103 protein-coding genes, 1 tRNA gene and 1 pseudogene (1 of these 105 cut by a window edge) are annotated in these 113,785 nt (G+C 71.0%); 67 read left to right on the forward strand and 38 right to left on the reverse strand.

The window, feature by feature from the left end:
* The 7 genes from gcvH to R7226_RS03515 all read left to right on the forward strand — a co-directional run.
* Positions 1-393: glycine cleavage system protein GcvH (gene gcvH / locus R7226_RS03485; RefSeq protein WP_318595644.1), on the forward strand; the 393-nt coding region annotated here is incomplete at its 5' end.
* A complete protein-coding gene (locus R7226_RS03490) occupies positions 390-1,694 on the forward strand; it encodes a serine hydroxymethyltransferase (protein WP_318595645.1) in 1,305 nt (434 codons plus the stop codon). The genes gcvH and R7226_RS03490, both read left to right, overlap by 4 nt.
* Complete coding sequence (gene gcvPA / locus R7226_RS03495) at positions 1,691-3,049, forward strand: aminomethyl-transferring glycine dehydrogenase subunit GcvPA (RefSeq protein WP_318595646.1); 1,359 nt, start codon at positions 1,691-1,693, stop codon at positions 3,047-3,049. The genes R7226_RS03490 and gcvPA overlap by 4 nt, the downstream gene beginning before the upstream one ends.
* On the forward strand, positions 3,046-4,545 hold the full coding sequence (gene gcvPB, locus R7226_RS03500) for an aminomethyl-transferring glycine dehydrogenase subunit GcvPB (RefSeq protein ID WP_318595647.1): 1,500 nt from the start codon (positions 3,046-3,048) through the stop codon (positions 4,543-4,545). The genes gcvPA and gcvPB overlap by 4 nt, the downstream gene beginning before the upstream one ends.
* Positions 4,542-5,783, forward strand: a complete 1,242-nt coding sequence (locus tag R7226_RS03505; protein WP_318595648.1) for a threonine ammonia-lyase — start codon at positions 4,542-4,544, stop codon at positions 5,781-5,783. Before gcvPB ends, R7226_RS03505 begins: the two co-directional genes overlap by 4 nt.
* Positions 5,784-5,828: 45 nt before the next feature.
* Positions 5,829-6,545 (forward strand): FadR/GntR family transcriptional regulator, encoded by a 717-nt coding sequence (locus R7226_RS03510; RefSeq protein ID WP_318595649.1) that lies wholly within the window; start codon positions 5,829-5,831, stop codon positions 6,543-6,545.
* 190 nt (positions 6,546-6,735) lie between these two features.
* A complete protein-coding gene (locus R7226_RS03515; RefSeq protein ID WP_318595650.1) occupies positions 6,736-9,588 on the forward strand; it encodes a helix-turn-helix transcriptional regulator in 2,853 nt (950 codons plus the stop codon).
* A gap of 63 nt (positions 9,589-9,651) precedes the next feature.
* Here the strand turns inward: R7226_RS03515 and R7226_RS03520 are convergent, their stop codons facing one another.
* Positions 9,652-10,389: a hypothetical protein gene (locus R7226_RS03520; RefSeq protein ID WP_318595651.1), complete on the reverse strand. Its 738-nt coding sequence runs from the start codon at positions 10,387-10,389 to the stop codon at positions 9,652-9,654.
* Positions 10,390-10,555: 166 nt separating this feature from the next.
* Here R7226_RS03520 and R7226_RS03525 point away from each other — a divergent pair, with 166 nt between their 5' ends.
* Positions 10,556-10,702 carry an STAS domain-containing protein gene (locus tag R7226_RS03525; protein WP_318595652.1) on the forward strand — a complete coding sequence of 49 codons (147 nt, stop codon included), beginning with the start codon at positions 10,556-10,558 and terminating at the stop codon, positions 10,700-10,702.
* Positions 10,703-10,705: 3 nt separating this feature from the next.
* On the opposite strand, the gene R7226_RS03530 is transcribed toward R7226_RS03525, so the two are convergent.
* Positions 10,706-11,089, reverse strand: a complete 384-nt coding sequence (locus R7226_RS03530; RefSeq protein WP_318595653.1) for an ATP-binding protein — start codon at positions 11,087-11,089, stop codon at positions 10,706-10,708.
* 170 nt (positions 11,090-11,259) lie between these two features.
* Positions 11,260-12,174, reverse strand: a complete 915-nt coding sequence (locus tag R7226_RS03535; RefSeq protein WP_318595654.1) for an alpha/beta hydrolase family protein — start codon at positions 12,172-12,174, stop codon at positions 11,260-11,262.
* A gap of 115 nt (positions 12,175-12,289) precedes the next feature.
* Between R7226_RS03535 and R7226_RS03540 the strand changes: the two genes are divergently transcribed.
* On the forward strand, positions 12,290-12,916 hold the full coding sequence (locus R7226_RS03540; RefSeq protein ID WP_318595655.1) for a TetR/AcrR family transcriptional regulator: 627 nt from the start codon (positions 12,290-12,292) through the stop codon (positions 12,914-12,916).
* 285 nt (positions 12,917-13,201) lie between these two features.
* Here R7226_RS03540 and R7226_RS03545 read toward each other — a convergent pair whose 3' ends face one another.
* From R7226_RS03545 to R7226_RS03555, 3 genes are read right to left on the reverse strand one after another with little or no spacing between them, the layout of a single operon-like run.
* Positions 13,202-13,897 (reverse strand): TetR/AcrR family transcriptional regulator, encoded by a 696-nt coding sequence (locus R7226_RS03545; protein WP_318595656.1) that lies wholly within the window; start codon positions 13,895-13,897, stop codon positions 13,202-13,204.
* The gene (locus R7226_RS03550) at positions 13,894-15,204 is read right to left on the reverse strand and encodes a hydantoinase/carbamoylase family amidase (protein WP_318595657.1); all 1,311 of its coding nucleotides are present in this window, start codon (positions 15,202-15,204) and stop codon (positions 13,894-13,896) included. Before R7226_RS03550 ends, R7226_RS03545 begins: the two co-directional genes overlap by 4 nt.
* Complete coding sequence (locus R7226_RS03555) at positions 15,188-16,195, reverse strand: dimethylarginine dimethylaminohydrolase family protein (RefSeq protein ID WP_318595658.1); 1,008 nt, start codon at positions 16,193-16,195, stop codon at positions 15,188-15,190. The genes R7226_RS03550 and R7226_RS03555 overlap by 17 nt, the downstream gene beginning before the upstream one ends.
* A 224-nt stretch (positions 16,196-16,419) precedes the next feature.
* Here R7226_RS03555 and R7226_RS03560 point away from each other — a divergent pair, with 224 nt between their 5' ends.
* The 9 genes from R7226_RS03560 to R7226_RS03600 are packed head-to-tail and all read left to right on the forward strand — an operon-like array spanning position 16,420 to position 27,921.
* Entirely contained in the window at positions 16,420-18,093 is a 1,674-nt protein-coding gene (locus R7226_RS03560; protein WP_318595659.1) for an ABC transporter substrate-binding protein, read from the forward strand.
* Positions 18,090-19,058, forward strand: a complete 969-nt coding sequence (locus tag R7226_RS03565) for an ABC transporter permease (protein WP_318595660.1) — start codon at positions 18,090-18,092, stop codon at positions 19,056-19,058. Before R7226_RS03560 ends, R7226_RS03565 begins: the two co-directional genes overlap by 4 nt.
* Positions 19,055-19,942: an ABC transporter permease gene (locus tag R7226_RS03570; protein WP_318595661.1), complete on the forward strand. Its 888-nt coding sequence runs from the start codon at positions 19,055-19,057 to the stop codon at positions 19,940-19,942. The genes R7226_RS03565 and R7226_RS03570 overlap by 4 nt, the downstream gene beginning before the upstream one ends.
* Entirely contained in the window at positions 19,939-20,895 is a 957-nt protein-coding gene (locus tag R7226_RS03575; protein WP_318595662.1) for an ABC transporter ATP-binding protein, read from the forward strand. The genes R7226_RS03570 and R7226_RS03575 overlap by 4 nt, the downstream gene beginning before the upstream one ends.
* Positions 20,888-21,769, forward strand: coding sequence for an ABC transporter ATP-binding protein (locus tag R7226_RS03580; RefSeq protein ID WP_318595663.1), 882 nt, complete (start codon positions 20,888-20,890; stop codon positions 21,767-21,769). The genes R7226_RS03575 and R7226_RS03580 overlap by 8 nt, the downstream gene beginning before the upstream one ends.
* Positions 21,766-22,140, forward strand: a complete 375-nt coding sequence (locus R7226_RS03585) for a cupin domain-containing protein (protein WP_318595664.1) — start codon at positions 21,766-21,768, stop codon at positions 22,138-22,140. The genes R7226_RS03580 and R7226_RS03585 overlap by 4 nt, the downstream gene beginning before the upstream one ends.
* On the forward strand, positions 22,137-23,756 hold the full coding sequence (locus tag R7226_RS03590) for a N,N-dimethylformamidase beta subunit family domain-containing protein (RefSeq protein ID WP_318595665.1): 1,620 nt from the start codon (positions 22,137-22,139) through the stop codon (positions 23,754-23,756). The genes R7226_RS03585 and R7226_RS03590 overlap by 4 nt, the downstream gene beginning before the upstream one ends.
* Positions 23,753-25,372: a N,N-dimethylformamidase beta subunit family domain-containing protein gene (locus tag R7226_RS03595; RefSeq protein WP_318595666.1), complete on the forward strand. Its 1,620-nt coding sequence runs from the start codon at positions 23,753-23,755 to the stop codon at positions 25,370-25,372. The genes R7226_RS03590 and R7226_RS03595 overlap by 4 nt, the downstream gene beginning before the upstream one ends.
* Positions 25,369-27,921: a CehA/McbA family metallohydrolase gene (locus R7226_RS03600; protein ID WP_318595667.1), complete on the forward strand. Its 2,553-nt coding sequence runs from the start codon at positions 25,369-25,371 to the stop codon at positions 27,919-27,921. The genes R7226_RS03595 and R7226_RS03600 overlap by 4 nt, the downstream gene beginning before the upstream one ends.
* 285 nt (positions 27,922-28,206) lie before the next feature.
* Here the strand turns inward: R7226_RS03600 and R7226_RS03605 are convergent, their stop codons facing one another.
* Positions 28,207-28,866 (reverse strand): HNH endonuclease, encoded by a 660-nt coding sequence (locus R7226_RS03605; RefSeq protein ID WP_318595668.1) that lies wholly within the window; start codon positions 28,864-28,866, stop codon positions 28,207-28,209.
* Positions 28,867-28,983: 117 nt separating this feature from the next.
* On the opposite strand from R7226_RS03605, the gene R7226_RS03610 reads away from it, so the two are divergent.
* From R7226_RS03610 to R7226_RS03650, 9 genes are all read left to right on the forward strand, one after another.
* Positions 28,984-29,196, forward strand: a complete 213-nt coding sequence (locus R7226_RS03610; protein ID WP_318595669.1) for a hypothetical protein — start codon at positions 28,984-28,986, stop codon at positions 29,194-29,196.
* A 224-nt stretch (positions 29,197-29,420) separates the two neighbouring features.
* On the forward strand, positions 29,421-30,644 hold the full coding sequence (locus R7226_RS03615; protein ID WP_318595670.1) for an SIR2 family protein: 1,224 nt from the start codon (positions 29,421-29,423) through the stop codon (positions 30,642-30,644).
* Positions 30,637-32,565 carry an ATP-binding protein gene (locus R7226_RS03620; RefSeq protein WP_318595671.1) on the forward strand — a complete coding sequence of 643 codons (1,929 nt, stop codon included), beginning with the start codon at positions 30,637-30,639 and terminating at the stop codon, positions 32,563-32,565. Before R7226_RS03615 ends, R7226_RS03620 begins: the two co-directional genes overlap by 8 nt.
* Before the next feature lie 260 nt (positions 32,566-32,825).
* On the forward strand, positions 32,826-33,230 hold the full coding sequence (locus R7226_RS03625; protein WP_318595672.1) for a hypothetical protein: 405 nt from the start codon (positions 32,826-32,828) through the stop codon (positions 33,228-33,230).
* Positions 33,230-33,496: a helix-turn-helix domain-containing protein gene (locus R7226_RS03630; protein ID WP_318595673.1), complete on the forward strand. Its 267-nt coding sequence runs from the start codon at positions 33,230-33,232 to the stop codon at positions 33,494-33,496. The genes R7226_RS03625 and R7226_RS03630 overlap by 1 nt, the downstream gene beginning before the upstream one ends.
* Before the next feature lie 77 nt (positions 33,497-33,573).
* Positions 33,574-33,747: a hypothetical protein gene (locus R7226_RS03635; protein WP_318595674.1), complete on the forward strand. Its 174-nt coding sequence runs from the start codon at positions 33,574-33,576 to the stop codon at positions 33,745-33,747.
* A 605-nt stretch (positions 33,748-34,352) separates the two neighbouring features.
* Positions 34,353-35,351: a replication-relaxation family protein gene (locus R7226_RS03640; protein WP_318595675.1), complete on the forward strand. Its 999-nt coding sequence runs from the start codon at positions 34,353-34,355 to the stop codon at positions 35,349-35,351.
* Positions 35,351-36,940: a recombinase family protein gene (locus R7226_RS03645; protein WP_318595676.1), complete on the forward strand. Its 1,590-nt coding sequence runs from the start codon at positions 35,351-35,353 to the stop codon at positions 36,938-36,940. The genes R7226_RS03640 and R7226_RS03645 overlap by 1 nt, the downstream gene beginning before the upstream one ends.
* Positions 36,941-36,994: 54 nt before the next feature.
* The gene (locus R7226_RS03650; protein WP_318595677.1) at positions 36,995-37,288 is read left to right on the forward strand and encodes a helix-turn-helix domain-containing protein; all 294 of its coding nucleotides are present in this window, start codon (positions 36,995-36,997) and stop codon (positions 37,286-37,288) included.
* Positions 37,289-37,487: 199 nt separating this feature from the next.
* On the opposite strand, the gene R7226_RS03655 is transcribed toward R7226_RS03650, so the two are convergent.
* The gene (locus R7226_RS03655; RefSeq protein WP_318595678.1) at positions 37,488-38,090 is read right to left on the reverse strand and encodes a TetR/AcrR family transcriptional regulator; all 603 of its coding nucleotides are present in this window, start codon (positions 38,088-38,090) and stop codon (positions 37,488-37,490) included.
* 186 nt (positions 38,091-38,276) lie between these two features.
* Here R7226_RS03655 and R7226_RS03660 point away from each other — a divergent pair, with 186 nt between their 5' ends.
* The 5 genes from R7226_RS03660 to R7226_RS03680 all read left to right on the forward strand — a co-directional run bounded on the left by R7226_RS03660 (position 38,277) and on the right by R7226_RS03680 (position 44,182).
* A complete protein-coding gene (locus R7226_RS03660; protein ID WP_318595679.1) occupies positions 38,277-40,451 on the forward strand; it encodes an MMPL family transporter in 2,175 nt (724 codons plus the stop codon).
* Positions 40,452-40,742: 291 nt separating this feature from the next.
* Positions 40,743-41,123 carry a L,D-transpeptidase gene (locus R7226_RS03665; protein WP_318595680.1) on the forward strand — a complete coding sequence of 127 codons (381 nt, stop codon included), beginning with the start codon at positions 40,743-40,745 and terminating at the stop codon, positions 41,121-41,123.
* 427 nt (positions 41,124-41,550) lie between these two features.
* The gene (locus tag R7226_RS03670) at positions 41,551-42,468 is read left to right on the forward strand and encodes a polysaccharide deacetylase family protein (protein WP_318595681.1); all 918 of its coding nucleotides are present in this window, start codon (positions 41,551-41,553) and stop codon (positions 42,466-42,468) included.
* Complete coding sequence (locus tag R7226_RS03675; protein ID WP_318595682.1) at positions 42,465-43,115, forward strand: isochorismatase family protein; 651 nt, start codon at positions 42,465-42,467, stop codon at positions 43,113-43,115. The genes R7226_RS03670 and R7226_RS03675 overlap by 4 nt, the downstream gene beginning before the upstream one ends.
* A gap of 2 nt (positions 43,116-43,117) precedes the next feature.
* Positions 43,118-44,182: an LLM class flavin-dependent oxidoreductase gene (locus R7226_RS03680; RefSeq protein WP_318595683.1), complete on the forward strand. Its 1,065-nt coding sequence runs from the start codon at positions 43,118-43,120 to the stop codon at positions 44,180-44,182.
* Between the two features lie 20 nt (positions 44,183-44,202).
* Here R7226_RS03680 and R7226_RS03685 read toward each other — a convergent pair whose 3' ends face one another.
* On the reverse strand, positions 44,203-44,985 hold the full coding sequence (locus R7226_RS03685; protein ID WP_318595684.1) for an IclR family transcriptional regulator: 783 nt from the start codon (positions 44,983-44,985) through the stop codon (positions 44,203-44,205).
* A gap of 134 nt (positions 44,986-45,119) precedes the next feature.
* Between R7226_RS03685 and R7226_RS03690 the strand changes: the two genes are divergently transcribed.
* The 9 genes from R7226_RS03690 (at position 45,120) to R7226_RS03730 (ending at position 54,664) form a co-directional block, all read left to right on the forward strand.
* The gene (locus R7226_RS03690) at positions 45,120-46,037 is read left to right on the forward strand and encodes a substrate-binding domain-containing protein (protein WP_318595685.1); all 918 of its coding nucleotides are present in this window, start codon (positions 45,120-45,122) and stop codon (positions 46,035-46,037) included.
* Positions 46,038-46,266: 229 nt separating this feature from the next.
* Positions 46,267-47,364, forward strand: a complete 1,098-nt coding sequence (locus tag R7226_RS03695; RefSeq protein WP_318595686.1) for a sugar ABC transporter substrate-binding protein — start codon at positions 46,267-46,269, stop codon at positions 47,362-47,364.
* Between the two features lie 31 nt (positions 47,365-47,395).
* Positions 47,396-48,925 (forward strand): sugar ABC transporter ATP-binding protein, encoded by a 1,530-nt coding sequence (locus tag R7226_RS03700; RefSeq protein ID WP_318595687.1) that lies wholly within the window; start codon positions 47,396-47,398, stop codon positions 48,923-48,925.
* Positions 48,922-49,977, forward strand: a complete 1,056-nt coding sequence (locus R7226_RS03705; protein ID WP_318595688.1) for an ABC transporter permease — start codon at positions 48,922-48,924, stop codon at positions 49,975-49,977. The genes R7226_RS03700 and R7226_RS03705 overlap by 4 nt, the downstream gene beginning before the upstream one ends.
* Before the next feature lie 18 nt (positions 49,978-49,995).
* A complete protein-coding gene (locus tag R7226_RS03710; RefSeq protein WP_318595689.1) occupies positions 49,996-50,868 on the forward strand; it encodes a polysaccharide deacetylase family protein in 873 nt (290 codons plus the stop codon).
* Positions 50,865-51,797 carry an alpha/beta fold hydrolase gene (locus R7226_RS03715; protein WP_318595690.1) on the forward strand — a complete coding sequence of 311 codons (933 nt, stop codon included), beginning with the start codon at positions 50,865-50,867 and terminating at the stop codon, positions 51,795-51,797. Before R7226_RS03710 ends, R7226_RS03715 begins: the two co-directional genes overlap by 4 nt.
* Positions 51,790-52,698 (forward strand): alpha/beta hydrolase, encoded by a 909-nt coding sequence (locus R7226_RS03720; RefSeq protein ID WP_318595691.1) that lies wholly within the window; start codon positions 51,790-51,792, stop codon positions 52,696-52,698. The genes R7226_RS03715 and R7226_RS03720 overlap by 8 nt, the downstream gene beginning before the upstream one ends.
* A 5-nt stretch (positions 52,699-52,703) precedes the next feature.
* Entirely contained in the window at positions 52,704-53,855 is a 1,152-nt protein-coding gene (locus R7226_RS03725) for an LLM class flavin-dependent oxidoreductase (RefSeq protein WP_318595692.1), read from the forward strand.
* The gene (locus R7226_RS03730) at positions 53,852-54,664 is read left to right on the forward strand and encodes an SDR family NAD(P)-dependent oxidoreductase (protein ID WP_318595693.1); all 813 of its coding nucleotides are present in this window, start codon (positions 53,852-53,854) and stop codon (positions 54,662-54,664) included. The genes R7226_RS03725 and R7226_RS03730 overlap by 4 nt, the downstream gene beginning before the upstream one ends.
* Positions 54,665-54,709: 45 nt before the next feature.
* Here the strand turns inward: R7226_RS03730 and R7226_RS03735 are convergent, their stop codons facing one another.
* Positions 54,710-55,522, reverse strand: coding sequence for an IclR family transcriptional regulator (locus R7226_RS03735; protein WP_318595694.1), 813 nt, complete (start codon positions 55,520-55,522; stop codon positions 54,710-54,712).
* A 146-nt stretch (positions 55,523-55,668) separates the two neighbouring features.
* Here R7226_RS03735 and R7226_RS03740 point away from each other — a divergent pair, with 146 nt between their 5' ends.
* Genes R7226_RS03740 through R7226_RS03755 form a run of 4 tightly spaced genes read left to right on the forward strand, consistent with a single transcriptional unit; the run spans position 55,669 to position 59,655 of the window.
* The gene (locus R7226_RS03740) at positions 55,669-56,709 is read left to right on the forward strand and encodes a cupin domain-containing protein (protein WP_318595695.1); all 1,041 of its coding nucleotides are present in this window, start codon (positions 55,669-55,671) and stop codon (positions 56,707-56,709) included.
* Between the two features lie 38 nt (positions 56,710-56,747).
* The gene (locus tag R7226_RS03745; protein ID WP_318595696.1) at positions 56,748-57,626 is read left to right on the forward strand and encodes a fumarylacetoacetate hydrolase family protein; all 879 of its coding nucleotides are present in this window, start codon (positions 56,748-56,750) and stop codon (positions 57,624-57,626) included.
* Complete coding sequence (locus tag R7226_RS03750; RefSeq protein WP_318595697.1) at positions 57,623-58,819, forward strand: FAD-dependent monooxygenase; 1,197 nt, start codon at positions 57,623-57,625, stop codon at positions 58,817-58,819. Before R7226_RS03745 ends, R7226_RS03750 begins: the two co-directional genes overlap by 4 nt.
* The gene (locus R7226_RS03755) at positions 58,816-59,655 is read left to right on the forward strand and encodes an SDR family NAD(P)-dependent oxidoreductase (protein ID WP_318595698.1); all 840 of its coding nucleotides are present in this window, start codon (positions 58,816-58,818) and stop codon (positions 59,653-59,655) included. Before R7226_RS03750 ends, R7226_RS03755 begins: the two co-directional genes overlap by 4 nt.
* A 43-nt stretch (positions 59,656-59,698) precedes the next feature.
* Here R7226_RS03755 and R7226_RS03760 read toward each other — a convergent pair.
* The 3 genes and pseudogenes from R7226_RS03760 to eutB all read right to left on the reverse strand — a co-directional run.
* A pseudogene (locus tag R7226_RS03760) lies at positions 59,699-60,814 on the reverse strand (3,4-dihydroxy-2-butanone-4-phosphate synthase); the annotation flags it as partial.
* Positions 60,774-61,613, reverse strand: a complete 840-nt coding sequence (gene eutC, locus R7226_RS03765) for an ethanolamine ammonia-lyase subunit EutC (protein ID WP_318595699.1) — start codon at positions 61,611-61,613, stop codon at positions 60,774-60,776. The pseudogene R7226_RS03760 and the gene eutC, both read right to left, overlap by 41 nt.
* Complete coding sequence (eutB, locus tag R7226_RS03770) at positions 61,610-63,016, reverse strand: ethanolamine ammonia-lyase subunit EutB (protein ID WP_318595700.1); 1,407 nt, start codon at positions 63,014-63,016, stop codon at positions 61,610-61,612. The genes eutC and eutB overlap by 4 nt, the downstream gene beginning before the upstream one ends.
* A gap of 73 nt (positions 63,017-63,089) precedes the next feature.
* On the opposite strand from eutB, the gene R7226_RS03775 reads away from it, so the two are divergent.
* The 5 genes from R7226_RS03775 to R7226_RS03795 all read left to right on the forward strand — a co-directional run bounded on the left by R7226_RS03775 (position 63,090) and on the right by R7226_RS03795 (position 69,578).
* Positions 63,090-64,676, forward strand: a complete 1,587-nt coding sequence (locus tag R7226_RS03775; protein ID WP_318595701.1) for a PucR family transcriptional regulator — start codon at positions 63,090-63,092, stop codon at positions 64,674-64,676.
* Between the two features lie 126 nt (positions 64,677-64,802).
* Positions 64,803-65,891 (forward strand): sugar ABC transporter substrate-binding protein, encoded by a 1,089-nt coding sequence (locus R7226_RS03780; RefSeq protein WP_318595702.1) that lies wholly within the window; start codon positions 64,803-64,805, stop codon positions 65,889-65,891.
* A 27-nt stretch (positions 65,892-65,918) separates the two neighbouring features.
* Positions 65,919-67,520: a sugar ABC transporter ATP-binding protein gene (locus R7226_RS03785; RefSeq protein WP_318595703.1), complete on the forward strand. Its 1,602-nt coding sequence runs from the start codon at positions 65,919-65,921 to the stop codon at positions 67,518-67,520.
* A complete protein-coding gene (locus tag R7226_RS03790; protein WP_318595704.1) occupies positions 67,510-68,517 on the forward strand; it encodes an ABC transporter permease in 1,008 nt (335 codons plus the stop codon). The genes R7226_RS03785 and R7226_RS03790 overlap by 11 nt, the downstream gene beginning before the upstream one ends.
* Positions 68,518-68,537: 20 nt before the next feature.
* Positions 68,538-69,578 (forward strand): ABC transporter permease, encoded by a 1,041-nt coding sequence (locus R7226_RS03795; RefSeq protein WP_318595705.1) that lies wholly within the window; start codon positions 68,538-68,540, stop codon positions 69,576-69,578.
* A gap of 99 nt (positions 69,579-69,677) precedes the next feature.
* On the opposite strand, the gene R7226_RS03800 is transcribed toward R7226_RS03795, so the two are convergent.
* A complete protein-coding gene (locus tag R7226_RS03800; protein WP_318595706.1) occupies positions 69,678-70,664 on the reverse strand; it encodes an LLM class flavin-dependent oxidoreductase in 987 nt (328 codons plus the stop codon).
* 198 nt (positions 70,665-70,862) lie between these two features.
* Here R7226_RS03800 and R7226_RS03805 point away from each other — a divergent pair, with 198 nt between their 5' ends.
* From R7226_RS03805 to R7226_RS03815, 3 genes are read left to right on the forward strand one after another with little or no spacing between them, the layout of a single operon-like run.
* Complete coding sequence (locus tag R7226_RS03805; protein WP_318595707.1) at positions 70,863-71,732, forward strand: polysaccharide deacetylase family protein; 870 nt, start codon at positions 70,863-70,865, stop codon at positions 71,730-71,732.
* A 37-nt stretch (positions 71,733-71,769) separates the two neighbouring features.
* Entirely contained in the window at positions 71,770-73,380 is a 1,611-nt protein-coding gene (locus R7226_RS03810) for a 5-guanidino-2-oxopentanoate decarboxylase (protein ID WP_318595708.1), read from the forward strand.
* Positions 73,377-74,828 (forward strand): aldehyde dehydrogenase family protein, encoded by a 1,452-nt coding sequence (locus R7226_RS03815; RefSeq protein ID WP_318595709.1) that lies wholly within the window; start codon positions 73,377-73,379, stop codon positions 74,826-74,828. Before R7226_RS03810 ends, R7226_RS03815 begins: the two co-directional genes overlap by 4 nt.
* 53 nt (positions 74,829-74,881) lie before the next feature.
* Here the strand turns inward: R7226_RS03815 and R7226_RS03820 are convergent, their stop codons facing one another.
* On the reverse strand, positions 74,882-76,195 hold the full coding sequence (locus R7226_RS03820; RefSeq protein ID WP_318595710.1) for an aminotransferase family protein: 1,314 nt from the start codon (positions 76,193-76,195) through the stop codon (positions 74,882-74,884).
* 204 nt (positions 76,196-76,399) lie between these two features.
* On the opposite strand from R7226_RS03820, the gene R7226_RS03825 reads away from it, so the two are divergent.
* Entirely contained in the window at positions 76,400-77,314 is a 915-nt protein-coding gene (locus R7226_RS03825; protein WP_318595711.1) for an alpha/beta fold hydrolase, read from the forward strand.
* A complete protein-coding gene (locus R7226_RS03830; protein ID WP_318595712.1) occupies positions 77,307-78,200 on the forward strand; it encodes an alpha/beta fold hydrolase in 894 nt (297 codons plus the stop codon). Before R7226_RS03825 ends, R7226_RS03830 begins: the two co-directional genes overlap by 8 nt.
* Before the next feature lie 43 nt (positions 78,201-78,243).
* Here the strand turns inward: R7226_RS03830 and R7226_RS03835 are convergent, their stop codons facing one another.
* A complete protein-coding gene (locus R7226_RS03835; protein WP_318595713.1) occupies positions 78,244-79,239 on the reverse strand; it encodes an aldo/keto reductase in 996 nt (331 codons plus the stop codon).
* 128 nt (positions 79,240-79,367) lie between these two features.
* On the opposite strand from R7226_RS03835, the gene R7226_RS03840 reads away from it, so the two are divergent.
* Entirely contained in the window at positions 79,368-80,246 is an 879-nt protein-coding gene (locus tag R7226_RS03840) for a LysR family transcriptional regulator (RefSeq protein ID WP_318595714.1), read from the forward strand.
* A gap of 15 nt (positions 80,247-80,261) precedes the next feature.
* Here the strand turns inward: R7226_RS03840 and R7226_RS03845 are convergent, their stop codons facing one another.
* From R7226_RS03845 to R7226_RS03855, 3 genes are all read right to left on the reverse strand, one after another.
* The gene (locus R7226_RS03845; RefSeq protein WP_318595715.1) at positions 80,262-81,143 is read right to left on the reverse strand and encodes a helix-turn-helix transcriptional regulator; all 882 of its coding nucleotides are present in this window, start codon (positions 81,141-81,143) and stop codon (positions 80,262-80,264) included.
* 229 nt (positions 81,144-81,372) lie between these two features.
* Positions 81,373-82,317, reverse strand: coding sequence for an SDR family oxidoreductase (locus R7226_RS03850; RefSeq protein WP_318595716.1), 945 nt, complete (start codon positions 82,315-82,317; stop codon positions 81,373-81,375).
* Between the two features lie 789 nt (positions 82,318-83,106).
* Positions 83,107-83,550 carry a MarR family winged helix-turn-helix transcriptional regulator gene (locus R7226_RS03855; protein WP_318595717.1) on the reverse strand — a complete coding sequence of 148 codons (444 nt, stop codon included), beginning with the start codon at positions 83,548-83,550 and terminating at the stop codon, positions 83,107-83,109.
* Between the two features lie 61 nt (positions 83,551-83,611).
* Here R7226_RS03855 and R7226_RS03860 point away from each other — a divergent pair, with 61 nt between their 5' ends.
* Complete coding sequence (locus tag R7226_RS03860) at positions 83,612-84,430, forward strand: NAD-dependent epimerase/dehydratase family protein (RefSeq protein ID WP_318595718.1); 819 nt, start codon at positions 83,612-83,614, stop codon at positions 84,428-84,430.
* A 165-nt stretch (positions 84,431-84,595) separates the two neighbouring features.
* Here the strand turns inward: R7226_RS03860 and R7226_RS03865 are convergent, their stop codons facing one another.
* Both R7226_RS03865 and R7226_RS03870 read right to left on the reverse strand, forming a co-directional pair.
* Entirely contained in the window at positions 84,596-85,573 is a 978-nt protein-coding gene (locus R7226_RS03865) for an aldo/keto reductase (RefSeq protein ID WP_318595719.1), read from the reverse strand.
* On the reverse strand, positions 85,570-86,421 hold the full coding sequence (locus tag R7226_RS03870; RefSeq protein ID WP_318595720.1) for an SDR family NAD(P)-dependent oxidoreductase: 852 nt from the start codon (positions 86,419-86,421) through the stop codon (positions 85,570-85,572). The genes R7226_RS03865 and R7226_RS03870 overlap by 4 nt, the downstream gene beginning before the upstream one ends.
* A 102-nt stretch (positions 86,422-86,523) precedes the next feature.
* On the opposite strand from R7226_RS03870, the gene R7226_RS03875 reads away from it, so the two are divergent.
* Positions 86,524-87,411: a helix-turn-helix transcriptional regulator gene (locus tag R7226_RS03875; RefSeq protein ID WP_318595721.1), complete on the forward strand. Its 888-nt coding sequence runs from the start codon at positions 86,524-86,526 to the stop codon at positions 87,409-87,411.
* Positions 87,412-87,714: 303 nt separating this feature from the next.
* Here the strand turns inward: R7226_RS03875 and R7226_RS03880 are convergent, their stop codons facing one another.
* On the reverse strand, positions 87,715-88,059 hold the full coding sequence (locus R7226_RS03880) for a TetR family transcriptional regulator C-terminal domain-containing protein (RefSeq protein WP_318595722.1): 345 nt from the start codon (positions 88,057-88,059) through the stop codon (positions 87,715-87,717).
* Between the two features lie 10 nt (positions 88,060-88,069).
* Here R7226_RS03880 and R7226_RS03885 point away from each other — a divergent pair, with 10 nt between their 5' ends.
* Positions 88,070-88,291: a hypothetical protein gene (locus R7226_RS03885; RefSeq protein WP_318595723.1), complete on the forward strand. Its 222-nt coding sequence runs from the start codon at positions 88,070-88,072 to the stop codon at positions 88,289-88,291.
* Between the two features lie 666 nt (positions 88,292-88,957).
* Here the strand turns inward: R7226_RS03885 and R7226_RS03890 are convergent.
* Positions 88,958-89,620 (reverse strand): hypothetical protein, encoded by a 663-nt coding sequence (locus tag R7226_RS03890; RefSeq protein WP_318595724.1) that lies wholly within the window; start codon positions 89,618-89,620, stop codon positions 88,958-88,960.
* Positions 89,621-89,793: 173 nt separating this feature from the next.
* On the opposite strand from R7226_RS03890, the gene R7226_RS03895 reads away from it, so the two are divergent.
* Positions 89,794-90,183 carry a hypothetical protein gene (locus tag R7226_RS03895; protein ID WP_318595725.1) on the forward strand — a complete coding sequence of 130 codons (390 nt, stop codon included), beginning with the start codon at positions 89,794-89,796 and terminating at the stop codon, positions 90,181-90,183.
* A 163-nt stretch (positions 90,184-90,346) separates the two neighbouring features.
* Here the strand turns inward: R7226_RS03895 and R7226_RS03900 are convergent, their stop codons facing one another.
* The 8 genes from R7226_RS03900 to R7226_RS03935 all read right to left on the reverse strand — a co-directional run bounded on the left by R7226_RS03900 (position 90,347) and on the right by R7226_RS03935 (position 98,527).
* A complete protein-coding gene (locus R7226_RS03900; protein WP_318595726.1) occupies positions 90,347-90,892 on the reverse strand; it encodes a helix-turn-helix domain-containing protein in 546 nt (181 codons plus the stop codon).
* Positions 90,893-90,904: 12 nt separating this feature from the next.
* Complete coding sequence (locus R7226_RS03905; protein WP_318595727.1) at positions 90,905-91,507, reverse strand: hypothetical protein; 603 nt, start codon at positions 91,505-91,507, stop codon at positions 90,905-90,907.
* A 479-nt stretch (positions 91,508-91,986) separates the two neighbouring features.
* Positions 91,987-92,700, reverse strand: a complete 714-nt coding sequence (locus R7226_RS03910) for an ATP-binding cassette domain-containing protein (RefSeq protein ID WP_318595728.1) — start codon at positions 92,698-92,700, stop codon at positions 91,987-91,989.
* 22 nt (positions 92,701-92,722) lie between these two features.
* Positions 92,723-93,292 carry a PadR family transcriptional regulator gene (locus R7226_RS03915; RefSeq protein ID WP_318595729.1) on the reverse strand — a complete coding sequence of 190 codons (570 nt, stop codon included), beginning with the start codon at positions 93,290-93,292 and terminating at the stop codon, positions 92,723-92,725.
* A 125-nt stretch (positions 93,293-93,417) separates the two neighbouring features.
* The gene (locus tag R7226_RS03920) at positions 93,418-94,515 is read right to left on the reverse strand and encodes a DUF2600 family protein (RefSeq protein ID WP_318595730.1); all 1,098 of its coding nucleotides are present in this window, start codon (positions 94,513-94,515) and stop codon (positions 93,418-93,420) included.
* Between the two features lie 18 nt (positions 94,516-94,533).
* The gene (locus R7226_RS03925; RefSeq protein ID WP_318595731.1) at positions 94,534-97,086 is read right to left on the reverse strand and encodes an FtsX-like permease family protein; all 2,553 of its coding nucleotides are present in this window, start codon (positions 97,084-97,086) and stop codon (positions 94,534-94,536) included.
* Positions 97,083-97,766 (reverse strand): ABC transporter ATP-binding protein, encoded by a 684-nt coding sequence (locus R7226_RS03930; protein ID WP_318595732.1) that lies wholly within the window; start codon positions 97,764-97,766, stop codon positions 97,083-97,085. The genes R7226_RS03925 and R7226_RS03930 overlap by 4 nt, the downstream gene beginning before the upstream one ends.
* A gap of 14 nt (positions 97,767-97,780) precedes the next feature.
* A complete protein-coding gene (locus R7226_RS03935; protein WP_318595733.1) occupies positions 97,781-98,527 on the reverse strand; it encodes an ATP-binding cassette domain-containing protein in 747 nt (248 codons plus the stop codon).
* 938 nt (positions 98,528-99,465) lie between these two features.
* Between R7226_RS03935 and R7226_RS03940 the strand changes: the two genes are divergently transcribed.
* From R7226_RS03940 to R7226_RS03950, 3 genes are all read left to right on the forward strand, one after another.
* Positions 99,466-100,353: a hypothetical protein gene (locus tag R7226_RS03940; protein WP_318595734.1), complete on the forward strand. Its 888-nt coding sequence runs from the start codon at positions 99,466-99,468 to the stop codon at positions 100,351-100,353.
* A gap of 99 nt (positions 100,354-100,452) precedes the next feature.
* The gene (locus R7226_RS03945) at positions 100,453-101,586 is read left to right on the forward strand and encodes a hypothetical protein (protein WP_318595735.1); all 1,134 of its coding nucleotides are present in this window, start codon (positions 100,453-100,455) and stop codon (positions 101,584-101,586) included.
* A 227-nt stretch (positions 101,587-101,813) separates the two neighbouring features.
* On the forward strand, positions 101,814-102,995 hold the full coding sequence (locus R7226_RS03950) for a hypothetical protein (RefSeq protein WP_318595736.1): 1,182 nt from the start codon (positions 101,814-101,816) through the stop codon (positions 102,993-102,995).
* Positions 102,996-103,044: 49 nt separating this feature from the next.
* Here the strand turns inward: R7226_RS03950 and R7226_RS03955 are convergent, their stop codons facing one another.
* The 6 genes from R7226_RS03955 to R7226_RS03980 form a co-directional block, all read right to left on the reverse strand.
* Positions 103,045-104,196, reverse strand: a complete 1,152-nt coding sequence (locus tag R7226_RS03955) for an AlbA family DNA-binding domain-containing protein (RefSeq protein WP_318595737.1) — start codon at positions 104,194-104,196, stop codon at positions 103,045-103,047.
* 273 nt (positions 104,197-104,469) lie between these two features.
* On the reverse strand, positions 104,470-104,661 hold the full coding sequence (locus tag R7226_RS03960) for a hypothetical protein (RefSeq protein ID WP_318595738.1): 192 nt from the start codon (positions 104,659-104,661) through the stop codon (positions 104,470-104,472).
* 25 nt (positions 104,662-104,686) lie between these two features.
* A complete protein-coding gene (locus R7226_RS03965; RefSeq protein WP_318595739.1) occupies positions 104,687-104,917 on the reverse strand; it encodes a hypothetical protein in 231 nt (76 codons plus the stop codon).
* 151 nt (positions 104,918-105,068) lie between these two features.
* Positions 105,069-105,141, reverse strand: a tRNA-Ala gene (locus R7226_RS03970).
* A gap of 69 nt (positions 105,142-105,210) precedes the next feature.
* A complete protein-coding gene (locus R7226_RS03975) occupies positions 105,211-105,972 on the reverse strand; it encodes a hypothetical protein (protein WP_318595740.1) in 762 nt (253 codons plus the stop codon).
* Positions 105,973-106,035: 63 nt separating this feature from the next.
* Complete coding sequence (locus R7226_RS03980; protein WP_318595741.1) at positions 106,036-107,163, reverse strand: MFS transporter; 1,128 nt, start codon at positions 107,161-107,163, stop codon at positions 106,036-106,038.
* Positions 107,164-107,190: 27 nt separating this feature from the next.
* Between R7226_RS03980 and leuS the strand changes: the two genes are divergently transcribed.
* The 4 genes from leuS (at position 107,191) to R7226_RS04000 (ending at position 112,794) form a co-directional block, all read left to right on the forward strand.
* Positions 107,191-109,656: a leucine--tRNA ligase gene (leuS, locus tag R7226_RS03985; RefSeq protein ID WP_318595742.1), complete on the forward strand. Its 2,466-nt coding sequence runs from the start codon at positions 107,191-107,193 to the stop codon at positions 109,654-109,656.
* Between the two features lie 9 nt (positions 109,657-109,665).
* Positions 109,666-110,277, forward strand: coding sequence for an SLOG cluster 4 domain-containing protein (locus tag R7226_RS03990; protein WP_318595743.1), 612 nt, complete (start codon positions 109,666-109,668; stop codon positions 110,275-110,277).
* An 89-nt stretch (positions 110,278-110,366) separates the two neighbouring features.
* Positions 110,367-111,116 carry a helix-hairpin-helix domain-containing protein gene (locus R7226_RS03995; RefSeq protein ID WP_318595744.1) on the forward strand — a complete coding sequence of 250 codons (750 nt, stop codon included), beginning with the start codon at positions 110,367-110,369 and terminating at the stop codon, positions 111,114-111,116.
* A gap of 94 nt (positions 111,117-111,210) precedes the next feature.
* Positions 111,211-112,794 carry a ComEC/Rec2 family competence protein gene (locus R7226_RS04000; RefSeq protein WP_318595745.1) on the forward strand — a complete coding sequence of 528 codons (1,584 nt, stop codon included), beginning with the start codon at positions 111,211-111,213 and terminating at the stop codon, positions 112,792-112,794.
* 24 nt (positions 112,795-112,818) lie between these two features.
* Here R7226_RS04000 and R7226_RS04005 read toward each other — a convergent pair whose 3' ends face one another.
* Positions 112,819-113,785: the 3' portion of a PH domain-containing protein gene (locus R7226_RS04005; RefSeq protein ID WP_318595746.1), read on the reverse strand. 662 nt of this gene lie beyond the right edge of the window; 967 of the gene's 1,629 nt are visible here — the last part of the coding sequence; its start codon lies off the right edge, out of view — the gene reads right to left on this strand; its stop codon occupies positions 112,819-112,821.

Below are 113,785 nucleotides of genomic sequence, written 5' to 3' on the forward strand. Positions count from 1 at the left end.
GAACTAATGGCCGACGCGAGCTATCCCGAGGACCTGCTCTACCACCCCGAGCACGACTGGGCGCGGATCGACGGCGAGATCGCGACGTTCGGGATCACGTGGTTCGCGCAGGACGCGCTCGGCGAGCTGGTCTTCTACGACGGTCCCGACGTCGGCAAGACGATCGCCAAGGACGAGCCGTACGCGGAGCTGGAGTCGGTCAAGGCCGTCTCCGACGTGGTCGCGCCGCTCAGCGGCGAGGTCGTCGAGGTCAACCCGGCGCTCTCGGACGAGCCGGGCGTCGTCAACGACGCGCCCTACGACGGCGGCTGGCTGGTGAAGGTGCGGCTGTCGGACCCGGCCGAGGCCGCGGCGCTGCTCGACGTCGCCGCCTACCGCGAGCTGCTGAGATGACCGCCGTCGCGTCGCTCCCCGACGGCTTCTTCGACCTGCCCGTCGCCGACGTCGACCCCGAGATCGCGGCCGTGCTGCGCGACGAGCTGCTGCGCCAGCAGACGACGCTGGAGATGATCGCCTCCGAGAACTTCGTCCCGCGCGCGGTGCTCGACTGCCAGGGCTCGGTCCTCACCAACAAGTACGCCGAGGGCTATCCCGGCCGCCGCTACTACGGCGGCTGCGAGCACGTCGACGTCGCCGAGCAGCTCGCGATCGACCGCGCCAAGGCGCTCTTCGGCAGCGACCACGTCAACGTGCAGCCGCACTCCGGCGCGCAGGCGAACGCCGCCGCCTACCACGCGCTGCTGAGAGCGGGCGACCGGATCATGGGCCTGGCGCTCGACCACGGCGGCCACCTGACGCACGGGATGCGGCTCAACCTCTCGGGCCGGCTCTACGACGTCGTCCCCTACGGCGTCGAGCGCGACAGCGGCCTGCTCGACATGGAGCGGGTCGCCGAGATCGCGCGCGCGACGCGGCCGCGGCTGATCGTCGCCGGCTGGTCGGCCTATCCGCGCAAGCTCGACCTCGCCGCCTTCCGCGCGATCGCCGACGAGGTCGGCGCGCTGCTGATGGTCGACATGGCGCACTTCGCCGGGCTCGTCGCGGCCGACCTGCACCCCAACCCGGTGCCGTTCGCCGACGTCGTCACGACGACGATCCACAAGACGCTCGGCGGCGCGCGCGGCGGCATGATCCTCTGCCGCGCCGAGCACGCGAGAGCGATCGACTCGGCCGTCTTCCCGGGCCAGCAGGGCGGGCCGCTGGAGCACGTCGTCGCGGCGAAGGCGGTCGCGCTGAAGATCGCCGCCTCGCCGCAGTTCCGCGACCGTCAGCTGCGCACGGTGCTCGGCGCCAAGGCGATCGCGGCGGCGCTGACCGAGGCCGGCGACGTCGGCGTCTGGTCGGGCGGGACCGACGTCCACCTCGTCGTCGCCGACCTGCGCGACTCGCCGCTGGACGGCAGAGACGCCGAGCGGCGGCTGGAGCAGATCGGGATCACCGCCAACCGCAACGCGGTCCCGTTCGACCCGCGCCCGCCGATGGTCGCCTCCGGCGTCCGGCTCGGCACCTCGGCGCTGGCGACGCGCGGCTTCGCCGTCGAGGAGTTCGAGGCGCTGGGGGAGACGATCGCGATCGCGCTCGGCCCCCGCTTCGACGCCGAGCGCGAGCGGCTGCGCGACCGCTGCCGCGCGCTCGCCGAGCGGCACCCGCTCTATCCCGACCTCGCCCGCACGACGATCGCAGGTGCCCGATGACGATGTACACGGCCGCGACGACCGCCGATCGCGACGCGATGCTCGCGACGATCGGCGTGCCGGAGCTCGACGACCTGTTCGCCGCGATCCCGCCGGCGCTGCGGCTCGACCGCCCGCTCGACCTGCCGGCGGGGCTGGGCGAGCAGGAGGTCTTCGCCCACCTGCGCGAGCTGGCGGCCCGCAACGTCAGCACCGAGGACGAGCTGTCGTTCCTGGGCGGCGGGATGTACGACCACTACGTCCCCGCGTTGATCGACATGCTGATGTCTCGCTCGGAGTTCCTGACGCCGTACACGCCCTACCAGCCCGAGGTCTCCCAGGGCGGGCTGCAGGTGATGTTCGAGTACCAGACGGCGATCTCGGAGCTGACGGCGCTGCCGGTCGCCAACGCCTCGGTCTACGACGGGCCGAGCGCGCTCGCGAGCGCGGCCTACCTCGCCAAGCTCGCCAACGGACGGCGGCGCTACGTCGTCTCCGCGGGGGTCCACCCGGACGCGCGCGCGACGCTGCGCACCTACGCGCGCGGCTTCGGCGCGGAGGTCGTCGAGGTGCCGTTGCGCGACGGCGTCACCGACCTCGACGCGTGGCGCGCGGCGACGGACGGCGAGACCTGCGCGGTGCTGTTCCAGAATCCGAACTTCTACGGGGCGGTCGAGGACGCGGCCGCGCTGGCGGAGGTCGGCGCGGCCGACGACGGGCCGGTCGTGATCGCCTCCTACGACGCGATCACGCTCGGGATCGTGACGCCGCCCGGCGACTGCGGCGTCGACGTCTGCGTCGGCGAGGGGCAGCCGCTCGGCAACCGGCTCGACTTCGGCGGGCCGTCGTTCGGCTTCTTCGCCGCGACGCAGGAGCACATCCGCCGCATGCCCGGCCGGATCGCGGGCGAGACGGTCGACGCCGAGGGTCGGCGCGGCTTCGTGCTGACGCTGCAGACGCGCGAGCAGCACATCCGCCGCGAGAAGGCGACCTCCAACATCTGCACCTCGCAGGCGCTCAACGCGCTCGGCGGCGTCGTCTACCTGTCGTGGCTGGGACGGCGCGGGCTGGTCGAGCTGGGCGAGCTGCTGCTCGCGCGCACGCACTACGCGCGCGAGACGCTGACGGCGCTTCCGGGCGTGCGGGCGCTGCACGCGCAGCCGGTCGTGCGCGAGTTCGCGCTCGTGCTCGACGCGCCGGTCGAGGCGGTGATCGAGCGGTGCGTCGCGGAGGGCGTCAACCCGGGGCTGGCGCTGCCGGAGGAGAACGGGCTGCTGGTGGCGATCACCGAGCAGCGCACGCGGGCGGACATCGACCGGCTCGCCGAGGCGCTCGGCCGAGCCGTGGCCGCCGAGTCGACGGAGGTGGCGGCATGAGCGCGCACGCGATCGACCCGCAGCCGCTGCGGACGATCTTCGAGCGCGGCGCGCCCGGCCGGCGCGCCTTCGCGCCGCCGCCGCTCGACGTGCCCGCGCCGCCGGCCGGCGCGCTGCCGGAGCGCTTCCGCCGCGCGGTTGCGCCGCGGCTGCCGGAGGTCTCCGAGCCGGAGCTGGTGCGCCACTACGTGCGCCTGTCGAAGCGCAACTTCGACCTCGACAGCGGCTTCTATCCGCTCGGCTCGTGCACGATGAAGCACAACCCGCGCGTGCACGAGCGGGCCGCGGCGCTGCCGGGCAACGCGCGGCTGCACCCGTTGCAGGCGCCGGCGCGGGCGCAGGGGGCGCTGGAGTTGATGCACGGCCTCCAGGAGGCGCTCGGCGAGATCAGCGGGCTGCCGCACGTCTCGCTGCAGCCGAGCGCCGGGTCGCATGGCGAGCTGGCCGGCCTGCTGCTGACCCGCGCCTACCACGAGGAGCGCGGGGAGCAGCGCACGAAGGTGCTGACGCCCGACACCGCGCACGGCACGAATCCGGCGACGGTCACGATGGCCGGGCTGACCGTCGTGAAGGTGGCGACGAACGCCGACGGCGGGGTCGACGTCGACGATCTGCGCGCGAAGGCCGACTCGTCTGTTGCTTGCCTGATGCTGACGAACCCGAACACGCTCGGCGTGTTCGACGCCAACATCGAGGAGATCGCGAGGATCGTCCACGGGGTGGGGGCGACGCTCTACTACGACGGCGCGAACCTCAACGCGATCATGGGCGTCACGCGGCCGGGCGACATGGGCTTCGACATCGTCCATTTCAACCTGCACAAGTCGTTCACGCAGCCGCATGGCGGCGGCGGCCCGGGCGCCGGCCCGATCGCGGTGAGCGAGCGGATCGCGCCGTACCTGCCGACGCCGCTGATCGTTCGCCGCGACGACGGCTCCTTCGACCTCGAGCACGACGTGCCGAGATCGATCGGCAAGCTGCGCGGCTTTCAGGGCAACTACGGCGTCTTCGTGCGCTCCTACGCCTACATCCGCTCGCTCGGGGCCGAGGGGCTGAGAGAGGCCTCGGAGGTCGCGGTCCTGAACGCCAACTACCTGCTGGCGCGGCTGCGCGCGCTCGGCGTGACCGACCTGCTGCCGCTCGCCTACGGCAGGCTCTGCATGCACGAGTTCGTGCTGTCGGGGGCGCCGATGAAGCGCGAGCTGGGGATCAGAACGCTCGACCTCGCCAAGCGCCTGCTCGACCACGGCGTCCACCCGCCGACGGTCTACTTCCCGCTGCTCGTCGACGAGGCGCTGCTGATCGAACCGACGGAGACCGAGACGAAGGAGACGCTCGACCACTTCGCCGACGCGGTCGCCGAGATCCTGCGCGAGGCCGCCGACGATCCCGAGATCGCCCGCAACGCGCCGCACACGACACCGGTCCGCCGCCTCGACGAGGCCGCCGCGGCGAAGAGGCCGGTGATCCGGCAGCCGCTCGGGGCGTCGGCATGACCGCGACCGGCGTGGACGTCGACGCTGCGCACCGCTGGGAGCGCCTGGTGGAGGTCCACGCCGCCTCGGCGCAGATCGCGCGGCGCACGGCGGTGCTCAGCTCGGCGAGCATCTCCGAGCGGGTCGGCGGCGCGGTCGCGCTGAAGGCCGAGTGCCTCCAGCGCACCGGCTCCTTCAAGCTGCGCGGCGCGCTGGCGAAGCTGCGCGGCGTCGACCGCAGCCGCGGAGTGGTCGCCGGCTCGGCCGGCAACCACGCGCAGTCGCTCGCCTACGCCGCGCGGCGCTACGGCCTCGCCTGCGAGGTCTTCATGCCGGTCGGCGCGGCGGTCTCCAAGCTCGACGCCGTGCGCGCGTTCGGCGCGGTCGTGCAGCAGCGGGGCGCGTCGGTCGACGACTGCGTGGCGCTCGCGCGCGAGCGCGCCGACGAGGCGGGGATGACCTTCGTCCATCCGTTCGACGACGACGACGTGATCGCCGGGCAGGCCGGCGTCGGAGTCGAGCTGGCCGGCGAGGTCGACGAGCTGCGGCGCGTGCTGATCCCGGTCGGCGGCGGAGGGCTGGCGAGCGGCGTCGCGCTCGCGCTGCGCCAGGCGCTGCCGGGGGTCGAGCTGATCGGCGTGCAGGCGTCGGCCTGCGCGCCGTTCGTCGCCGCGTTCGCGGGGGCGGGCGCTGCGCCTGGAAGAGCGGTCGCGGCCGGAACCACGATCGCCGACGGGATCGCGGTCAAGCGTCCCGGGGCCGTCACGCTGCCGCTGCTGAACCGTCTGCTGGACGATCTCTGCAGCGTCGAGGAGGAGGCGATCGCCGAGGCGATGGTGCTGCTGCTCGAACGCTCCAAGCTGCTGGTCGAAGGGGCGGGGGCCGCGGCACTGGCCGCGCTGCTCTCCGGCGTCGCACGGCCGGCCGCGCGCGGCACGACGGTCGCGATCCTCTCCGGCGGCAACGTCGACGTCAGCCTGCTCGCGGCGATCGCCGCGCGCCAGGAGACCCGGGTCGGCCGGCGCGCTCGGCTCTTCACACGGGTCTCCGATCGGCCCGGCGGGATCGCCGGCCTGCTCGACGCGGTCGCCGCCGCGGACGCGAACGTGATCGACGTCGACCACGTGCGCGACGGCGTCGAGCTGAGGATCCGCGAGACCGGCGTCGGGCTGACGCTGGAGACGCGCGGCGCCGACCATCTCGGCGACGTGCTCGCCGCGCTGCGCGCCGCCGGCTACGACGTCTCCGTGCGCGGCTGAGGAGACTGTCCCGGCGGAGGGCTGGTCTAGACTCGCCGCAAGCGCATGTCCCAGCCAGGTCTCACGCCGATCCCGCGCAGCCCGCTCTACGAGCAGGTCGCGGAGCGACTGCGCGGCTACATCGAGACGCAGGGGCTGAAGCCGGGCGACCGCCTGATCTCCGAGCGCGACCTCGCCGAGCAGCTCGGCGTCAGCCGCACCTCGGTGCGTCAGGCGCTGACAGCGCTGCGCGTGCAGGGACTGGTCGAGATCAAGCACGGCGACGGCGTCTTCCTGCTGGAGCAGCCTGGCGCGATCGTGCCGACGCTGGCGTCGGAGATCGTCGACAGCGAGGGCGACCACCCGATGATCTGGGAGGTGCGCGAGGCGATCGAAGTGCAGGCGGCCCGTCTCGCCGCACGCCGCAGCAGCGCCGCCGATCGCGCCGCGATGGGCGCGGCGCTGGAGCAGATGGAGCGCTCGATCGCCGCCGGCGACGACGGCATCGACGGCGACCGCGCCTTCCACGCGGCGCTCGCGGTCGCCGCCCACAACCCGTTGCTGCAGCAGCTGACCGAGCAGCTGCTGGGCGTCTTCGACCGCACCTCCGCCGCGTCACTGACGCTCGCCGGTCGGCCGGACGTCTCGCTCGCCGGCCATCGTGAGATCCTCGCCGCGATCGCACGCGGCGACGAGGCCGCCGCCGCCGAGGCGATGCGCCAGCACGTGATGACCTCCGGCCAGCGCGTCGCCGAGCGCTCCGGCGTCGTGCAGAGACGCTAGCTCCACGTGCCCGGTGGGGCGGTGGGGCGGTGGGCTGAGGGGCGTCGGCCGTTTCCGCACCGATGGGGATACGCGGGCGGTCACGACCTGCGCGTCAATCGACCGGTTCATGGCACGCTGCTCTCGTGTGGCACGAATCTCCAGGCCGTGCGCGGCTCGCTCGGGGCCAGCACCCTCGATCCGACACGGGATGAGTGGGCTGTTCGAGCGTGAGCGGGAGCTCGCCGAGCTCGACGCGATGGTCGCGGACGCATCTGCTGGCGCTGGGCGTCTCGCGGTGGTCGAGGCGGCCGCCGGGCTCGGCAAGACGCGCCTGCTGCTTGCCGCGCGCGACCGTGGCCGTGCGGCGGGCATGCAGGTGCTTGCCGCGCGCGCGACGGAGCTGGAGCGCGACTTCCCGTTCGCGCTCGCGCGCCAACTGTTCGAGCCGCCGCTCGCGGCACTCGCAGCGCCGGTGCGCGAGGCGCTGTTCGAAGGCGCCGCCGGATCGGCGCGCAGCGCGGTCGAGACGACCGACCCCGACGCGCCACCGGCGGAGCCGGCCGACGCCTTCGCCGTCCTGCACGGCCTCTACTGGCTGACCGCCGCGTTCGCCGAGCAGCGGCCGCTGCTGCTCGCGGTCGACGACGCGCATTGGTCCGATGCGGCGTCGCTCGACTTCCTCGGGTTCCTGCTGCCGCGGCTCGAGGAGCTGCCGCTGCTGCTCGTCGTCGCGTGTCGTCGCGACGAGCCCGGGGCCGAGCGCGGTCTCGCGCGGATCGCGACCGACTCGCTGGCGCGGCGCCTGATGCCGCGTCCGCTCAGCCCGCGCGCCACGACGGCGCTGCTCGCCGCCGAGTTGGAGCAGCAGCCGGAGGAGGCGTTCGCCGCGGCCTGTCACGAGGTCAGCGGCGGCAATCCCTTTCTGTTGGGCGAGCTGGCGCGAACGATCGCGGCCGAGCGGATCGATCCTGCCGTTGCGCCGGCGTCGCGTGTGCGCGAGCTCGCGCCGGAGCGTGTCACGCGGACCGTGCTCGTGCGCCTCGAGCGGCTCTCTCGCGAGGCCCAGGCGGTCGCGCGCGCCGTCGTGGTGCTCGGCGACGGCGCCGACGGTCCCCTCGCGGCCGAGTTGGCCGGGCTCGACGAGGTGTCGGCGGCGCGCGCGGCCGACGAGCTGCGTGCCGCGGTGATCCTCGACAGGGACGCGACGCTCCGGTTCGTTCACCCGCTGGTGCGAACGGCGCTCGACGTCGAGCTGCCGGCCGGCGAGCGTGCGGCGGCGCACGTGCGCGCGGTGGAGCTGCTGCGCGCACGCGGTGCGAGCGCGCAGCAGCTCGCGGCGCACCTGGCCGCGACGGAGGCGCGCGGCGCGCGCGCGACGGCCGAGACGTTGCTGGAGGCGGGCAGGACCGCGCTCTCGAGTGGTGCGCCGCGTTCGGCGAACGCCTATCTGATGCGGGCGCTGAACGAACCGGCACCGGAGGATCTGCGCGCCGTGATCCTCAGCTCGCTCATGCTCGCGAGCATTCGCGCGCCCGACCGGACGCTGTTCGAGACACTGCTCCCCGAGGTGCTGGCGGAGATGGAACGCGATCCGAGCCTGCGGTCGCGGTGGGCGATCAAGGTCAGCGTGTGGATGACCCTCAACGGTCGCGTCGAGGGTGCGGCACCGTTGCTGGAACGCGCGATCGAGGTCGCGGACGCGCATGGCGACGTCGAGCACGCGTTCCGACTGGAGGCGCAGCTGAGCTTGGTCAAGCCGCGCACGCTGCCCGCCACGCGAGCGCAGCTGGCGCGGTACGTCGCCGGGATCGCGTCCGACAGCCCGTGCGGGCGCCTGCTGGCCGCCTACCAGTCCGAATGGCATGCGTTCGACGGGACCGCCGCCGACGCGACAGAGGCGGCCCGGCGCGCACTCGCCCACAACGGCCGCATCTTCGTCGAGCAGCCGGAGTTCTTTTCTCCCGGCCGACCGGTCCTCGCGCTGCTGCTCGCCGACGAGGTGCGGCTGGCCGACCGCGCCGTCAGACGGGCGCTCGCGATGGCGCGGCAGCGCGGCGCGACGCCTGAGCTGGTCGCCTCGTGGTGGATGAGCTCCGGGGTCGCGTGGGCTCGCGGTGACCTTCCGGCGGCCGACGCGGACGTGCGTCAGGCGCTCGAGGTCGCGCGCCTGGGCAAGCTGCGGTACGCCGAGCTGCCGCTGCGGGCGACGCTCACCACGCTGCTCGTCGCGCGCGGGGAGCTTGCGGCGGCCGAGACCGAGATCGACGCCAGCGGCCTCAGCGACGGCATGCCGAACCCCTTCGTGCTCGTGCTGTGGCTGTTCGCGCGCGGGCAGCTCCGCTTCGCGCAGGGGCGGTTCGAGGAGGCCGCCGCCGACTTCGCGACGCTGGAGCAGTTCGCGGTCGGCTGGGGGGTGATCGGCGTGCCCGCGCCGCCGGTCTACCTCTGCGTCGCGCACGTCGCCGCGGCGCTCGACGACCGCGAGCGCGCGCGGACACTGGCCGACGCCGCGCTCACGCGGGCGCGGCGGTGGGGCGCTGCGCCGCTCGTCTCCTCCGCGCTGCGCGCGCGGGCGGCGACGCTCGACGACGGCGCCCGGATCGCGGCGCTCGAGGAGGCGGTCACGGTGCTCGAACGGTCGACCGCACGACTCGTTCGAGCGGAGGCGCTGACCGACCTCGGCGCGGCTCTGCGCCGAGCGAGGCGACGCGCGGACGCGCGGCCGCCGCTGCGCGACGCACTCGAGCTGGCGCGCCGCTGCGGCGCCGCGGGCCTTGCCCGTCGCGCGCACGACGAGCTGGCGGCCACGGGCGAGAAGGTGCGCCGCTACACGCCGATCGGCGTCGAGTCACTCACCCCGAGCGAGCGCCGCGTCGCCGAGCTTGCCGCGGGCGGGATGACGAACCGCCAGATCGCCCAGACGCGCTTCCTGACCGTCAAGACGATCGAGACGCACCTCAGCTCCGTCTACGACAAGCTCGGAATCCGCTCGCGCCGGCAACTGCCGGCGGCCCTCGGCGAGCCCGCGCAGCAGACAGCGGCGTTCGCCGACATCGACTGACGCCGCCCGCTCGCGCGGGGCGTCGCGCCCGTGTGGGGGAATTCACGGACGCGACGCCGGTCTTCACTTCCAGTCGAGGAGCCGATTCACCGTCACCGGTGCGCTCTCTCTCAGGAAGCTGAAGGTGACTGCGAACGGCACGTTGTCAGTCCATCTCTCGACCTCTATCAAGCCTCGCGTTCTGCCTCTGACCTTGGTCTTCGCGCCGACGGTGAAGTTGAGCGTCCGCAGCTCGACGAACCAGCCCTCGGAGATCTCCTGCAGTCTGTACGGGACTTCGATGTTCAGTCTGTAGCCGAATCTGCCGCTCGTTCTCACGAGCCGGCACTCGAACGCCTCGCTGACGAGCACCGGGTTCTCCGCGAACGCGTGCACGGTGACCACCCCGTCGCCGCCGTTGAAGATCGTGATTCTGCCCGGCACGTTGAAGACGTCGGCGGCCGGCACGTCGGCGCGGAACGAGCCGGCGCCGATCCGCGACCCGGCCGGACAGCCCGCGAAGCTCCCGCGTGCGGCGTTGATCGTCGCGGCGCGGCAGACGGGGAAGAGCCGTCTGTTGAGCGTCACGTGGTCGGGGAAGCGCACGTCGGCCGCTGCGAGGGTCATCGACTGGTCCGGCAGGTCGGGCGACAGCGACGCGCTGACGGCAAGCGTGAGGGGAGTGCCGGGCGCGGCGTTCTGCGGCATGGCCTTTGCGTTGACGGTCGCTCTGGTCGCGAACGCGGCTGGCGCTCCGGCGAGCAGGGCCGCGGCCGCCGCGACGACCCCGACGCCGCACGACAGACGTGAATGGAGGGGCATGTGCGCACCTGCTGACGGTTGGGGGATGGAGCAGACGTTCATCGCCGCCACTATCGGCCGCAGCGGTGTGGGCGCGCTACGGGGATCCGACCCTTAAGTCGACCCTGAGAGCGCGGCGGCTCCATGGTTTCGGCGACCCTTCGTTGGACTCGTCAGGAGGATCGGCATGGCGAGCGGCTGTCGGATCCGTCTCGTCGGGCGCGACCGCTGTCGCGAAGAGGACCGCGAGTTCGTGATCGTGCGCGGCTGTCCGCCCGTGCAGCGCGTGTTCGGGCTGACGCGGTTCGAGCAGCTGCTGCCGTTCGAGGTATAGCGGTTAGACCTCGAACCAGACCAGCGTCCGTCCGCCGTCGCGCTGAACGCCCCAGCGCGAGCTGACCGCGCCGACGATGTCCAGCCCCCAACCGCCGACGGAGCTGTTCTCAACCGCAGCGCCGTCATGCAGCGCCGTGGCCTCGTCGAGCGAGAACCCGATCGCAGCTCGATTGAGCACCTCGACGCGAAGGCGATCACCGTCATCGCTCAGCCGCAGCTCGATCACGTCCTCGCGGCTGAGTCGGCCATGGAGGAGTGCGTTGGTGACAACCTCCGACGTCGCCAGCAAGGCAGCGTCGGCGCGTGGGTCGCCCCTCAACGAGGCGTTCACGGCTGCCCGCGCTTGCGCCGGCGCGTCAGCTGTCGCGACAAGCTCCATGATCATGCTCGACGGCATCGCTTGACGGGGGACTGCGCGAGCCGTGCTCCTTGATCATCCGCTACCCCGAGAAGCTCGATGCCACGCTGTGGGGGCCGGTCCGCGAACAAACGGAAGGTCTGATGGATGCTCGTCGCCGTTGCGGTCGCCGTCACGACCGCGTTACGTCGCGGGCGTCACTGCGTGTCGATGCGGCCGAGCGGGCTGGGGTTGGCGGTCAGCGCGGAGCGCGCGTCGGGCCAGCTCGCGTCCTCGGGGTCGAGCGCGCTGCGCAGGTAGGCCAGCACGTGGTGCCGCAGGAAGGCGACGCGCTCAGGGCTCTCGTCGGTCGTCTCGGCGACCTCGTAGCCGGAGATGCCGCCGAGCGAGTGCTCCCCGTCGAACAGCGTGAGCAGGGCGTCGGCGCCGGGGCTCAGGGTGTACGGGTCGGTCATCCAGTCGGGGCCGCGGACGGTCAGCGGGGAGTCGTCGTGGTCGCCGACGACGACGAGCGCCCGCGTCGTGAGCGTCTCGAAGCTGGGGTTCATGAAGGGGAAGTGCTCGGCGGCGAAGGGCGTCAGGTCGTCGCCGCCGGTGCCGGCCGGGGCGAGCAGGACCCCCGCCTGCACACGCGGGTCCGACAGGTCCTCGCCCGGGGTGCCGTCGGCGTCGAGGACGCGGGCGCCGAGCAGCACGGCCGTCGTCTGGGAGCCGAACGAGTGCCCGGCCGCGACGATGCGGCTGCGGTCGAGCCGGCCCTGGAGGCCCGGGACGGCTGCTTCGACGCGGTCGAGCTGGTCGATCGCGTGTTTGACGTCCTGGACGCGCTGGCGCCAGATCGTCGGCGTGCGCGGATCGTCGGCGGGGATCGCCAGCCGTCGCGAGTCGAGGTAGGTCGGCTGGATCACGACGAAGCCGTGCGCGGCCCAGTGGTCGGTCAGCGGGGCGTAGCCGTCCAGCGACCAGCCGAAGCCGTGCGAGAAGACGAGGATCGGCAGGGCGTCGCCGACGACGGGCGCGGAGACGCGCACGTGGAGATCGGTGCCGCGGCCGGGGGCGTCAAGCACGAGCGGCTTGACGGAGACGATCGGGGCGGGGGAGCGGTCGGTCATGGAGGATTCCTTCGCAGGCCCATGCATCTGCCATCATGGGCGAAGTGGAACAGCGTCCCGTTTCACGATATGGGACGTTGTTCCGTTTTGTCAACGAGGCCGATGAAGGAGCGCGGTGAGCGCCACGGAACGAGACGCGGAGAGCGGGACCCGGCCCAAGCGGGCCGACGCGCGCCGCAACCAGGAGGCGCTGCTGGAGGCCGCTGCAGCCGTCTTCATCTCCTCAGGCGTGGAGGCGCCGGTGCGCGAGATCGCCGCCAAGGCGGGGGTGGGGACGGCCACGATCTACCGCCACTTCCCGACGCGGGCGGATCTGATCGTCGCCGTCTACCGCCACCAGGTCGAGCGCCTCGCCGAGGCCGCGCCCGAGCTGCTGGTCGACAGCGCGACGCCGCACGCCGCGCTCAGCCGCTGGATCGATAGCTTCGTCGACTTCGTCGTCACCAAGCAGGGGCTCGCCGCCGTGCTGCAGTCCGACGACCCCTGCTACGACCCCCTGCACTCCTACTTCGTCGACCGCCTCGTGCCGGTCTGCCAGCAGCTGCTCGACGCGGCGGTCGACGCGGGCGAGATCGTCCCCGGTCAGGCTCCCTACGAGCTGATGCGCGCGATCGGCGGCCTCTGCGCCGGCGGCGACCACCCCGGCTACGACCCGCGCCGCCTCGCGAACCTCCTCGTCACCGGGCTGCGCCGGTCAAGCGACGCGCCGGGCACCCTCCCCGAGACGTGGTCGCGGCCCTGACCGTCGATGCGCTCGTCGATCTGTGCGAGCAGTTCGTGGGCGGGGAAGCCCTCGCGGAGGCCGGAAGTGCTGGAGCTCATGACGCACCAGGGCCGTGTACACCACGTGTACATCAGCCCGTTCCAGGGCGTTCGCGGATGCTCCCGGCACACCGCGGAACCACCGAAGAGGAGTCTGACCGGCGCGGCCTTGGCGGGGCTTGCGGTACCCGGCTCGTTTGGTACCCCCGCGTGGCTGCCATCCGGTGCGCGGTCCCGGCAGCGGGTGCGATCTTCGCTGCGGAGACTAGACAGTCGCGTGCCCGAGGCGATCGGCGATGGCGGCGCCGTCGCGGCGTGCGCGGGGAAGGTCTGACAGCGCGGCGATCAGGCCGCGGAGCGCGAAGGTCGCGACGTCGTCGGCGAACTGAGCGGCCCAGGCGGCGCTCTGGCCGTGGTGCATGCTGATCGTGATCAGGTTCAGCCCGGAGATCACCCGCTGGGCGAAGTCGGGGTCGATCGGCACGAACTCGCCGCCGTCGATGCCCTGGCGGACCAGGTCTGCGATCGCGTCGTGGAGCGTGTCGAGCCGCCGGCGCCAGTCGGCCAGCTCGGGCGCGTTGAGGATGTCGTCGGAGTAGAGGCCGGCGAGGTCGTACGGCGAGGTCGCGAGGAAGCGAGTGTCGAAGTAGACGTAGCCGTAGAGGCGGGCGGCCGCCGAGCCGCCGTCGCGGGCCAGCTGCGCGACCGGCTCGGCCACGCGGCCGAGCGAGTGGTCGAGCAGCGCCTCGGCGATGCTCGCCTTCGAAGGGAAGTGGTGGAAGAGAGAGGGCTGGCGGATGTCGACCAGCGTCGCGATCTCACGCGTGGAGGTGCCGCCGTAGCCTCTGGTCGCGAACAGCGTCGAGGCGGCGCGCAGGATGCGCTCGCGCGTCGACAGGCCGGCCCAGTCGCCGTCGCCGTTCCCGCCCGCGCCGACCGACGGTGTGCGGGCAGTCGTCATCGGCGCGCTGCTCGTTCGATCGTCGCTGCGAATGCCCCCACGGCCAGCTCCAGGTCCCGTTCGCTCGAATCCTCGGCGGGATTGTGGCTGATCCCGCCGACGCTGCGGACGAACATCATCGCCGTCGGCACGCCGCTGCGCGCCACCGCGACGGCGTCGTGGAGCGCGCCCGAGACGAGTGCGGGTGCGCCAGCGCTGCGATTGGCGGCGATCGCGGCCTCGCGCGCGGCCGCGACCAGCGGCGGGTCGAAGGCGACGGCGGGGGAGGACCAGACGGGTGCGATCCGCGCTGCGACATGCTCCTCGGCGGCGATCTCCGCGACCGCAGCCGCGATCGCGTCGCCGAGCGCGGCGAGCGCGTCGTCGCGCTCGTGGCGCAGGTCGAGCAGCAGCTCGGCGTGGCCGGCGACGGCGGTCGCGATCCCAGGTTCCAAGCGCAGCGCGCCGCTCGTCGCCAGGCCGCCGGCCTCCACGGCCAGCCTGCGGGCCGCAAGCGCCGCGCGCGCGGCGGCGAGACCGGCGTCGGCGCGCAGCGCCATCGGCGTCGTGCCGGCGTGGCCGGCGCGGCCGTCGAAGACGAGCCGCAACCGGGCGATCGCGACCGCGCCGCTCGGCGCCGCCAGCGGCGCGCCGGACTCCTCCAGCACCGGGCCCTGCTCGATGTGCAGCTCCAGCAGCGCGTCGAGGTCGAGCAGGCGGGCGCGGGCCGCGGGGGCGTCGGCGAGCGTGACGCCGTGGGCGGCGAGCGCGTCGGGCAGCGCGACGCCGTCGCGATCTCGCAGCAGGGCGGCCGCCTCGACGTCGAGCAGACCGGTCGCCGCGGACGAGCCGAGCAGGCTGTGACCGAAGCGGGCGCCCTCCTCGTCGGCCCAGTCGACCAGTCGCAGCGTTGCGTGGTCCCAGCCGGAGCGGGCGGCGGCACGGAGGATCTCCAGCGCCGCGACGACGCCGAGCGCGCCGTCGAGCCAGCCGCCGTCCGGGACCGAGTCGAGGTGGCTGCCGAGCGCGATCACCGGGGCGCCGGGGCGGGCGGGCGTCGTCAGCTCCGCCCACAGGTTGCCGGCCTCGTCACGCTCGATGGTGACGGGCAACGGCGCCAGCTCGCGCACGAGCCATTCGCGCGCGCTGGCCCACCGCTCGCTCCACGCGACGCGCTGGGCGCCGCGCTCGTCGGCGGTCAGCCGCGCCAGCTCGCGCAGGTCGGAGACGACGCGCGCGCCGTCGACGGCGAGCGCGGGCGGCGCGGCGTCGCCCGCCGGTGCCGCCCGGCCCGCCGCGCCGGCGTCGCGCTCAGGCGGCGTCGTCACGCAGCAGCTCCATCGTCGAGCAGTGGATCCCGCCGCCGTTCTTGTGCAGCTCGTCGTAGGGGATCGTGACGACCTCGATCCCGCGCGCGGCCAGCAGCTCTGCGGTGCGCGGCGCGCTCTCGGAGGTCAGCACCCGACCGGGGGAGAGCGTCAGCAGGTTGAGTGCCCACGGCTCCTGCGGATGGGCCCAGATCGTCTCGATCCCGCGCCGCCTGAGGTCGTCGAGGAACGTGTAGGGCAGTCCTTCGGCGTTCACGAGCGCGCGGTCGACGTCGACCATCGCGAAGTGGATGTCGAGGTGGACGACGAAGCCGGGCAGCGGCACGACGATCAGCTCCCAGCCGAAGCGCGCCAGCAGCTCGCGCAGCTGCGCGGCGCCGGCGTCGTTGCAGCGGACGGAGGTGCCGAAGGCGGCCAGGCCGGGGCGCAGCTTCGCGAACGAGCCGCCTTCCAGCGTCGCGTTGCCGACGATCGTGCCGAGGATCGGAAGGCCGCGCGCGGCGACCTCGCGCGTGATCGCCGCCTCCTCGCCGCGGCGCATTCGCGGCGCGAGGCGGCCGACGATCGCCCCGCCGCGGATCGTCACGAGCGGATCGCGCACGTAGACCGACTTCGTGTAGCGGGGGTGCAGCGGCGTGGCGGCGTGCACGACCACCCCCTCGCGCTCGAGCGTCTCGACGAGCCCGCGGTGCTGCGCGTGCACGCGTGACAGCGAAGGCGGCTCGGCGCCGGTCCAGTACCAGCCCCCGGCGGGGTCGACGAGCGCGTCGAGCGACGGCTGGTAGGCGTCGGCGCGGACGGCGCCGAGCTCGTCGCCGGGCGTGCGGACGAGCACCTCGCGCAGCTGTCCGACCTCGTCGGAGGCGCCCCAGCGCTCGCCCCAGACAGCCGCCAGTTCGCCGGCGTCGTCGAACGGCGGCTCGGCCTCGGGAGGCGTCAGCAGCTGGTGGTAGCCGGCGGGAAGCGCGGCGTAGCCGAGGGTGTGGTCCATGGGGCTGAGCTCGTTCCAATCACCGATCGATTGATAGGGCGAGCCGCACGCTAGCACGGCCGCGTCAGCCCGCCAAGTGCGCGTCAGGACATGTCGATAAAGACTTGTACATCGGGACAAAGATCGACATCTGCCCTTGACAGCAGACGCTCCGACGGGTTTCACTGCCGCCTAGCAATCGATAGGCCACTGGCGGCCGATCTCACGGACAGGAGCCATACGGGATGCGACGACTCGGGACCAGCAGGATGCGCGGCGGCGCCGTTGCCGGCGTGCTCGCGAGCCTCGCGATCGCCGGTTGCGGCGGCTCGTCGAGCGGTGGCGGCGGCGCCGGCACGGCCGGCGGTGCGGGCGGGGACGGCGCGAGCGGCGGCGAACTGGTCGTCACGGCCCCCGCGGCGAGCGGCCCCGTCGACGCCGTCACCTGGAACCTGCCGTACGGCGAGCCGAGCTCGCTCGACTACGCGAAGGCGTACAACTACTCCGAGAACACCGTCCTCGGCAACGTCTGCGAGAGCCTGCTGGTGCTCGCCCCGGACTTCACTCTGAGACCTGGGCTGGCGACGAGTTTCAGCAATCCGAGACCGGACACGTGGGTCTACGAGATCCGCGACGGCGTCAGATTCTGGAACGGCAAGGAGCTGACCGCCGACGACGTCGTCGCCTCGCTCAGACGCCACCTCGACCCGGCCGTCGGATCGCTCTACACGCTGCCGTGGGGCGAGCAGATCAGATCGGTCAGGAGAACCGGGCCGCTCGAGGTCACGGTGACGACGAAGTTCCCGACGATCGTCGTCAACGAGATGATGGTGACGAGCCTCGGCTCGGTCGCCGACCCGGAGTACGTCGCGCAGAGAGGCAGAAGCTACGGAACGCCGCAGGGCGGCGTGATGTGCACCGGCCCCTACGAGCTCGACGAGTGGCGCTCGGGCCAGCAGATCACTCTCACGAGAAACGACGACTACTGGGGGGAGGCGCCGCTCAACTCGACGGTCACCTTCCAATTCCTGACCGACTCGACGACGCTCACCAGCGCGCTGCTGAGCGGTGAGGTCGACGGCACCTACGAGGCGCCGGTCTCGGCGACCGGCCAGCTGCGCACGGCGCCGGGCGTCGCGCTCTACCAGGGCCAGTCGACCCAGACCTTCAACCTGCTGCCGACCGGCACGCCGGCGCTGAGAGATCCGCGCCTGCGCAGAGCGCTGTCGCTGGCGATCGACCGCGAGGCGCTCGCGCAGACCGTCTTCGACGGCACCGCCGAGCCGCTCAAGACCGCGCTGCTGCTCCCGATCGACACGTTCTGGGGCAGAGCCGAGTTCACCAGAGCGCTCGCCGAGCTGCCCGACCTCAGAGCCGACCTCGACGCGGCGAGAGCGCTGGTCCAGGAGGCCGGCGCGCCGTCGCAGCCGATCAAGCTCGGCGTGCAGGCCGGCGACGCCGCCTCGCTCCAGATCGCCAACGCGATCGTCGACGCCGGCCGCAAGATCGGCCTGCCGATCGAGACCAAGCAGTTCCAGCCGGCGCAGTTCGTCGCGCTCTTCTTCGACCCCGAGGCGCGCAAGGCGATCGACCTGATGGAGACGACCAACTACGCCGACATCCCCGACCCACTGGAGTTCTTCGAGCTGTCGGTGATGCCCGGGTCAGTGCAGAACATGGGCTACGACAACCCGGCCGTGACGAGAGCGATCGAGGCCGCCCGCGGCGAGCAGGACGAGAGCAGACGCGCCCAGTACGTGATCGACGCGGTCAGAGCGACGCTCGACGACCTGCCGGTGATCCCGCTGCTCTACCTGCACGAGCGGCTCGCGCTGTCGAAGCGACTGGGCGGCGCGCCGGCTCGCTTCCCCGCTCAGTACCACCCCTGGGCGGCGGCGATCGGAGCGGCGGGCCAGTGAGCCGAGCGGGCTCCGCACTGCTGGGGACGGCGCGCTTCCTCGCGCGCCGTCTGCCCGGCGTCGTGCTCACGCTGCTGATCTCGACCTTCGTGATCTACTCGGCGCTCGACCTCGCGCCCGGCAGCCCGCTGAGAGCGCTCACCGGCGGCCGCGCGGTCACGCCCGAGACGGCGCAGGCGCTGACCGAGCAGTACCACCTCGACGACCCCTTCCTCGTCCGCTACGTGGACTGGCTCGGCGGCGTCGTGACCGGCGACTTCGGCAGCTCGTATGTCGCCAAGGGGCAGCCGGTCGGCTCATTGATCGTCGACCGTCTGCCGACGACGCTGTGGCTGCTGGCCTTCTCGGCGCTGCTGATCGTGGTGATCGGGGTCGGCCTCGGCACCTTCGCTGCGCTGCGCGGCCGGCGCACGCAGGCGGCGGTCGCGGGCGTCACCGCCGTCGGCATGGGCGTGCCGTCGTTCGTCGCCGCCTCGGTGCTGATCTCCTACTTCGCCGTCCAGCTCGGCTGGTTTCCGGTCTTCGGGCCGGGCAGCGGCTTCACCGACCGCATCTGGCACCTGACTCTGCCGGCGATCGCGCTCGCGCTCGCCTCGCTCGCCTACGTCGCGCAGGTCTCGCGCGCGGCGGTCGCGACCGAGCTGCGGCGCGACCACGTCACGACCGCGGTCGCGCGCGGCTTCCCGCGCGGTCAGGTCGTCCGCCGCCACGTGCTGCGCAACGCGGCGATCCCGATCGCGACCGTCTCCGGCGTCACGATCGCGTACCTGATCACCGGCACCGCGATCGTCGAGCAGGCGTTCCAGCTCAACGGCCTCGGCTCACTGCTGATCCAGTCGGTGACGACGAGCGACCTGCCGACCGTGCAGGGCGTCTGCCTCGTCGTCGTGCTCGCCTTCCTGCTCGTCAACGTGCTCGTCGACGCGCTCTACGGGCTGCTCGACCCGCGGGTGGGCAAGCGATGAGCGACCGCGTCCTCGCCGCGCCGCTGAGCGCCTTCGTGCGCCGTCGCGCGGCCCGCCGCGCCGGCGCCGCCGGCGCTGCCTCCCGCCCGCCGTACGTGCTGCTGGCGATCGTCGCCGCGCTCGTGGTCGTCGCGCTCGCCGGCCCCTGGCTGGCGCCGCAGGATCCCGACAGCGTCGATCTGCTGGCGGCGCTGCAGCCGCCGTCGAGCGCCCATCTGCTGGGCACCGACGGCTCCGGCCGCGACATCCTCTCGCGGCTGCTGACCGGCGCCCGCAGCTCGCTGCTGGCGCCGCTGGTCGTGACCGTCGTCGCGACGCTGCTCGGCAGCGTGCTGGCGATCGTCGGCGCGTGGCGCGGCGGCTGGGTCGACGGCGTCGTCGCGCGCCTGCTCGACGTGCTGTTCTCGTTCCCCGGGCTGCTGCTGGCGATCCTCGCCGCGGCCGTCTTCGGCACCGGCCTGACCGCGCCGGTGATCGCGCTCTGCATCTCCTACGTCCCGTACGTCGCGCGGATCGTGCGCAGCGCCGCGGTGCGCGAGCGGGCGCTGCCGTACGTCTCAGCGCTGGAGCTGCAGGGGCTGGCGGGCTTCGCGATCTGCGCCCGTCACCTCGTCCCCAACGTCGCGACGACGATCGGGGCGCAGGCGGCGATCACCTTCGGCTACGCGATGGTCGACCTCGCCGCGATCAACTTCCTCGGCCTCGGGCTGGAGTCGACCTCCTCCGACTGGGGCGTGATGGTCGCCGCCGGGCAGAGCTCGATCCTGCGCGGCCGGCCGGAGGAGGCGCTGTTCGCCGGCGTCGCGATCGTGATCGCCGTCGTCACCGTCAACCTGCTCGCGCAACGGCTGGAGCGCGGCGCTGTCCTGGAGTCGCCGCGATGAGCCTGCTGTCGCTGAGAGAGCTGACGATCACGCTGCCGACGCCGGTCGGGCCTCGCCCGGTCGTGCGCGACGTCAGCTTCGAGCTGGCCGCGCACGAGGCGGTTGCGCTGGTCGGCGAGTCGGGCTCGGGCAAGTCGATGACGGTCCGCTCGCTGCTGCGGCTGCTGCCGCAGGGCGCGCAGGTCAGCGGCGAGATCCGCTACGACGGCGCCGAGGTGATGGCGATGTCGGGGCGGGAGCTGCGCGCCCTGCGCGGCGGCCGCGTCGGGATGGTCTTCCAGGATCCCCGCGCGGCGGTCAACCCGGTCCGCACGATCGGCGACTTCCTGACCGAGCGGCTCGGCCGCGGCGCCGGCGCGCGCGCTCGCGCGCAGGCGCTGCTGGAGGAGGTCGGCGTGCCGCAGGCGGCGCGGCGGCTGCGGCAGTATCCGCACGAGCTGTCGGGCGGCCTGCTGCAGCGGGCGATGATCGCCTCGGTGCTGGCCGCCGAGCCGGAGCTGATCCTCGCCGACGAGCCGACGACCGCGCTCGACGTCACCACGCAGGCCGAGGTGATGGCGCTGCTCGACGAGCTGCGGCGCGAGCGCGGCCTGGCGCTGCTGCTGATCACCCACGACCTCGAGCTGGCGGCGGCCGTCTGCAGCCGCACGCTGGTGATGTACGCCGGCGGCCTCGTCGAGGACTGCCCGTCGCGGCGGCTGCACGAGCGGCCGCTGCACCCCTACAGCGCGGCGCTCGGCGCCAGCCGCCCGGACGTCGCGGTGCGGCGCGAGCTGCTGCCGGCGATCCCGGGCCGGCCGGTCTCGGCGCTGGAGGCGCCGCCCGGCTGCGCCTTCGCGCCGCGCTGCGCCTTCGCGCAGGACCGCTGCCGCGAGCAGCGCCCGCCGCTGCGGCCGCTGGGAGACGATCGCGTCGCGTGCGTGCGCGCGGAGGAGCTGACGCTGCATGGCTGAGATCGATCCCGCCGCGCCCGGCGCCGCGGCCGCCGCCCCGCTCGTGGAGGTGACCGAGCTGCGGCGCGTCTTCCCGGCGCGCGACGGCCACCCCGAGCTGATCGCCGTCGACGGCGTCTCCTTCACGCTGCACGCCGGCCAGGCGCTCGCGCTCGTCGGCGAGTCCGGCTCGGGCAAGACGACGACGGCGCGCTGCGTCGTCGGCCTCGACGCTCCGGACGGCGGCGAGGTGAGCGTCTGCGGCAGCCGCCGAGACCTGCGCCGCGCCCGCCGCGCCGATCGCCGCCGCTGGGCGCGCGAGACGCAGATGGTCTTCCAGGACCCGTACGGCTCGCTCGACCCGCGCCAGACGGTCCGCGAGGGTCTCGCCGAGCTGGTCGCCTTCCACGACGCCGGGAGCGACCGCGGCGCCGGTCGAGCCGGTCGAGCCGCGCGCGTCGAGGAGCTGCTCGGGCTCGTGCAGCTCGACGAGCGCCATGGCGCCTCGCGGCCGAGCGCGCTCTCAGGCGGTCAGCGCCAGCGCGTCGCGATCGCCCGCGCGCTCGTCGCCAGACCGCGCCTGCTGGTGCTCGACGAGGCGGTCGCCGCGCTCGACGTCTCCGTGCAGGCGCAGGTGCTCAACCTGCTCAACGCGATCCGCGCCGAGACCGGCGTCGGCCTGCTGCTGCTGACCCACGACCTCGCCGTCGTGCGCCAGATCACCGACGACGTGCTCGTGATGAGCGGGGGCCGGATCGTCGAGCGCGGCGCCGTCGCGCAGGTGCTCGACGACCCGCAGGACCCGTACACCCGGCGGCTGATCGCCTCCGTGCCGCGACCGGGATGGAGACCGGTTCGCGCGGCCGCCCGCCCCCTCGACCAGGAGACCCCATGAGCATCGACCAGATCGCGGCGATCGACCGCGAGCATTCGACGCCGTTCGTTCCCACGTGGGCACCGGAGGATGTCGGGCCGGAGGGCTTCAGGGAGGTCGAGCGGCGCTGCTTCGCCTCCGCCGACGGCGCGCTCTTCGGCGGCCTGTGGGAGGGGGAGCCGGGCACGTTGCGGGTGCAGCCGTATCCGTACGACGAGATCTGCGTGATCCTCTCCGGCCGCGTCGCGCTCGTCGACGAGCAGGGTGGCCGGCGCGAGTTCGGCGCCGGCGACGCCTTCTTCGTGCCGCGCTCCTTCTCGGGCACCTGGGAGACGCTCGAGCCGAGCGAGAAGATCTTCGTCGGCTATGACCCGCGCGGGGAGGGCGCGTGAGTCCGCTCGGCTCGCCGAGCGAGGCCGGTGCGCTCGCTCCCGAGATCGCGTGGTCGCCGCCGGGCTGGCCGGCCGAGCGTCCCAGCGGCGGCGGCGCGGTCGAGGCGTGGTGCTACACCGACCGCTTCTCCTACGCTCCCGGCGAGCAGGTGCAGGTCCACGTGCTCGCGACCGCGCCGACGTACGACCTGATCGTCACGCGCGACGGCGCGGAGCCGGAGGTCGTGTGGGAGCGCAGCGGGCTCGCGGGGGTCGACGCGCCGACCCCCGCCGAAGCCTACGCCGCCGGTTGCGGCTGGCCGGTCGGCGTCAGCTTCGAGATTCCCTCCGACTGGCCGTCGGGCTTCCACCTGCTGACGATCGCCGTCGACCTGCCGGACGGCTCGCGCTGGGAGCGCGAGCACTTCTTCGTCGTGCTCGCCCCCGCGCCGGCGAGCCCGTTCGTGCTCGTCCACGCGACCTCGACGCTGCTCGCCTACAACGACTGGGGCGGCGCCAACCACTACCGCGGCCTCAGCGACGACCCGCGCGTCGACGTCGGCTCGCCGCTCTCGGCGGTGCGGCGCCCGATCGCGCGCGGGATGCTGCGCAAGCCGGCGAGCGCTCCGCGCGAGGCGAACCGCTTCACCCCGCCGATCGGCTTCACGCCCACCTACCCGCCGTACGAGTGGGCGCGGCTGCACGGCTACGGCCGCCACCACGCCGACGCCGGCTGGGCGACCTACGAGGGTCCGTTCACGCGCTGGGCGCAGCAGCATGGCTACGCGGTCGACCACCTCACCCAGCACGACCTGCACGAACGTCCCGACGCGCTCGACGGCTACGCCTGCGCGCTGTTCGTCGGCCACGACGAGTACTGGTCGTGGGAGATGCGCGACGCCGTCGACCGCTTCGTCGACGGCGGCGGCAACGTCGCGCGCTTCGGCGGCAACTTCATCTGGCAGGTGCGGCTGGAGGACGACGGCGCCACGCAGGCCTGCTACCGGCTGCCGTCGCTCGACCCCGCCGCGGCGGAGACGCCGCGGCTGGCGACGACGATCTGGGACGCCCGCAGCGTCGGCCGCCCAGGCGCCGCGACGCTCGGCCTCAGCGGCACCGCTGGCTGCTACAACCGCTACGGTGCCGCCGCGCCGCGCTCCTCCGGCGGCTACACCGTCTACCGTCCCGGCCACTGGCTGTTCGCGGGGACCGACCTGCGCTACGGCGACCAGCTCGGCGCGCTGCCGGTCGGGATCGCGACCTTCGAGCTCGACGGCGTCGAGTTCACCTTCCGCAAGGGGCTGCCGTACCCGACGCACGAGGACGGCGCGCCGGAGGGCCTGGAGATCCTCGCGATGTGCCCGGCGACCGCCGGCGAGCGCGACACGTGGGCAGGCACCGTCCCGCTGAGCGCGAACGTGAAGGAGCTCGACGAGCTCTACGAGGGCCTCGGCGACGACCTGCCCGACTACCTGCGCGACCACGAGTACGGGGCCGGCATGCTCGCCTGCTTCGAGCGCGGCGGCACCGTCGTCAACACCGGCGCGACCGAGTGGGTCGTCGGCCTGATCGAGCGCGATCCGTTCGTCGAGCGGATCACCCACAACGTGCTGCGGAGACTGGGAGGACTGGCATGAGCATAAAGGCGGAGAGCGCCTGGGCGCCGCGCGGCTGGCCGGCCGAGCGGGCCTCAGCGGCCCCCGGGCCCGACGGCCGCGTCGAGGCGTACTGCTACACCGACCGCTTCTCCTACGCGCCCGGCGAGCGCGTCGACCTGCATGTCCACGCGACCGCCGCGACCTACGACGTCGCGGTGATCCGCGACGGTCTGCAGCCCGAGCGCGTGTGGGCGCGCAGCGGCCTGCCCGGTGCCGCGCACCCGACGCCGGAGAACGCGTACGCGGTCGGCTGCGGCTGGCCGGTCGCGCTGTCGATCGAGATCGGCGCCGACTGGCACAGCGGGTTCTACCTCGTCGTGATCGGCGCCGAGCAGCCCGACGGGGAGCGCTGGGAGCGCGAGCACTTCTTCGTCGTGCGCTCGGCGGCGCCCGGCCGTGACACTCCCTATGCGCTGGTCGTGACGACCAGCACGCTGCTGGCGTACAACGACTGGGGCGGCGCCAACCACTACCGCGGGATCGGCGACGACCCGCGCGAGGAGATCTCGACGCCGCTCTCGCACCTCCACCGGCCGATTTCGCGCGGGCACCTGCGCAAGCCGGCCGGCGCCCCGCGCGAGGGCAACCGCGACAACCCGCCGATCGGCTTCACGCCGCGCTACCCGGCGTACGAGTGGGCGCGCCTGCACGGCTACGGCCGCCACCACGCCGACGCCGGCTGGGCGACCTACGAGCGGCCGTTCGTCGTCTGGGGCGAGCAGCACGGCTACAGCTTCGACCTGTTGACCCAGCACGATCTCGACGAGCGTCCCGACGCGCTCGACGGCTACCGCTGCGCGGTGATCGTCGGCCACGACGAGTACTGGTCGTGGAAGATGCGCGACACGCTCGACGCCTTCGTCGACGGCGGCGGCAACGTCGCCCGCTTCGCCGGCAACTACGAGTGGCAGGTGCGGTTGGAGGAGGGCGGAACGCGCCAGGCCTGCTACCGCCTGCCGAAGCTCGACCCGGTCGCCGCCGAGACGCCTCACCTCGCGACGACGCTGTGGGAGGCGAAGTGCGTCGACCGGCCGGGCGCGACGACGATGGGCCTGAACGGCTCGGGCGGGATCTACAACCGCTACGGCGCCGCGACGCCGCGCTCCAGCGGCGGCTTCACCGTCTACCGGCACGATCACGGGGCCTTCGAAGGGGCCGACCTCTTCTATGGCGACGTGCTCGGCGCGCTGCCGGTCGGATTGGCCGCGTTCGAGGTCGACTCGGTCGAGTTCACCTTCCACCGCGGCATGCCGTACCCGACCTACGAGGACGGCGCACCCGAGAACCTGGAGATCCTCGCGCTCTGCCCGGCGGTGCTCGGCGAGGTCGACCGCTGGGGCGGCAGCGCGCCGCTCGGCGCCAACATGGAGGAGTTCACCGCCACGATCGCCGGCCTCGGCGACGACGCGCCCGAGCGGCTCGTCGACCGCGTCACCGGCGCCGGCATGATCGCCTGCTTCCAACGCGGCGGAACCGTCTTCAACGGCGGGACGACCGAGTGGGTCGTCGGGCTGACGATGGCCGACCCGTTCACCGAGCGGATCACGCACAACGTGCTGCGGCGGCTCGGCGCGCACGAGGACGCGGGCGCGTGAGCGGCTACGAGCCGCTCGACCTGCGTGCCGTCGCCGACGGCACGATCGAGCTGCTGCCGAACGCCGACGCCCCGTGGGGCGAGCAGCGCTTCCACGGGCTGCCGTTCCGGATCGACGGCCTCGTCCGCTTCGGCGGCCCCGAGCGCCGCGCGGTGGCGCTGCCGATCGCGCGCCGGGCGGAGTGGGTCGTCGTCGCCCACGCGCTGCTGCAGAGTCGCCTGTTCGACGGCGGCGCCGCCGGCGCGGAGATCGCCGACTACCGCTTCCGCTACGCCGACGGGCACGTCGAGACCGTGCCGATCCGTGAGCGCTTCGAGATCGGCGTGACCGCGCGCGACTGGCCCGGCCGGCCGCTGCCGCTGGACTGGGGCCAGTATCCGTTCCTCGCCGTGCCCGACAACGAGCAGCAGCTGCTGCCGCGCGTCAGCGGCCGCTTCGATCAGGCCGGCGCGCGGCTGGCCGAGCTCGACGACCCGCAGACGCGCGAGCCGTACGTGCTGCCGTACGCCTACTTCCTGTGGGCGTGGCGCAACCCGCGCCCGCAGGTCGAGCTGACGGCGCTGGAGATCGTCCCGCGCGACGACGCCCCGCCCGCGGTCGTCGCCGGCGTGACGGTGTCGCAGCTGGCCGAGCGGCCGCTCGGCCGCGAGGTCGCGCGCGAGCTGCTGATCGACCTGGCCAAGCCCGTCGCGCCGGCGGAGGTCGAGCGCTTCACGCTGCAGGTCGACCGCGGCACGGCGACCCATCCGTTCCGCCGGGTGCTCCCCGCCGGCGATGATCCGGTCACCGCCGTCGGCGGCTTCGGTGCGCCGCTTCCGGCCGAGGTCACCGCGTTGTACGCGCGCGTCGGCGCGAGCCCGTCGGCGACCGTCGCGCTGCTGCGCGACGGCGACGTCGTCGCGCGCGCCGGCTGGGGCGAGCTGACCGCGGCCGGGACGCTCGACGGCGGCGGCGCCCGCTTCACCCTGCCCGACCCGCGCAGAGCGTGGGTGCGGATCCGCGTCGTCGACGACACGACCGGCGCGCCGGCCGCCTGCCGGCTGCACCTGCGCAGCGGCGACGGCGTGCCGATCGCCCCCTATGGCCACCACGCCCACGTCAACGGCGACATGGGCACCTGGAACCTCGACGTCGGTGGCGACCTGCGGCTCGGCGCGCGCAGCTACGCGTACGTCGACGGAAGCTGCGAAGGCTGGCTGCCCGTCGGGGAGCTGCACGTCGAGGCGGCGGCCGGCTTCGAGGTCGCCCCGCTGCGCGAGACGGTCACGATCGCGCCGGGCCGGCGCGAGCTGGTGCTGCGCCTGCGGCGGATCGCCGATCTGCGCGCCGAAGGGGTGCTCGCGGGCGACACGCACGTGCACTTCCTCTCGACGCAAGGCGCGCTGCGTGAGGGCGCGGGGGAGGGGCTTGCGGTCGTCAACCTGCTGCAGAGCCAGTGGTCGCATCTGTTCACGAGCACGGAGGAGTTCACCGGCGCGCCGCTCGCCGCACGCGACGGTCGCACCGTCGCCTTCGCCGCGCAGGAGAACCGGCAGAACGTGCTCGGCCACATCTCCCTGCTGGGCCTGCGCGAACCGATCATGCCGTGGTGCACCGGCGGGGCGGAGGAGGCCGAGCTGGGCGGCGGGCTGGAGACGACGCTGTCGCACTGGGCCGACGAGTGCCACGAGCAGGGCGGAACGGTCGTGCTGGCCCATTTCCCGTGTCCGTACGGAGAGGCGCCGGCGCTGGTCGCCACCGGCCGCGTGGACGCGGTCGAGGCGATCGCCTGGGATCCCTACAACCTCGGCGAGTGGTACCGCTACCTGAACGCCGGCTACCGCCTGCCGCTTGCCGGCGGCAGCGACAAGATGACCGCCGAGGCACCGGTCGGCGTGATGCGCACGTACGTCCGGCTGCCGGCGGACGAGGCAGCCGGCGCCGTCGCGGCCGGCGGCGCGGGCGCGGGCGCGCGAACGGACGCGGCACGGGAGTTCGAGCGCTGGTGCGCGGGCCTGCGCGCCGGGGCCTCGTATGCGACGAGCGGTCCGCTGCTGTCGCTGACCGTCGACGGCGAGCCGGTCGGCGCGACGCTGCTGCACGCGGGTGAGCAGGTCGAGGTCGAGGCGCGGATGCGCTCGATCGTCCCGCTGCGGACGCTCGAGATCGTCGCCGGCGGCGAGGTCGTCGCGATGCGGCGCGCCGAGACGGCGACCGACGAGCTGGTGCTCGCGGCCACCGTGCGCGTCGAGCAGGACACCTGGATCGCCGCGCGCTGCGGGATCGGCGACGGGCTCCTCCACCACGACACCTGGCAGCGCCCGGTCGGCGCCCACACCTCACCCGTCTACGTCGCCCGTGGCGACGCCTACGCACGCAACGACCTCGCCGCGCTGGCGCACATGCGCGCGCTCGTCGAGGGGTGCTTGGCCTACATCCGCGACCGCGCTCCGCTGGGCGCGCCGGGCCGCCTGTCTCACCGCCACGGCGAGCCGGACCACCTCGCCTACCTGACCCGCCCCCTGCATCAAGCGCTCGCGGCGCTCGACGACCGAACGATGCAGCGTTGACGTGACCTCAGACCCACTGAGGCGGCCGTGACCCGCCGTCCGTCTCGGTGCGAGGCCGGCGATCGCGACAGCTGTCGCCTCTTTCTGGATCTGCGTTCACCCCCCGGTGGTTCCCTGGCGCCTGCAACCTCGAAGTCCGCCTCCCCCCAAAACGACGAAACCCCCGCACATGCGGGGGTTCGTGTGAATGGAGAGAACCGGGCGGCGTACAAACCGCCCCGTGTTCGCCGTGAGCCGTCTTGATCTGCGCGCTGAGCCTTTCCGGTCGACGCATGAGTAGCAGCATTAGTCGGGTGCTTCGCGGTTGCCGCATGACAGACAAGTGATGCCGTTCCAGGGCCCGTGAGAGCCGCAGCGCGAGCAGAGAAAGCTAGGGTCGGAGCCGATGATCCCTCCGGTCTGGCCGTCGGCAACCGAGATCGCGTGCTTCGTGCCAGAGACGGGGGCCCAGCGGTCTGGATCGAGCACGAGATCCAGGAGTGGGTGCAGTCGGCGTGCCGACGTTCCGGTGACCTCGGGCAACTCGGTGTCGAGTTGCTTTCCAGCTGCAATAAGAGCCGCTTGGTCGAGAACGGGATCGGCGTTTGCCAGGACGACCTCGACCGCCTTCTCGATCGCTTGTCTTGTGGCGAAGCGAGCTGCTGCGGCCCGAATAGAAGGCGCGCGCTCTTGTGCGGTCGTCAGGATCAAGCTGATGGCAGGAGTTGCGGGTGCGAGCCTCTTCCCCTTCCCGCTGTTGCACGGGCCGCAGCTTGGAACGAGGTTCTCAAGTGCATTGAGATCGTAATTCTCGCCCAACGCGTGAAGGGTCAGTGCGTCTCTGAGATCCTGCCCTTGCAAGGACTTTGGGATGACGTGTTCCACTTCCATCTCACTGAAGAAGATCGGACGACGGCACCACGCGCATTGCTCGCTCCAAGCCAGAAAGAGCGCGAGACGCTCCATACGCCTCAGCCCAGGCATCGATGCCACACTTTCCGTTGGAGTCGCACGGGTTCAGTTGTCGCCGCTTCAGCGGGCGGGTGGCGGATCTCAACGAGGTTCAGAGCAGGGCCTTGTCGCATGATCGAGGTAGCTATCAACCACGTCGGCTACGGTGCCTACGAGTTCATCGTGAAGGAGTTGCTGCTCGGAGGCGTCGAGGCGCATAGTGCGAGCCAGGTCCTCGGCGAGGTCCCTCGTGTGACGTTGCTGCGAGAGAAGCAGCGCGACGTCGCTCGGCAGCTTGGAAAAGTCGAATCTGATTCTCGGCACCGGCTCCATTCCGCTCCCTGACGGTTTCGGGTCGACAAACCGTATTGTAGACATCCGATCTCCTACGACGGAATCGGCGGAAGCGCATGGCTTGTCCCGCGATGGTGGCGTCAGTGCCCGACGAATCGACGTAGGGAAGGCCTGATGCGTCGTCCCTAGGACCTCGCCGATAGTCTGCGCGCATTGATTTCTCCGAGGGTGGGCCAATATGCGTCTCGGCACGACCCACGTTGCTGAGATGAGAGGTGGCTGTGTTTGAGTCCGGTTCTGAAGCCCATGACGACGGTCCCACTCTCGAATGGCTGCGAGCCGCGGTCCAAGACGCGCATGTCAGCTTCCTGATCGGCGCCGGAACGCCAAGCAGGCTCTTCTCGCCGCTCGGCGACATCGAGGAGGCGTTGACGGGGATCGAAGCCTCGGCCGGGTCTAGAAGCGCCCGAGAAATCGCCCGAGCATCAGTTCAGGCGATGTTCTTCGACACTGTGATCTCGCCAAACGTCGGGCTCACGTCCGGGGCGCCGGAGGCGATACCAGTCCTGCGCTCCTACGCCCGGTTCGGACAGGCACTCAATCGCTTGCTGCTTGCTCGGCGCAGTTCCCTTCTTGCAAAGCAGATCAGCTTGTTCACCACAAACGTCGATCTCGCTTTCGAGGTCTCCTTCGAACGGCTTGGAATCGCGTTGAATGACGGCTTCGCTGGTCGCTTCCGGCCGGTCTATGATCCCGGCGGCTTTGGCACAATGCGTCTTCGCTCCAGCCCTCGGTACGGGCATCGATCCGAAGTCCCGACATTCGATCTCTACAAGCTGCATGGGTCTGTCGGGTGGCAATGGGCGGCAACTGAATCGCCAACGCAGGAGATTGTTTTCGATCGTGACCTCGCCGACGTGCGGGCGGTGGCCGAGGCGCTTCGGCCCATTCGCAAGGATTTGATCCAGCTCAAAGATCCAGCGTCCCTTAACGCTGCAGAGATCGTTGAGGCCGCAAGCGCCCTCGAACCACCAAAGGACCTCGCAGCTTTCGTCAGAGCTTATGGGCGGCTGGTGATCGTGAACCCCGAAAAGACGAAGTTCGCCACAACCGTTCTGACCGAGACCTACTACGAACTGATTCGTCGGTTCGCGAACGAGATGGAACGCGAGAGTTCCGTTCTGTTCGTCCACGGGTTCTCGTTTCGTGATGAGCACCTTCGTAAGATTGTCGTTCGCGCAGCCCGCACGAATCCCACCCTCCAAGTCGTGATCTTCTGCTTCTCTCCGGCAGATCGCACAAAGTACGGCGACTTGATCCCCGACCTCGACGTGCCGAATCGCAATATCGGCTACGTGGTGCCCCCTGCCGGACAGTCCCTTGATCTGGACGGGTTGGTCGACCGTTTTCTCTTGCCGATGTCCAGTGAGTTGCCAGGGCGAGTAGACGTTGCGAATGCTGCATACGGCGCTGTGAGTGAGGACCCTCAAGGTGCTTGACAGCGACCTGCTGGAACTCGACGCGATCTTCCGTGTAGGAAGAGTCTCCGCCGTAGAGGGGCGCCGCGTAAAGGTCACCGTTGACAAGCTCAAGAACGGCTCGCACATGGTGTTCCGCGGTGCGATCGTGCGCAACGCTGGCGTCGGAGGCTACGTGAAGATCGTCAAGGGGTTCGTAGATCTGATCGCCAAGGTTGACGGCGAGTATGTCCACGAGGATCGCCTGAGAACGTCTACGGACTACCGCCGGAGCGTGGACAAGATCGCTCGGACCCTCGAGCTCAGCCTTGTCGGCTTCTTGCATGAGGGACGCTTCGAGCGAGGGGTACGCGAGCTTCCTCTCTTGGACAACGAGTGCTTCATCTTGAGCGAGGAAGAGTTCCGGCTGATCCATCAGTTCGCGCCACCGGAGGAGCCAACGTTTCGCGTCGGCGCCCTCGCAACGGAGCCCACCCAACCCGTCGACCTCGGGGTGGACGCGATCTTCGCCAGCCACATCGGTGTATTCGGCAATACTGGTAGCGGAAAGTCGTATACGGTCGCGAAGTTGTATCACGAGGTCTTCCAGCGTTTCGGAGACAAGCAGGGCTTTCTTGACCGCGCTCGGTTCGTGCTTGTCGACTTCAACGGTGAGTACGTCGACAGAGCACGCACCGACGAAGACGACCGCAGTAGCGAGATCATCACTGGCCCAAGCCTCAAGACGACATATGTCTTGAACACGCGGGTCCCTGATGGTGAAGATCGGCTTCCCTTCCCGGCCGAAGTTCTGGCAGATTCCGTCTTTTGGACCGTCCTCTTGGACGCGACCGAGAAGACGCAGGCGCCGTTCATCACACGGGTACTCAACAGCGACCGTTGGGAACGCCTGCTTGAAGACCCGAGAAAGCTCATGCGCGTGGTCGCTGACGTTGTGCTGCGTGCTACGAAGACTAGCGATCTGTCGGTTGATCGCCGCACCGCAGTTCAGGTGCTGCGAGAGATCGAAGGTTGTCTCGGAGATGCGGCGACTGTCGAACTCGCTCAAGTCATCTCGCGATTCGCGACCTGTCTGAAGTTCCACAGCCAGAACCGCACCTTCTACTGGCAGGAGCATGGACAGGCGACGTACGCCGACAATGTCGTCTGGGACGGCCTGATCACTAGTCCGATCGCTGGCCTTGGGCTCGACTTCAGCGGCATTGATGACATCGATCTCATCCGGTTCAAGTTGGTGCTGCAGTACTACGAGGACATCGTTAGCGGGTACGCCAACCGCGAGCATCTCAGCCCGCTGATCAAGCGTATGGACGCCCGAGTGCCAGACATCAAGAAGCTGGTGAAGGTCTCGAACGAGCCATTGCCTAGCACGCCTCTCACGGTCGTCTCCCTCCGCAGCGTCAATCTCGCGATGCGGAAGGTAGTTCCTATGTTGCTCTGCAAGCAACTCTACGACCAGAAGAAGGCGTCCGATCCGGCGGGGGAGCGCTACCTCAACCTCATTATTGACGAAGCGCACAACATCCTCTCGACTCAGTCCACGCGGGAGAGCGATGCTTGGCGCGACTATCGCCTTGAGACCTTTGAGGAGATCGTGAAGGAGGGACGGAAGTTCGGTGTGTTTCTCACCATCGCGAGCCAGCGGCCCCACGACATCTCAGAGACGATCATCTCTCAGCTTCACAACTACTTTCTGCATCGCCTTGTCAACAGCCTCGACATCAGAGCCATCGAAAAGGCAGTGGCGTACCTTGACGCGGTCTCTTTCGAGTCGATTCCGATCCTGGCGACTGGAACATGCGTCGTTGCTGGAGTGTCCGCGCAGGTCCCGGTCATCGCAAAGGTTGGACAACTTCCGAGACAGGCGGAGCCGAACAGCCGAACGATGAGCGTGTCGGCTGCTTGGACCAGTTCGGTCCTCGGCAACGCTGCAGCCGGTTGATTGCCGTTTGTCCCTTGCGCGTTAGGCCCCCGTCTGATCTTGTCTTCGCGTCTATTGGCGAAATAGTGGTCCGGACGGGCGTTGGTGCGCCCGCCCGGACCGGTTGCACCGAAGAGCAAGCTTCGGCGCACCGCACACCGTAGACCGTTCGGGTCTTCCGCTGGCGCGTTTCCCGTCGGTCGGGGCCGGGCGTTGTTGCTGCGGGGTGTTGTGTTCGGCTGCGTGCTTCTCGGTGCTCGGACCGAGAGGAGTCGGACGCAATGTCGATCACACTCAGACGGGCGCATCGCGATGTGCTGCACGCGGCGGTTGTCGCGGACCTCAGCGGCGTCGGGGACATCTACGCCGCGCTGTCGCAAGGGGATGTGGAGGAGGCACGGAAGCTGCGGCAGCGCTTCGGGCTGGGGATGCGGCTGCTCGATGACCTGGGCTGGGGCGAGGACGATCCGGGTGAGGAGTTCGCGATCACGATGGAACCGGCCGCGCTGGCGACCGCGCTGCGGCACCTGAATGCCGTTGCGGCGGATGGGGTGCGGATCCACGTTGACGGCGACCGCTCCGAGCAGGAGGCGACGAAGGAGTGCGCGGACGCCTGCGAGGCGATCGGCGACGTACTCGCGCGCTTGGCCGAGCGTGAGGATGGCGAGCGTTCGGGCGGCTGGTGATGCCGCGCCGACGGGATAGTTCGCGGGTCGGCGCGTTCGGTCGCGCGGTGCGGGAGGTCCGGGCGCGGCGCGGGATGTCGCAGATGGGGCTCGGTCGGGCGGCGGGGCTTCATCACAACTACGTGGGCGCGATCGAGCGCGGTGAGATCAATCCAACGCTCGGCACCATCGACAAGCTCGCGGTCGGGCTCAACATGCCGCTCTCGGAGCTGGCCGCGATCTACGAGCGCAACATCGCTGAGGACGCGGGAGAGCGGCGGTCGTGACGCACGCGTTGACGCTGCGACTGACCGATCGGCAGGCGGCGGCACTCGGGTTGGTCGCTCGGGTGGAGGCGGTGTCGGTGACGGAGACGATCCGGGCTGCGATCGACGGGCTGACCGCGGCGCCGCTCTCGGATGCGGAATGGAGACGGCGTGCGATCCTCGACACCCTCGCGGCGCTCGCTGATGGGCTGGGCGTCAGCCTCGCCGAGCTGTTGCCGCTGTGCGAGCGCGCGATGGGCGAGTCGTCGTGAGGGGGCGCCGGCATGTGACGACGGTGCGGTTCGACGCCGACCTGTGGGAGCGGCTGTGCTCGGCGGCCGATCGGCTTGGCGTGCATCGCGGGGAGCTGGTGCGTGACGCGACACGGGAGCACGTCGCCCGCTTGGATCAAGCCGATCGGTTGACGCGTCTTGAGCTGCGCGTCGGGGCAGTGGCGCGGGCCGTCCTGCGGCTTTCCGGTGGGCCGTCGGGGCGCTGACGGATGGCTGACGCGCTGCTTACACGCCCTGCCGGCGGAGCATCGCGCCGGTACCGCAGGCGCGATCGGCGGGACGTTTCGTTGGTGGGATGCGTCTCGCCGGCGACACCCATTGGAGAGATCAGAGATCGAAGTGCGTCAGCCGACACTGACGCGGATGAGCGAAGCGCAGGAGCGCGAGGCCGTCGCGCTGCTCGCGCGCGTGCTGGCCGGTGCTGTGGCGCCGGGCGGACGGCGGCGCGGTTTGGCCGGCGGTTCGAGCGGCGGTATGGCCGGCGCTTTCGACGGCGCCGGCCGACAACGCCGGAGCGGCCGGATGGCCCGTCGTCGCAAGGGATCGGTCAGAGCGACAAGTCCCGAAATAGGGAGGAGATCGTGATGTCTTCCCTTCTTCGTGGGCGTGCGGGGCGGGTGACGCAGGCGCAGGTGTGGGAGTTGGCGGCGCATCTGACGGATCGTGATCGGGAGATCGTGGTGACGCTGTTTGAGCAGCGGGTGTTGCGGACCGATCAGGTCGCGGTGTTGTTCTTCTCGTCGGTACGTCGTGCGCAGGATCGGATGCTGTTCCTGTACCGGCACCGTGTGGTCGATCGGTTCTATCCGGCCGCTCCGCGAGGGGCGGGCAAGCCGCAGGCGCACTGGCTGCTGGACGACGCGGGCGCTCATATTGTCGCCGCGTGCCTCGACGTGGACCGCAGAGCGCTTCATTGGGAGCGTCGCAGCGATTGGGGCGCCCATCGGCATCTCGCGCACCGGCTCGGCGTGAACGGGTTCGTGACCCGTCTTGTCGCGGCGACGCTGAAGGCCCCCGGTGCCGGTGTGGCGCGGTGGCACGGTCCGGGCGCGGTCGCCAGAGTGCTTCCGGGCGGGCTCAGCGAGAAGCCGATCCCGGATGCCGGGGTCCAGCTCTCGACCCCGGCAGGGCGAGTGGAGTGTCTGCTCGAATGGGATCGCGGGACCGAGTCGGGATCGGTGCTGCGCGAGAAGCTCTATCGCTACCGGCGTGCGTCGGATGACGCGCGCGGCGGGACCGTCGCCAACGTTCTGTTCGTCGTCCCGTCTGAGCGACGGGTGGAGACGCTGCGTCGAGCGCTCGTGGACGCGGATCGGCCGTCGGAGTGGGATCTCGTGCGGGAGCATTGGGAGTACTGGCCGCTGCTGGTCACGACGACCGGCGAGCTGGACGATGCCGGGCCGCTGGGCCGGATCTGGCGGTCGGTCGATCAGTCGCGGCGGTCGCCTCTGGCGCTGGTCGACCTGACGCCGCCCCCGGACGGCGAGGAGCCAGTGCCGCTCGCCGACTGTCTGGGGCGGCGGTGGCGGAAGGAGAACCCGGAGTTCTGGGCGCGGTTGTCGCCCTTGACTGCACGGAGGTGATGCAGGTGCGCGTCGTTGTGTACACGCGGATCTCGACGGATGAGGAGAATCAGCCGACCTCGCTGCACTCGCAGCGGGAACGGCTGGAAGCGTTCTGTTCGGTGCAGGAGGACTGGCGGATCGTCGCCCATCACGAAGACCGCTCGACCGGCACGAGACTCGACCGGCCGGGCCTGCAGGCCGCGCTGAATCTCGCGCGGCGCGGCGGTGCCGATCTGCTGCTCGTCTATCGCGTCGACCGGCTGTCACGGAAGGTTCGTCAGCTCGCGCAACTCGCCGAGGAGCTGGACGGCCTCGATGTGGTGTTGAAGTCGGCGACGGAGCCGTTCGATACGGGGTCGGCGGCGGGGCGGATGATGTTGCAGATGCTCGGCGTCTTTGCCGAGTTCGAGCACGCGACGATCGTCGATCGCATCACCGCCGGCATCGAACGCCGTGCCAAGCAGGGTTACTGGCCCAACGGCCGGATCCCGTACGGCTACACCCGCACCAGAGACAAGGCGCTCGTGCCTGATGAGCGGGAGGCGCCGATCGTGAGACGGATCTTCGACCTCTACGTTGCCGGTCGGCTCGGGTCCGTGTCGATCGCGCGACAACTCACAGCCGAAGGCGTGCCGTCGCGCGGCAGAGCGTGGCTGCCGGCGAAGGTGCTGACGATCCTCGCCAACGAGGCGTACGTCGGCCGCGTCCACTGGCGCGAGGAGACCTTTGACGGCCGCCATGAACCCCTCATCGACCAAGAGACATTCGCGCGGGCGGGCGCGTTGCTCAAGCAGCGCGGCGAGGACTGCGCCCGCCGCGTCGGGGAGCGCAGCGACTTCCTCCTCACCGGGGTCATCAACTGTGGTCGCTGCCACCGCGCCTACGTCGGCATGTCAGCGAGAGGCAACGGTGGCACCTACCACTACTACGCGTGCTCGGGCCGGCAGAAGCTCGGTCGCAGAGCGTGCGACGGCGACCGGCTGCCGAAGGACAAGCTCGAGGACGCCGTCCTGCGCCAACTCGCAGACACCTACCGCACCGGCACCCTCATCAGACAAGCAATCGAACAGGCCGCCGCGCACGACGACAGCGAGCGCGACGAGATCGACGCGCGCCGCGCCGGCATCGCCGCCGAGATCAAGAGAGCCGAGCGCGCGATCGAGCGGTACTACTCGGCATTCGAGGCCGGCGACCTCGACCCCAGGCGCTTCGACGGCCGCATCGCCGCGCTGCGATCCCAGCTCGACACGCTCACCGACCAACACGACGAGCTGACCTACCATCTCGCCGACGGCGCGAGCCAAGAACCGCCGGACGCCAGACAGCTCCGCGCCGTCGCCGACCACCTCGAAGAGACGCTGAGGGCCGCGAAACCGGAGGAAACCAAGGCGCTGCTGCGCCTGCTGATCGAGGACCTCCAGGTCAACAGCCGGGCGGAAATCCTCCCCAGATACAAAGTCGCCGCGCAAATGGTTTGCGCGGCGACTTTTGAAGTGGAGCTAGTCGGGCTCGAACCGACGACCTTCGCGCTGCCAGCTGCCATCCGGTGCGCGGTCCCGGCGGTTGTGCGAGCGCGGCTGTGTGCATGTGCAGGTAGGCCAGGTTGAGGTATGAGGACTTTGCATCTCGATCCTGATGGGCGTGAAGGTGTGAGCCTCGTGGTGGAGGAGATCGAGCGGCTGCTCGGCGAGGGCAAGCGGATTGCTGTCACCGTCGCCGAGGAGCAGGAGTTGCTCTCGCCGCAGCGGGCAGCTGATCGGCTCGGCTTCTCGCGTCAGCACGTGGTGCGGTTGATCGAGGCGGGGGAGATGGAGGCGCGCAAGTTGCCGGGCTCGAGTTACTGGCGGATCCCGCTCGCAACGGTGCTCGCATTCGAGGAGCGTCGGGAACGGGCCGGTGAGCGAGCGGATGCAATCTCGCGCTCGCTGGATGAGCAGGGCGCGCCGCTTGAGTGAGCCCAGGTCACCGCGGGCGGCACTCGACTCGCAACTGGTCGAGGACGCAGGTCCTTCGGCTGGCAGAGGGGGGATCCTGAACCCGGCACTTCGGAGCTCGTGGTGAGCGAGCGAAGCGATGATGCGAAGCGGTCGACAGCGTGACGCGAGTGATGACACGCGCGGCTGTCGTAGGGTGGAACGAGGCCGGTGGGCTGCGTCAGCCGGTGCGGCGGAGCGCGTCGAGGCCGGCCTGGAGGAAGGCGAGCCCGCGGTCGAGCTCCTGCTCGGCGGTCGCGCTGTCGTGCGTGCTGACGTAGACGTCGCGGACGGCGGTGAGCACGCTGACCATCGCGGTCGCGAACGTGCGCGGACCGATGCCGGTCAGCGACTCGCTGAGCTCGTCGGCGACGACGGAGGCGATCTTCTCCTCGGCCGCCTCCATCAGCTGGCGGTCGCGCATGCGCAGGTCGCGGTCGGCGACCACCGCGCGGTGGCGCAGCAGTTCGAGGTCGTCGTCGGTCGTGCGCGTGGCCTCGTCGGCGAGCCATGCTCTGAGGCCCTCGACGAGGTCGCCGCTGCCGCCCGTCAGGTGCGTCACGAGGCGGTCGACGGACTCGGCGGCGCCGTCGAAGACGATCTCCTCCTTGTGCGGGAAGTAGAGCGAGACGGTGCGCGGAGCGACGTCGGCGCGCTCGGCGATCTGGGGGATCGTCGCCGCCGCGAAGCCGTGTTCGAGCGTCAGCTCCAGCGTGGCTCGGACGATCGCGGCGCGCGTTCTCGCCTTCTTGCGCTCGCGCAGGCCCGGGGCGGTCGTGCTCACGAGCGCGGGCTTTCGCTGTGCTGACGCGGCGGTCGCGGCGCGCGGGTCTCCATGCCCACTGACCCTAACAGACCTGCAAGACGAAGCACTTTCGCGTGAACAAGCAGATACGCAGTCTTGGAAAAAATGCAAGACGCTGTAGTGTTTGGCGAGTTCTCGCCAGCCGCTCGACTCGACGGAGCCTTCATGTCCGCACTCCTCGCACGCATCGCGCGTGCGCTCACCCACCATTGGAAGCGCAGCCTCGTCGCTGCGCTCGTCGTCGTGGCGCTGCTCGGCGTCGCGGCTGGCACCGGCGGCAGAGCGGCGGACGACTTCGGGATCCCGGGCACCGAGACGCAGCAGGCGCTCGACCTCTTCAAGGCGCACAGCCCCGCCTTCGCCGGTGCTGACGCGACCGTCGTCTTCAGCGTCGAGGACGGGACGCTGAGCGACGGCGAGCGCAGAGCCGCGATCGAGGAGGCGATCGGCCAGATCAGAGGCCTCGACCACGTCGAGGCCGTCGCCGATCCCTTCGGCGCCGGCGGCGCGCTCTCCAGAGACGGGCGGATCGCGAACGTCTCGGTCCGCTACGACGTGGAGGCAACCGACGTCGAGAGAGAGGACGGGGAGGCGCTGGAGGAGGCCGCGCGCAGCGCGGAGTCCGGCGGCGTCGACGTCTCGATGCGCGGGATCGTCGTCGACCTCGGGCAGGAGCAGGAGGCGCCGGTCGGCGAGCTGATCGGCGTCGCGATCGCGATCATCCTGCTGACGCTGCTGTTCCGCTCGGCGGCCGCGATGGGCGCGACGCTGCTGGGCGCGCTGCTGGGCGTCGTGATCGGCCAGATCCTGCTGACCGCGCTCGCCAAGCCGCTCGGGCTGCCGGCGTTCGCGTCGACGATCGCGGTGATGCTCGGCCTCGGTGCCGGCATCGACTACGCGCTGCTGATCATCGGCCGCTACCGCGAGCAGGCGGCCGCCGGCGACAGCGTCCGCGACGCCTCCGCGAAGGCTGCGGCGACCGCGGGCGCCTCGGTCGTCGCCGCCGGCCTGATCGTGATGGTCGCGATCGCCGGCCTGCTGGTGATCGGCATCCCGATGATCGGCAAGATGGGCATCGGCGCGGCGATCGGCATCGCGGCCGTCGTCGTCTCGGCGATCACGATCCTGCCGATCATGATCGGCGCCTTCGCCAAGCGGCTGAGACCGAAGAAGCCCGAGCATGTGCAGCCCTCGCCGGCGTTCAGCCGCTGGGGCGAGCTCGTCACGCGCAAGCCGTGGCTGTCGATCGCCGGCGGCGTGGTGCTGCTGCTGGTGTTCGCTTTCCCGGTCACGCAGATGCGGCTCGGTCAGCCCGACGACGGCAACCAGCCGACCACGAGAACGCAGCGGATCGCGTACGACAAGCTCAGCGAGGGCTTCGGCGCCGGCTCCAACGGACCGTTCCTGCTCGCCGTCGACATCCCGAGAGGGGACACGCAGACGAGAGCGCAGCTGACGAGACTGGAGCAGGCGGTCGGCGAGCTGCCCGGCGTCGCGGCGGTGATGCCGGCGATGGTCTCCGAGGACGGCGAGATGGCGACGATCACCGCGATCCCGACGACCGCGCCGCAGGACTCCAAGACGAGCGACCTGCTCGAGCAGATGCGCGACGAGACGATCCCGGCGGCCACCGCCGAGACGCCGCTGAAGGTCTACGTCGGCGGCAACACGGCCGGCTTCGAGGACTTCTCCGCGAAGGTCGCCAGCCGCCTGCCGCTGTTCATCGCGGTGGTGATCGGCCTCTCGGTGCTGCTGCTGATGGCGGCCTTCCGCTCGCTGCTGATCCCGCTCGTCTCGGCCGTCTTCAACCTGCTGTCGGTGCTGGCCGCCTACGGCGTCGTCGTCGCGGTCTTCCAGGAGGGGATCGGCGCGAGCCTGATCGGCGCCGACACCGGCGTCCCGATCGTCTCGTTCATCCCGGTGATGATCTTCGCGATCCTCTTCGGCCTGAGCATGGACTACAACGTCTTCCTGCTCTCGCGGATCCACGAGGCATACAACGAAGGCGACGCGCCGCGCGCGAGCGTCATCCACGGCGTCTCGCGGATCGGCAAGGTGATCCTCTTCGCCGGCCTGATCATGGCCGCCGTCTTCCTCGCCTTCGTCACCCAGCCCGACGTGACCGCGAAGATGATGGGCCTCGGCCTCGGCCTCGCGGTGCTGATCGACGTGCTCGTCGTGCGGCTCGTGATCGCCCCGGCGGTCGTGACGCTGATGGGCGACCGCGCCTGGTGGCTGCCCGGCTGGCTCGACCGCATCATGCCCAACGTCTCGCTCGAAGGCCACCTCGTCGAGAACGTCGACAGACCGGCCGCGGAGCGCGAACCGACCCCCGTCTGATCCCTCGGCCTCCTTCCCCCGCCGAGTCTGGAACCTGCGCTCATGGTCGACGCAGATCGACGCTCGAATCCCCCGCACGTCGTCGTTGATGGGCTCATGAGAGGGCTCCATCCCGGCGCCCGGCACGCTCCAGTCGCTGCGAACACGTGAACAGACCGAGCCCGCGCTAGGGGGCGCGGCGATCAGCTGGGTCCGGTCCTCGCACGTCCGGCTCAGCTGCGCTGCGGCGGTCACGAGCTGCGCGTCGTCGAGGCCGCGGAGCTGACGCCGGGCACCGCCGTCGCGCTGTCCGTGCGGCCGGAGCGGATCAGCTGCGCGCCCGACGGTGGCGGCGCGGGCGGCGAGCTCGGCGGCGACGGCAACCGCCTCCTGCTCGAGCGGCGCGAGAAGCCGGGCCGAACGTGGTTGAAGGTCCGGCTCCCTGACCGGTCCAACACCGCCGGCGGCTGGATCCCGGCCGATGTCGCGCGCCTGCGGCACACGGACATGTGGGTCGACGTGCGCACGCGCGCGGGGACGGTTAGCGTCTACCGCGCGGGCCAGCTGGTGCGCCGCTTCGGAGCGGTCGTCGGCGCGCCGACGACACCCACGCCGCACGGGCTGTTCGCAGTCCTGCTCGCGGCGCCGCAGCGCGACCCGCGCGGCTTCATCGGCCCGTGGCGCTGCACTTGACCGCCCGCTCCGACGTGCTCGACGACTACGGCGGCGGCCCAGGGCGCGTCGCGATCGCGCGCCCTCGTCACGCTCGTCGACGCGGCCGGTGCTCTTAGGGGCCCAAATGGTGGATGGCAAGTTTCCGGAGTGCCTCCCGCGGTCTGCGCCGCCGCTGCTTAGCTTTCGCGTTCCCGATCGAGGTGGATCTCCACGCCGAATGCTGGCGTCGCGCCGCCGCGGCTCACGACCCGACGCGCAGGAGATGAAGCCGTCAGCGCCGGCGGTGCGGACTTGGGCCGACGACGAGGCTGGCATCGCGCAGGCGGTGACCGAAGGCGTTGGTGCCGAGTGATGTCCGGCCGCCTTCCTTGACAGAAATAGAAACCGTTTCTATCTTGCCCAGATCGCTATAGGGCAACGCGTCGAAAGCGCGGATTGGACTGTCATGGCGCCTGCATTCATCGACCACTGGCCGATCACCGAGCGGCCAGAGCTCACATGGCCCGGCGGGCGGTCGCTCGCGGTCTACGTCGGCCTCAACATCGAGACGTTCGAGGAGGGCAGGCCGGCGACGAGCGTGATCCCTCCGACAGCCGGGCTCCCCCTGGATCCGGCCAACCACGCGTGGCGCGACTACGGCAGCCGCGTCGGCGTGTGGCGCACCGTTGAGCTGCTGGACGAGCTCGGCATCAAGGCGTCGGCGCTGATCAACAGCGACGTCTGCCACCGCCGTCCCGAGATCGTTCGTGCCGGCGTCGAGCGGAACTGGTGCTGGGTCGCGCACGGCATCAGCAACTCGAGCTTCTGGAGCGACATCGAGCTCGAGCAGGAGCGCCGCGCGCTCAGCGAGATCTTCGCCACGCTCGCCGAGGCTACGGGCCGAGCACCGAGAGGCTGGCTCGGACCGGCCTTCACCGAGACGCCCGACACGCCGAGGCTGCTCGCCGAGCTGGGCGCCCGCTACCTGCTCGACTGGTGCTGCGACGACCAGCCCTTCCCGCTGGACATCGAACCGGGGCCGATGATCTCGGTGCCCTATTCGCCGGAGGTCAACGACATCCCGATCTTCATCGACAGATGCCTGACCGGTCCCGACTTCGAGCGGATCCTGCTCGACCAGTTCGAGGTCATGCGCGCGCAGAGCGTCAGGCGGCCCGGAGCGGTGATGGCGATCGGGCTGCATCCCTTCGTGATCGGGCAGCCGTTTCGCCACAAGTACCTGGAGCGCGCGTTGCGCCAGATCGTCGCGCACGACGACGTCTGGTTCGCGACGACCGACGAGATCGCCGACTGGTACCTCGGACACGAGGCGCATGCCGCGGCGACCGCCGCGCTGGCTGACCGCAAGGCGGCGCGCGCATGAGCGGCTCCGGCGCGCTGCCGACCCGACTGCAGGAGCGCGGCTTCGGTCTCACGCTGGGCTTCGGCCAGCGACCTGGCCTCCTGGTGATCGACCTCATCAACGGCTTCACGGATCCGTCGCAGCCGTTGGGGGCAGAGCTTGGACCGCAGATCGCAGCGACGAATGAACTGCTCGCCGCCGCTCACGGCGTCGGCGTCCCCGTCTTCTTCACCACCGTCGCCTACGACGCGGCGGATCTCGCCGACGCCGGGCTCTGGCGCATCAAGGCAGGCGGCGCCACCACGCTGCGGTCCGGGACGCCGGCCGTCGAGCTGGACGCGCGGCTGGACCGCGCTCCGAACGACCACCTCGTCGTCAAGAAGTACGCAAGTGCGTTCTTCGGCACGGACCTGCTCTCGCGCCTCGTCTTCGCCCGTGTCGACACGCTCGTGATCGCCGGCTGCACGACCAGCGGCTGCGTCCGCGCGAGCGCCGTCGACGCGCTGCAGAACGGCATCCGCCCGATCGTCGTCGAGGAGGCGATCGGCGACCGCGACCGCGCCGCACACGAGCAGTCGATCTGGGACATGCGGCTCAAGTACGCCGACGTCGTCGGACTTTCCGAGGCGGCCGCGTCCCTGCGCGCCGCCAGCATAGAGACGGAGTGACCATGGACCTCGGCATCTTCCTTCCCAGCGCGACCGGCGGGTTCGCGATGACGACCGCCGTCCCCACGCGCCCCCCGACCTGGGAGCTCAGCCTGGACGTCACCAAGCGCGCCGAGCAGCTCGGCTTCGCGTTCGCTCTCTCGATGGTCAAGCACCGGGGCTTCGGTGGTGAGATGGGGTTCTGGAACGAGGCGCTCGACTCGTTCACGCTGATGGCCGGGCTCGCGCGCGAGACCGAGCGGATCACGCTGATCCCCTCGGTGCCCGTGCTGGCGATCCACCCGGCGCTGACGGCGCGCCAGGCGGTGACGGTCGACCAGCTCGCGGAGGGCCGCTTTGCGCTCAACATCGTCACGGGCTGGTACCGCTCCGAGTACGCGCAGTGGTCGATGTGGCCCGGCGACCAGCACTACTCGCGGCGCTACGACTACGCCACGGAGTACGTCACGATCCTGCAGGAGCTGTGGGAGACCGGCCGCTCGAGCTTCAAGGGCGAGTACTTCACGCTCGACGACGCGCAGTGTCTCCCGCTGCCGCCGCGCCGGATCCCGATCGTGTGCGCGGGGCGCTCCGAGCGCGGCATGCGCTTCACCGCCGAGCTGGGCGACTACAACTTCGTCGTCGGCTCGCCGGAGCAGTTGCCCGAGATGAAGCAGAGGCTCGACGCCGAAGCGGCCGCCAGCGGCCGGGACGTCAGGACGCTCGCCCTCTTCATGATCGTCGCGGCCGAGACCGAGGAGGCCGCGCGGCGCCGCTACCGCGAGCTGCTCGCGCGCGCCGACACCGCAGCGATCGCCACGATGCGCCGCGACATGAGCATGGACGCCGCCGGCGGGGCGGCCGCCAGTGCGCTCGAGGTGGAGAAGTCGCTGTTCATGGGGCAGACCCCGTTGATCGGTTCCTACGAGCGGATCGCCGAGCAGCTCTGCGCGCTGCGCGACGAGAACCTGATGGCCGGGTGCATGCTCGCGTTCCCGGACTACGTCGACGATTTGCAGGCGTTCGGCGAGCGCGTGGTGCCACTGCTGGGTGAGCCGGCGCCCGGCGCGACGGCGCCGAGCGCGTGAGGTCGGAGCCGGCGGTCCGCTCAGTCGCCGGTCGTCACGGCGCGCGCCTTGCTGCGCAGCTCGGTCGAGACGTCGGCGGCCGCCGTGCGGACGATCACGCCGACCTCGAGCAGGCGCTTGCGGGGCAGCCGCACGGCGGGACCCGTGACGACGAGCCCGGCGACCGGCCGGTCCTCGTGGTCGAGGATCGCCGCGGCGGCCGCGTTGATGCCGTCGAGATAGGTGCCCTCGTCATAGGAGAACCCGCGCTCGCGGATGCCGTCGAGCTCTCTGAGCAGACGTCTGCCACGAAAGTCCACTCCGGCGCTGCACTTCCCCAGCTCGGTCGCCGCGAGGCGCTCGGCTTCGTGCGGCAGATGCGCGAGGATCGCGCGACCGCCGGCCGCGCAGTGGGCCTGCGCGCGGCCGCCCACACGCAGTGTGATCATCACCGGGTGGGTGCCCGGGATCGTGTCCATGAAGACGATCTCGCCGCGCTCGTAGTAGCACATGCCGGCGGTCTCGCCGACCGCGTCGACGAGCTCGCGCATGCGCGGCACCGCGATCGCGCGCATGTCGTACTGAGCGAGCACGTGCCCGGCGAGCTCCAGCAGCCGCGGACCCAGTTGGTAGCGGTTGGTCGCCTCGTCGCGTCGCAGGAAGCTGGCCTCCTCGAGCGTGAGCAGCAGGCGATGCGTGGTGCTGGGGTAGGCGCCGAGCGCCTCGGCGATCTCGCTGAGCGACAGCGTCGGTGTCTGCGGCCCGAACATCCCGAGCACGTTCAGCGCTCGCTCGAGCGATTGGATCTTCGGAGCGACTGTCATGCGGCGGACTATAAACGCGCGAAGTAGAACTCGTTTCTATTAGATCTCTACGAGACCGAGGTGACATGCCCGACATTCCTCTGACCATCGCCATCGCCGACTCCGATCACGTCCGGGATCTCTGTTCCGGAAAAGTGAAGGTGGAGGGCGTCGCGCTGACCTCGCTCGACCTTTCGCCGGAGGAGGTCTTCTTCCGCTTCGTCGCGTTTCGCGAGTGGGACGTCTCTGAGCTGTCGTTCGCCAAGTACGCCTCGATGCGCGCCGCCGGCGACAGTTCGCTCGTCGCGCTGCCTGTCTTCACCTCGCGCGTGTTCCGGCACTCGGCGATCTACGTGCGCGCCGGGTCCGGCGTCCGAAGCGATGCGTTGGCGGGCGCGCGCATCGGCGTCGCCGAATGGGCGCAGACCGCGGGTGTGTACGCGCGGGCGCTGCTGATGCATGAATTCGGCCTCGACCTCGCGCAGGCGCGATGGTTCCAGGGCGGCGTCAACCAGCCGGGCCGCCACGAGCAGGCCAGGCTGGCGCTGCCCGACGGGGTGCGGATCACGCCGGTCGCCGACCGCAGCCTCACGCAGATGCTCTGCGAGGGCGACCTCGACGTCGTCATCTCGGCCCGGCCGCCCGACGGATTCGGGGCGGGTGCGCCCGTTGACCGGCTGTTCCCTGACCATCGCGTGCGCGAGCTGGAGTACGGCGCCCGCACCGGGATCGTCCCGATCATGCATCTCGTCGTGGTGCGGGGCGAGACCGTCGAGCGGCATCCTTGGGTGCCGATGAACCTGCTGGGCGCGTTCGAGCGCTCCAAGCGCAACGCGCTGGAGCGGATCGGTGAGCCGGGGCTCTCGCGCACGCCGCTGCTGTGGCCCGGCGACGCGCTCCAGGAGGCGCGTGAGCTGTTCGGCGGACCCGACGCGTGGCCCTACGGCTTGGAGGCCAACCGGCCGACGATCGACGCGTTCCTGGGCTTCTGCCACGAGCAGGGCGTCGCTGCCAGGCGGCTGGCGCCGGAGGACCTCTTCCCGGAGACGGTGCTCTCGACCTACAAGGTGTGACGGTGACCGCGCGGCTCGCCGCGTCGTGAATTCAGACATTGGGACAAACACAATTCGACGCCGGGAGCACGCCTCGTCCGAGGTGGCGCGTCCGCGCCTGCGGATGTTGCGCAGACCAGACTTATGTTGCGAGATTGCCTTGACAGCGCGGATGCGGAGGCTAAGATCGAACACGAATAGAAACGAGTTCTATTCGTGGAGATCTGTCTCTCGACGCCGAGGTATGTCCGTGACTCTCTTGCTTGGCAAGCCGCGCCTCCACGGCGTGGTCGCCGCCATTGCGGCCGCTGCGCTCCTTGCCGGATGCGGCAGCTCAGACGACGGCGCCGACTCGACGGCGGCGTCCACGACGTCAGCGGGCACCACCACCACCGCGGCAGCGTCGAGCGACGTGCCATACGACGGTCCTGAGGCGAGGCTGGCCAACGCCTACGCCGAGCCCAGAGTCGAGGAGGGCCTCACGTTCAGACTCGGCTGGCTGGAGCCGGCCGCATCGAACCAGTTCGTGCACACCGTCGTCGAGTCCGGCGTCGCTGAGGCGGAGCGCCTCGGCGCCGACGTGACCGTGCTCGACGCCGGGCTCAACGTCGACAGACAGGTCACGCAGTGCAACCAGCTCGTCGCCCAGAGAGTCGACGCGATGGTGGTCTACGCGGTCGACCCGGCGGCGCTCACGCCATGCCTGAGAGCGGCGACCGCCGCCGGCATCCCGATCGTCGGCCAGGACACGCCGCCCGTCGCTGGCGAGCCGCTGATGCCGGGCTACCTCTCCGCGGTGCTCCAGGGCGTCGACAGAGGCCGGTACCTGCAGATGCAGGACGTTGCCGCCCAGACGCCGAGCGTCGAGTTCGCCACGCTCGGCACGGCGCTGCCGGTCCCGCTGCTGCGCTACTCGGTCGACCAGGCCAGGGAGTGGGGCGAGCGCTTCGGGCTGAGATTCGCCGGCAACGTCGACGCGCAGGACGCCAACCCGGAAACGGCTGCGACCGCGACCAACACGATCCTCAGCCGGCACCCGGACGTGAGAGCGATCATCGCGTTCAACGACCCCGCCGCGCAGACCGCGGCGACGACCGTGCGTGCCGCCGGCAGAACCGACGTCAGGGTCTACGGCTTCAGCGGCGAGAGCGCGGCGGTCGAGATGGTCGAGGCCGGGCAGCTCGCCGGAACCGTCCTGCTCAACGCGCCCGAGGTCGGCATCCAGATGGCCCGCGGCGCCTACAACGCGCTGACCAGACAGAACCTGCCGCTGCCCGAGCAGATCGTCCCGGAGCCGACGTTGGTCACCGGCGACAACGCCGGCTCGGTCGAGGCGCTCGGCGGCTGAGCGCCGGCCCCGCACGCGAAGGGACGTTCAGATGGCTGTCCATGCCCAGCGGCCGAGCTCGAGCCCGCCACTGCTCGAGCTCCGCGACGCGAAGAAGCGGTTCGGTGGCGTCAGAGCGCTGCGGGGCGCGAACCTGACGATCAGCGCACCCGGCGTCGTCCACGGCCTGATCGGGGAGAACGGGTCGGGCAAGTCGACGCTGCTGGGCATCCTCTCCGGGCAGTTGAGCCTGAACGAGGGACAGCTGCTGATCGACGGCGAGCCGGTCAGCTTCCGCACGCCGGCCGGCGCGCTCGAGCGCGGGATCGCGATGGTCTCGCAGGAGACCGCGTTGGCGATGCACCTGACGGTCGCCGAGAACATCTTCCTGGGGCATCGCGCCGTCAAGCGCGCCTCCGGGATCGACTGGGCTGCGACCGAGTCGCGGGCTGCCGGCGTGCTGGAGCGCCTCGCGCTCGAGATCGAACCCGGACGCCTCGCCGGCGAGCTCGCGCCGGACCAGCAGCAGATGGTCGAGATCGCGCGGGCGCTGTCGATGGACGCCCGCATCCTGATCCTCGACGAGCCGACCAGCTCGCTGACCGACGACGAGGTCGGGTCGCTCTTCAGAGCGGTGAGAGGCGTGCGCGCCGCCGGCGTGTCGGTCGTCTTCGTCTCGCACCGCCTGGGCGAGATGTTCGCGATCGTCGACGAGCTGACGGTGCTGCGCGACGGACTCACGGCCGCGACGGGCCCGATCAGCGACTTCGACGTCGACGGTGTGATCGACGCGATGGTCGGCAGCTCCGGGGCCCGCCGCGACCTGGTCGCGCGCGACGGCGCCGACCGCGAGCGCGCCCCGGCACTGGAGGTGCGCGGACTGCGCGTCGCCGGCGCCGCGGCGACGGTCGACCTCGACGTCGCCGACGGCGAGATCGTCGGCATCGCCGGGCTCGTCGGCGCCGGTCGCAGCGAGCTGCTGGAGGCGATCTTCGGCGTGCGCGCGATCGAGGCCGGCGACGTCCGCATCCGCGGCGCGTCGCGCGGCGCGCCGACGCCGCGCGAGGCGATCGCCGCCGGCGTCGGCTACCTGCCGCCGGACCGCAAGGTTCAGGGGCTCGTGCTGCGCCGCAGCGTGCGCGAGAACATCACGATGGCGATGACCTCCAGTGCGGGGCGCTTGCGTTCGCCGCGTGACCCCGCCTGCGACGTGGCCGTCGCGACCGTGATGGAGCGGATGCAGATCCGCGCCTCATCCCCGGACGTGGCCGTCGCGACGCTGAGCGGCGGCAACCAGCAGAAGGTCGCGCTCGGCAAGTGGATCGCCGCCGGCTCGCGTGTGCTGCTGCTCGACGAGCCGACGCGCGGCGTCGACGTCAACTCCAAAGCCGACATTCACGAGCTGCTGCGCGCGGCCGCCGACGACGGCGTCGCGCTGCTGGTGAGCTCATCGGACAACCCGGAGCTGCTCGAGCTCTGCGATCGAATCCTTGTGATGTTCCGCGGAAGCGTCGTCGCTTCCGTCGCGGCCGCCGACGCCTCGGAGGCCGTGCTTGGACGCTATGCCGGAGGCCACCTGTGAGCACCAACGTCGTGACCGAAGACGGCGAGCGCGGGGCCGAGCGGCGCGCCGCCGCCTCGCCGCTCGCGTCCGCCTGGGCGCGGACCCGCAACTTCCGCCCGGTCCTGTTCCTCGTGATCGCGCTCTTCGCGTTCTTCTCGATGACGCAGGGCAGCTTCCTCAACGAGGCGAACGTGAAGAACCTGCTGACCGGCATCGCGATCCTCTGGGTCGTCAGCATGGGCATGACGTTCGTGACGATCGTCGGCGGCTTCGACCTGTCGGTCGGCGCGGTCGCCGCGCTGTCGGGCATCTTCGTCGCGAGACTGCTGGGCGCCGGCGTGCCCGACGGGGTCGCCGTGGTGCTCGCGATCGTGCTCGGCGCGCTGATCGGTGGCCTCTTCAACGGCTACATGATCGGCCGCCTCGGCCTCTCCTTCTTCGTCGTCACGCTCGCGACGATGACGGCGCTGACTGGCGTCGTGAACCTCTGGTCCGGAACGCACTCGGAGGTCGTGATCTCCCCGCTGATCAGCCGCATCGGCGTCGAGGAGACGCTCGGGCTGCCGACGGCGATCTGGATCATGATCGTGATCTTCCTCGTCGCGCTCTTCGTGCAGCACCGGACGTACTTCGGACGCGACGTGTACGCCGTCGGCGGCAGCCTCACGGCCGCTCGCCTGTCCGGCATCCCGGCCGTCCGCACGATCGTGATCGTCTATGCCACGGTCGGAGCGTGCGCGGCGCTGGGCGGGGTGATCGCGGTCGGTCGCGTCGGCGCCGCCTCGGCCCAGGTGAACGTCGACCTGCCCCTGCAGGCGGCGGCCGCGGTTCTGCTCGGCGGCACCGCGTTGGCCGGCGGGCTGGGCGGCGTCGGCGGGACCGCGCTGGGGGTCCTCTTCATCGGGATCCTGCAGAACGGCCTCAGCATCGCCGGCGTGCAGAGCTTCTGGCAGCAGGTCGTCACCGGCCTGATCCTGATGGGCGCCGTGCTCGGCGACCGCATCTCGGCGCGCGGTGGCGTGAGGCGCCAGCTGCGAACCCGTCGCGCGCAGACCGTTTCCCACCCCTGATACTCAGGAGACCACCCGATGTCAACCACCGCGCCGTCGGAGACGACGGCACGCTACTCCGAGGCCTGGCGCACCGTCCGCTGGCCCGGTGAGGCGAAGGTCGCCGTCCAGGTGATCCTCGCCTTCGAGTCGTTCGAGCGCCAGTCGCAGTTCGCGACCGCGCCGTCGCCCAACGCCGTCAACGGCTTCTCCCAGTCCTACGGCGAGTACGGCGCCCACGCCGGCGCGTGGCGCCTCCTGCGTCTGTTCGCCGAGGAGGACATCTCGGTCAGCGTGCCGACCAACGGCCTCGCCGCCGCACGTCATCCGCACGTCGTCAGAGCGATCGCCGACGCCGGCCACGAACTCGTCGGACACGGCTGGGCCAACGACGTCTTCCTCCCGGGCGGCGACGACGAGCGGCGGATGATCGCCGAGACGCTCGACGCGATCGAACGCGCCGGCGGCCAGCGTCCGGTCGGCTGGACCAGTCCCGGCAAGATGGGCTCGCCCGACTCCGACGAGCTGCTGCTCGACGCCGGCATCCTCTACACGGGCGATGACGCGAGCGACGACCTGCCGTTCGTCAAGGAGGTCGGCGAGCGCTCGATGGTCGTCGTCCCCAGCGTCGATCTCAACGCCAACGACCTGCTGCAGTGGATCCTGCCCGGCCACGGGCCCGCAGTCTTGGCCGACAGCTTCAAGCGCACGTTCGACGCGGTCTACCACGAAGCGGTCGAGGGACGGCCCAACACGCTCGGGCTCGTGCTCCACGCGCACGGCGCGGGGCGCCCGACGATGGTCCCGACCGTCCGCGAGCTGATCCGCTACGCGAAGGGCCACGCCGACGTCTGGTTCGCGCGCGGCGACGAGATCGCGCGCTGGACGGTCGAGCAGGGGTATCGGCGATGAGCGCGCAGGCGACGGTCGACGTGCCGACCTACCCCGGCTTCGGCCCGGCGCAGTGGATTGACGTCGACGGGATCAGAACGTGGTACGCCGACCGGGGGAGCGGGCCGACGATCGTGCTCGTCTACGGCGGCAACGCCGGTCCGCCGACCTCCGGCGGCGGCGTCTGCGCGATGGTCTGGAGCGAGACCTTCCAGCGCCTGTCGAGATTCGCGCGCGTGATCGTCTACGACCGCCCCGGCAACGGGTACAGCTCGGCACCGGAGCGCGACGAGGACTTCACGATGGCGTTCAACGTCGCGCACCTGATCGGCTTCCTGGAGGCGCTCGAGCTCGAGCCCGTCCATCTGATCGGGCACTCGCGCGGCGGCTTCCTCACGACCCGCGCGACGCTGCTGCGCCAGGACCTCGTGCGGTCGCTGACGATCGTGACGTCCGGGACGCTCGGTCCCGGCGTCCCGATGAACGCCGTCGCGCTGTCGGGCAACCCTCACTCGCCGTACGGCATGGAGGGCATGCTCTGGGTGCACGAGCGCTACAGCTACGGGACAGAGCACGTCACGGAGGAGTGGATGGCGCCGTTCGTCGACCACATGGCCGACGAGCCCTACCGGAGGATGCTGGAGCGCATCACCAGGCAGCGGCTGCTCGAACGCTTCTTTCGACCGGGCTTGGCGGCCGACAAGCGCGAGACGCTGCGCTGGCTGGAGGAGGGCCGGCTGCAGCGGCCGACGCAGATCGTCTGGGGGCGGACGGACCGGACGGTTCCGGTCAAGCTCGGCTTCGACCTGTTCGACATCGTGGCGGGCAAGGGGACGCCCGTCACGCTGAGCGTCGTCGACAAGAGCGGGCACTTCCCCTACCGGGAGCACCCACAGTGGTTCGACGACACGGTGCGCGACTTCGTCGCGGAGGTGGAGAAGGATGCCTGACGAGATCCGGGAGCTGCGGCTCCGCGTCGGCGACCGCGACGTGCGCGCGCTGGAGACCGGGACGGGGTCGCGCCTCGTGCTCGTCCTGCACGGCGGAACGCCCGGCTTGTCGTCGTTCGCCGCCTCGGCGGACACGCTGCGCGGGCTGTTGGAGCGGCTCGACCTCGACGGGCACCGCGTCGTCGCGCCGGATCTGCCCGGCGCCGGCGGGACGCCCGCGAGGTCGGTCGAGGACCTGACCGTCGGCGGGACGATCGCCTTCGCGCGTGAGCTGATCGCGGCGCTCGCGCCGAACGAACTGCACCTGGTCGGGCATGGCGACGCGTCGCTGGCGACGCTCGCGCTCGCTCGCGACGAGCATCTCGGCGTCGCGGTCGCGTCGTGCGCGCTGCTGGCGCCGGTCGCCGCAGCGCCGACCAGCGACGGCCTCGACAACATCGCGCTGCTGCATCCGCCGGCACCGCGCTGGAGCCGTCGCTCGCAGCGCTGGGCGCTGGACCGGCTGTGCTTCTCGGCCGAGCGCGGCGAGCGCGAGCTGCTCGACGCCTGCGTGGAGCACGCGCGCGGCGCCGCGCACCGTGGCGCGGTCGCGCGGCTGGAGCTGGACGGTGCGAGGTCTGAGATCACCGCGTCGGCGTACGGGGCGATGGACGCCTTCTACGCCTACTGCCGCGAGGTCGGGTACGCGGTCCCGTTGACGCTCGTATGGGGCGCTGAGGACCCGACGGCCGAGATCCAGCACGCCGCCGTGCTCAACGACATCGTCGGCGAGGGGCCGGCGCCGGTCGGCTTCCACCTGATCGACCGCTGCGGGCACTTCCCGCACGTCGACCAGCCCGACCGGGTGGCGCGCACCGTCGGGTCCGCGATCCGCCGCGCCGTGAGGGTGGAGGTGGCCTGATGGAGGTGCTCTGGACTCTGGGCGGCGAGTACGACGGCCCGCACCCGTGGCGCAGGTCGGGCCGCTGGCGGCCCGACCACCGCCGCGTCCGGCAGGTCGCGGAGGCCGTCGACACACTGCCGTTCTCGGGTGCGCTGATGGCGATCGGCCTGCCGGGCACGTTCGACCCGTGGACGATGGCGGCGTCGATCGCGCCGGTGACCGAGCGGATGCGCTTTCTGATCGCCGCGTATCCGGGTGTAATGACGCCGACGCAGCTCGCGCTCGCCGCGCTCAGCCTCGACCACGTCTCAGACGGGCGGCTGATGATCAACGTCGTCGGCAGCAACCCGGTGACGATGGCGGCGCACGGCCTGCACCTGGAGAAGGACCAGCGCTATCGGATGCTGAGCGACTACTGGAACGCCTTCCGCACGCTCTACGCCGGGCAGCAGCCGCCGGCCAGCGAGCTGTTTCCGATCGAGCGCCCGGAGACGTTCCTGAGCCTGGAACCCCGGCAGACGCCGCACCCGCCCCTGTGGGGCGCGGCGGGCTCGCCGGAGGGCCTGCAGGCGGTCGTGCCGCTCGTCGACACCTATCTCGCCGCCGTCGGCACGCCCACCGAGCTGGCTCAGCGGACTGCCCTCGCGGCCGAGATCGCTCGGCAGCTCGGGCGCCCGGTGCCGAGCTTCGGCGTCTCGATCGGCGTGCTCGTGCGCGAGACCGAGGACGAGGCGTGGGCCGAGGCCGAGCGCAAGCTCGCGCACGTCTCGATCGACGAGATCAAGGCGTCGAAGGGCTGGCAGGCGGCGCTCGCGGCGGATCCGGCCACGGCCGACGCGCGCGAACGTCGTTGCATCGAGGCGATCGAGGACGGTCGCATGCTCGCGGCCCGGGACCTCGAGTTCTACCCGAACATGTGGAACGGGCCGATCGACCGCGCCGGCATCGATCTGCGCCGGCTGCTGGCGGCGCCCAACTCGATGCTGATCGGCGACCCGCGGCAGGTAGCCGAGCGGATGCGGGAGATCCAGACGATCGCCGGCATCGATCGCTTCATCATCTGGGCTCCGCCCTTCCACGAGGAGGCATACCGGGTGGCCGACCTGCTGCTGCCCCAGCTCGACCTCGACGCCAGGCTCGCGCCAGCGGCAGCACCGCTCGGAGCGGTCGCGTGAGCGGGCCGGGCACGAGCCGGCGCCTCGAAGGGCGCGTGGCCTTCATCACCGGTACGGGCGGCGGTCAGGGGCGCGCCGCCGCCGAGCTGTTCGCGCGAGAGGGCGCGACCGTGTGGGGATGCGACCTGAGGGCGGAGGGCGCCCAGGAGACGGTCGACCGGATCGTCGCCGCCGGCGGCAGAGCGGCGTCGCTGCATCCGCTGGACCTGACCGCGGAAGGCGGGGCACGGCGCTGGATCGAGGAGGGCGTCGCGCGCTTCGGCCGCATCGACGTGCTGTACAACAACGCCTCGCATGCCGTCATGCGCCGCCTCGGCGACGCCGACATGTGGGAGGCGTGGCAGACGACGATCCGCGGCGAGCTCGACCTCGTCTTCGCGACGATCGAGGCGGCCTGGCCGCACCTGGTGCGCCAGGGCGGCGGATCGAGCATCGTCAACACCTCCTCGACGGCGGCATTGCGCGGCTTGCCGCTGCCGGAGTCGGGGCCAGGCTCGTCGACTGGGCACAGCGCGGCGAAGGCGGGGCTGCTCGGCCTGACGCGTCAGGTCGCCGCCGAGGGCGCGTCCTACGGAATCCGCGCCAACGCGGTGCTGCCGGGCTTCATCGACGCGCCGGTCACGAGTTTCATCCTCGACCAGCCGGGCGCACGCGAGCGGATCGGCGCGCGGCTGCCCTTGGGCCGCGTCGGACGCCCGGCGGACGTCGCCTTCGCCGCGCTCTACTTCGCCTGCGACGAGTCGGCGTGGGTGACCGGCGAGACGCTCACCGTCGACGGTGGCGCGGTCAGCGTGGCGATGCCGCGCTGACCGGTGGCGGCGGGGTCGGCATCGTGCGCGCCGGCCCCGCGCGCATCAGCCGCGCTTGGCCTCGAGCAGCTCCGCGAAGGCGAGCTGCTCACTGGCGTCACGAGCGGTCGCGAGCAGCGGGTCGACCATAGCGGCGAACGTAGCGCGGCTGTATCGCGTCATCGGCAGCGAGACGCTGAAGGCGCCGATCAGCGCGCCGGAGGGTGATTTGATCGCGGCGCCGAGCGCCGCGATGTCGGGCTCGCTCTCCTGCACGCTGGTCGCGTAGCCCCTTCTGTCGACGGCCGCGAGTTCGCGCTCGAGCTGACCGCGCGAGGTCACCGATCTGGGCGTGCATGGCGAGACCCGGTCGTCGGGGTAGCGGCGGTGCAGCTCGTCGCGCGAGAGCGTGGCCAGCATCGCCTTGCCGCCCGACGTGCAGTGCGCGGGCCGCACCTCTCCGTTGCGTCGCGTCGTGCGGACCGCGCGTCGGCTCTCGACGCCGTCGACGAACATCACTGACGTCCCGTCGAGCACGAGGAAGTGGATCGTCTCGTCGAGCTCCTGCGCGAGTCGCTCGAGGAACGGCCGCACGATGCGGCGGACGTCCATCCGTTCGACGACGTTGAGGCCGATGCGCATCAAGGCGGGCCCGGCACGGTAGGCGCGCGTCTCGGGATCGTGCACGACGAGGTCGTGGTATTGCAGCATGGCCATCAGCCGCGAGGCGGTCGACGGCACGACGCCGAGCGCGCGGCTGGCCTCCGAGATGCGGATCGAGTCCTGCTGGCCGACCATCGCCAGCAGCGTCAGGGCGTTGTCGACCGACGCGATCGGATGCGACGGGCGGGGATTGGGGTTGGCCGCGGCAGTGCTCACGGGGTCGCACGATAGCCGGCCGGGCGGCGACGCGCACCTCGATGGTTGTGTGGATCAAAGAACGGCATTGCGCGGAGTCGTTGACAGATCTGCGGACCGCGCAATACTGTTGCCGAAAGCAGACTTCTATTGCGGAGAGAAGAACGATGAATTCGACGACGCAAGAGGACGCCGCTGACGGCGTCGAGACGCTGGAGGACCTGTACCGGGTGCTCGACGAGCGCGACTACGAGCCGCTCTGGACGATGAAGGGCGCGCTGACGCCCGAGCCGACGACGGCGATGGTCCCGCGCCTCTGGAGGTACGACGAGGTGCGCAGCCTGATCGAGCGCGCCGGCGGCCTGATCTCGGCCGAGGACGCCGAGCGCCGCGTGCTGGCGCTGCGCAACCCCGGCACCGCCGAGCACGAGGTCGCGCGCGCGACCGACACGCTGTGGGCCGCGATGCAGATGGTGCTGCCGGGGGAGGTCGCGCCGGCGCACCGTCACACGCCCGCGGCGCTGCGCTACATCGTCGAGGGCAAAGGCGCCTACACCGCCGTCGACGGCCGTCGCTGCGAGATGGAGGTCGGCGACTTCGTGATCACGCCGAACTGGACGTGGCACGAGCACGGGCACGAGGGCGAGGGGCCGATGATCTGGCTCGACGGGCTGGACCTGTCGATCGTGCACGCGATGCACGCCTGCTTCGTCGAGCGTCACGAGGGCCCGATTCCGCAGCAGCCGATGGCGTCGGCGGCACGCCGCGCCGGCACGCTGCAGCCGCTGCTGGCCGAGGACCATCCGGCGCCGACGCTCGTCTGGAAGCTGGCCGACGCCGAGCGGGCGCTCGCCGAGCTCGCGGACGCGGAGGGCAACCCGTTCGACGACCTGATCCTCGAGTACCGCGACCCGGCGACCAACGCCTCCGCCCTGCCGACGATGTCCGCCTACATCCAGCAGCTGCGGCCCGCTACCGCGACGCGGTCGCACCGTCACACGGCGAGCACCGTCTACCACGTGATCCGCGGCGAGGGCCGCTCGGTGATCGACGGCAGGGCGTTCGACTGGGCGCCCGGCGACACGTTTGTCGTGCCGACGTGGGCACTGCACAGCCACGAGACCGCCGACGGCGCGCTGCTCTTCTCCTTCTCCGACGCCCCCGCGCTGCGCGCGCTCGGCCTGCTGCGCGAGCGCGCCGACGCCTAGCCGACCGTCACCCCCCAACCGACCAGCGAGATCACCACATGCACCTCTACAGCTTCGACGACTTCCGACTCGGCGCCGGACGCGGCGACGGACGGCTCGCCGAGATCACGGACCTCGTCGACGAGACCGTCGCGCACGATCGCCGGATGGCGACGCTGATCGCCGTCTGGGACGAGCTGCGACCCGCGGTCGAGTCCGCGATCGCGGCTGGCCCGCAGCTCGACGTCGCGGACGTGACCCTGCGCGCTCCGCTGCCCGCGCCGGGCACGCTCGCTGCCGCGCCCGTCAACTACAAGCGCCACCAGGACGAGATGGGCGGCGAGGGCGGCGTCTACGACGGCGAGGTCATCAAGACGATCGAGACCTACGCCGGGTTCGTCAAGGCGTCCTCGTCGATCGCGGGGCCCGACGAACGGATCCTGCTGCCGTTCGACGACCGCCGCTTCGACCACGAGGCGGAGATCGGCGTCGTGATCGGCTCGACCGCGTCGTCGGTGCCACGTGAGCGCGCGATGGACCACGTCTTCGGGTACGTGCCGTTGCTCGACATCACGATGCGCGGCCAGGAGGACCGCTCCTACCGCAAGAGCTTCGACACGTTCACGCCGATCGGTCCCGCGATCGTGACCGCCGACGAGGTCGCCGACCACGCCGACATCGCGTTCGAGCTGACTGTCAACGGTGAGCTGCGCCAACGGGCCAACACGTGCGACCTGATCTACGACATCCCGCGCCTGGTCGAGCTGTACTCGACGGCCATGACGCTGTCGCCCGGCGACCTGATCGCGACCGGCACGCCCGAGGGTGTCGGCGAGATCCGCCCCGGCGACGAGGTCGTGCTCACGATCGACGGCATCGGACAGCTGACGATGCAGACCGCCGCGCGCGCGGCGCTGGCCACCGGGCGCGTCGCATGAGCGCGGTCGCCGACGGCTCGCCGGTGGAGGTCGAGACGCTGATCGCGGGCGGCGGCGTCGGCGGGCTCACCGCCGCGCTCGCGCTCGCGCGCGCCGGCCGCCCGGTCCGGCTGCTGGAGCGCGCGCTGGAGTTCACCGAGATCGGCTTCGGCATCCAGCTGGGACCGAACGCCACGCGGGCGCTCGACGGGCTCGGCGTGCTCGACGAGCTGCTGCCGCTCGCCGTCCAGCCGCGTGAGCTGCTCTACATGGACGCGCTCTCGGGCGAGCGGATCACCTCGATCGACCTGGGCGACGCGTTCGTCGCCCGCTACGGCCATCCCTACGTCGTCGTCCACCGCAGCGACCTCCAGCGCAAGCTGCTCGGTGCCTGCGTGCGCGAGCCGCTCGTGACGATCGAGACCGGGCGAGAGCTGGTGGCGTTCGAGGAGGACGCCGACGGCGTCACGGTCCGCTGCGCGGACGGCGCGTCCTACCGCGCGCAGGCGCTGATCGCCGCCGACGGGCTCAACTCGCGCGTGCGTGGCACGATCGCCAGAGGCGAGCCGCGCGCCGAGGGGTTCGTCGCCTATCGCGGGACGATCCCGATCGCGGACATGACGCCGCGCGCCGAGGCCGACGCGATGGTGATGTGGGTCGCGCCCGACACGCACATGGTCCAGTACAAGGTCCGCGGCGGGGCGCTCTACAACCAGGTCGCCGTCTTCCGCAGCCGCCGCTTCGACGCCGGCGATCCGGACTGGGGTTCGCCGGAGGAGCTGGACGAGCACTACCAGGCGTTCTGCGAGCCGGTCCGCGTAGCCGCCTCGCAGCTGGGGCGCAAGCACCGCTATCCGATGGCCGACCGCGATCCGATCGCGACCTGGACGACCGCGCGCGTCGCGCTGCTGGGCGACGCCGCACATCCGATGCTGCCAGTGCTGGCGCAGGGCGGCTGTCAGGCGATCGAGGACGGGATCGCCCTGCCCGTTGCGTTCGCCGGCGCAGCCGACGTCCCCGCGGCGCTGTCGGCCTACGAGCGTCGCCGCGCGCCGCGCGCCGGCAGGGTGCAGTCATCGGCGCGCCGCTTCGCCGAGGTCTGCCACATCGGCGGCGTCGGGGTCGAGCTGCGCAACGCGCTGTTCGGGCAGCACGATCCGCAGGACTACACGGTGCTCGACTGGCTCTACGACGACGCGGAGGTGCGCGCATGAGCATCGAGCCCGGAGGACAGGCGGCCGGTGCACGGGCCGGCGTGCTGGACGGACTCGCCGCGGTCGTCACCGGCGCGGCGCAGGGCATCGGCCTCGGGATCGCCGAGAGCCTCCTGCGGGAAGGCGCGCGCGTCGCGCTGCTCGACCTGCAGGAGGACAAGGTCCGAGAGGCAGCCGGCCGGCTGGATCCGTCGGGTGAGCGCACGCTCGGGCTCGCCGCCGACGTGACCCGGCGTGACCAGGTCGAGAGCGCCGTCGCTGCCGTGACCGAGCGTTTCGGGGCGGTCGACGTGCTCGTCAACAACGCGGGCGGCACGCCGAAGCTCCGGCAGCCGGTCGTCGACATCGAGGCCGTCGAGGACGAGCTCTGGGACGGCGTCGTCGCGCTCAACCTGACGGCGACGTTCCTCTGTTGCCGAGCCGTCGTGCCCGGCATGCGCAGACGCGGCTTCGGCCGCATCGTGAACATCTCCTCGGGCCTCGCCCGCGGCGGCTACGGCGGCCACATGCGGACGGTCAGCGCGCGGCTGCCCTACGCGGCCTCGAAAGCGGGCGTGATCGGGCTGACCGCGCAGCTGGCCAAGGACCTCGCGGCGGATGGCATCTGCGTCAACGCGGTCCTGCCGGGGGTGATTCTGCCGGGGCAGGGGTCGACGATGCGCGCGCAGTTCGACGCGATGACCGACGAGGCGCGCGCGACCATGGTCGCGCCGCTGCCGGCCGGACGGCCCGGCGAGCCCGACGAGATCGGCTGGATGACGGTCGCGCTCGCCGCGCCCGGCGCCAGCTACGTGTCAGGACAGGCAATCGACGTCGCCGGCGCGGCCGCGTTCTGACCGGGGCCGGGTGGTGCTCGAGCTGCCAGCCGAGCGTGCGCTGGAAGTAGACGAGCGGGAAACGGTCGTCGAGCTCGATCAACTCGACGTCGCCGATGACGATCGTGTGGTCGTAGCGCTCGAAGCAGGCGCTGCGCGAGCAGCGCAGGTAGGCCAGCGCACCATCGAGGTGCGGCACGTCACCGTCCCAGCTCCAGTCGAGCGCGGCGAACTTGTCGTCGGACTTGCCGGCCAGCACGCCGGCGACGTTCATCTGCTCGTGGCCGAGCAGGTGGATGCCGAAGCCCGCAGCGCCGACGAGCGGGTCGTGCGTGCGCGAGCTGTGAGCGGCGGAGACGAGCATCGAGGGCGGCGCGTCGCTGTAGGAGCTCAGCGACGTGGCGAGCATGCCGCGCGGCGCGCCGGCGGCGTCCTTGACGGTGATGGCGGCGACGCCCGCCACGAGCGCGCTCATCGCCGAGCGGAACACGTCGACGTCCACGGTCGAGACCTCGGGCAGCCCTCGCCGATGCGCGCGCACGGCGCGTGCCGAGATCGCGATCAGGCCGGCGTAGGAGGGATGTGCGCCGAGCGCGTCCGGCATGACAGCCTCACCGTGGTCGTCGAGCAGCTCGCACGTCGCGATCACCGGCTCGACGCCGCCGATCGCCGCGAGGTCGACGCACGCCTCGGTGATCCCGACACGGGTCAGCGTGCCGCGTCTTGCAGCGCGCACGGGGAGAATGTGGCCGGGCGCGCCGAGCCTGCCGTCGGGCGCGGTCGCGCGCAGCGCCTGGACCGTGATCGCGCGGTCAGCGGCGCTGATGCCGGTGGTCGTGCCCTGCAGCGCGTCGACCGTCACCGTGTAGTCGGGCAAGCGCGCGCCGGGCGCGGCGCCGAGCGAGCGCAGGCCGAGCGCGTCGGCGCGCTCGGGCGCCAGCGCGACCGCGACGACGCCGCGCGCGTTGCGCGCGAAGTCCGCGATCGTGTCGGCGTCGACCGCGCGCGCCGCGATCGCGATGATGCAGAGGCGATCGTCGTGGACGACGATCGCCTCGCCGGCTCGCAGCGCCTGTGCGGCGCGCACGACGGTGTCGTCGGTCGTGCTCTGCGCGCGTGCGCCCGGGTGTGGGACGGGGTCACTCATGCGGCTCTCCAATTCTGACCTGCGAAACATCATTTCTTCCTGAAGACTGAGTATCGGGCAGGCGGGAGGGCTGGTCAAGCCGTCGCACCGGCGGCGGTGCGATCGCCGGCTCCTTGACGGCGTGTCCGCCGACGCCCGCGTCGACGAGCGCCGCGGCGAGCCGCACGATGCGGTCGGCGGCCTGCGCCGGGGGCGTCCCGCCGGCGTGGATGTTCGAGATCAGGTTGCGGTCGGCGTCGGTGTGGCCGGGGCGCGGGCGCAGCGCGAGGTAGGCCGACAGGCTCTCGGCGGTCGTCAGCCCGGGGCGCTCGCCGATCAGCAGCACGACGACGCGCGGCCGCAGCAGGTCGCCGATCTCGTTGAGCACGCCGACGCGCGCGAACCGGACGGCAAAGGGCTGCCCGACACTCCACCCGTGCCTGCGCGCCCGCGCCGTCAGCTCGGGCAGCAGGGTCGGGACCTGGGCGTGGACGGCCGTGGCCGACAGGCCGTCGCCGACGACGAGCTGCAGGTCGGCGCCGGCCGGGCAGCGGTCGCGCAGCACGGCGCGGTCGGCCTCGGCGAGCTGGCGCCCGAGGTCGGGCCGAAGGAGGTGCTGCTCGTGCGACGTCGCCTGGGAGGCGACGGCGAACAGACCGACCTCGGCCGCGAGTGCGCCGAGTGCGCCGCCTTCGAGGTCCAGCGGGGCGCGCACGGCGTCGCGCGCCGCGGCGTGGTCAGCGCGCAGTCGGAGGTAGCTCTCCGTCGTGGCGCCGCCGGCGACGCCGCCCTCGAAGACCCGTGCCGGCGTCGCGGCGCGCACGCGTCGTACCAGTTCGTCGCGGCCGCTCACCGCGGCAGCGCTCCCAGCGAGCGCTCGAGCAGCGGCCGCGCCGCGTGCAGGCCGTGCTCGGCGACGGCGCGCAGGCCGTCGTCGTCCCACAGCTCCAGCGAGCGCAGCCACGCCTCGAACTCTGGCGCCGGCGCGCGGTCGAGCAGGCGCCGCACGACCGCCACGTCGCGATAGCTGACCGACTGGTAGTTGAGCATCACGTCGTCGGATCCGGGCACGGCGATGACGAAGGCGCAGCCGGCCAGCGCCAACAGCATCAGCAGCTCGTCGTTGGAGCTCTGGTCGGCGTCGACGTGGTTCGTGTGGCAGACGTCGCATCCCATCGGCAGACCCAGCGCTTTGCCCATGAAGTGGTCCTCCAGTCCGGCGCGGGTGATCTGGCGCGCGTCGGCGAGGTACTCGGGGCCGATGAACCCGACGACCGTGTTGACGAGGAACGGGTCGAAATGCCGGGCGACGCCGTAGGCGCGCGCCTCCAGCGTGAGCTGGTCGACGCCGTGGTGCGCGCCTGCCGACAGGGCGCTGCCCTGGCCCGTCTCGAAGTACATGACCTGCTCCCCGAGGAACTCGCCGGGGCGCTCGAGGTGGTGGGCCAGCACCTCCTCGCGGCCGTCGGCCAACAGCTCGAGCGTGACTCCGAAGCTCGCGTTGGCGGCCTGCGTGCCGGCGATCGACTGGAACAGCAGGTCGACCGGCGCGCCCTGGCGCAGCGCTTCCAACTGGGTCGTGACGTGCGCCAGCACGCACGCCTGCGTCGGGATGCCCAGCTCGGCGATCAGCCCGTGCAGCGTGCGCATCTGCGTCGCCACGGCCTCGACCGAGTCGTTGACCGGGTTGACGCCGATCATCGCGTCGCCACAGCCGTGCAGCAGGCCGTCGAGCGTCGAGATCACCATCCCGTCGAGCGCGTCGGTGGGGTGGTTGGGCTGCGCGCGGACCGCGAGCGTCCCGCGCGCGCCGACGGTGCTGCGGCAACGTGTCACGACCTCCAGCGGCGCCGCGGCCGCGACGAGGTCCTTGCTGCTCATCAGCTTGGCCACCGCGGCGACCAGCTCCGGGGTCAGCCCGTCGCGCAGGCCCGCACGCCAACGCCCGGCGAACGGCTCGGACAGCACCAGCTCGCGCAGCTCGCCGATCGTCAGCGAGCGCAGCTCGGTCGCTCGGTCGCGGTCGAGGTCGCGCTCGATCAGCGCCGTCACGTCGTCGTCGACGAGCGGCGTGTCGAGGATCTCGGCGACGCCGACGTCGGCGAGCGCGAGCTTCGCCGCGGCTCGCTCGCTGACCGAGCCGGCCGCGATCCCGGCGAGCGCGTCGCCGGACTTCGGCTCGTTGGCCTTGGCCAACAGCTCGCGCAGGTCATGGAAGCGGTAGGTGGTCCCGCGCAGGGTCGCGGTATGGCTCACGGTCGGCCTCTCTTCTTCGCCTCAACCATAGTGTGTCTTGAAGAATTAGATTGCGTATAGAAGAATAGACCAGGTGAACGCGACCTTGGAGGACGGCATCTCCGCGCTGAAGCAAGCGAGAAGCGAGTTGACGGGACTGACGTTGGCCGACCTGCTCGCCGTTCCGGAGCTGGGTCTCGAGCTGCTGACCGAGGAGCGCACGGCGCACGCGCGGCCGATCGCGGGGGCGCACAGCATCGAGATCGAGCGGCCGTCGCTGTGGCTGGCGCCCGACTGGGTGATGCTCACGACAGGGATCCGCCTGCTCGGTGACGAGGCGGCGCAGCGCACGCTCGTGCGCGAGCTGCACGCGAGCTCGGTCGCCGCGCTGGGCGTCGCCCGAGGCACGATCTTCGACGAGGTTCCGGACGCGATCGTCCAGGAGGCCGAGGCACTCTCGTTCGCCGTCTTCTCGGTGCCGGCAGAGACGCCGTTCCGCGAGGTGATGAGCAGCGTCCAGCGGTCCGTCCTGTCGTCGGAGCTGCGAATGATGCAGCGGCTGGCGTCGATCCAGCGCTACCTCGTCGACGCGCTCGACACGCCCGCACCGCGGCCGCTGATCGTTCAGCGCCTGGCGTCGGTGCTGGACGGGGCGGCGGCGATCGTGACGCCGCAGCTGGAGCTGGAGTGCAGCAGCGGGGTGCTGCCCGAGCGCGCCGTCGAGGCGCTGCACGGCGCGCGCGCCGTGGTCCACGAGACCGTGCTGCCCCAACAGCGGGTGATCGCGGTCCCGCTGGAGCCGCAGGATGAGGGGCCGTGTGGCTGGATCGTCGTCGCGATCGGCGCGCCGGAGGCGCGGCGCGGGCTGGCCCGCGCGGCGGCGAAGGCGGCCGCCCCGCTGGTGCGTGCCGCCGTCCGGCTGCAGGACACGATGCGCGAGCAGGACCGCGCCCTGCGGCGGGCGCTGCTGGACGAGCTGCTGGGCGGCGGGCCCGTCGCCGCGGTGCAGCCGCGGGCGGTCGCGTTCGGCATCGACCTGAGCCGACCGCACCGCGTCGTGGCGCTCGCGCGCGCGGACCCTGACGGGGCGGAGGGGAGGACGATCGAAGACCTCGTCGCGCTGCGCCTCCACGCCGCCGGCGTCGCGCACCTGCAGACCAGCGCGCGCGACCGCACGGTGGTCCTGCTGGAGGCCGACGGCGCGGGGGTGCAGGCGCTGCGATCGCTCGTCGCGGGCGACGGGGCGCTGGTCGCCGGCGCGGGGCGCGAAGCGGTCGGCGCCGAGGACGTCGCGCACAGCGCCGCGGACGCACACGTGCTCATCGACGTCGCGTCGGCGGGCGACGGAGACGGCGGCGGGTGGCGCGACTTCGACGCGCTCGATCTGCCGCGCACCTTGCTCGCGCACGTGCCCGAGGTCGCGATCGGTCCCAAGACGGGCGCGCTTGCCGACGCGCTCGACTCGCGGCCGGGACTGCGCGAGGCGGTGATCGCCTGGTTCGCGCACGAGCTCGACACCACCGCCGCGGCGCAGGCGCTGCACCTGCATCCCAACTCGCTGCGCTACCGCCTCTCGCGTGTCGCGGAGGCGATCGGGAGTCCGTTGCGGTCGCCGGCGACGATCACCTCGCTGTACCTGCTGCTCGAGGCCGAGCGGCGCCACGAGCCCCCGCCCGCCTGACGTGCGCGCCGCCTCGTGCGATGCACAACGGGGGTCCCCGGTGTTTGTGGGACGGACGGTGGCGGCGAGCCGGCGGCACGGGGAGGGTTTGCCGGCATCGCTTCAGTACCGATCGAGGAGCTGCGCATGAGGGAAGAGAATGTCGGCATCGTCGCGCGTCGTCGCGTGCGGGTCGCCACACTGATGGCCGTCGGCCTGTCCGCGGTTGCGTTCGGCGCCTGCGGGTCGTCCGACGACGAAGCGTCGACGGGCACGGCCGCCCAGGGATCGACGTCGAGCGGCTCGGCGGAGGCGTCGGCGGCTGCGCTGGAGGGCAAGAGAATCGCCGTCGTCAGCTGCGCCGGCGCGCAGAACCCGTGGTGCGGCGCGTTCAACGAGGACCTGACACACGGGCTCGAGGAAGGCGGCGCCAGAGTCACGGTGCTGGAGGACCCGCAGGATCCGGCCGTGCGCGCCCAGCACTTCAACCAGGCGCTGTCGCTGCGCCCCGACCTGATCGTCTTCACCGCGCTGGACTCCGACTCCAGCGTCCCGCTGTTCCGGCGCGCCGAGGCGGCGGGCATCCCCGTCGTCAACTACAACCAGAGACTCGAGGGCGAGGCCGCCGAGCTGGTCACCGCCTCGGTCATCTGGAGCGACGAGGAGCTGGGCCAGGCGCTGGCCAGAAACCTCGTCGGAGGCCTCGAAGCGGCCGGCTACAGAGAAGCGAATCTGCTCGGCATCACGGGTACCGCCTCGCTGCCCCAGACGAGAGACCTCGTGAGGGGCTTCGAGAGCGTGATGGCGAGATACCCGCAGTACAGAACGATCTCGATCGAGGACTCCAACTACGACCCCAACCGGGCGGCCGAGCTCGCCAGCCAGATCTTCGCCCAGGCGCGGGCCAGAGGCGGGATCCAGGGCGTCTGGGCCAATGTCGACTACATCGCCGCCGCCGCGGCCGGCGCCGCCGAGCAGGCCGGCCTCAGACCGGGGACCAGATCGGGTGACCTCGTGGTCGCCGCCGGCGCGTGCGCCTCGGCCGGCGTGAACGCGATCAGGGCCGGGACGCAGGTCGGCACTGGGACCAAGACCCCGCGCCAGACGGCCGAGGCGGTCACCGAGACGGTCGACAGAGTGCTCGCCGGTGAGGACGTCGAGAAGGTCACCGTCCTCGCGCCCGACCAGGTGACGGCCGACAACCTCGACGAGTTCGTCGAGCTGTGCTCGTACTGACCGTCGCTGGCGGCAGCAGGTGAAGCGATGACGTCGTCACCAGACACCACCGGCACGCAGGCGGGCAGCGCGTCCTCCGTCGAGGAGGGCGCGCCTGCCGTACCGCTCGTCGAGGTGCGCTCGGCCTCGAAGGCGTACGGGCCGACGGTCGCCCTGCGCGAGGTCTCGCTGTCGGTCGGCGCCGGCGAGATCCACGGGCTGTGCGGCCAGAACGGGGCCGGCAAGAGCACGCTCGTGAAGGTGCTCGCCGGCCTCGTGCAGCTGGACTCCGGAACGGTCCTGCTCGACGGGCGGCCAATCGAGCTGTCACGCCCACTCGACGCACAGCACCACGGGATCGCGCTCGTCGACCAGGAGCTCAGCGTCGTGCCGGCGCTGACGGTCGAGGAGAACATCCTGCTCGGCGGCGCCGGGCGCCCGTTCGTGCGGCGCCGCGCCGCCGACAGGGCGCGCGCCCGGGAGCTGCTCGAGCGGGTCGGGCTGTCGCAGCTGTCCCCCGACGCACGCGTCGAGTCGCTGTCGATGGCCCAGCGCCAGCTCGTCGAGATCGCGCGGCTGCTGGGCCGTGAGGCGAGGCTGCTGATCCTCGATGAGCCGACCGCGTCGCTCAGCCGAGCCGACAGCCTCGTGGTCTTCGCCGCGCTGCGGGAGCTCGCGGCACGGGGGCACAGCGTGCTCTACGTCTCGCACCGCCTCGACGAGGTTCTCGACCTCTGCGACCGCGTCACCGTCGTGCGAGACGGCGCACGGGTCGCCGACGAGTCGGCGACCGCGTTGGAGCCCGCTCGCTTGATCGAGCTGATCATGGGAGACCTGCACCGGCACGAGCGCGCCGCGAACGCCGCGCGCAGCGCACCCGACGCGTCCGACGCGGTCGAGCTGGTGGTGCGCGTCGCGCAGCCTCCGCGGATCGGCGGGGTCGCGTTGAGGATCCGCGCCGGCAGCATCGTCGGGCTGGCCGGGCAGGTCGGCTCCGGCACGTCCGAGCTGCTGCGCGCGCTGGCGGGCCTGGAGCCGGGCGGGACCGCGTCGATCGAGCTGCCGGGCGGGCGTGTCGCACGACCCACGAGCAGCCGCGCCGCGCAGGCGGCGGGGATCGACTTCGTCTCCAACGACCGCAAGGGCGAGGGCCTGTTCCTGGAGCGCTCCGTCGGCGAGAACCTCGTCGCGACGCGGCTGGACCGCATCAGCCGCGCCGGCATCGTCGGCCGCCGCGCGCTGCGTGAGGTTGCCGGCAGGCTCTCCGAGCGCGTTCACGTCAAGACGCGCGGGCTCGACGCGGGCGTGCTCGAGCTCAGCGGCGGCAACCAGCAGAAGGTCTTCATCGGTCGCTGCCTCGAGCGCGGCAGCGACCGCATCCTGTTGCTCGACGAGCCGACCCGCGGCGTCGACGTCCACGGTCGCGCCGAGATCCACGACCTCGTGCGCGAAGCGGCGGGCAACGGCACGACGGTGATCTTCGCCTCGGGTGAGCCCGACGAGGTGCTCGACCTCGCCGACGTCGTCGTCTGCCTGCACGGCGGCGACGTGGTCGCCGTGCGCCGTGCCGAAGAGATGACGGCGAGCGACCTGCTCGCCGAGACGACGCGCGGCCGCGCCGCCGCGACGGAGGAACCTGATGGACGCTAGAAGGAACCCGGGGCTGCTGGTCCCGGCGCTCGCCGACGGCGGGGCCGCGGCCGCGCCGTCCAGGTGGCGCGTCAGCTCGGCGGTGACGCTGCAGCGTGGGGTGATCGGGGCGGGGTTGGCGCTGCTGCTGTTCTTCGCCCTGACGACCGACGGCTTCTTCACGGTCGCCAACGCGAAGGCGATCGCCACCGCCGCTTCGCTCGTCGGGCTCGTGGCGATCGGGCAGACGTTGATCATGCTCGGCGGCTCCGGGATGTCGCTGTCGCTCGGCATGACCTCCGCTGTGAGTGCGATGGCGTTCGTCGGGCTGCTCGGGGAGGGCGTCGTCATCGCGCTGCTGGGGGCGCTCGTGCTGGCCGCCGTGACGACGGGCATCCAGGGCTTCGTCGTAGGCCGCTGGGCGGCCAACGCCGTGATCGTGACGATCGCCGCCGGGCTGCTGCTGGAGGGCTTCGGCTCGTGGGCGGCGGGCCACGGCGATCTCACCCCGACGGTCGACCGCGACGTGTACGCGTTCCTCGGCAGACCGCTGCTCGGCATCCCGTTCCCGGTCTACGCCTTCGCCGTCGCGGCGCTCGTCGTGCAGTGGATGCTGCGGCGCACACGCGACGGCAGAACCCTGCTGCTGGTCGGCAGCAGCCGCGAGGCCGCGCGCGCAGCGGCGCTGCCGCTGACGCGCACGGCCGTGTTCGCCTTCTCGATCGCGGGGGTGTGCGCGGCGTTGACGGGCATCATGGTCGCGGCGACCCAGCACCACGCGTCGCTCTCGATCCAGGGCAACTACACGTTCGACTCGATCGCGGCGACGCTGGTCGGCGGCACGCTCATCTCGGGCGGCCGCGGCTCGGTCACGCGCACCTTGATCGGCGCGCTCGTGATCGCGGCCGTCACCGACATCGCGCTGCTGCGCGGCTACAGCAGCGGCGTGCAGACGCTCGTCAAGGGTCTGCTGGTGCTCGTCGCCGTCATCCTCGTCCGTCTCACCGCTCGCAGATGACCCCGTCCCGAAGAGGAAGCATGAGCTTCAGACCCAAGACGCTCGCGCGCGGGCTGCGCGCCGAAGGTGGCGCGCTGCTGCCGGTCGCCGTGCTGGTCGTGATGGCGGTCGTGTTCGTCGTGTTGGTCGGCACCGCCGACCAGTCGATCACGTCCGCCAACGGCTACAACATCCTGCAGAACGTCGCGCTCTACGGCTGGGTCGCGCTCGCGCTGGGCCTGACGATGATCGCCGGCGAGTTCGACCTCTCGACGCCGGCGATGTTCACGCTCGGCGGCGTGGTCGCCGCGCTCGTCGGGGGCTCGCCAGCCGTCGCGATCGGCGCGGCGGTGGCGGCGGGGATCGTCGTCGGCGTGGTCCAAGGCCTGCTCGTCGCGCGGCTGGACATCAGCTCGGTCGCCGTCACGCTGGCCGGCTACATCGTGCTGTCGGGCGTCGCCCTGACGGTGTCGGGCAACGAGATCACGACGCACACCAACCTCGACTTCGGCTTCGAGATCGACAGACCGATCCTGGAGGTCTTCTCCGTCCGCAGCCTCGTCGTGTTGGCGGGCTTCGCGCTGATCGGCCTGCTGCTGCGCTACACGCGCATCGGCACCGAGCTGCGCGCGGTCGGCAACGACCGCCGCGCGGCGCGTGTCGCGGGCGTGCCGATCGCCCGCCGCGTCGTGCTCGTGTTCGTGCTCTCGGCAGTCGGCGCGGCCGCCTCCGGCGCGCTCGTCAGCTACAGCCTCTCGACGGCGGCGCCCAACGTGAACCTCGAGCCGCTGATCTTCGGCGTGACCGCGATCGTGCTCGGGGGCGTCAGCGTCTACGGCGGCAAGGGCACCGCACTGGGGATCCTCATCGGCGTGATCGCGCTGAGCCTGCTGGAAGAGGGGCTCGTACTGCTTGCGATCCCGGACTACGTCGCGAACATCGTGACCGGCGGTCTGCTCGCCGTCGTCGCGCTGATCGCGGCGCCGGACCTGCTGCGCGGTGGTGTCGCGGCGCTCCGGCGCGACCGCCACGAGGGCGCGGCAGGGGCGCCGGTCGACGCGACCGGCGCGACCTCCCGCTGACGCCGAGCGGGCGACGACGCGGCAAGCGCGGAAAGGGGGGCGGCGGCGCCATCGGCGCCGCCGCCCCCCTTTCGTTGCCCCCGCGACGCTCCCGGCTGGTCAGGCGGTCGTCGTCGCCGGGGCGACGTCGAGGAGCGGCATCACCTCAGCGCCGAACCGCGGCAGTTCCTGCTCGATCGGGTCGAACTGCAGCAGCGCCATCTCGACGCCGAGCTCCTGGTAGCGGGCGATCTGGTCGGCGACGTCCTGCGGCGTGCCCCAGGTGCCGCTCTTGAGGCCCTCGGTGTGGATCGCGGCGAGGCGGTCGGTCTTGCCGAGCTCGGCGAGCTCCTCGACGCGGCGCTCGATGTCGGCGCGCCGGTCGCCCCACATCACGAACGTGCTCAGCGCGAAGCGCACCGTGCGACCGTGCGCTTCCGCGCGGCGGCGCACGTCGGCGATCAGCTCGGCGGCCGACTCGACGTCCTTGCCATGCAGGAAGAACCAGTCGCACTCGACCGCGGTCAGCTCGCGGCCCGCCTCTGAGGAGCCGCCCACGAATGTCGGCGGGAAGGGTTGCTGCACCGGCTTGGGCTGCAGGTCGACGGCGTCGAGCTCGTAGTACTCGCCTCTCATCGTGGCGGGCTGCTGGGACCACATCTGCTTGATCGCGCGGATGTACTCCGCTGAGCGTGCGTAGCGGTCGTCGTGCTCGTGCCAGGTCCCGCCGTACATCGTGTGCTGACGGACGTGGGTCGGCATGTCGTTGCCGGACACGAGGTTGATGTGGAAGCGGCCGCGGCTGATCTGGTCGATGTTGGCGCCCATCTTCGCGATCACCTGCGGCTGGATCAGATCGGTGTGGACTGCCGTGATCATGTGGATGCGCTCTGTGACGGCGGCGAGCGCGGCTGTCGTCGTCAGCGCCTCCAGCACGGGCCCGAACCAGCGCACCGCGATCAGCGTGTACTCGAAGCCGAGCTGCTCGGCGGTGAGCGTCACCTGCTTGAGCTGCTCCCAAGTGGGGTCGACGGGGTCGTCGCCCCCGTGTCGTTCCTTCCAGCCGCCGGTGCTGATCGGCGCCCAGAAGCCGAGCGAGAGACTCATGGGGATCGTTCCTCCTTGGTGTTTGGAGTGAGCCTCGACGGTCGCTCGCGCGTCGGCAATCGTGCGATCCGCAAACGCACCGCGCCGCTTTCGTGCGTCCGCCGTCGGCGCGCGCCGCTGCGGCGCGCACGAGGCCGGCGCGCGCGCTTTGTGCGAACCACGGGAGACGGCGGGCCGGCCGGTCGCGACGATCGGGAGATGACCGATACAGCAAGCTCAGTGATCCCCGAGTCCGCGTGGCGCAAGGTCCGCTGGCCGGGCGGCGAGTCGACCGCGATGACAGTCGGCGTCGCGCTGGAGGCGTGGGAGCGTCAGTCGCAGGTGGCGCTCGTCGCCAGACCGGGCGCGGTCGACAAGTTCTCGCTCTCCTACGGGGAGTATGGCGTGCGCACGGGCGTGTGGCGGCTCGTCGAGCTGTTCGAGGAGCTCGACGTGAAGGCGACGTTCTCCGTCTCCGGGCTCATCGCCCAGCGGCACCCGGAGGTGCTCGCCGCGCTCGCCGCCGGCGGTCACGACCTGGTCGCCCACGGCTGGGTCAACGACAAGTTCATGCCGGACGCGACGCCGCAGGACGAGCGCGACAACGTGCGCAGAACGATCGACGCGATCGAACGCGCCAGCGGGGTGCGCTCGACCGGCTGGGCGAGCCCCGGCAGCTCCGGCAGCGAGCACACGAACGAGATCCTGCTCGACGAGGGCGTCACCTGGACGGGCGACGACGCCAGCGACGACGTTCCCTTCGTGCAGGACGTCGGCGCGCGCAAGCTCGCGCTGCTGCCGAAGGTCAACGTCGTCGCCAACGACTACATCCACTGGGTCGCGCCGAGAGCGGCGCCGAGCGTCTTCGGCGAGAACGCGATCGCGATGTTCGACACGCTGTACGCCGAGGGCGAGCGCGGGCGTCCGAAGTGGGCCGACATCGTGCTGCATTGCCACATGGCCGGCCGTCCCGCCTTCATCCCGACGCTGCGCAGAGTGCTCGAGCACGTCAAGCGCCACGAGCGCGTGTGGTGGACGCGCAAGAGCGACCTCGCCGCCTGGACGCTCGAGCAGGACTTCCGGCGGTGAGCGCGCGCGGCGTCGCGCGTCGGCATCGGGGCGGCCGATGACCGGCGGCGAGGTCGTCGTCCGCACGCTCGCCGCGCATGGCGTCGAGCACGTCTTCGGCATCCCGGGCACACACAACCTCGAGCTGTACCGCCATCTCGGCGCGCATGGGATCGCGCACGTCACGCCGCGCCATGAGCAGGGCGCCGGGTACGCGGCTGATGGCTACGCGCGCGTCAGCGCAAGGCCGGGCGTCTGCCTGGTGACGGCCGGCCCGGCGCTGATGAACGTGCTGGTGGCCGCGACGACGGCCTATGCCGACTCGATCCCGATGCTCGTCGTATCGCCCGGCCTGCCGCGCGGGCTGGAGGGGCGCGACAGCGGGTTCCTGCACGAGCTCAAGGACGCGAGCGGCGGCGTCGGCCGGCTGCTGGCTTGGAGTCGGCGGGTCGAGAGCGCCGAAGAGGCGGGGGAGACGATCGCCGAGGCGTTCGCCGGCTTCCGCACCGAACGCCCGCGTCCGGTCCACGTCGAGGTGCCGCTCGACGTGCTCGAAGGCGCGACCGACCCGTTCGCGGCGGCGATCCGGCCGGCGGCTGTCGTCGCGCCCGATCCGGACGCGATCGAGCAGGCCGCCGACCTGCTCGCGCGGGCGAGGGGCGCCGCGTCGATCGTCGTCGGGGGCGGTGCGCGAGGCGCGGCTGCCGAGGTGCTCCGGATGGCGGAGCGGCTCGGCGCCCCGGTGCTGTCGACGACCAACGGCAAGGCCGTGCTCGACGAGAACCATCCGCTCGCGGTCGGCGTCGCGCTGCGCTCGCCACGCGCCTGGCAGCACCTGCACGGCGAGCGGGTCGTGCTCGCGATCGGCACCGAGCTGGCGGACACGGACCTCGCGGGCCAGCGGGCGGAGTTCGGTGGCACGCTGCTGCGGATCGACGTCGACCGCGCGCAGCTGCATCGCAACGCGGTCGCCGACCTGCCCCTGCTCGGCGACGCGGCCGCGGTGCTGCGGCGGTTGGAGGCGAGCCTCGACGAGCGCGGCGTCCGCGCCGGCGCCGAAGGCGCGGATGGCCACCGAGACGGCGTCGCCTGCGCCGCCGCCCTGCGCGCCGCGCTCGACCAGGGCAGCGCGGCCATCGGCGCGCCGTGGGCGCCGATCTGCGAGGCGCTGACCGACGTGCTCGAGCCCGACGCGATCGTTGCGGGCGACAGCGCGCGCGTCTGTTACATGGGCCTGACGCGGCCGCTGTGGCGGCGGGTGCCCAGCTCCTACCTCTACCCGACTGGCGCCTCGACGCTCGGCTACGGCCTGCCGGCCGCGATCGGCGCCAAGGTCGCACGGCCGGACCGCCAGGTCGTGGCGGTGATGGGCGACGGCGGCCTGATGTTCACGCTCCCCGAGCTGGCGACGGCGGTCGAGCTGAAGCTGCCGCTGCCGCTGGTGGTCGCGACCGACGGTGGCTACGGCCAGATCAGGGGCCAGATGATCGAGCGCGGCATCGCGCCGGTCGGCGTCGACCTCCTCGCGCCCGACTTCGCGACCGTCGCGCGTGGACTGGGCGCCCGCGGAGAGACCCTCGACGGCGCCGACAACCTGCCCGACGCGCTCGCTCGCGCGCTCGCGGCCGACGGACCGACGTTGATCGACATGCGAATGGAGGACCGATGACCCACACGCTTCCGGCGGTGCAGCGCGGACTGCTGATCGACGGCCGCTTCGAGCCCGCGCTCGACGGCGCGACATTGGAGTCGCACGACCCCGCGACCGGCGAGCTGCTGGTCGCGGTGGCCAGCGGCTCGGCGGCCGATGTCGACCGCGCGGTCAAGGCCGCCCGGCGCGCGTTCGCGACGTGGTCGACGGCGTCGCCCTCCGAGCGCGGCAAGATCCTGTGGCGGACGGCCGACCTGCTGGAGGAGCACGCCGACGAGCTCGCGCTGCTGGAGAGCCTCGACAACGGCAAGCCGCTGACGGCCGCCCGGCACGTCGACGTGCCTGCGGCGGCCGAGGTGCTGCGCTACTACGCGGGTTGGGCGACCAAGATCTGCGGCACGACCGCGACGCCGTCGCGGCCGGGTCCGTGGCACGCGTACACGCTGCGTCAGCCGGTCGGCGTCGTCGGCCAGATCATCCCCTGGAACCTGCCGCTCGTGATGGCGGCATGGAAGCTTGGCCCGGCGCTGGCGACCGGCTGCACGGTCGTGCTCAAGCCGGCCGAGCAGACGCCGCTGACGGCGCTGCGACTGGGCGAGCTGCTGCTCGAGGCCGGCCTGCCCGACGGCGTCGTCAACGTCGTCAACGGGCTCGGGCACACAGCGGGCGCGGCGATCGCCGCGCACCCGGACGTCGACAAGGTCGCGTTCACCGGCTCGACCGAGACCGGCCGCCTGATCGCGACCGCCGCGCTGGGCAACTTCAAGAAGGTCAGCCTCGAGCTCGGCGGGAAGTCGCCCAACGTCGTCTTCGCCGACGCCGACCTCGAGGCGGCGACGGCCGGCGCGGCGCTGGGCATCTTCGCCAACCAGGGCGAGGTCTGCACCGCCGCCTCGCGGCTCTACGTCCAGCGCGACGCCTTCGACGAGGTCGTCGGCGGCGTCGCCCGGCTGGCCGACGAGCTGGCGATCGGCCCGGGCACCGACCCGGCGACGGAGATCGGACCGCTGGTCTCCGATGAGCACATGCAGCGCGTCACCGGGTACATCGAGGCGGGCCTGCGCGACGGCGCGGAGGCCCTCGCCGGCGGCGGCCGGCACGGCGAGCGCGGCTGGTTCGTGCAGCCGACGGTGCTCGTCAACGCGCCGCGGGACGCCAGCGTCGTGCGCGAGGAGATATTCGGGCCGGTCGTCGTCGCGCAGCCGTTCGACGACATCGCCGAGATCGCGCGCGAGGCTAACGACACGCCGTACGGGCTGGCCGCCGGCGTGTGGACGAGCGACCTCTCCAAGGCCCACCGGCTGGCCTCGGCAATCGACGCCGGCACGGTCTACGTCAACACGTACCACGCGACCGATCCGAGCCTGCCGTTCGGCGGCTTCAAGCAGTCGGGCTGGGGCCGCGAGCTGGGCCCCGACGCGCTCGACCTCTACACGGAGACGAAGTCGGTCATCGTGCAGCTGTGAGCGGGTGCGGGTCGCGGCCGGTCGGCCGCGACCCGCACCCGTGCCGCGCGGCGTCAGCCGGCGCTGCGCGCCGCGGCCGGCGCCAGCGCGTCGGACAGCAGCTCGAGGCTGTTCGCGAGCCGCGTGCCCAGCAGCGCAATCTCGTCCTCCTCGATCACCAGCGGCGGCGACAGCGCGATCGCGCCGGCCAGCGGCCGCACCAGCACGCCCGCCTCGCGGCCGGCCGCGACCCAGCGCGCGGGTGCGTCGGGCGCGGCGCGCAGCACGTCCTCGCTCAGCTCGATCGCCGCCATCAGGCCCAGCCCGGCCCGCACCTCGCCGACGAGCGGGTGCTCGGCGAGCGGGCGCAGCACGGCCGCGAGCGCGTCCTCCAGGTCGCGCCCGCGGCGGATCACGTCGTCGCGCTCGTAGACGTCGAGTGCGGCCAGCGCCGCCGCGCAGCAGACGGGGTGGCCGGCGTATGTAGGGCCGTGGCGCAGCACTGGCGCGCCCGCTGCGTCCGGGAAGAACGGCGCCGCGACGTGCTCGGCGACCAGCAGCGCGCCGACGGGCAGGACGCCGTTCGTCAGTCCCTTGGCGACCGTGATCAGGTCGGGCTGGACCGGCCAACGGTCGATGCCCCACCAGGTGCCAAGCCGGCCGAAGCCGCTGATCACGCAGTCGGCGACGAACAGCACGCCGTGGCGCTTGCAGATCTCGGCGACCGCCTCGATGTAGCCGGCCGGCGCGTGGCGCACGCCGCCGGCGCCGATCACCGGCTCACAGAAGAACGCGGCGACCCGCTCGGTCCCGACGCGCTCGATCTCGCGCTCCAGCGCGGCGGCGTCGTCGTGGGGCACGACCGAGACGTCGGTCACGAGCGGACCCCAGCCGCCAGTGTTGGCGGGGATGCCGCCGACACTCGTGCCGAGCCCGTGCGTGCCGTGGTAGCCGTGCGTGCGGCTGATCAGATGGGTCCGCTGCGGCTGGCCGGTCTGCGCGAAGTGCGCGCGCACGACCTTGACGGCGGTGTCGACCATGTCGCCGCCGCCCGAGCCGAGGAAGACCTTCATGCCGGGGGAGGGGGCCAGCGCAGCCAGCCGCTCCGCCAGCTCGAGCGCCGGCTGGTTGGCGTAGTCGCCGAAGATGCTGTACGCGTCGAGGGCGCCGAGCTGGTCCGCGATCGCCGCGGCGATCTCGTCGCGCGCGTGGCCGAGGTTGGCGTACCAGAGGCTCGCTGTCGCGTCGAGATAGCGGCGGCCCTCGGCGTCCCACGCCCAGATGCCGTCGGCGCGTTCGAGCACGAGCTTGTCGCGTGCGACCGCGCCCATGTCGGCGAACGGGTGCCAGAGCGGACTCGCGCCCTGGAGGTGTCCGGTGTCGTTCATGGTCGGAGCGTGCGGCGGCGCCAGGTTCGGCGCAATCACCCAGACCACGAACGTGACAGCCGCTTTTCGTCCGTGTCACAAGGACGGCGGGCCGTCGTGGATCCTCCAACGCGCCGCCGTCGACGTTGTGCGCGGGTCTGTGGCGCGAAGCGGTCTGCCGTTCGAGGCTGTGAAGCCGTCCCCGCTTCCCGCGATAGGAGCAGCATGGAAGAGATACCCCGCTACCCGGGCCTGCCCGCGCCGTCCTGGCTCGACGTCGGCGGACTGCCGACCTGGCATGTCGAGGCTGGCTCGGGAACGCCCGTCATCTTCGTCTACGGCGGCAACTGGGGCACCGCCGAGTCGCAGGGCGGTGCGTACGCCTGGGACGGGACGTTCGCGGCCCTGTCCAGGTCGTTTCGCACGATCGCGTACGACAAGCCGGGCCAGGGATACACCCCCGCTCCGGAGGCCGACGCAGACCACACGATGGGGTATGTCGTGGACCACCTGCTCGGTCTGATCGAGGCACTGGAGCTGCCGCCGGTCCATCTCGTCGGCCACTCGCGCGGCGGCTACATCGTCACGCGCGCGACCCTGCTGCGCCCCGACCTCGTGCGCTCGCTGACGATCGTCAACTCCGGGACGCTGATGCCGGACGTGTCGACCAACGAGGTGGTGCTCGCCCGGCCGCCCGCGCCGTCCTTCACGCGCGAGAGCGCGCGCTGGGTCTATGAGAACTACTGCCACCTGCGCGAAGCGGTCACCGACGAATGGGTCGAGCAGTCCTACCAGGTGCTCGTCCATCCTGCCCATCGGGCTGCGGTCGAGCGGATCCGCGACCGCAGGCTGATGGCAACTGTCTTCAACCCTCAGCTGGCGCGCGACAAGCGCGAGACGCTGGGCTGGCTGGCCGAGGGCCGGCTGCAGCGCCCCGTCCAGGTGATCTGGAGCCTCAACGACCGCACCGCGCGTGCGACCGGCGCCTACCGGCTGCTCGAGACGCTCTCCGCGTTCGAGCCCCGCACCGTGCTCAACATGGTCGACAAGGCCGGCCACTTCCCGTTCCGCGAGCAGCCGGAGTGGTTCTACGACACGCTCGGACGGTTCGTCGAGGAAGGCGGCTACGACCATGCATGAGATCCATGACCGCAGGCTCGTTCGCGGCGGGCGCGGGCAGACGCGCGTGCTCGAGCGCGGCGAGGGTCCCGCGGCGCTCGTGCTGCTGCACGGCGGGCTCGCCGGGCAGTCGCCGTACGTCGGGGCCGCTGAGCTGTGGCAGCCGCTGCTGGATCGGCTGCGCGTGCCCCGCGTGCTCGCACTCGACACGCCGGGCGTCGGCGCCAGCACGCTGAGCGACTTCGGCGAGCTGACGCTGACGGGGACGAAGGCGTGGCTGGCGGCGATGCTCGCCGAGCTGGGCGCCGAGCGCGTCGTGCTGGTCGGCCATGGCGAGGCGGCGCTGCTGGCGCTCGACTGCGCGCGCGAGCGACCGGAAGGGATCGCTGTCGACGGCGTTGCGCTGGTCGCCGGCCACACGACAGCGCCGGCGGTCGCAGAGATGCGCAACCTCACGCTGCTCTCGCCGCCGCCGCGCTGGTCGGCGGCTTCGCAGCGGTGGGCGCTGGAGCGGCTCTCCTACAGCGCTGCGCACGTGACGCCCGAGCTCGTGGCGCGCCTGGCGGAGCACACCGCGGACGAGCCGCACCGGCGCGCGGCCGAGCTGCTGGGCGACGTCGACACGGCGCTCGAACGCGCGCTCGACCAGGGCGGCGCGAAGGCGGCCCTCTACGCTCACAGCCGCGACGTGGGCTTCGAGACGCCGATCTCGATCGTCTGGGGCGCGCACGATCCGCTGGCGCCGGTCGAGCACGGTCACGGGCTGTTCGAGGTGCTCAGCACGACGCGCGCTCCGCTCGACTTCAACGTCGTCACGCGCTGCGGCCACTTCCCCCATCGCGAGCGGCCCGCCGAGGCGGCGCGTCTGATCGAGCCGTTCGCGCTGCGCTGCCTCAGAGACGGCTGAACGTCGCCGGTGCGGGGTCGACGTCGCGACCCCGCACCGGCCGTCAGCGCTCGCTGTCGAGCTCTGCCATCGCGTGAGCCGGGTAGCGGTCGCCGGCAGCGGCGCCGGCGGGGATTGCCTCGTCGATGCGTGAGAGGTCGTCGGGCGTGAGCTCGAGGTCGAATGCGCCGAGCGCCTCGTGCAGCCGCTCGCGGCGACGGGCGCCGATGAGCGGCACGATGTCGTCGCCGCGCGTCAGTGCCCAGGCGATCGCGATCTGGGCGGTGCTCGCGCCCTTGTCCGCCGCGATCTTGCCGAGCGCGTCGACGAGCTCGAGGTTGCGCGCGAGGTTGTCGCCCTGGAAGCGCGGGCTGAAGCTGCGGAAGTCGCCGGCCGTGAGCGCGCGACGCGGGCTCCAGCGGCCGCTCAGCAGGCCGCGCGAGAGGACGCCGTAGGCGGTGACGCCGATGCCCAGCTCGCGGACGGTCGGCAGGATCTCGGCCTCGATCCCGCGTGACAGCAGCGAGTACTCGATCTGCAGGTCGCTGATCGGATGCACGGCGGCTGCCCGGCGGATCGTTTCCGCGCCTGCCTCCGAGAGGCCGATGTGGCGCACGTGGCCGGCCTGCACCAACTCGGCGATCGCGCCGACGGTCTCCTCGATCGGCACCGCGGGGTCGACGCGCGCGATCCGGTAGACATCGATGTGGTCGGTGCTCAGGCGGTCGAGCGAGTACGCGACGAAGTTCTTCACCGCGGCGGGACGGCCGTCGATGCCGGCAAAGACGCCCTCGGGGCTGCGCAACGCGCCGAACTTGACGCTGATCTGGACGGCGTCGCGGTCGCGGTCTCGGAGCGCCTTGGCGATCAGCCGCTCGTTGTGGCCCATGCCGTAGAAGTCGCCGGTGTCGATCAGCGTGACGCCGGCGTCGATCGCGGCGTGGATCGTGGCGATGCTCTCGCCCTCGTCGCTGGGGCCGTAGAGGTCCGACATGCCCATCGCGCCGAGCCCGATCGCGGACACCCGCGGGCCGGTGCTGCCGAGGTGGCGGGTGATCATGGTGCTGCCTTTCGATTGTTTTGGAGACGACCACCTCTATGCTGCTCGCCGGCCGGCGTGAAGTGAAACGCCGGGCAGGCGTGTCGTCACGCCCGATCGGCGTGATCGCGCCGGCTATCGTCTGCGCGGTGACCGAGTTGCGCCAACTGCGGACGTTCATCGCGCTCGCGGAGGAGCTGAGCTTCACGCGCGCGGCGGAGCGTCTGTTCGTCGGTCAGCAGGCGGTTTCCAAGACGGTCGCGCAGCTCGAGCGCGAGCTCGGCGTGCAGCTCGTCGAGCGCACGACGCGCGAGGTCAGGCTCACGCCCGCCGGCAGCGCGCTGCTGGAGCGCGGTCGCGCCGCGCTGGCCGCCGCGGACGGCGCCTTCGAGGCTGCGCGGGAGATCGGCCGCGGACTGCAGGGAACCGTCCGCGTTGGGGTCTCGCCGGCGATCGGTCCGCGCGACGCGCAGGAGGCGGTCGCCGCGCTGCGCGACGGTGCGCCCGACGTCTCGGTCGCGCTGGTGGAGGTCCGCCCGCGAGACGTGCGCCGGATGCTGCGCGATCGGGACCTCGACGTCGTGCTCGCGCGCACGAGCGGCAGCGAGCCCGATATCGACAGCGCGCCCCTGCGCCCGACGCCGACCACGCTGTGGGTGCCGGCCGGACACCGGCTGACCGGCGGCGGGCCGATCGCGCTGGCCGAGCTCGACGGCGAGCGGTTGTTGACCTGGAGCCCGCGGGGAACCGCGTTCACCGACCTGCTGCTCGAACGCCTGGCCGCCGCAGGAGCGCGCGTCGAGCCGGTCGAGGCGCGGGTCACCGGGATCGCCTCCGCACTCGTCGAGGTCCCCGCCCGCAATGCCGTCGCGCTCACGCCTGCTGGTGTGCCGCCGCTGGACGGCGTCGTCGAGGTCCCGCTCCAGGCGAAGGTCACGCTCCCGCTGCTCGTGCTCTGGCCGCTCGGCACGCCGCCTGCCGCCGTCCGTCGCATCCGCGACGCGATGTCCGTGACGGCGCGCGCGTGAGAGGGCCGAGGCGCGCTACGAGGTGGTCGTGCGCGCCGACTCGGCCGCGGCCTCGGCGGTCCGGTCGTCGAAGCGCTGCGAGCCGAGGACCGCAAGCAGCTGCAGCTTGTCGTAGGACTCGGTGCCCGGCGTCGCGGTGTAGACGAGCAGCGACTGGCCGTTCTCCTCGGCGATCAGTATCTGGCAGTCGAGTTCGAGGACGCCGACCGTGGGGTGGACGAGGCGCTTGCGCGCCTCGCGGCGGATGTGGATCTCGTGCTCGGCCCACAGCTCGACGAACTCCGGGCTTTCGCGGGTGAGGAGCTCCACGAGCTCCTCGGCGCGGGCGTCGCCGGGGTAGCGGGACATCATCGCGCGGAGGCCGGAGACGAGGACGCGGGCGTGCCTGTCCTGGTCCTCGGGCGGGTAGATCGTCCGCTCGCGCGGATCTGTGAACCAGCGGTAGCCGCCGCTGCGCGCCGGGCCCGTGTGGTGCGTCTGTCTCCCGAGCAGCGCGATCGCCAGCGCGTTCTGCACGAGCGTGTCGCCGAGGTAGGACATCACCTGGGCTGGCGCGTCGAGCCGGTCGAGCACGCGCATCAGCGCGGGGCTGACGTGGTCCGACGCACGCGTGCGGGCCGGCGCAGTGTGGCCCGCGAGCCGGAAGAGGTGGTCGCGTTCGTCCTGGTTGAGGCGCAGGGCGCGCGCGATCGACGCCAGCATCTGCTGCGACGGCTGCGACCCGCGCCCCTGCTCCATCCGCGTGTAGTAGTCGGTCGACATGTCCGCCAGCAATGCCACCTCCTCGCGGCGCAGGCCGCGCGTGCGCCGGCGCGCGCCGGCAAGGAGGCCGATGTCCTCGGGCCTGAGCGCCTCGCGGCGGCGGCGGAGGAAGTCGGCCAGATCGGCTCGTTGCATCCGTTCAGTATGGGTCAGTTGGAGGTCGGTAGCCAGGGATCGGCGATCCCGGTGGACGCGCCTAGATGGTTGATCCCACGGCGGTCGTGGTCAGATGCGCGTGCATCGTGCATGCCGGGCGCCGCGCGCCGAGACAGGGCAGGGAGGATCCCCTTTGCCGGTTCGGCGGGTGACGATCCGGCGCCGCGGGGCGCGTGCAGATGGCCGTGCAGGTCGTGGCGTCACCCATCTAGTCCGGGAAGCGGACGCCGGCGAGCTGCTCGGAGATCGTCCAGACGCGTCTCGCCGCGTCCTCGTCGGCGACGTACCGATACGGCTCCTGCTCCGCGGGCGCGCCGGTCATCCGCTGGAAGCCTCGGGGACCGTAGAACCTCCCGCCCTGCGCCTCGGGGCTCGTCGCCGCGAACAGCGCTGGCAGGATCCCGTCGTCGACGGTCTGCGCGATCGGCAGGTGCGTACTGGCGGCGAAGCGGATGAAGCGCACCGCCAGCGTGTCTCTGGGACGACCCATCTCGGGGTGTGACGCGAGCAGGTTGGTGGCGGTGATGCCCGGATGCGAGACATTGCTGACGATGCCCCACCCGTCGGCGACGCTGCGGCGGTGCAGCTCCATGCCGAACAGCGACACGGCGATCTTCGAGCTGGCGTACGCCTTGTTCCGGTCGTAGCTCCTGGTCCACTGGAGATCGTCGAAGTGGACCCCGTGGGATCTCGCCGCGACGCTCGACTGGGTCGTCACCCGCGCCCCGCCCTCCCGCAGGAGCGGGAGGAGATGCGCCGTGAGCGCGAAGTGGCCGAGGTGGTTGGTGGCGAACTGCAGCTCGAAGCCGTCCGCGCTCTCCTCACGCCTGGGCGGCGTCATGATGCCCGCGTTGTTGACGAGGATGTGAATCGGCCGGCCCTCCGATTGCAGCTCGTCGGCCAGGGCGGCGACCGACTCCAGCGACGACAGGTCGAGCCTGCGCGTGCGGATCTGAGCGGACGGGTTCGCCTGTCGGATGCGCGCCGCGGCGGCCTCGCCCTTCTCGGCGTTGCGGACCGGCATCAGCACCTCGGCGCCGGCGCGCGCCAGGCGCCCAGCGAGGGCGAACCCGAGGCCGTCGCTGGCGCCGGTGACGAGGGCGAGCCTGCCGGTGAGGTTGGGAACGGTGATGTCGGGTTTCGTGCGGGGCATGGGCATGGCTCCAAAGCGGGATCGGGTGCACTGCGGCGAACGCCACGGTGGCAGGCAAATGCCGTCGCATTCAGAGCGCGTGCATCCTGGGAGCGGCGATCCCCCGCTACGGTCCGGGGACAGCGGCCGTTCAAGGTGACCGCCGAGACGATCGCCCGGTGGCAGGAAGGTCTTCACGAAGCGGCCGCTGATCGGCGCGCGCCGCCAGGCTGCTGACAGACCTGTTGGGCCTGAGCCCGCTGCTGACAGAGGGTCTGACGATCATGGCCGCCGGATCGGTGCGCCCGGCTGCGCTGTCCGAGGGCTCCCGCGCCGTGCGCGAGTTGATGGTGACGGTGGAGCGCAATCGCATCCGCCGTCAGCGCTCTTCGACGCCAACATCGCCCGCCGCCCCTCTCCGAGATGCACACACCGAACCTGATGTGAGGCGCACCCGATCGAGCCGGCGAGGCCGAAGTCGTCAGCTGAGATTTCGCACCGCCACGAACCGGTACCCGGTCGCAGGATGGTGTTCAGAAGCCGCCTTAAAGACGGATCTGCGACGGCCGCGGCAGAACGCCGCACGGACGCGTATCTCGATGCCGTGGCGATCGCGGGGTTGACCCCCGCCGGTACCGCCTCCGGCACCGCGCTTGTCGCGGTGCCGGGTAGGACTGCGTTCCTCTGAAGTACCGGCGAACGGATCCAGGCGATCAGTCGCGATTCGAGTGGTTCAGCCCGGATGATCGGTCTGCCGTAGGGATCGCGCGGCGGTAGCTCGTCTGGAGCGGCGCGTCCCGTGCATTCTCTCTACGCGCGTCCGGAGGTGACGCGCTTGAGCAGCTCGCGCAGCTGAGCGGCCTCGCGGTCGTCAAGCTCGGCGAGCAGCTGTCGTTCGGCCGCGTCGCTCGCGCGCATCGCCTTTCGGAGCGTCGCTTGGCCGGTGTCTGTGAGCACGATGACGTTGCGGCGCCGGTCCTCGACGTCCGGACGGCGGGCGACCAGGTCCTTGCCCTCGAGCGCGTCGAGGAGGCCGACCATCGTCGTGCGGTCGACGCCAAGGTGCGCGGCCGCCTGCTGCTGGGATTCGGGCTCCCGGCCGTCGAGGAACAGGAGCACCGCAAGCTCGCGGGCCGTGATGCCGAATGGCCTGAGGTGCTGCTCATGCAGGGTGTCGAGGTCCACCATGGCGCGCTTGAGCAGGTAAGCGAGTCGGCGGCTCAGACGCGGCCCCAAGTCCGCTTCGCTGGTCATGCGACGATTGTACTGCTACGCTGATCGTCAGTTCTACTGACGATCAATCAAGGAGACGATTTTGCCTGCGATTCTGGTCACCGGGGCCACTGGCCTCGTCGGCTCGCGCCTGCTGCCGCGCCTGGCTGAGGCCGGCTTCGACTGCCGGGCGCTGGTCCGCGGTGACGTCGCGCTTCCGGCCGGCACGACCGGCGTGCGCGGCGACCTCGGCGATCCCGGCTCGCTGCGGAAGGCGGTGGACGGCATCGAGGCGGTCGTACATCTCGCCGCGCTCTTCCGCACAGATGACGAGGACGCCATCTGGCGGGCGAACCGCGACGGCACTCGCCACCTGGTCGACGCCGTCAAGGCCCATGCGCCGCGGGCCCGCTTCGTGATGGCCAGCACCGGCAACGTGTATGACGCTGACGCTCCGCGTCCAAGCCGCGAGGGCGACACTGCCACGCCGACGGCTGCCTACCCGGCGAGCAAGCTCGCCGCTGAGACGCTGCTGCGGGATAGCGGCTTGACGTGGGCGATCCTGCGTCTCCCGTTCGTCTACGGTGACGGCGACGGGCACCTCGGGTCCATCCCGGCGCTGGCCCCGCGGTTCGGGATGCATCCCGCTCAGGCGTACTCCGTGGCTCATCACCGTGACGTCGCGATCGCCGTTCGCCTCGCGCTGACCGGGGCGATGGACGGCCGCTTGGTCAACGTCACCGACGACGCGCCGGTGACCGTCTACGAGATGGCCCAGTTCGCCGGCGACTCAATCGAGGGGTCGTCCGAGCCGCTGACGAACCCTTGGTCAGGCCGCATGGACGGATCGCTCGCGCGCGAGCTCGGCTTCCAGCCGACTGTGCCGACCATCCACGTGGCCGCCCGGGAGGGGATCCTCTAGTCGCCGGTTCGAACGGCAACCCGCCTCACGGCAGCTTCCGCACCTCGACGAAGCGGTAGCCCCGGTGGTCGGGGATGCGTCAAGAACCCGCCTGGTGGATGCACCTGCGACGCGCGTTCGTCGTCGTGCTGGTGCGGGTCGTTCAGGACCGGAATGCGTCCCTCCTCACCGATCGACTGAGGCCATGATCGCCGGCTCGTGGCGCTCGCCCGTCGCGGGTGTGAGGTCGTTGAGTTGTCCGAGCTGCTCGGCGCTGAGCACGATCGTGTCGGCGGCGACGTTCTCCTCGACGCGTGCGACGCGCTTGGTGCCGGGGATCGGGGCGATGTCGTCGCCCTGCGCCAGCAGCCACGCGAGCGCTACCTGGGCTGGAGTCGCGTCGAGCTGGGCGGCGACGATCATGACCTCCGAGACGATGCGGAGGTTCTTCTCGAAGTTGCCGGGCGTGAAGCGCGGGTTGGTCTTGCGCCAGTCGTCGTCTGCGAGGTCCTCAGGCGATCTGATGCTGCCGGTGAGGAAGCCGTGCCCGAGCGGCGAGTAGGGCACGAACCCGATCCCCAGCTCGCGCAGCAGCGGCAGCAGCTCCTCCTCGGGATCGCGGGTCCACAGCGAGTACTCGGTCTGCAACGCGGCGATCGGGTGCACGGCGTGTGCGCGACGGATCGTCTGCGGGCCGGCCTCGGAGAGGCCGATGTGCAGCACCTTGCCCTCGGCGACCAGCTCGGCGAGCGTGCCGACGGTCTCCTCGATCGGCGTGTTCGGGTCGACGCGGTGCTGGTAGTAGAGGTCGATGTGGTCGGTGCCCAGGCGCTTGAGCGAGCCTTCGACCGCGGTGCGGATGTTCGCGGGGCTGCTGTCGAGCGCCCCGGGGCCGTCCCCGGCGTGGGAGACGAGGCCGAACTTCGTCGCGAGCACGACCTCGTCGCGGCGGCCGTTGATGGCGCGGGCGACGAGTTCCTCGTTGGCGAAGGGGCCGTAGATCTCGGCGGTGTCGAGATGGGTGACGCCGAGGTCGAGCGCTCGATGGATCGTGCGGATCGACTCCGCCTCGCTGCTGGCAGGATCGAGGTAGAGGCCGGACATCGCCATCGTGCCGAGTCCGAGGCGCGAGACCTCGAGGCCGTTGAGAGATACGTGCTTCATGCTGTCGCCTCCTCGGCGATCGCCAGCGACGACGACAGGTCGCGGTGGGCGTCGATCTGTTGCCGGCGCTCGGCGAGCTTCTGCTCGGCCTGCTCGATCGCGTCGGCGCCAGCGACGAATCGGAACGGTGGCTGCTCCAGCTCGGTGATCGTCACGAGCGCCTGGGCGAGCTTGGCGGGGTCGCCGCCCTGTCTTCCGTTCATGCCGTCCCAGAACTCGTGTTGTGCGGCGTTGCGCTCGGCGTAGTCGTCGATCGTCGCAGGGGCGTAGTTGGTCGACTCCTTCGTCAGCAGCTCGGTGCGGAAGAACCCGGGATTGACGACCGTGGTGTGAATCCCGAACGGCTCGATCTCCGGGGCGAGCGACTCCATCCAGCCATCGACGCCGAACTTCGACGCGGCGTAGGCGGTGCCGTACTCGAACCCGGCGAAGCCGGCCGAGGAGGAGATCGTCACGACATGCCCGGAGCGCTGCCGCCGCATCACGGGCAGCACCGCGCGGGTGACGTTCATCGGGCCGAACAACGTCACCGCGAGCTGCCGCTCCATCTGCTCCGGCGTCAGCTCCTCGAAGAAGCCCGCATAGAAGCTCGCCGCGTTGTTGACGAGCACGTCGAGCGTTCTGAAGCGCTCGACGGCCGCCGCGACCGCCGCCTCCGCGTCCTGCGCGCTCGTCACGTCGAGCTTCACGACCAGCAGGTTGTCGGCGGCGCCGAGCGCGCTCGCGACGGCGTCAGGGTTGCGGCCGGTCGCGACGACGTTGTTGCCGGCCGCGAGCGCGGCTTTCGCGAAGTCGACGCCCATGCCGCGCCCCGCTCCGGTGATGAACCATGTTCTGTTCGAAGTCATGCGATCGAGTGAACCACCGCTTCGCAGAAGCTGAGAGACCCTGTTCTGACAGATACCGACAGGGTCACCCAGACGCGCGGCGCCGTGGCTAGGCTCAACGACGTGGAGACCAGAAGAGAGATCCGCGAATTCCTCACCTCCCGCCGCGCCCGCATCACTCCCCAGCAGGCGGGACTGGCCTCCTACGGCGCCCGCCGCGTCCCCGGCCTGCGCCGCGAGGAGGTCGCCGTGCTCGCCGGTGTCAGCACGCCCTACTACACCCGGCTGGAGCGCGGCGAGATCAGCGGCGTCTCCGACGGCGTCCTGCACGCGCTCGCCGGGGCACTCCACCTCGATGACGCCGAGCGCGCGCATCTCTTCGACCTCGCCCGCGCCGCGCAACCCGCAGCCGCCGCCGCGCCACGTCGCCGCCGCACCGCCAAGCCGAGCGTGCGGCCTGAGGTGCAGTGGAGCCTCGACGCGATCACCGGCGCCGCCGCGATCGTCGGCAACCAACGCCTCGACCACCTCGCCTCAAACCAGCTCGGCCGCGCACTCTTCTCCGAGCTGTACGCCGCACCCGAGCGGCCCGTCAACGCCGCCCGCTACGTCTTCCTCGACCCACGCGCGATCGACGCCTACGGCGACTGGGAGCGCGTCGCGACCGAGACCGTCGCGATCCTCCGCGCAGCCGCCGGCCGCGACCCTCACGACCGCGACCTCTCCGACCTCGTCGGCAAACTCGCGACCCAGAGCGACGAGTTCCGTACCCGCTGGGCCGCGCACAACGTCCGCTTTCACGACACAGGCTCCAAGCAGTTCCACCATCCCGTCGTCGGTGACCTCACCCTCAGCTACAACCGCCTCGAACTCACCGCCGACCCCGGCCTGACCCTCATCACCTACACCCCCGAGCCCGGCTCCCCTAGCGCAGACGCGCTCCAGCTCCTCGGCAGTTGGGCCGCCACGACCGAAAGCGAAGAAGCGGCACGCACGACCGAGCCCGGCTGAGCGAATCGCGACAGGTGCCCGGCGTCGTCAACTGCCGGTCTAACTCAGTTTCCGCACCTCGACGAACTGGTAGGCCTGGTCGGGGATATGCGTCAAGAACCCGCCCCCGCTATATCGAAGTCTCGCGACCGCCCTCTGGGGCGGTCGTTCTTTCGTGATTGGCGACCGGCGCGGGCGTGACGGTCGCGGCAAGTTCCGTGCCGTCGCGGGCGGCCGGGCAACCGCCTGGCAACCACGCACCCCGCGCGGCGTCGCCGGCCACCCTTCACCGGGCGCTCGGATCACCCGGCCGCTCCGTCCTGTCTAGGCCCGCAGCGGCGCGAGAACCGCCTCGATCTGCTGGCGCATCCAGGCGGGGAGGGAGCCCTCGCGGTGCAGTGCCCAGCCGATCATCGCGCCGTGGTAGGTGGTCTCGACGAGCTTGGCGAGCGCGGCGATGTCGATGTCGTTGCGCAGCTCGCCGGCGTCTGACGCCGCCAGCAGATGGCGCTGGAGGGCGGCGCGCAGCCGCCGGGCTCCGCGCAGTGTCTCCGCGTGGAAGTCGGGTTCGACGAGATCGAGCTGCAGCATGGCCACCGAGTTGGCCATCGCTTCCGGGGTCATGTCCGGGTCGACGGCGCCGACCAGGCCCTCGACGACCCGGTCCAAGCGGCGAGGGGTGCTCGGCTTCCTCGACCGGGGTGACCCACAGCTCCACGCCGCGGCGGTCGGCGGCGAGCAGCAACGCGTGCTTGGTGCCGTAGCGCTGGATCAGCGTGGCGGGGGAGAGGCCGACCTCCCGGGCCGCGGCGGCGAGCGTGAGCTTCGCCGGGCCGACGCGGTGGGCGAGCGCAAGGACGCCGTCCAGGACGTCATCGTCGGAGGCCAGCGGGGGGCTTGACTCGGATGTCGTCTTCTCGCTCGTGCTCTTTCAGTGCCTGGGCGGCTTGTGCTGCAGCAGCGGTTGCGCCTCGACGTGCGCGGTCGCCTGGTCGATGAGAACGACAGAGCGATCGCCGGTGCGACGCTGCAGGTCGACGCGCGGCGGCTGGTCCCGCGGCGCGGCGCGCGGGGCGCTGCCTGCAAGCCGTCGGGCAAAGTGACCACCGACAGAGCCGGCCGTTTCACTGCGCGTGTGCCGACTACGACATCCCGCACGCTTCGCTTCTCGTGCAAGGCCAACCTCGCGCAGGACGGGTTCACCTCAGCGGCCGAGTTCAATGTGCAGGTACGTGCCTTTGTGACAGTCAGAGCCACGCGCGACAGGCTGCGAACGGCCGAGCCGCCGTCTTCTTTGCAGCGATCTTCAGCAAGACCGCTGATGTCTGGCGTTAGGAATGTGGCAGGTCGGACCCATACGCTGCTGGCATGGAGGTCGTACGGACGCTGGCCGGGTCGGAGCTGCCGTTCTGGGTTGGCATCGGCCTGCTGGTCGCGTGGCGATTTCCCAGATGGGGCGAGGAGATGTTGTCGCTTTACTTCGCGGTCGCCGCGCGCGGCGACCCTCGTCGAGCACCTCGGCTCGCTGCGCCACAGGCTTGTCAGAACCTACAGCTCTAGCGCGCACTCACCGGCTGGGCAAAGGACAGCGCGCCTTCGCTCTCGCGCGTGTTCTGCTGCCGTCCGAGAAGTCGATCTCCACCTCGAACGGCATCCCGCCTGAAGCGCATTTCGTAGGAAGCCGCGGCCCCTCCGGGCGCCAGCGTTGCACGACTCCGCGAACGCCTTCGCGAGCGTAGATGATGTCTGTGCTGCCGATCGTCGCCTCGATGTCGAGCAGCGCGACGTCGGCGGTGTCGTACGGCAGTATCGGGATCCAGGGCAGTCTCATCTCAATCGTCCCGCCGTATCGGCCGCCCGCTTCTCGCAGTTCGCCCTGGTAGGCGAGAAGCGCACCGAATGGGTTGATGCCTTCGACGAGGCCGACGAGTTCCAGCCCGTCGTCCCCGAACGGCCCGGTCATCAGCGTGAAGGTCCCGACCTCCCCTATCGTCAGCGGGTCCAGCCGCACTTCGCCGACCACCGTCCCGGTGGCGATCACCGCGTTCTGCGGGCACCCGCCGAGCCGATGCGGGTTGGCGATGAAGACCTCCGCGAACGTCGTCCGCTCAAGGCGGCACTCGGCGAGACCAAGTCCCGAGCCGATCAGATCAAGGCCACGGGGATAGTGAACGCGCAGCGTTCGTGCCACGGCCGCGACGCGGCGGTCGATCTGGATGTGGAGGCGCACCTGGGTCGGTTGTGCAAGCCGCGCGTCGGCCCCGAGCTCGACCGTCAGGCTGGCTGCCGGACGGCCTGTCGCGATAGACGCCGCGAACGTAGCGAGGACGGCGATCCAGAGAGCCGCAGCGAGCGCACAGACCAGGCGCCGCGAGAGGTCAGTAGGTGAGGACACCGGCTGCGGTGACGTTCGCCTTCCAAGTACTCCGGTCGAGCGTCGCATTGAACCCGGCGGTGCCGCTCGCGTTTGCGAAGCGTCCCGTCCCGCCGATGACGGTCATGACCCCGGTGAGTGAGCTGAGGCTGCTCGGTCTTCCGTTGACTCTGAGGCGGATCGATCCACCGCGGGGGTGGAAGGTCACGCTGCCCGTGACCGATCTGAGCCTGAGACGGAGCCGCGCGGTCACCGCTCCCGGCAAGGTGCCGGTAGCGCTCCCTCTGAAGCTGTCAATGCCGTCCTTGTTGCTGAATCGCGTCAGTCTCGCGCTGGCATTCAGTCTGACGGTCTTCGCAGCTGACGCTGCCGGCGCGACCCCCAGCGCGGCAGCTGCAGCGAGCATTGCGATAATCTGAAAACGCGGTTTCACGACGTGCTTCTCCCCTTGTCCGGAACGCCGGCGCTAGCCGACCCTCGACTCCAAGCTATCGCGGAATCGGCCTGATCACGCCGGTTCTAGGCCGATCTTCGCGTGGCTGCTGACGCTCAGCCAGCGCGACACCGGGGCTAGCTGATCGGCTAGACGCCACCAGGCGCGTCGTCCGTGCCGCCGTGGTGTTCCAATCTGAGCTGAAGCCCGAGAAGCTGGGCGAGCTTACGCAGCGTTTGCAGCGCAGGCTGAGCACGTCCAGCTTCGATCATCGCGAGGACCGAAGGCGTCACCCCGACGACGTTGGCCACGTCATCTAGTTGGAGATCGAGCTTCTCTCGGCGTTCCCGGAGAAGAGTCCCCCAGTCATCCGCCGGTTCGCCGGAGGGGGGCGTCGACCCAGGGCTCACCCTACGCAACGCTTCCAGGTATCTGACGGCATCCTCGTCCAACACGTAGAAGTTCTGTATGGCACCGCGACGTTGAACTCGTCTGGTGCGTCGAAGTACCCCCGCCCGGTGGAGGACCCTCACGTGGTAGCTGATGTTCGAAAGGCTGGCGCCCGACGCCTCGGCCACATCGAGAGGGCTGCTTTCGCCATGTCGCTCAAGGTGCGCAAAGATCAACCGTCGCTGCCTGTGGTCGAGCGCTCTGGCGATCGCGACGAGCGCAGCGTCGCCGCCAGCGCGAAGCACCGACGGAATGCTTCAGCCCTCCGCTTGCCGCTCAAGCGCCACTGCGAGCGCTCGAAGCTGCTGCCGATCGCACTCGATCCATTGCGTCGCTGGATGTAGCGCGGCAGCACCGAGGACGACGGCAGCACGGTGGTGGTCGGAATCGCGGAAAGCGGCCAAGACCTCGCCGAGCGTCAGACCCTCCCACTCGTAGGCGCATTCCGTAGTGCGGAGCGCCGCCGCGAGAGCCGGACTCCCGACCGAGAACGGCAAGTAGCTGGCGAGCAGAACCGCCCGATCGGGGGAGTGCACTCCTGTTGCCAGCTCCGCGGCAGCGGCGGACTGCATGCGTTTCAGGTTCAGCTGCAACGGTTCACGGCCGTGTCTTCCTCTGATCGCGAGCACGGCCCGGTGCAGCGCGAGGGCCTGACGCGCTACGGACTCAAGGATCGCGGCGAGGTCATCGACCGTCTCGCTTGCGACGTCGACTACTGGCTGCTCCATCCCGCGGCCGACGTCTGCCGTTGGTTCGAGCAAGCCCCTGACGATCTCGACGTCGAGCTTCCGGATGCCATCCACGATCGTGACAAAGCCGAGACCGGCCGCTCCGTCGCTGAAGACCTCCGACTTCGTCAAGCCGCGCTCGACTGTTGTGTCGAAGAGGGGATGCAGCCTCGACCACCGTCAGCGCTACCGGGGGGAGCAGCGGACGGTTGGCCGAGGCTGCACATCGTCCGGGTCCATAACAGGCGCACCTTCGCGCTGGAGCGTACGTCGACCCGATTGGGAGTGGGATACGCCGCTCGGCTCGGACGAAGTCTGAAAGCACACTTCGACCCACGCTCGCGGTCCCGGCGAGGGGTAGAAGCCGGGACCGCGAGATGATGATCTGCCCGAGCCGCTGCAGCCCGATCACCTGGCAAATCGCATCCGAACCGCACCAGTGCGATCGGATGCACAAGATCGAGCTGGGCTGTTGGATGCACGTGGGTCATGACCGTCTCGCAGAGAGAGGAACGAACAACGCTCTGCGCTCCGCACGCTAGGGCTGCGACGACGCTCCCGGCAAGCACCTAATGCCGGGTATTCACCATATTTGACGGGCGAGGGCGAGGCTAGTTCGAGGCGGGGAACGGAACGATCGTGCCCCCGGTCCGGCTGTTCAAGACCGTCAGCCGGCCTTCATTCAAGACGAACAGCTGTCTCGCGGGGTGGAGGGCCGACATCGATGCCGATGCCATGAGAACGCCTACCCCAAGCTCTTGGACCAGTCTCCGCAGAAGCTGCACGACGCGCTCCTCTTGAAGGGCGCCGAGGTCGAGCGCTGGCTCGTCGACGAGCAGAAGCGCTGGCCGTCGCACGATCGCACGTGCGGTTCGGGCAAGCGTCCGTTCCGAACTCGACAGCTCGCACCAGCGGACCTTGGCACGGTCGCCGAGATCTACGTAGCTCAACACCTCCAGCGCTCGCCTGTGGGCTTCTCGACGGCGCGTTGCGGACAGCATCGGGAGCGCGACGAGGTCTTCGAGCGCGACCTCGCGGTTGTGCGGCTCCGTTTGGTCGACGAGTCCGATCGTCGTCAGCCGGAGTCGGCCTCGCTCGGCTTCGGACATTCCTGATGTATCCCGACCATCGATCCTCACCGAGCCATCACTGGGGCGTTCGAGTCCCGCCGCGAGTCGGAGGAGGGCCGTCTTGCCGGAGCGCCGAACGCCCCACACACCCACGAACCCGCCGCGGTCGACGGCGAGGGTGACATCGACCACCCCTTGGCCCGACTCCGTATCGAGTGCTCGGTGCGTCGTCGCCCGTTCGAGGCTGAGGAGCATGATCGCCGTCGTCGCGCCCGGTCTACTCCGAGTCGCCGTTGCGCTGGCCGCCGAGGGCGATTGCACGCTCCGCGAGTTCGGCCCGCGACATCTGCGCCCATTCCAGATCGGTCGCCAGCGTGCCGAGAAAAGCGCGACGGACCAGTGGGACGGCGAACTCGTTTCTGACGGCGTCGGTCGCCGCCATCTCCTTGGTCAACTCGAACACGTTGGCGATCTGCTTCTCACAGTCGTCGATCAGCTGGTCGAGCGTCTTGATGAGTACTGGGATGTCGTCGTCGGTAGCGACGAGCATCTGCATGTGGATGCTCTCGCGGATCGGGCGTCGTCGTTCGGGCGATTCCATCCAGGAGCGGTAGTACTCGACACCTCTGTCGGTCGCCTGGATTCGTTTGCGCCATTTCCAGTGCTCCGGCCCGGTTCTCTCCTCTATGGTCTCGAGCAGTCTTCTCTTCTCCAGCTGATTGATGCACGAGTAGACGGACGACTCCGTCAGTCCAAACAACTCGTTGACCGCTCTCAGGCGGCTTACCAGCTCGTACCCGTAGGTCCGGCGTCCGATCGCCTCCCCGAGCAACAGGTTGCTGTACATCGCGCCCCCGATCCGCTTCCCGCACCCTCGTTCCCCGCTCTATCCGAACGCGCCGCCCACGGCGACGCCAGATGAACGAGGCCGTAGGCTACCAGCACCTCGCGTTCGACGCTCCTCCTTCTTGACTAAGTCGTCGCCGCCTGCGAGTTGCAGATCCGCCAGGTCCGCAGCACCGGAAGAAGAACGTGTGCAAGCGTTCCGCTCGATCGCCGCAGCTGTTTGACCGCGGCGGTCAGCTCGCCGGTACGAGCGCTGTCCTTGCTGAGGTAGAGCGCGATCATGCAGCCGAGAAGGACGGCGTGCCGCTCTCCGCCCGGCAGACGGCGAACGGCCGCGGCCGCGCGCTCGAGGTGCAGCGCCAGGCGCATCACGCCGTCGGCCGCGCTCTCGTAGTGACCGAAGTAGCTGTGGTCGCCAGCCGCGAGGTCAGCGGCCTGGTCCACGAAGGAATCAATCATCGTGAGCGACACCGCGTACCACGGCCAGTACGCGTCGTAGGTCGCCGCGACGTCGGCGGCGGTGACGTGTAGCTCGGCGGCCAGCGCGAACAGGGCGTGGGTTGTGATCCACCCGCTAGCGGCCGCGGTCAGCTCGTACCAGCGCAGACCCCATTGCGCGTCCGGGAACTCCAGCTCGGCCCATGCGCGGAGTGCGCCATCGCGGTGCGTCGGCACGATGATGTGGTTGAGGTCAAGGACCGCGGAGCGCGAGATCTCTTGCTCCAGTGCGGGGCGGATCGCCGGGAACGACGGGAGCTGGACGGAGTCGGCTCGGACGCTCTCGACGAGGCCCAGCAGGTAACCGCCGTCTGCTCTCCACGGGTGGTCGCGGTAGTAGTCGGCGGGAGGACGATCAGGGTTGAGCGCATCGCCCAAGGCCTGGTAGAGCTGCGGCCCGCTGCCTGCCTCCACGGCGGCGCCGCGCTCGCTGACGCCGTCAAGGTAGTCCTGGAGGATCTCGTAGGTGACCAGCGCGCGCAGGAGGCGCTTGTCGCGACACGACGGCAGGGTCCAGAACATCGCCGCGCCGTCTGTGTGACCGCGCTTGTTGTCGAGCGCGTTCAACGCGTCGAGGCGGAGGAGAGGATCAGGGATTGCAGCGGCGAGTTGCCGCCACCTCTTCACCTCGGCCGACACCGCGTGCAGTCCGCCCGCGAGCTGAATGGCGGCTGCGCGCGCAAGGGCTGCGAGCTGTGCTCGATCGAGCGGAAGGGGGTCGGCCATTCCCAGCGATAGATGATCTCATCGGGTTCCGCGGGCGGGTTGTGCGTTCATCCCCGTTGAGGTCTCCCCAGGGTCCACCTTGGCGACCCGGTACCCGAACACACCGACGACCAGCACCGCGGCAACCGTGATCGTCAGCGCCGTCAGACCCGCGATCGGCCACGCGACTCCGTCTGCGACGGGGAAGCCTGTGACTCTGCTCAGGGCGCGAGAGAGGAGGCTCTGGCCGAGCAGCCCGAATGCGGCGCCGGCGAAGCAGCCTGTTCCAGTCAGGAGTGCGGTCTGAAGGAGCAGGCCCAGCCACACCTCACGGGCGCTGTAGCCCTCTCGTTTGATCGACGCGAGCTCCGGGCGTCGCTGCCAAAGCATGCCCGCCATCGCCGCCGCCATCGCAAGGACAGCGGAGATGTTCACCATCCAGGCGATGTTCGTCAGCGCAGCTAAGCCTTGCCGACTGCCGGCGTCGAGTTCGGCTTCTCGATCGGGCGCGGTCTTCACGATGAGGTTCGCGTCGCTCCCGAGTGCGTTGACAACGGCATCGCCTGCTTCGCGAGCGGTCGTCCCAGTCGCCGGCGTCACGTTCAACGCGCTGACGGCGGACGAGCCCCACGCTTCCGCGAAGCTGTCCGCGCTGATCACGATCGCGCCGGGGGGCCATCCCATGTTCGTCGAGGTCGCCGCCAGTCGGAACGTCGTCGGCACGGGCGAGGGCAGAGTGAACGGCTCGCCGATCTTCCAACCGTTCTCCCGCGCGACCGCCTCGGATGCGACCGCCCAGCGACCGCTGCGCAGTCTCCGATCAAGTTCTTCGTCGGCGGCCGCGGTCTGGCCTCGCGGGACCGGCAGCGGCGAGGACGCGGGCGTTCCAAACACCCAGACGCGCCGGTCCTTGATGTCGAGAAAGCTGCCGCGATACGCCTCGACCGACGCCACCCCCGATGTTCGACGGACTCTTGGAGGATCGAATCGTTCGGTGGCGAGAAGGTTCGGTGCTCCCGGCGCGACGATCCAAGCTGGAGCTGCGCCTGCCAGGTCTGCAGCGGTACCGTCGAGTCCGTCCTGCAGGTTCCCGTGCGACCCTTGGAGCGCAACGCTTCCGAACACGGCGACGGCGCCCGTCGCGACCACGGCGATCGACCGCAGGACCGTTGAGCCGTACCGCATGTCGTCGGTCGCGATGTAGGGCACAACGCTCCGGATCCGCGCCGTCAAAAGGTCCAGACCCGCGACCGCCGCGCGCAAGAGCGTTGGCAGCAGAAGCAGCATCGCCGCGGTGAGGCACACCAGTCCCGCGATCGCCGGAGCCGCAGACTGCGGTGCGATGGCGATCACGACAATCCCGACGAAGAGGAACGCAAGCCCCGCGATCGGGACGACCCATCGGGGCACACCGCTGATGAGCCTGGTGAGCATGGACGGTTGCTCGCCGCTCAGGTGCGTCCGACGGATCGCGCCGGCGGTCGGCAGCAGTACCGCCGAACAGCTCGCGACGACGCCGCCGGCAGCAGCCAGCAGAACGGATTCGACCGGCACCACGCGTCTGCTGCCGAACGTGAATGCCATCGAAAGGAACGAGGGCACCTCGCCGAATACGTGACGGGCGACGTGACCACCGATAACGATGCCCAGGATCGACGCGATCACGCCGAGCACCAGCGCGTCGAACAGCATGACGAAAGCAGCCGTTCGAGGTCCGTAGCCCTCTCTCAGCAGCTGCGAGAGATAGTCGCGTCGGGCAGGCACTGTCAGCAGGACGGCGCTGAACGCAAAGAGGAACCCGACCATCGCGCTGAAGACCGCGAACATCGCGGTCGACTGGCTCGATGGCGCCGAGGCGGATCGGAAGAGCGCTGCTTCGGAATCGGCCGCCCGCACCTCAAGCTGCGCGCCTCCGAGCATTTCGAGTCGCCGCTTCACGTCGTCGGCGTGGCCAGCTTCGGCACGAACGAAGACGCGCGTGATGAGCCCCGGCTTGTCGAGAAGCTCCTGCGCATAGGCCAACGGCGCGAGCACGATCGGGGTGTTCACGAGATCGCCGATCTGCTCCTCATCGAGCTGGGTGCCGAGCGGTGCGGCAGCCCGTTTTCCGTTGACCAAGATCTGGACGGTCGCGCCAAGCGTCAGACCGAGGTCGTTGGCGAGCGGGGACGGGAGGCCGATGGCTCGTTGCTGTTCGAGGTAGTCGGCAGAGAGTCGCTCAGTGATGCGGCTGTTAAGACCGCGAAAGTCCCCAGTCACTCCGAGCAACATCAGCGGTCGCTCTCCCTCGGGGCCAAGCGCGACAACACGGCTATCAAGAACGGGCGCGGCGGCTGCGACGCCGGGGACCGTCGGGATCTCGCGTGCGAGCGCGTCGGACAGCGTTCCTCCGCGGGCGGTGACCTGGAAGGTCGCCTCCCCGACGACGGCGCGCATCGTTGCGTCGAACGACCCGACCAGGCTTGCGTTCGCGACGAGTGCGGAGAAGAGCAGTGCGACGCCGATGGCGATTCCGAAGATCGCGAGCACTTCCTGACGCAGCCGTCTGCTGACGCGCAGCCACCAGTAGGCCGCGATGTTGGAGGGCTTCACGCCGACGCGGTCGTGCGGAACGGCCGCACCCGTCCGTCGACCAGTTCCAGAACCCGGTCTGCGTACTCTGCAGCCAGAGGGTCGTGGGTCACGAGGATCGTCGCTACGCCGCGGTCATGGCTGAGGCGTCTGATCAACGCCAACACCTCGCCGCTGCGTCTGCGATCCAGATTCCCCGTCGGTTCGTCGGCCAGCACGACTGCAGGTCTGATCGCGAGCGCTCGCGCGATCATGACGCGCTGGCGCTCGCCCCCAGACAGCTCGTCCGGGCGGTGATGAAGCCGATCGCCGAGACCAAGCTCGCCCATGAGATCTACCACTGCAGCACGCGCCTTAGGCAATCGATATCTGCCGAGCAGCTTGAACGCGGCGTTGTCGATGGCGCTCCCGGCAACGAACTCAGGCGTCTGCTGGATGAACCCGACCTCCGTGAGCCGATAGACGTCCGCGTCCCGCGCTCGCATGTTCGTAACATCCCGACCGCGAACCGCGACCCTGCCGCCATCGGGCCTCATCAGCCCCGCGATGATGTTGAGCAGCGTCGTCTTGCCCGAGCCGCTCGGCCCGTAGAGCGCGATGATCTCCCCGGCGTCGACGCTCATCGTCACGCCGTCGATCGCGCGGACAGTCTCGCCGTCAGGCGACGCGTAGTGCTTGGTCAGCTCGACGATCTCAACCATGCGAGTCGGGTATTTCACGCCCGCGTGGTCATGCGAGCGACGCGAAGCGACGAGTCGTCAACGGGATCAAGGGTGCCCCCACGGAGGATGTACGTCTCGTGTGCGCCGACGGCGGCGCTGAGCGTCGAACTGGTCAGCAGGACCGCCAGGCCGGAGTCGCGCACGAGTCTGGTCAGGAGGCCCACGATCTCGGCCTCCTCGACTGCGCCCATGTTCCGCGTGACGTCGTCTACAAGAAGAAGCCGGGGACCGCGAACCAGAGCGTGCGCAAGACCCGCACGAGCGCGCTGACCGTCGTCGAGCATCGACCAGCGAAGCTCCGCCGTGTGCTCGATTCCGACGATCGACAGTGTCTCGCGCGCACGTATGACAGCCTGCCGGCGGCTGAGTCGGCGCGCCACTGGGAGTGCCAGATAGTCGACAAGCTTCAGATCGCGCACGTCGGCGCCTCCAGCGTCCGCCAGACCCACCGTCTCGAGACGGACAGCTCCGCGCTTGGACGGTGAGAGCGTTGCGAGATCGATTCCACTAACCCGAACCGTCCCGCGATCAGGAGGCTCAATTCCGCTGGCGATGCGCAGCAACGTCGTCTTGCCGGATCGCGGACTTCCCCAGACGGCGACGAAGTCCCCGGCGGCGATTCTCAGGCGCGCGCCGTCGAGGAGCGGCGGCAAGTATGGCCCGCCTTGATGGCTACGGGCTACATCATCGAGTTCCAGCAGCGGCGCGTCGAGATCATCGAGGACTCGGTCCTCGCCCAACGAACCAGTTTCGACGTTGCCAGACACTGTCCCGCCGCCCCCTCCGACTAGGCCCCAAAGAGGCGACGGTACACGATCTTGTCTCAGCCTCGCTGCGCTTCTGAGGGCGACCGTTCGAGACCCTCCCTTCGATTCGGTTCGGCACGACGGCGAGCGGACTCCTGCACTCATCCCCTGCACGAGGTCGTGCTTCGATCGGAGCAGGAGACAGGGGCAGGACCCTGCCCCTCGCTCCCCGCGAGATCGCCCGTCCTGTCGGAGGTCGAGAAGGGGGGTCTGTCCTCTTCCCTGGTGGTGTGGGCTGTCAGGCTCGCGGGATGGTGTGGGTACTGCGTGTCGCCCGCACGATCGCCGATCGCGCCGCGCACGTGCCGCTCTCAACCTCGATGACCTCGCTCACGCGGTGTCGCTCCGTCGGGGCAAGCTGCCGATGCTCGACGCCTGACAACGCGCGACTGGGCCTCGATGGGAGCGTCAGCGCGCCAAAGCGCCGAACGTGGACAAGCGTCGTGCCTCGACGGTGCTGCGGCTGACGAGCCCGTCCCGCTGCGGCGCGGCTCGGGGTGTCGAGTGTCCTTACGATTACTCACCCCAATAGTCAGCAGATGCTGTTTAGTGGGGGGAGATTGGGCGGTCGCTTCGCTGTCACAGAATTGTGGCTCCGGCCAACCGCGCGCCCTTTGCTGAGGCTCGCCCCTGGCTCTCTGCTCCGGCACGAATTCACCTCCGTCTGCCGCGATACGGTCCGCGCCGCCGGGCCGAGCGGAACTCCGCGGCCGCGGCAGGCCACGCGTTCATGCGTTCAGTAGTGCTCGGAGGAGGTGATTCGGGCGGCCCGGGGCGGGGCCGCTGTGAGGTCGTGCCCGCTGCGCCTCAAGCGCGCGGGTCGCTAACGCTGATATCGCGGCTGAACTTGGCCGCATTCGATTGGAGTTGACATGAAACTCGTTCCAGCCTGTCGCGCGCTGATCGCGACGATGGCGCTCACGCTTGTGGTCGCGGGCGCGCAGAGCAGCACGGCATCCGCCTACCGGTATTGCAGTGGGCCGGTGCCGGCCACGAGCGCCTGCGGCAACACGGCGATTGGCGACTACATCGCCAACGATGTCATTTACGCCGGCACCTGGACCGGCACCGTTCGCGTGTGTGAGAAGACGACGACCGGCGGTAGCGTGCAGAGCCGAGTCTGCGCAATGGACCGTGCGTGGAGCAGCTCGGCGTGGATCTGGTCGATAGAGCAGTTGCACGCCGGAAACGACTCGCCGTGGACCCACACAATCTACGGCGACGCGGTGAGCCCGTCGCCGCTGGCGCGGTCCGCCGGCAGCAGCACTCGCCCCGACGAGCGGAGCTTGCTCGCGAGGGGCGCAGTCGACCGCGCCACCCTCCCCTCCGAGGCACGCTCCGAGTTCGAGGTGCTGCGTCGTCAGGGCGCCCGCCCCGTGGCGACGATCACGCGGCCCGACGATCAGGTCGCGGTGACCGCCACCGACGAGGGCGTTTGCGTCAGATCGACGGGAACGCATAGCGGTTCCTGCCAGACGCCTGAGAACGCGGCCAACGGCCGCCTGATCAGTGTGTCGGTCTGTGCGCCCGACCGGGCCGACGACACGCTCACGTTCTACGGGCTCGTTCCCGATGGCGTCACTGCCATCGAAGCCGTCACAGCCGGGGGCGAGGTCCTCACGAGCGCGGCCGTGTCGCTGAACACGTACCGGTTGGACCTGCCCAAGTCATCGGCAGATGAGGCGGCGCAGCTCCGTTGGGTCGGTGAGACCGGCGGTATCGCGATCGACGAGATCCTGCCGACCGACCTGACCTGCTGAGACCGTTCGCGCGGATGGTGGGCGGCAGACTGCCGCTCACCATCCGCCGGACCAGTAACGTGCATTTCAAGGGGCAGGGAAACGACGCGGAGGCGTTGGATGAGACAGATCAGGGGTTTTGGAACGCTTGTCGGCGTTGTGGCAACCAGTGCTGCGGTTGCATCGACGGCGGCAACCGCTCAGCTGCCGGTGGGTCCGCCGATCAACTTCGTCAAGCCAATCGCAATCGAACTCGGCACCTACGAGGTCTTGCCTCTGCGCGCGCCCGACCCGCGAGGCGGATTGCCTTGGGGCATGGCGACCTATTCCGGCAAGCCGCGTGATGGCGGTGAGTTCCGTTGCAGCGACTTCGGTCGGCTGCAGGGTGGCCGGATCGGGATCGTCACGGCCGAGAACACGTTCCGCCCCTATGAGCCGGCCGGCGGCCTTGACACCCGCTGTGGTGGCGTCAACCCGAGAACCGGCCAGAGCGGCTACATGGTCCGCGCCGTCCCCGAAACACTGCCGGCCAACTGCGACGTACCGAGCACACCGAGCCCGGCCATCCGCTGTTCTGATCCGACCGGGCCGTTTCGCACAGTCATCAGCGGCGAGCTCGGACCCGGCATCCTCAGCGCTACGACCACCGTCGGCGGACGCGAACGGAGAGTGCCGCTCACGCCGAACGGCGAGTTCATCACCGTCTTTGACGGCACCTACACCGAGACGACGCTGCCCGCGATCCACCTCGTCGTCAGCACCTGCGGCGCAAACGCTCGCTTCGACTTGTCGGGGCGTGGGATGGTCAAGGACGGCTGTCGCGCGACGATGGACTTCCCAGCGGATCAGCCGGTGCGCGAGAGCGCAGCATCGCGCCGAGCCCGCAGAGCGCCACGCGTCAGCGCGCACCTGCGCGTGATCGAGCGTCGCGGCGCGGCAAGCACTCGCCGCTTCACCGCGCGGCTCACCGTCCCGATCACGGTGCGAGTCCTCTCGGAAGGGTACGCCTACGAGCTGAGTGGGCCAACGGGCAAGGACTGCCGCGCCCGTACGACGAGATCAGCGGGCGAGGACTACGTCTCCAACTACCGCCAGATCGCCGGCAAGAGATACGACGCACCCATCATGCCGCTGCGCGGCAGATGGTGCCCGGGGCGCTACGAGCTGACCTTCTTCTTTGTGCGACAGACAGGCTCCACGCCAGGCCGGCTCCTCCGCAAACAAATCGCCACGACCTCTTTCACCGTGACGTGACCCGACGCCCGGTCGCCGGGGCCGGCGACCGAGCGCGGTGGCGCTCACGACGATCCGCCTGCGATCGCCCGCTGCTGGCCGCATCAGGCGGCTGAACCGGCGCGTTCGCCTGCATGCGGACAGCAGAGCACATCCGCGGCCAGGAGTTAGGCGCCCGGCCGCTGCGGGCCGCGCTCCGAGCCACCGGTTGCCACCGAGCGGTCTGCTGTCGCGTTCCGTTTCTGCACGTGCTGGACTACTCCGTCTTGATTCCACCGGGCCACATCGACTTCGACACCGGCGAGCTGCATTTTCAGACCCCGGTCGGGGTTCAGCGCTACCCCATGCCCGCTGGATTTCGAGACGTGAACATGCCTCTGCGACGCATGGACATAGACGTAGAGCGTGATCGCCTCGCAATAACGCTTCGCGACGGCACCGTCGCCATTGTCGAGCTGGGGGTGATCAGCGAACGAGACGGTGATGATCGTCGCGGCCGGCTTGTTGCGTATCTCGATCAGAATCGTTGGTCGACGCTGTCTGCGTGGCGGCACGGCAACCGGGTGATCTCGCCGAGTGAAGCGGACGGCGCGCGCAGGATCGCGGAGTACGTACGGGCGGGGAAGCTCATCCTGCCGATGTCTGCTGCACACATGATCGAAACCAGTGCCTTGCACAGCGAACGTCGGACGACGCTTGCGGCAACGATGCTCGAGTTCAGCCGGGGATGGCAATCTCGCAATCCAGTTGCGGTGCGCAGAGAAGAGCTGGTTGCGGCGCTGCGTGGGGAGGAGCCTCGCGCGCGGAGTATCGTCTCGCTCGGACCGGAGGGAATCTTCACGCAGCCACTGAGACAGCCGTCGGGCGACGCCAGATGGCCGCAAGTCATGGCGCTCGCTTTCCCGCGCCTTGTGAACGTGATGAGCGTGTACTCGACGTTGATCTCGCCGCAGAAGGTGCCGAATGAAACAGGGAAAGCGGCCGCGGAGAGATGGTCCACGACGTTCCCACGTTTAGCGGACTGGCTCAGAGCCAACAACGCCACTGCCAGACAGGCCCGGATGACGGCTCATGGCGCCGTGCTCGCGGACCTCGCGCCGGAGATCGAGCAGTTGGCTTCAGTGCCTGAGATCAGAACCTGGCTAGAGCGGTCCTATGGCGACGTCACGGCGTTGCCGTACCTGAGCCGGTACCGCGCGGTCGTCTTTGCGCGCATTCGAAACGCGGGGAGATGGGAGGGCAACGACTTGATCGATCTCCACTATCTGTGCTCTGCGGCGGCCTACGCGGATCTCGTCGTCGGCGAGAGACGAACGATTGGAGAACTGAGGACCGCCAGCGGGATCCCTACCGGCGCGACGCTGGCGACGAACTTGGCGGAGGCGGCTTCACTGCTCGACCGCCGCTTTGCCACCATGGATCCCGCCTGATGGGAAGACCCGTCCAGGTTGTCCGGAGGCCTGAAGGCGCCGCGCCGACTCATCCGCCGTCGTGAAAGACCGCCGGTTCCGGTTCCGGGACGTCATGTCCGAGTGTGCGGTGGATCTCGCGCTCAAGCGACTCGTCGAGGGAATCGGGTTGGAGTTCGAAAGGGCCGCGTGCAAGCTGAGCCCCGTCGGGCCAGGCATCACCGTCGCTTGTCAATGCGATGCGCAGATAGCCCGGACCGGAGCCTCCGAGGTGATGGACAAGGTCGGTGGCGGCCTCGAACGCCGGCCGCAGCACGTCTCTGACGAGGATCTCGGGACGCAGCGAGCCGTCCCACGCCCCTCTATAGGCGACCGTGACCACACCTGTCCACCAGCTCGTGAGCGCCCAGTCCGCCTGGTGGTGTCGCCACGGGTGAACTGAGGCGAATCGTCGATCCTGAGCAACCCCGCCTTCATAGTCGACAAGGCTGGGCATCCGATTGTTCTCGTCCCCGGCAAGCCGTCTCAGCCGTCGCCGCATGTGCTCGGCCGTCGATGCGCGAAAGAGGATCGCCGAGATGTCGTCGCCGGGCGTAACCGACGATACGGCGACGGACGCCCGCAGAAACTGTGAGTTCAAGGCATCGACGTCGCCGAGCTCTTGGCTGCGGCTTGGTTTCCGCGGGAGTGCCACGAACGCTTGTCTGAGCGCCTCGTCCGCGGTGAGGATGGCGTTGTCATGTGCTCGCCGGCCGCGCGTGAAGAGCGCGGCGAGCCGCGTCGGGTCCTGCACGCGGAGCGTCGCTCCTGGCACGCGTTCGAAGACGGTCCCGCGGACGATGCAGGGGCCGGCGTGCATCGGCTTGACCTGAACGACCGCGACGTACCGGTTCTCGGCGACCCTGATCGGAAGCACGTCGTACTCGGGGATCGGTGCGACCCCTTCCTGCAGACACGTGGTGATGTAGCGGTCAACCTCGTTGTCGCGGAACGACATCCCGTCGATCTCCCAACCATGGCCGTTCTCTCTCACGCCGAGAAGCAGGTAGCCGCCCTCGTTGCTGTTCGCGAAGCCGCCGCACTGGCGCCGGATCTCTTGAGCGTCGGGCCGTCCGCCGCCCTTCGCCTCCCACAGCAGGGGCTCCTTCTCCGCCTCTTCGAGAAACCGTCTGAGGCGGGTGAGATCGAGCTGGCGAAAGGGGACTCCGAAAAGCTGTTGCACGGGCCGCGAGTTTACGGCGTTGCCGGAACGGTCAGGTCTAGCTGTTGTCTTTCGGCATGAGGTCTCGGAACTCGCTCATGCCGCGGGCGCCGAGCAAGTTGAGTACGACGATCGCGTCGGAGCGGGCGCGCTCGCTACCGGAAGGCTGCCGCAGCGCTCCGGTCTCAATCGGACCGATGCGCCGACTGCGACTGACCCGCCTGCCGACGCAGCGCGGAACATCCGGCAGTGCGGGCGGGCCCGAAAGCCGCCGGATCGGGTCGACTGCGTCCGTCAGTCGGATTGGGGAGGAGTGAGGTCGGCGAGCTGCTCGCGGACGATCCGCATCTCTTCGCGGTCTGCTTGGTCGGTGGCGAGCCGGTGGACCTCTTCCGTGACGGATGAGCGGACGCGGTGGTGAGTGGCGGCTTCGCTTGGCGTGGCGGGGACTGCGTTGGGGTGATGCGACTTGTTGGAGTCGTTCATGTGCAGTTAGGTGCCGCGGCTGCTGTCAGATGGCCCTTTGTGAGTCTTTCCGGACCAACGCGAATGCCGCGGCGTCGGTGAAGGTGTGGTCGGCGGGATGATCCGCGATCGCGTCGTCGATGGCGGCGGTAGTCGTGTTGTCGTCGAGCGGGTCAGCCATTGAGGCTTGCCTGGCGAAGCGTTCGCTGTTTGAGATGCCGAGCTGTCTTTCGGCGCGGTCGGCGATCGCGTCGGAATCTGCGTTGGCTTTCTCCATAGGGGGCAGCGTAGCCGCAGATCGGCGGCCCCGCCGTCGGGCCGAGATGCCCGTTTGGTACCCAATCCTGGTACCCAATCCCCTCCAGCACCCCAAGTTCGCCTCTCCCCAAAACGACGAAACCCCCGCGTTTGCGGGGGTTTCGTTCCGATGGAGCTAGTCGGGCTCGAACCGACGACCTTCGCGCTGCCAGCGCGACGCTCTCCCAGCTGAGCTATAGCCCCGGGGGAGGAGAAGTGTACAACGCCCGCGCGAGAGATGGCGGCCGACCTCGCGGGGCCCCGAAAACCCCGTCAGCGCTGGGGAATGAACTCCGGCACGTCGAGATCATCGTCGGCGCGGCGGGTGCCGTTGCGCGGCGCTGGGTCGCGAAAGTCGCGCGGCTCGCGCGCACGGAAATCGCGCTCGCGCTCTCGACCCCCGTCGCGCTCGCGAGCAGCGCCCCGCCGCGGCTCAGGCGCCGGCGGCTCCGGCTCGACCTGCTCGATGTGGGCGTTGAGCTGCCCATGGACCTTCAGCACGTCCCGCAGCAACCGCTCGGCGTTCGCTCTCAGCGAGCCGCCCAGCTCGCGCAGGTTCTCGGTCAGCTCCATGCCCTCGGCACGGACCTCGCCGGCGACGATCCGCGCCTCGCTGGTCAGGTCGCGCGCGCGGCGCTCGCCGTCGGCGCGCTTCTCGGCCGCCCAGGCCTCGGCCTCGCGTCTGATCTCGCGCGCGTCATGCTCGGCTCTCGCTCTGATCTCGCCGGCCTCGGCACCGGCGGAGGTCTTCATGCGCGCCGACTCGCCTCTTGCCTCGGCGACCAGCCGCTCGGCGATCTTTCTCGCCTCGGCGATGATCTCGCCGGCCTCCTCCTCGGCCGCGGCGACGCGGAAGTCGGCCGCACGATCGGCTTCCGCGATCCGCTCCTTCAGCCGCTGCTCGGCGTCCTCGCGCAGTCTCGCCGCCGTGTCCTCGGCGGCGGAGATGATCGCGGCGACGCGGTTGGCGGACACGGATGCGGGCCCGCGCTGGGGTTTCGCGGTGCCGTCGGTGGGGGAAGACTCGTCGGCCATCGTCGGCATGGTAATCGGCCGGGGCGCTCGGATCGTTGAACGGGCGCGAATTTCTCTGGCCGGTCAGACCACGGCAGGCACCGGCCGCCGCACGAGCGCGACGAGAGAGAGCGCCATCACGGCCGACAGCAGCACGAACGGCACCGCGTCGCTGGTCGCCTCCGCCAGGCCGCTGCCGGCGACCGCGCCCAGCACCTGACCGCCGGCCCAGGTCAGGTTCACAAGCGCGAACGCCATCCCCTGGTCGAGCCCCGCGCCCGCCGCGCCGTCGGACAGCAGTGCCATCGCGGGCGTGTAGAGCGAGCCGACGACCACCAGCGCCACCACCACCGACACGGCGAACAGCCAGACCCCGGACGGCGGCACCAGCAGCAGCACGCAGACGCTCGATCCGGCCAACGAGCGCAGCAGCAGCGGCCGCCGGCCGACACGGTCGGACGCGCGCCCGGCGAGCGTCTGCACCACCGTCTGGATCGCGGCGGCGACGAGGAAGGTCGCGCCGATCCCGAAGCCGCCCGCGCCCAGCTCGTCCAGCTCCAGCGCCCCCAGCACGTTGATCGTGCCGAAGCCGAGCGCCGGCACGGTCACCAGCACCATCCCGCCGCGCACCCGGGGCGCCGACAGCGCCCGCCGGAACGCGGGACCCACTGACCCGCCGACCGGCGGCACCGCCGGGATCCGCAGCGCGCAGAGGAACAGCACGACGCCGAGCACGGCGATCGCGCCGAACGGCAGCTCCGGTCCGGTCGCGCGCGCGACCGCGCCGACGACCGGCCCCAGCAGCGAGCCGCCGACCGCCGCCGACATCGCGGTGCCGATCATCGCGCCGCGGTTTGCCGTCGGCGCCTGCGCCAGCAGCCAGCCGAAGCCGCCCGCGAACGAGAAGGCGGCGCCGATGCCCTGCACGAACCGCGTCACGTCGGAGTCCCCGAAGGCGAAGCCGACGCTCGCGACGCTCATCAGCGCCACCCCGACGAGCACCGCCCGGCGGGCGCCGAGGCGCGCGGCGAACAGCCCGCCCGGCAGCGCCCCGAGCAGCGTTCCTGCCGCGTACGCGCCCGCGAGCACGCCCGCGGCCGACTTCGACAGGTCGAAGCGATCGGCGTAGTCGGGCAGCAGCGGGGTGATCGCCGCGTAGAACATCGTGTCGACCAGGACGATGACGCTGACGAGGAACAGCAGGCGACGCACCGGCTCACGGTAGCCTGTCCAGCACCGATGAGCGATTTGCGCGAGCTGAGATACGAGCCGAAGGCGATCGAGCCGAAGTGGCAGCAGGTGTGGGCCGACGAGCGCACCTGGGAGGTCTCCAACGAGGACGACGGCCGCGAGGCCTACTACGTCCTGGAGATGCTTCCCTACCCGAGCGGCGAGCCGCACATGGGGCACCTCAAGAACTACGCCCTCGGCGACGCCGTCGCGCATTTCAACCGCCGCAACGGCAAGCGCGTCCTGCACCCGATGGGCTACGACGCCTTCGGCCTGCCGGCGGAGAACAACGCGATCAAGACCGGCGTCCACCCGCGCGACGCGACCGCCGCCTCGATCGCCTCCTTCCAGCGCCAGTTCCGCGAGTGGGGGATCTCGATCGACTGGACGCGCGAGTTCGGCACGCACGAGCCGCGTTACTACAGATGGACCCAGTGGCTCTTCCTGCAGCTGTTCGAGCGCGGCCTCGCGTACAAGAGAGACGGCTCGGTCAACTGGGATCCGGTCGAGGAGACCGTGCTCGCCAACGAGCAGGTGATCGACGGCCGCGGTGAGCGCTCCGGCGCGCTGGTCGAGATCCGCCAGCTTGAGCAGTGGTACTTCCGCATCACCGACTACGCCGACCGGCTGCTCGACGACCTCGACACGATCCAGTGGCCCGAGCACGTCAAGACGATGCAGCGCCACTGGATCGGCCGCTCGGTCGGCGCCCACGTCGTCTTCCACAACGCCGAGCTGGGCAAGGACTACGAGGTCTTCACGACCCGCCCCGACACGCTCTTCGGCGCGACCTTCTTCGTGATGTCGCCCGAGCACCCCGACGTGCTCGCGCTCGCGGAGGGGACCGAGCACGAGCAGGCGGTGCGCGACTACGTCAGACACGCGCTGCTGGAGTCCAACGAGGAGCGCGGCGCCGCCGACAAGGCGAAGACCGGCGTCCCGCTCGGCCGCACGGTGATCAACCCCGTCAACGGCGAGGCGATCCCGATGTTCGTCGCCGACTACGTGCTGATGGAGTACGGCACCGGCGCGATCATGGCCGTCCCCGCGCACGACGAGCGCGACTTCGGCTTCGCCCAGGTCCACGGCCTGCCGATCCGCCAGGTGATCGCCTCCGCGCCCGGCGCCGAGGACGAGCTGCCGTTCTCCTCCGACGGCGTGCTCGTCAACTCCGACGCGCGCTTCGACGGCAGACCGAACCGCGAGGCGCTCGAGGAGATCGTCGGCTGGCTCGACGGCGACGGCAAGGGCAGAAGAGCGATCAACTACCGCCTGCGCGACTGGCTCGTCTCTCGCCAGCGCTACTGGGGCTGCCCGATCCCGATCGTCTACTGCGAGCAGCACGGCGCGGTCGCGGTGCCCGCCGACCAGCTGCCGGTCGAGCTGCCCGACGTGACCGACTACAAGCCGAGAGGCCGCTCACCGCTGGCGGCGGTCGAGGAGTGGGTCGCGACGACCTGCCCCGAGTGCGGCGGCCCGGCGCGGCGCGAGACCGACACGATGGACACGTTCGTCGACTCGTCCTGGTACTTCCTGCGCTACACCGACGCGAACAACGACTCCGCGCCGTGGGCGAGGGAGGTCGCTGACGGCTGGATGCCGGTCGACCAGTACATCGGCGGCGTCGAGCACGCGATCCTGCACCTGCTGTACGCGCGCTTCTTCACGAAGGCATTCCACGACATCGGCCTGCTGAGCGCCGACGAGCCGTTCCAGGCGCTCTTCACGCAGGGCATGATCACGCGCGACGGCGCGAAGATGTCGAAGTCGAAGGGCAACGTGATCGCGCCATCGTCGTACGTCGACAGATACGGCGCCGACACCGCCCGCTGCTACATCCTCTTCATCGGCCCGCCCGACCAGGACGCCGACTGGTCCGACGAGGGGGTCGAGGGCGTCCACCGCTTCCTCGCGCGCCTGTGGCGGCTTGGGGTCGAGGTCGGTCGTGGCCCGGCCGACTCGCCGGCCGCCGGCGACTTCGTCAACGACGCCGACGCGGCGCTGACGCGCAAGGCGCACTGGGCGATTGACAAGGTCACCAACGACATGGGCGCCCGCTTCGCCTTCAACACCGCGATCTCGGCGGTGATGGAGCTGGTCAACGAGTCGTACCGCCATCGCGATCAGGCTTCGCCCGAGGTGCTGCGCTTCGCCGCGGCGACGGGCGCGTCGCTGATCTTCCCGTTCGCCCCGCACACCGCCTCGGAGGTCTACGAGCAGGCGACCGGGCAGCGCGTCTGGGAGCAGCCGTGGCCGGTCGCCGATCCGGCGATGCTGGTCGCGGACACCTTCGAGCTGGTCGCGCAGGTCAACGGCAAGGTGCGGGAGCGCCTGACCGCGCCGGCCGACGCCTCGAAGGAGCAGCTCGAGGAGCTGGCGCGCAACGCGCCGAACGTGCAGGCCCACCTCGACGGCAAGCAGGTCGTCAAGGTGATCGTCGTGCCGGGCAAGCTCGTCAACATCGTCGTCCGGTAGGTCGTCTCGATGGAGGGTCTGGTCGACGTCGGCGTGCGCGTCGTCGATCGCCCGCATGTCGCGGTGATCGGCGCCTCCGTCTGCGACGCGATCGAGAGCGCGCTCGCCTTCTCGGTCGGTGACGCGCTCGTGCGGGCGGGTGCGGTGATCGTCTGCGGCGGTGGCGGCGGCGTGATGGAGGCGGCCTGCCGCGGCGCTCAGCTGGCGGCGGAGGGGATGAGCCGCGGCGGCCGCACGAGCGCGGTTCGCGGCGGCGCCGACGGCAGCGGCGGCGTCGGCGGCCGGCCGGCGGCAGGTGATGCGGCCGAGATCGTCACGATCGGGATCCTGCCCGGCCTCGACCGCGCGGCGGCGAACCCGTACGTCGACGTCGCGATCGCGACGGGGATGGGCGAGCTGCGCAACGGCCTGATCGTGCGCTCCGCCGACGCGCTGATCGCGATCGGCGGCGCCTACGGGACGCTGTCGGAGATCGCGTTGGCGCTGAGAGCGGGCAAGCGTGTCGTCGGCCTGCGCACGTGGGAGCTGGGCCGCGACGGCTTCGTCGATGCCGGCGTCTTCGTGGCGAGCGACGCTGAGGAAGCGGTGGCGGTCGCGCTTGCTGCGGCGGCGCGCCCCTGACCGCCTGCGCAATGACGTGACGAATGCGCGCGCCGCGTGTGTGAAACGCGCGTAGCGCCGTCGCGGCGACCGGTCGTAGCGTCCGGACCATGCCGCAGCCGACCAAGCCCCAGCTCGCGATCTACGCCGCTTGCGCGATCGCCGTCCTGCTGATCGGCGCGCGCTTTCTGCGCGCTGGGGAAGCCGGCGCGCCGGGCGGATCGGCGTCGGCGGACACCGCGCTTGCCGGCGGAGCGCTCGGCGCGCCCGACGGCGCCTCGGGCGGGCTGGCTGACCCGGCCGGCGGCGGTTCCGCCTCCGCCTCCGCCTCCGCTTCCGCCTCCGACGAACTCGCCGCGGGCGCGGTCGTGGTCGACGTCAAGGGAGCGGTGCGGCGGCCGGGCGTCTACAGACTCGCGACCGGTGCGCGCGTGCTCGACGCGGTCGAGCGAGCTGGCGGCCTCAGCCACCGCGCCGATCGACGCGGCGTGAACCTCGCGGCGAGAGTGACCGACGGCGGCGAGGTGATCGTGCCGCGGAGAGGGGAGCGGGCCGTCGGCGGCGTGGGCGTGACGGGCTCGGCGGGCGGCGCGGCGGCGGGCGGCGCGGCGGCGGGGGTGGCGGGCGGCTCCACCGCCGGCGCAGCGGGTGCTGGCGCGGGGACCCCGCTCGCGCTCGACATCAACACCGCGACGGCGCAGGAGCTGGAGCTGCTCGACGGTGTCGGCCCGGCGACCGCAGCGAAGATCATCGCCTACCGCGAGCAGGCCGGCGGCTTCAGATCGATCGAGGAGCTGGACGCCGTCTCCGGGATCGGCGAAGCGAAGCTCGCCGCGATCCGCGCCCAGCTCGGCAGATGAGCGCGATCCTCGCTCGCCCGTGCGACGCCCGCCCGGCTTCTGCCCGCCCGCGCACTACCCGCCGGCGCGGCTTCCGCCGTCCCGCTGACGTCCGATGAACGCCGCCCGCGCGCTGGAGACGCTGCGGGCCCATCCGCGCCACATCGTGCTCGGTGCGCTTGTCGCCGGAATGCTCGCGATCGAGCTGCCGGCGAGCGCCGTGTTGCTGCTCGCGCTCGCGGCAGCCGCACTCGCCGGCCGGGCGCTGGTCGCGGTGCTCGCCGTCACCGCGGTGCTGGCAGGCGCGCTCGGCGGCCAATTGCGGCTCGACGCGCTCGACCGCACCGTGCTCCCACCGCTCTTCGGCGCGATCGTCACCGCCGACGTGACGCTGCTCGAACAGCCACGTCCTGTCCAATACGGCAGCACCGCCCTCGCCAGCCTGCGGGCGCTGGCGCCGACGGCCGCGCGGGTGGGCGCGGGCGCATCGGGTGCGTCAAGGGGCGCCGCGGCAGCCGCGAGCGAGGTTGGCGCGACGGGCGCCCGCACGGCGACCTGGCGGCGTGACGCCGGAGCGGGGGAGCGGGTGATGCTGCGGATCCGGCAGGCGACGGTCTGGCCGCACGCCGCGACCGGCGCCGTCGTGCGCGTGCGCGGGAAGCTGCGGATGCTCGGACCGTTCGAGCAGCATTACGCGCGCAAGGGAGCTCACGGGGCGATCACGGTCGACGCAGCTGCACCGACCGGGGCACGACGCGGCGGCCCGGCGGGCATCGTCGACGCGATCCGCGGCCGCGCGGAGGAAACGCTCGCACAGGGGCTCGCCCCGCCACAGGCGGCGCTCCTGCGCGGCATGGTCCTCGGCCAGGACGAGGCGCTGAGTGAGCGGACCCGCGACGAGTTCCGCATCTCAGGCCTGGCGCACCTGCTCGCCGCGAGCGGCCAGAACGTCGCGCTGCTGCTGGCGCTCGCGCTGCCGCTGCTGACCGCCGCCGGCCTCGGGCTGCGCCCGCGCCTCGCCGCCGCGCTCGCGCTGATCGCGCTCTACGTCCCGCTCGCCGGCGCCGGCCCGTCGATCCAGCGCGCCGGCGTGATGGGCGCCGCGACGACCGTCGCCGCGCTCGCCGGCCGCGCCGCGTCGCGTTGGTATGCGCTGCTGCTCGCCGCCGCCGCGACGCTCGCGCACAACCCCCGCGCCTCCGGCGACCCCGGCTGGCAGCTGAGCTTCGCCGCCGTCGTCGCGATCGCGCTGGCGACGCCGGCCGTCTCCGCACGACTGCGATGCCGCGGGCTGCCAGCGCCGATGGCAGATGCGGTCGCGATGTCGTTCGCCGCGACGCTCGGGACGGCGCCGCTGCTCGCCTTCCACTTCGAGCAGTTCTCGCTCGTCTCGCTGCCGGCGAACCTGCTGGCGGCGCCGGCGGTCGCGCCGATCATGTGGCTGGGGATGCTCGCGGCTGCGCTCGGTCAGTTGGCCGCGCCGCTGGCGCTCCCGCTCAACACCGTCAACGCCTGCCTGCTCGGCTACGTCGGCGCCGTCGCGCACGAAGCCGCGTCGCTGCGGCACGCGAGCGTCCGCGTCGCGCTCGGCGGGCCGCTCGCGCTCGCGGCGCTGTACGCCGCCACCGCGCTCTTGGTCGCGCTCCTGCGCCGCCGCGCCCCGCCGCCGCAGGGACCCGCGCTCGGCCGCCCGCGCTGAAGCGCTGACGCCGCGCCGCGTCTGTCATCCGCCCGGCCGGTCACCGCCATCCAGGAACGGCGCCAGCAGCCCGGGCACCGCCTCCTCCGCGAACGCGAGCCCGTCCGCTTCAGCGACGTCGAAGACGCTGTAGCCGCCGCCACCGGCGGCGGTCGTCGCGGTCAACGTGACGAGCCCGGCGCGGCGCTGGAAGAACGAGCGCTTGACGGTCCAGCCGATCACCCCGTCGCAGCGCAGCACGGCGGTGCGGCGCGTCGGTGCGCCACGGCGGGTGACGAGATACTGCCCGGCGATCCGATGGCCGAGCGCGCGGTAGGCGTCGCGGCCGAGCAGCAACGCCGGCACCACCAGCACGCCCGCCGCAGCCCACCACAGCCAGTCCGGCAGCCATCCAAGCAGAGGACCCATCGCCAGCAGCGCCGCGACCGGCAGCGCGACGGCGATCAGCGCGCGCAGGAGCCGGCGCCGCAACGCGGCCCGCGGGTGTGGACGCAGCTCGCGCAGCTCGCCCGGCAGCGACGGCGCTTCGAGCACGTCGGCGAGCACCGCGTCGGCTTCGGCCCGGGGAACGTTCGGCAGCAGGCCGTCGGCGCGGCCGCCGCGCTCGCCGGGTCGTCTGCGCAGCCCGCTGACGATCGCGTTCAGACCGGCGCCGCCGATCGCCCGCTGCAGCAGCGGCTCCGTGAGCGTGGCACCGCGCAGCCGCCGATGCTCGATCGAGACGGAGCGGGTCGTCAGCAGCCCGCGCCGCGAGTGCAGGTTCCCGCTCTGCTCGCGGGTCAGGCGGTAGCCCCACCAGCTCTCGGCGAACTGGAGCCCGGCGCCGACCGCGCCGAGGACCGCCAGCACCACGACCGCGAGCAGGCCGAGCAAGATCGCCAGCCACCACGACACGTCGTCGGCGCGGTGGATCCCGTCGACCGCGGCGTGCTCGGCGATCCGGCCGACGCTCGCCTCGACGCCGAGCTGGTTGAGCGCGTTCAGGACCGCG

This window comes from Conexibacter stalactiti (genome assembly GCF_033542075.1).
GTDB classification, from domain to species: Bacteria; Actinomycetota; Thermoleophilia; order Solirubrobacterales; family Solirubrobacteraceae; genus Conexibacter; species Conexibacter stalactiti.

What these genes read in the sequence shown, in the direction of transcription:
- R7226_RS03490 (WP_318595645.1), top strand. Translation starts at nt 390, where the DNA reads ATGACCGCCGTCGCGTCGCTCCCCGACGGCTTCTTCGACCTGCCCGTC.
- gcvPA (WP_318595646.1), top strand. Translation starts at nt 1,691, where the DNA reads ATGACGATGTACACGGCCGCGACGACCGCCGATCGCGACGCGATGCTC.
- gcvPB (WP_318595647.1), top strand. Translation starts at nt 3,046, where the DNA reads ATGAGCGCGCACGCGATCGACCCGCAGCCGCTGCGGACGATCTTCGAG.
- R7226_RS03505 (WP_318595648.1), top strand. Translation starts at nt 4,542, where the DNA reads ATGACCGCGACCGGCGTGGACGTCGACGCTGCGCACCGCTGGGAGCGC.
- R7226_RS03510 (WP_318595649.1), top strand. Translation starts at nt 5,829, where the DNA reads ATGTCCCAGCCAGGTCTCACGCCGATCCCGCGCAGCCCGCTCTACGAG.
- R7226_RS03515 (WP_318595650.1), top strand. Translation starts at nt 6,736, where the DNA reads ATGAGTGGGCTGTTCGAGCGTGAGCGGGAGCTCGCCGAGCTCGACGCG.
- R7226_RS03520 (WP_318595651.1), bottom strand. Translation starts at nt 10,389, where the DNA reads ATGCCCCTCCATTCACGTCTGTCGTGCGGCGTCGGGGTCGTCGCGGCG.
- R7226_RS03525 (WP_318595652.1), top strand. Translation starts at nt 10,556, where the DNA reads ATGGCGAGCGGCTGTCGGATCCGTCTCGTCGGGCGCGACCGCTGTCGC.
- R7226_RS03530 (WP_318595653.1), bottom strand. Translation starts at nt 11,089, where the DNA reads ATGATCATGGAGCTTGTCGCGACAGCTGACGCGCCGGCGCAAGCGCGG.
- R7226_RS03535 (WP_318595654.1), bottom strand. Translation starts at nt 12,174, where the DNA reads ATGACCGACCGCTCCCCCGCCCCGATCGTCTCCGTCAAGCCGCTCGTG.
- R7226_RS03545 (WP_318595656.1), bottom strand. Translation starts at nt 13,897, where the DNA reads ATGACGACTGCCCGCACACCGTCGGTCGGCGCGGGCGGGAACGGCGAC.
- R7226_RS03555 (WP_318595658.1), bottom strand. Translation starts at nt 16,195, where the DNA reads ATGGACCACACCCTCGGCTACGCCGCGCTTCCCGCCGGCTACCACCAG.
- R7226_RS03560 (WP_318595659.1), top strand. Translation starts at nt 16,420, where the DNA reads ATGCGACGACTCGGGACCAGCAGGATGCGCGGCGGCGCCGTTGCCGGC.
- R7226_RS03570 (WP_318595661.1), top strand. Translation starts at nt 19,055, where the DNA reads ATGAGCGACCGCGTCCTCGCCGCGCCGCTGAGCGCCTTCGTGCGCCGT.
- R7226_RS03575 (WP_318595662.1), top strand. Translation starts at nt 19,939, where the DNA reads ATGAGCCTGCTGTCGCTGAGAGAGCTGACGATCACGCTGCCGACGCCG.
- R7226_RS03580 (WP_318595663.1), top strand. Translation starts at nt 20,888, where the DNA reads ATGGCTGAGATCGATCCCGCCGCGCCCGGCGCCGCGGCCGCCGCCCCG.
- R7226_RS03585 (WP_318595664.1), top strand. Translation starts at nt 21,766, where the DNA reads ATGAGCATCGACCAGATCGCGGCGATCGACCGCGAGCATTCGACGCCG.
- R7226_RS03595 (WP_318595666.1), top strand. Translation starts at nt 23,753, where the DNA reads ATGAGCATAAAGGCGGAGAGCGCCTGGGCGCCGCGCGGCTGGCCGGCC.
- R7226_RS03605 (WP_318595668.1), bottom strand. Translation starts at nt 28,866, where the DNA reads ATGGAGCGTCTCGCGCTCTTTCTGGCTTGGAGCGAGCAATGCGCGTGG.
- R7226_RS03610 (WP_318595669.1), top strand. Translation starts at nt 28,984, where the DNA reads ATGATCGAGGTAGCTATCAACCACGTCGGCTACGGTGCCTACGAGTTC.
- R7226_RS03625 (WP_318595672.1), top strand. Translation starts at nt 32,826, where the DNA reads ATGTCGATCACACTCAGACGGGCGCATCGCGATGTGCTGCACGCGGCG.
- R7226_RS03630 (WP_318595673.1), top strand. Translation starts at nt 33,230, where the DNA reads ATGCCGCGCCGACGGGATAGTTCGCGGGTCGGCGCGTTCGGTCGCGCG.
- R7226_RS03640 (WP_318595675.1), top strand. Translation starts at nt 34,353, where the DNA reads ATGTCTTCCCTTCTTCGTGGGCGTGCGGGGCGGGTGACGCAGGCGCAG.
- R7226_RS03645 (WP_318595676.1), top strand. Translation starts at nt 35,351, where the DNA reads ATGCAGGTGCGCGTCGTTGTGTACACGCGGATCTCGACGGATGAGGAG.
- R7226_RS03660 (WP_318595679.1), top strand. Translation starts at nt 38,277, where the DNA reads ATGTCCGCACTCCTCGCACGCATCGCGCGTGCGCTCACCCACCATTGG.
- R7226_RS03670 (WP_318595681.1), top strand. Translation starts at nt 41,551, where the DNA reads ATGGCGCCTGCATTCATCGACCACTGGCCGATCACCGAGCGGCCAGAG.
- R7226_RS03675 (WP_318595682.1), top strand. Translation starts at nt 42,465, where the DNA reads ATGAGCGGCTCCGGCGCGCTGCCGACCCGACTGCAGGAGCGCGGCTTC.
- R7226_RS03680 (WP_318595683.1), top strand. Translation starts at nt 43,118, where the DNA reads ATGGACCTCGGCATCTTCCTTCCCAGCGCGACCGGCGGGTTCGCGATG.
- R7226_RS03685 (WP_318595684.1), bottom strand. Translation starts at nt 44,985, where the DNA reads ATGACAGTCGCTCCGAAGATCCAATCGCTCGAGCGAGCGCTGAACGTG.
- R7226_RS03700 (WP_318595687.1), top strand. Translation starts at nt 47,396, where the DNA reads ATGGCTGTCCATGCCCAGCGGCCGAGCTCGAGCCCGCCACTGCTCGAG.
- R7226_RS03710 (WP_318595689.1), top strand. Translation starts at nt 49,996, where the DNA reads ATGTCAACCACCGCGCCGTCGGAGACGACGGCACGCTACTCCGAGGCC.
- R7226_RS03715 (WP_318595690.1), top strand. Translation starts at nt 50,865, where the DNA reads ATGAGCGCGCAGGCGACGGTCGACGTGCCGACCTACCCCGGCTTCGGC.
- R7226_RS03720 (WP_318595691.1), top strand. Translation starts at nt 51,790, where the DNA reads ATGCCTGACGAGATCCGGGAGCTGCGGCTCCGCGTCGGCGACCGCGAC.
- R7226_RS03740 (WP_318595695.1), top strand. Translation starts at nt 55,669, where the DNA reads ATGAATTCGACGACGCAAGAGGACGCCGCTGACGGCGTCGAGACGCTG.
- R7226_RS03745 (WP_318595696.1), top strand. Translation starts at nt 56,748, where the DNA reads ATGCACCTCTACAGCTTCGACGACTTCCGACTCGGCGCCGGACGCGGC.
- R7226_RS03750 (WP_318595697.1), top strand. Translation starts at nt 57,623, where the DNA reads ATGAGCGCGGTCGCCGACGGCTCGCCGGTGGAGGTCGAGACGCTGATC.
- R7226_RS03755 (WP_318595698.1), top strand. Translation starts at nt 58,816, where the DNA reads ATGAGCATCGAGCCCGGAGGACAGGCGGCCGGTGCACGGGCCGGCGTG.
- R7226_RS03780 (WP_318595702.1), top strand. Translation starts at nt 64,803, where the DNA reads ATGAGGGAAGAGAATGTCGGCATCGTCGCGCGTCGTCGCGTGCGGGTC.
- R7226_RS03785 (WP_318595703.1), top strand. Translation starts at nt 65,919, where the DNA reads ATGACGTCGTCACCAGACACCACCGGCACGCAGGCGGGCAGCGCGTCC.
- R7226_RS03790 (WP_318595704.1), top strand. Translation starts at nt 67,510, where the DNA reads ATGGACGCTAGAAGGAACCCGGGGCTGCTGGTCCCGGCGCTCGCCGAC.
- R7226_RS03795 (WP_318595705.1), top strand. Translation starts at nt 68,538, where the DNA reads ATGAGCTTCAGACCCAAGACGCTCGCGCGCGGGCTGCGCGCCGAAGGT.
- R7226_RS03800 (WP_318595706.1), bottom strand. Translation starts at nt 70,664, where the DNA reads ATGAGTCTCTCGCTCGGCTTCTGGGCGCCGATCAGCACCGGCGGCTGG.
- R7226_RS03805 (WP_318595707.1), top strand. Translation starts at nt 70,863, where the DNA reads ATGACCGATACAGCAAGCTCAGTGATCCCCGAGTCCGCGTGGCGCAAG.
- R7226_RS03810 (WP_318595708.1), top strand. Translation starts at nt 71,770, where the DNA reads ATGACCGGCGGCGAGGTCGTCGTCCGCACGCTCGCCGCGCATGGCGTC.
- R7226_RS03815 (WP_318595709.1), top strand. Translation starts at nt 73,377, where the DNA reads ATGACCCACACGCTTCCGGCGGTGCAGCGCGGACTGCTGATCGACGGC.
- R7226_RS03820 (WP_318595710.1), bottom strand. Translation starts at nt 76,195, where the DNA reads ATGAACGACACCGGACACCTCCAGGGCGCGAGTCCGCTCTGGCACCCG.
- R7226_RS03825 (WP_318595711.1), top strand. Translation starts at nt 76,400, where the DNA reads ATGGAAGAGATACCCCGCTACCCGGGCCTGCCCGCGCCGTCCTGGCTC.
- R7226_RS03830 (WP_318595712.1), top strand. Translation starts at nt 77,307, where the DNA reads ATGCATGAGATCCATGACCGCAGGCTCGTTCGCGGCGGGCGCGGGCAG.
- R7226_RS03835 (WP_318595713.1), bottom strand. Translation starts at nt 79,239, where the DNA reads ATGATCACCCGCCACCTCGGCAGCACCGGCCCGCGGGTGTCCGCGATC.
- R7226_RS03845 (WP_318595715.1), bottom strand. Translation starts at nt 81,143, where the DNA reads ATGCAACGAGCCGATCTGGCCGACTTCCTCCGCCGCCGCCGCGAGGCG.
- R7226_RS03850 (WP_318595716.1), bottom strand. Translation starts at nt 82,317, where the DNA reads ATGCCCCGCACGAAACCCGACATCACCGTTCCCAACCTCACCGGCAGG.
- R7226_RS03855 (WP_318595717.1), bottom strand. Translation starts at nt 83,550, where the DNA reads ATGACCAGCGAAGCGGACTTGGGGCCGCGTCTGAGCCGCCGACTCGCT.
- R7226_RS03865 (WP_318595719.1), bottom strand. Translation starts at nt 85,573, where the DNA reads ATGAAGCACGTATCTCTCAACGGCCTCGAGGTCTCGCGCCTCGGACTC.
- R7226_RS03870 (WP_318595720.1), bottom strand. Translation starts at nt 86,421, where the DNA reads ATGACTTCGAACAGAACATGGTTCATCACCGGAGCGGGGCGCGGCATG.
- R7226_RS03910 (WP_318595728.1), bottom strand. Translation starts at nt 92,700, where the DNA reads ATGCTCCTCAGCCTCGAACGGGCGACGACGCACCGAGCACTCGATACG.
- R7226_RS03915 (WP_318595729.1), bottom strand. Translation starts at nt 93,292, where the DNA reads ATGTACAGCAACCTGTTGCTCGGGGAGGCGATCGGACGCCGGACCTAC.
- R7226_RS03920 (WP_318595730.1), bottom strand. Translation starts at nt 94,515, where the DNA reads ATGGCCGACCCCCTTCCGCTCGATCGAGCACAGCTCGCAGCCCTTGCG.
- R7226_RS03930 (WP_318595732.1), bottom strand. Translation starts at nt 97,766, where the DNA reads ATGGTTGAGATCGTCGAGCTGACCAAGCACTACGCGTCGCCTGACGGC.
- R7226_RS03940 (WP_318595734.1), top strand. Translation starts at nt 99,466, where the DNA reads ATGAAACTCGTTCCAGCCTGTCGCGCGCTGATCGCGACGATGGCGCTC.
- R7226_RS03945 (WP_318595735.1), top strand. Translation starts at nt 100,453, where the DNA reads ATGAGACAGATCAGGGGTTTTGGAACGCTTGTCGGCGTTGTGGCAACC.
- R7226_RS03960 (WP_318595738.1), bottom strand. Translation starts at nt 104,661, where the DNA reads ATGAACGACTCCAACAAGTCGCATCACCCCAACGCAGTCCCCGCCACG.
- R7226_RS03965 (WP_318595739.1), bottom strand. Translation starts at nt 104,917, where the DNA reads ATGGAGAAAGCCAACGCAGATTCCGACGCGATCGCCGACCGCGCCGAA.
- R7226_RS03975 (WP_318595740.1), bottom strand. Translation starts at nt 105,972, where the DNA reads ATGGCCGACGAGTCTTCCCCCACCGACGGCACCGCGAAACCCCAGCGC.
- leuS (WP_318595742.1), top strand. Translation starts at nt 107,191, where the DNA reads ATGAGCGATTTGCGCGAGCTGAGATACGAGCCGAAGGCGATCGAGCCG.
- R7226_RS03990 (WP_318595743.1), top strand. Translation starts at nt 109,666, where the DNA reads ATGGAGGGTCTGGTCGACGTCGGCGTGCGCGTCGTCGATCGCCCGCAT.
- R7226_RS03995 (WP_318595744.1), top strand. Translation starts at nt 110,367, where the DNA reads ATGCCGCAGCCGACCAAGCCCCAGCTCGCGATCTACGCCGCTTGCGCG.
- R7226_RS04000 (WP_318595745.1), top strand. Translation starts at nt 111,211, where the DNA reads ATGAACGCCGCCCGCGCGCTGGAGACGCTGCGGGCCCATCCGCGCCAC.